Origin of the sequence: Paraburkholderia silvatlantica (genome assembly GCF_003096715.1) — a bacterium.
Lineage (GTDB): Bacteria > Pseudomonadota > Gammaproteobacteria > Burkholderiales > Burkholderiaceae > Paraburkholderia > Paraburkholderia silvatlantica.
This window is the reverse complement of record NZ_QEOL01000001.1, coordinates 168,913-283,083: the sequence shown is the minus strand read 5'-3', so window position 1 is coordinate 283,083 and position 114,171 is coordinate 168,913. Positions and strand designations below refer to the sequence as shown.

Below are 114,171 nucleotides of genomic sequence, written 5' to 3'. Positions count from 1 at the left end.
TCCAGCGCGTAGTGCTTGAGGGTGGCTTCATCCGTCTGCGCCCCGGCTTTCAGCACGACGAACGCCACCGGCTTCGCACCCTTGATCTCGTCGGCCACCGGCACGACACACGCCTGCGCAACATCCGGATGACGTTCGAGCAGGCGCTCGACTTCGCCCGGATAGATGTTCTCGCCGCCACATACAAACATATCGTCGCGGCGGCCGACGAAGGTGTAGAAGCCCTGCGCGTCGCGACGGAAGACGTCGCCGGTGCGGTAGTAGCCGTCTTCCGTGAGAGGCGCACGCACGTCGGGGCGATTGTGATAGCCGGTCAACAGCGCGGGGCTGCGCAACTGCAGTTCGCCCTCTTCTGCCTCCACACCCCTTTCGTCGACGAGACGCAGCTTGACGAGCGGATGCGCGGCGCCGACCGAAAGCGGCGGTGTCGGCAAGCCCTGCGGATGCGGGCCGAAGACGACCGGGCCGCCCTCAGTGGTGCCGTACGCGTTGATGACGCGCGCGTTCGGCAGCAGGGCGTGGATCTGCTCCAGAAGCGTGGCGCTCACGGGCGCCGAACCCATCCGCACGTAGCGCACGGAGGAAAGATCGCTTTGTGCAAGCAGTTCGCGCTGTTGCAGCATCATGGCGATCATCGGTGGTACGGCGGTCAGCCACGTGCACCGCCAGGCGGCCACGGCACGAATATAGTTTGCCGCCTCGAACTGAGGCAGCATTACGATCGTTGCGTGCGCAGCCAACGCAAGGAACGCGAGGGCGAGCGCGTTCATATGGAAGAGCGGCGCGGCGATCAGCATGCGTTCATCGGCGAGCGGCTGCGACAGCAGGCGCGTGTGCACGACCCACAGGTGGCTCTCGTGCGACAGCACGACGCCTTTAGGCCGTCCCGTCGAGCCCGACGTATAGAGCATGAGTGCGGCTTCGCCCGGCAGCGGCTCGACCGGCTCGAAACGCGTCGCGCGTACGTTCGCCACAAAATCCGAAAACGGTGTGACGTGATCTGGCAATTCGCGCGCAGGCAGCTGCGCGCGCGCGTCGAATACGACGCCGGTGAGACCCGTTGGGAGGTCGGCCACGCGTTTCGCGTCGCAGAACACGAAGCGCGCACCGCTGTCCGCTATCACGTCGGCGATGAGCGCGCGAGGGAAGCGGAAGTTCACCGGCACGGCGACGAGACCCGCCCGCATGATGCCCAGCACCGTCGCGACATAATGCGCTGAGTTCGCGGCGAGCACGGCGATGCGCTCGCCCCGTGCGTGGCGCCCGGCGAGCGCCGCCGCCACGCTGCCCGCCAACGCGTCGAGCTCCCCGAAGCGGTAAGGCACCGGCGTCAGCGCTTCGTCGAGTTCGATGAGCGCGAGCGCTTCGGGGTCGGCGCTGCGGCCGATCAGATCGCCGAGGTTTCGCGGCAGGCTCATGGCACGAACTCCAGCAAGGTATCGAAACGAGGCAACGCGACAACGCTACGCGTGGCTTGCACGTCATGCGGCAATTGCGCGTTCGCCGCGTAGGCGCCGATCTCGCGCCACTTTGCAGTTCGAATCGTGACGGCGCCATAGCGCGGCGCGCGCGCCGTTATATGCCCGGCCAGCGCGCCGAAATGCGCGTCAAACTGGGCTCGACTGTGAAAGACGAGGCGAAAGCCCGGCTCCGGCTCGCCGAGACGCGCATAGTCGTCGCGTTCCGCGTCCACGAGGTGCAGCGCCGCGAGCGCATACGCGCCGTTGGCATGACTGCGCCATGCTTCGCGGAACACGAATTCGGGTGTGAGATGCTGGCAGAAGTACACGCGAGCGCCCGGCAGTTGGCCGGGCGCAAGGCGCACGGTCACGAAGCGCGCATCGCCGAGCCCCGCCACCGGCCGCGAGAAGTGCTGCGGCGGCGTCGCGTCGAAACCGGCTGCACGCAGATCGTCGAAGGTGCGCTGCGGATCGTCGCTGCGAAAAACGAGGCCATCCGCGCCAAGCGGGCTTGCGGCGATTTCCGGCCGCGTGGCCGAGCCGTCGGCGGGCAGGCCGATCAGCTCGAGATAGTGCCCTTCGAATACGATCGCGTGATTGATCGAACCGAGCGTGTGGAACCCGCGCGGCGTAAGCGCGAAGCCCAATGCACCGAACAGCGCTTGCGCCGCGTCGGTGTCGTAGCGCGTGTTGATGACGAGGTGATCGAGACTCAGCATCACGGGCGATCCGGCTGCGGCGCGGGTGCGGCTGCGCCGGCGGTGGAATAGGCGCCGCGGCCGCTCGCGACGAGTTTGCCGTCCGCGTCGAATACCTGCGCCTCGGCCGTCGCGATCTGCGCGCCGAAGCGGATCACCTTGCCCTTCACGCGCAGGTCGCCCGGCAGCGTCGCGCGATGGTAATCGACGCGCAGGTCGATTGTCGGCACCCCGCGCCCGGTCTTCGAAACGAGCGCCCAGTCGGCGGCCAGGTCGACCAGCGCGGCCAGAATGCCGCCATGCGTGTAGCGCTTCTCAGGGTTCACGACCCACTCCTCGCGCCACGTCGCAGTGAGTTCGATCTCGCCGTCGGCCACCGCGACGACCTTCAGCCCGAGCCATTCGTGATACGGCCCACGGCGCAGACGCGCCTCCACGTCCTCGGCTGTCGGCAATGCCGTTGGGTTAACTGCCTGATTCATGTGTGTTCTCTCCATGCCCCGATTACGGTGTGACGACGATCTTGCCCAGCACCTCGCGGTCGCGGATCAGGCGCAAGCCCTCCGCCGCCCCTTCGAGGGGCAACACGCGGTCGATGGCGGGCGTGAGCTTGCCGCGCGCGATCTGCGCGAGCAGCGCGCGCAGATTGTCGTCGTAGAAGCTGTTCGAGCCGATCACCTTCAGCTCGAAACTCCAGATGTAGCGCAGATCTTCCTTCGGGTCGTGACCCGCCGTCGCGCCGCATACGAGCACCGTGCCGCCACGCCTGACACACTTGAGCGAAGGCACCCAGGTTTCGCCTCCCGTGAAGTTGACGAGCACGTCCACGCCCCCTTCCTGGCTGCGCCGCTGCGGTTTGCCGTACTGCGCGATCGCCCACTTCGAGAAGTCGGTCGTGCGGTAATTGACGACGTGGTCGGCACCGAGCGCCTTCAGTTGCGCGGCCTTTTCGTCGCTGCCCGCGCAGGCGATCACCTCGGCGCCGAGTTGCTTCGCGAGCAGCAGCGAGGCCGTCCCCACGCCGCCGCTCGCGCCGAGAATCAGCACGCGGTCGCCGGCTTTCACGGTCTGGTGCGTGATGAGCATGCGATGCGCCGTGCCATACGCAACCGGCAGCGCCGAGGCCGCCTCGAAGCTCACCGCATCGGGCAGCGGGATCAATTGCGCGGCCGAGACGGCGCAATATTCCGCCATGCCCCCGTCCAGCATCTCGCCCATCAGCCCCTTCTCGCGGTTGAGCGGGTTCACGAGCACGCGCGCGCCAATTTTCCAGCCTTGCACGCCCTCGCCGATTGCGACGATCTCGCCAGCCATGTCGAGGCCGATCACGACCGGCAGCGGCACCTTGATGCCCGGCATGCCCTTCACCGTGAAGACGTCGTGATAGTTGAACGACGAGGCGCGCACGCGGATCACCACGCCGTCCGCCCCGGCCTGCGGCACGGGCTTATCGCTCACGACCTCGAGCTGGTCGAGGTCGCCGTGCGCGCGCAGCACGAGCGCCTTCATGGTGGAAGGAAGGGAAACTGCCATATCTGGACTCCGAATGAATGCCGACTTGAATAGATTTGGGTTACTGAATGGATCGCGAGGCGGTGTAAGGCGCGGTGTCGAAAAGACCGGCAGGCAACTCACCTTGAATCACGCCGCCGTCGACAAAGATCTTGTGCTCGTGCTGCAAGGTCTCGATGTCGGCCGGCTCGAAGCTCACTCGGTTGATCTCGGACCAGCGCGCCGCGTAGGCATCGGCATCGGCCGCAGGAAGGTTCGCGCTCTTCTGCAGGATCGCCGAAACGTCACTGTGGTGTGCGGCGCCCCATTGCAGCGCGGCGCGCAAGCCGGCGACCAGCTTCGCCGCGTCGGCCGGATGCTGTGCGAGCCAGTCCGCGCGCACCGCGCTCACGCCGATATACGGCACGGCGTCGCTTTTCGTAAGCTTCTTCCACTCGTCGCCGAACGTGCCGAGCTGGCGCACCTTCAGGTCCTTCAACTGCGCCACGGTGATCGTGCGCACCGCCGCCGCATCGACCTGTTTTTGCGCAAGGAACTGGGCGAGGCGCCCCTCGTTGCCCGGCACGATCGAGAAGTCGGTGCTGCGAATGCCGTAGTTGCCTTGCAACACAGCGGTTGCGATCGATGCGACCGAGCTTCCCGGCGGCGACATGCCAACCTTCTTGCCGCGCAGGTCGGCGAACGAACGGATAGGCGAGTCTTCGGGCGCGACGAAAGCGACATCGGCAGGCTGAGTCGCAAGAACGATGCGCAACGGCGCGCCCTGCGAAGCGGAGCTAAACACGGCAGATGCCGGCGCCGCAAACGCGAAGTCGATGGCACCGGCCGCGAGCGCCCGGTTCGGCGCATTGACGTCGGCGAAGCGCACGAACTGCACGTCGAGCCCTCGTTGCTGCAGGAAGGGCTTCGCCTCGAGCACCGCGCCGAAGCCGAGGCTCACGCCGCTCGTCCAGTAGCCGATCCGAACGGTGTCGGCGAGCGCCGCTTGCGCGGCGAACGCGCAAGCGGCTGCGACCAGCGCTGCGGCAGCCGCCCGCTTGATGTGTTTTGTCATTTGCATGGTGCTATTCCCCGTAGTCGGTTAAATTCAGGCCGTGCGCTTCCAGCGAAAGAGGCGGCGTTCGATCGGCTTCAGCACGCCCGCTTCGAGCAGCAGCATCAGCACGACGAGCGTCACGGTCCAGGCGAACACCTGATCCGTTTGCACGAGATCGGCAGCCTGGCGCAGCCTGTAGCCAATGCCGTCCGACGAGCCGATCGTCTCCGCCACGAGCGAGACGCGCCAGCCGAAGCCGAATGCGAGCCTCGCGCCCGCGAAAAAGTGCGGCAGGATGGTCGGCAGGTAGATCTTGCGCATGATCTGCGCGGGCGAAAAACGCAGGCTTCGTGCGAGTTCGACGTGCTGCGCATCGACGGTCAACGCACCCTGCCATACGTTGGTCAGGATCAGCGGCATGGCGGTCATGAAGACAACGAATATCGTCGTCGCGTTCGAAATGCCGAACCAGATGATCGCGAACACGGCCCAGATCGCCGATGAGACCGTGTTCACGATCGCCAGCAACGGCTCGAAAAAGCGCGCCGCGCGCGGGCTTGCGCCAAGAGCCACGCCGAGTGGCGCACCCACCACGGCCGCGAGCGCGAAGCCGGCCAGCACGCGGTAGAGCGTCGCGCCGAGATCGCGGAAGAACGAGGGCGAGTGCAGCAACTTGACAAGCGCCTGCGCGACCCGCTCGGGGCCCGGCATCACGAAGACGGGCATGCGCCGCGCCGCGATCCACCAGACGCCCAGGAGCAGGACCACGAGCACCACGCGCTGCGCGGCGAGCGAAACGAACGAACGGGAAAGCAAAGCAGGCATCGAAGGGCCCTGGCGGCGCACGGTAGTGGATTGCATCAGGCTCATATCAGCAAGCGGAGGCGGCGGATTGCTTCCGAGACATCGGCGTCGGTCGCGCTTCGCGGGCGCGGCAGGTTGACGGGCACGATCTCGCGTACGCGCCCGGGGCGCGGCGCAAGCACGATCACGCGGTCGGCAAGTACGATGGCCTCCTCCACATCGTGCGTGACGAAGAGGATCGTGGTCGGGCGCAACGCGCGCAGCCGCAGCACTTCGGCGTGCATCTGCGCGCGCGTTTGCGGGTCAAGCTTCGAGAACGGCTCGTCCATCAGCAAGATGCGGGGCTCGCTCACAAGGCTGCGCGCCAGCGCCACGCGACTTCGCATGCCGCCCGACAATTGATGCGGGTGGTATTCGGCAAACGCGGCGAGACCCACCATGTCGAGCACGGCCGCCGCGCGCTCGCGCCGCACATGGGCCGCAAGGCGCGGGCGAGCCGATTCGAGCGCGAACTCCGCGTTGGCTCGCACCGTACGCCACGGCAGCAGCCGGTCTTCCTGGAACATGTACGAAAGCGAGTGCCGCCCATTGCCAGGCGCGGCGCACTCGCCGTACAGCCACAGTTCGCCCGAATCGGCACCGGCCAGGCCCGCGACGATGTTGAGCAATGTGCTCTTGCCGCAGCCCGAGGCGCCGAGCAGCGCGACGATTTCGCCCTCTCCGATGTCGAACTGGATATTCTCGAGTACGCTTAGCGATCCGAAATATTTACCGATGCCCCGCACCGAAATGGCCGTTGTTGTCACCTTCTCAACTCCGCAACGGTATACACCGGCAGCGACGCGCCCGAGCTGGACAGGCTCGCGTAGACCTTTTCCATTGTCATGTCGCGAAAAGTTTCGATGTGCCGGCGCGCGATCGTTTCCGCGCGCCGCGCGTCGTTGGTCTCGAAAGCGTCGATCATCGAATTATGGTCGTGACGGATTTCCGGCTTGGTGCCCTGCACGCCGAAGCCAAGCGCGACAAGGCGCGACATCTCGTCCATCAGGTTCGCGAGCGTGTGGTGCAGGCGCACGTTGCCGCTTGCCTGCGCGATCGCGAGATGGAACTCGCGGTTCGCGTCGAGAAAGACGTCGATCTGGTCGGATAGCTCACGCTCGGGGTAAGGCACGCGGCAAGCCGCTTCCAGCTTGCGCAGCAGCACGACGTCGACACGCCCGCACGCAAGGCGCGCCGCGAGCGGCTCCAGTTGCACGCGCAGGGCGAAAACCTCTTCGACGTCGCGCAATGTGATCGGCGCGACGCGATAGCCCTGGCGCGGCATGGCGCGAATGAACCCTTCGTGAACAAGCCGCACGAGTGCAACGCGGCAAGTGCTTTTGCCGATCCCGTAGTGCTCCATCAACTGGCTTTCCGTGAGGGTCGCGCCAGGCATAAAGCGGCAGGACAGCACATCGCGGCGGATTCGCCAGTAGGCGTCCTCGCCGCGTAGCGCCGGCAGGTCGCTCTGTTCCTGCTGGCCGGATGCAATGCCTGTTTCGTTCATCTCGCACTTCGCCTTCGTGAGCTGCTCACAAATCGTTCTTGAGGCTTTCATGCAAGCATCGTAGTCGCGCATTGGCGCCTTGATAACGAATAAAACCGACGAATGATGTGTGCAATCCAGATATCGTGAGCGGCTCAGAGATAAGCATCTGACAATATCTTGGTTGTGCCGACGACGAAACGCATTAAGGTGAGAAACACCATGCCGCGCACGCGCGGCCGGTTGAGCGTATTCCCATTGAGGCATAAGAGACATGTCGATCGACAAGCATGACGACCCCACTGCGAACCGCCCGCGACGGGCACTGATCAAGCTCGCGTCGCTCGCCGCGGCCGGCGCCGCCCAGCGCGGTGTAACGGGCGCCGCAGGCGCGGCCGCGCTGGCGCTGCAAAGCGGCGCCGCGCGCGCACAGGACGCCGGGGTACTGCGCATCGGGTTTCAGAAGTACGGCAACTTCGTCGTGCTCAAGGCGCGCGGCACCCTCGAAAAGCGGCTGGCGCCGCTCGGCTTCCCGGTGCAGTGGCTGGAGTTCCCGGGCGGCCCGCAGCTGCTGGAAGGCCTGGCCGCCGGCGCGGTGGACGTCGGCACGGTAGGGGAAACGCCGCCCATTTTCACACAGGCTGGCGGCGTGGATTTCGTCTATATCGCGAGTGAACCGCCTGCTCCGCAGGGCGAGGCCATTGTCGTGCACCAGGACTCGCCGATCCGTACGGGCGGCGATCTGCGCGGCAAGCGCGTGGCGCTGAACAAGGGCTCGAACGTGCACTATCTGCTCGTCAAGGCGCTCGAGAAGGCCAACCTGAAGTACGAAGATATTCAGCCGATCTATCTCGCGCCCGCCGACGCGCGCGCCGCATTCACGAGCCGCAGCGTCGACGCCTGGGTGATCTGGGACCCGTACCTCGCGGCAATCGAGCGCCAGGCGAACGCGCGCCCGATCGCAAACGGCGAGAATCTCGTGCGCAATACGCAGTACTACATCGCGAGCCGGAGCTTCGCGAATGCGCATGCGCCGATCGTCCACGCGCTGCTCGACGAGATCGGCGCGGTAGACACGTGGGCGCGCGACAATGTGCCCGCCGTGGCCACGCAGCTTGCGCCTCTCGTGGGGCTCGACGCGCCGACGCTCGAAATCGCCCTCAAGCGCGCGGGATATGGCGTGCAGCCCATCGATGCCGCTACGCTCGCCTACCAGCAGCAGATTGCCGACACCTTCTCCGGTCTCAAGCTCATTCCGAAGAAGCTGGTCGTGGCCGACGCGCGCTGGCGCTCCGCCTGAACGCGACTGCACCCCGCCGGCTGAAACCGGAAGCGGGACTCGCGATCAGGCCACCTTTTCGTCCGCCACGCTTGCGGGCGTCGTATGGCGCAATTCGCCTTCGATGTGCTGCGGCTCTTTGAGCAGATTGAAGATGGGGCACACCGCTGCCATACCGGCAGCAGTCGAAGCATCCGTGCGGGATGCGCAATAGCAGCGCAAATGCAAGCGGGGCCTTGCGGCCCCGCTATCCAACGACTCGATGACCCGACGACTACCCCGCTACTGACGTGGCGCCAGATCGCGCACGACGGACACCAGCGTATCGACCTCCGCGCAGGTGTTGTAGAACGCAAGCGAAGGCCGCACCGTCGCCTCGAGGCCGAAGCGCCGCAGGATCGGCTGGGCGCAGTGATGCCCTGCGCGCACGGCAATGCCTTCGCGGCTCAACGCCTGCCCGACCTCCTCGGTCGTATAGCCCTTCAGCACGAACGAGAGCACGCTCGCCTTGTCGCGCGCCGTACCGACGAGACGCACGCCCGGCACCGGCGCGAGCACGCTCGTTGCATACGCAAGCAAATCGTGCTCGTAGCGAGCGATATTCTCGATGCCGATACGGCTTACATAGTCGAGCGCCGCGCCAAGCCCGACGGCATCGGCGATATTGCCGGTACCGGCTTCGAAGCGCGCGGGCGCGCCGTGAAACACGGTTTTTTCGAACGTGACGTCCTGGATCATGTTGCCGCCGCCTTGCCATGGCGGCATGGCTTCGAGCACCTCGCGTTTGCCGTACACGACGCCGATACCGGTCGGCCCGTAGATCTTGTGGCCCGAAAACACGAAGAAGTCGGCGTCGAGCGCCTGCACGTCCACTCGCATGTGCGAGATCGACTGGGCGCCGTCGACGAGCGCTTTCGCGCCCGCGCGATGCGCAAGCTCGACGATCTCCTGCACGGGCACCACCGTGCCGAGCGCGTTCGATACCTGCGTCACCGAAACGATTTTCGTGCGATCGTTGAGCAGCTTGCGATACTCCTCGAGCAGCACCTGGCCCGAGTCGTCGACGGGAATCACGCGCAGCTTCGCACCCTTGAACGCCGCGAGCTGCTGCCAGGGCACGATGTTCGCATGGTGCTCCAGATGCGAGACGACGATCTCATCGCCCTCGCCAATGTTCTGCATGCCCCACGACTTCGCGATCAGGTTGATCGCCTCCGTCGTGCCGCGCACGAACACGATCTCCTCGGGTGCCGCAGCGCCGATGAAGCGCTGCACCGTCTTGCGCGCATGCTCGTAGGCATCGGTCGCGCGCGCGGCCAGTGCATGCGCGGCGCGGTGGATGTTCGAGTTCTCGTGCGCATAAAAGTATGCGAGGCGGTCGATCACGGCCTGCGGCTTGTGCGTCGTGGCGGCATTGTCGAACCAGACCAGCTGCTTGCCATTCACGCGTTCCTGCAGGATCGGAAAGTCACGGCGCACCGCGTTGACGTCGAACGGCGGATGGGCGCTGCGCGCCACGTCGCTCCTGAACGTGACGTTTTCCCGCTCCGCCAGAAAGTAACGGGCGGCGCCGTCGTGCGTGCCGTACTCCGGACGATTGAGCGTAAGCAGCTCGCGCAGCGAGTCGTCGCCTGGCAGTCCGAATGTCTCCGGTGCGGCGAATCCATGTGCAGGCACCACGATCTCCTGCACCTCGCGCTGCCAGCCGTGCCCGGCCGAATCCGCGAAGTAGAACGGCGAGCGCTCGCTGGCCCCGGCTTTCGCCTCGGCGGCAGGTACGGGTCCGGCGGGTTCGGCTGCCGCATGCGCCTGAGGCACGCCAAGCAGCGCGCCCCCCACGCGTGGTTCGAGCGCAGGCGCGATCGATACCGCGTTGTCCGGCAGGCCGTTCGCAGCGGCCGCATGCGGCGCAAGCGCGGGCGTGCGGTTGCCGAGCGCGAGCACATGCGTCGGTGCGGAAGGTGCGAGATTGGCGCCCGGCACCTTGCCTTGCGGCAGTTCCAGGCCCGGCACGCCAGTGCCTGTGCCGCCAGGCCCCGCGAGCGGCGAGCCCGCCGGCGCGGGATTGCCGAGCGAGGCGAGTATCGGCGCCGCTGCCGGCAGCGCGGAAGGCACGCCGCCCACCGCGCCGCTGCCGGCCGCCACGCCCGGCGCCCCCGCACTGCCCGGCAGCGTACTGAAAAACTCGCTGGCGAGCCGCGCGAGCGTCGCCGGGTCCGGCAGTCCGCCCGGCAGCGGAGCCTGCGCGCCCGCTTGCGGCAGCGCCGCCGGATTAACGGTAGGTGTCAGGGTAGTCATGGTACTTGCCGATCTCCACGTCATCGAGGACAGCCAGCGCATCCGGCGAATGGACCGCGAGCGAGCAATACAGCGAGATCAGGTACGACGCGATCGCCTGATTGTTGATCCCCATGAAGCGCACCGAGAGGCCAGGCCCCTGCTCGCCTGCCACGCCGGGTTGATACAGACCCACCACGCCCTGGCGCTTGTCGCCCACGCGCAGCAGCAGGATCTTGGTCTTGCCGTCGGCGACCGGCACCTTGTCGGACGGAATCAGCGGAATGCCGCGCCACGTGAGGAACTGCGAACCAAACAGGCTGACCGTCGGCGGTGGCACGCCGCGGCGCGTGCATTCGCGGCCAAACGCGGCGATCGCCAGCGGATGCGTGAGGAAGAAGGCGGGCTCCTTCCAGACCTTCGTGAGCAGTTCGTCGAGATCGTCGGGCGTGGGCGCGCCGGTAAGCGGAAAGATGCGTTGATCTTCTTCGACATTCGCCAGCAGGCCGTAGTCGGGATTGTTGATGAGCTGGCTTTCCTGCAACTCCTTGATCGTCTCGATCGTGAGTCGCAACTGCTCCTTGATCTGGTCATGCGGACTGCTGTAGAGGTCGGAGATACGCGTGTGCACGTCGAGCACCGTGCTCACCGCATTGAGAAAATACTCGCGCGGCTGCTCCTCGTACGGCACGAACGTCGTGGGCAGCGTGCCTTCGTCTTCGCGGGCAGTGCACGCGGCACGAACTGCTTCGGGATCCTTAACGCGGTTCAGACGATAGATACCCGCTTCGACCGGCACCCATTGCAGCAGGTGCGTGAGCCAGCGCGGCGTGATCGTGGAAAGCTGCGGGACGGTCTTGGTGGCATTCGCCAGTTGCCGCGCGGCGTTATCGCCAAGCGCGGTCTGGCCGCTCAAAGTCGTAGACATGTAAGAGGGCTCCGGTTACTTATAACGAAAACTGCATTGCTTATGAAGACAGCAGATTATGGGAAGCCCTTATGCGCGGTTCAACCGGCTATAGGCGTCAAGGGACAGCATGAAGCGCAGTCGAACAGCGGCAGGCGACGGCCGCGCGATGTCGTCTGACACAGGAAAACGTCTGCAGAATGCGCTTACCGGCTCAGCGTGCCGCCTGGCTGCGCGACGGCATTCGCCATGCCTGCCACCCCGCCAACGAGCAGTTCGCCGATGCTCACACCCAATGCATGCGCCAGCTTTTCCACCGTGACGATCGAAGCGATGGCCGTACCGCGCTCGATTTCGCCGACATAGGTGCGGTTCAATCCGGCATGCTCCGCGAGCCGCTCCTGCGACCACGCGTGCGCCTCGCGCAAACGCCGAACGGTGGCGCCGAAGTCGTGAACGATTGCGCTCATCGCGGTTCGTCCGCTGCAATCGCCAACGACGCGGGAGCGGCCGCAAGCGGCGCGCGCGTTTCGTGGCGCGAGATCGCCTGGGTAACGTGAGCGCCGGGCGGCACGCTCTCGGTCAGCCAGACGTTGCCGCCTATGACCGCGCCGCGCCCGAGCGTGACGCGCCCGAGAATCGTGGCGCCCGCGTAGATCACGACATCGTCTTCGACGATGGGGTGCCGCGCGAGGCCTTTCTCGAGATTGCCGGCCGCGTCGCGTGGAAACCGCTTCGCACCGAGCGTCACCGCCTGATACACGCGCACCCTCTCGCCGATAATCGCGGTTTCTCCGATTACGACGCCCGTACCGTGATCGATGAAGAACGCGCTGCCGATCTGCGCGCCCGGATGGATATCGATGCCCGTGGCGGCGTGTGCCAGCTCCGAGATGATCCGCGCGAGTAGAGGCAACCCGAGTCGATACAACTCGTGCGCAAGCCGGTGATGGGTGATGGCGAGCACGCCGGGGTAGCAAAGCAGCACCTCGTCCACGCTGCCCGCGGCGGGGTCGCCATTGAACGCGGCAAGCACGTCGGTATCGAGCAGTGCCCGGATCGCGGGCAAACGCTGGGCGAATGCGCGCACGGCAGCCAGCGCGCGCGCATCGATCTCGCCGGGATCGGCCTCCGCATGCCGCGCCTTGTAGCGCAGCTCGAGCCGCGCCTGCGCGAACAGTGCGTGCAGCGCGGCGTCGAGTGCGTGGCCAACGTAGAAGTTCTCGCTCTCCTGGCGAAGATCCGGCGGCCCGAGCCGCATGGGGAACAGCACGCCCTTGAGTGTCTCGACGACCTCGGCCAGCGCCTCGCGCGCCGGCAGGTCGCGGCCACCCGGCTCGAGCGCCCGCCGCTGCAGTTCGCGCCATTGTTGTCGCACGCCCTGCAGCGCGTCGACGATTTCAGCGACATGAAATACGGTCACGCCAGTTCTCTCTTCGTTGTTTACATGAACGATCCGGCGAGCGGATGTGCATCAGGGGCTGTTTCCGCCGTTTCAGGCCGCTAGTCCTGCACCCACGGCAGGCCATGGAAGCGCCAGCCGTTACGCAAGCCGCGACGTCCCGCATCGTCCAGTTCGCCTTCAAAGCCTTCTGCCACGTTGAATACATGCACAAAGCCGGCCTTGGCGGCGGCTTCGGCGGCCTGCGCAGAGCGGTTGCCGCTACGGCACAGCAGCAAGACCGCGGCGGCCTTCCCGGTCTTTGCCTCGAGCTCACGCACGAAGCGCGGATTACGCGTCAAGCTCGTCCCGGTCGCCCAGGCCACGTGCAGGGTGTCGGGCACGTGGCCGACGAACTTGCGCTCCTCGCTGGTGCGCACGTCCACGAGCACCGCCTCGCCCGCCTGGTGGAGCGCCCAGGCCTGCTGCGGGGTCACGCTGCCCGCATACGGCAGACCGGCCGCCCGCGCGGCGCCAAGCGCGGCTTCGAGATCCGCGTGCAACGGCTTTTCCTGCAATTCCACTGTCATCAGTGCCTCCGGGTAATGTTGGCGGCACATCGGACCCCTGGGGGGAAGCTGCCGCCTTTAGACATCAGGAATTCACTATGCGGGCAAGGCAGCACACTTCCAACCAATTAAAAATGCTATCCAAATGGGCATACACATCAGATGCAATTTCACCCGTTCAGCAGTCATCGCAGACGGCTGCGGCATCGCGAACGTTCGGCGCGACACCGGTCAGCCGATCAGGGGCAAATCATTGCTCCACTGGAATCCAGGGCGCGGTCGCCGCGTCGCTCGTCCGGAATGCCGGAAACTTCGTCCCCAGTTCGGCGACCGTGCGGATATCGTTCTTCACGAGATCGTCGCGCGTAACGAGCGTGGGCTTCACGACGATCTGATGCGCGAGCGGCTGGCCGGCCACTTCGATTGCCGCGGCGCGCACCGACACCGCGCCCACGACAGCGGGATTCGTCGCGGCCGTGGCCACCCACGCGCTGTTGGGCGCGCGAATCGCCTCGATGTCGGCGGTCGAGATGTCCGCGCTGTAAATCCGCAACTTGTCGCCGAGATTGGCCTCGTTCGCGGCAAGATTGGCGCCGCGCGCGAACTCGTCATAAGGTGCGATCACCACGCGGATATCCGGATGGGCGCGATAGGCGGCCGCCGCCTGATTGGCCACGGACTGCGCAATCGGATTGTCCACGGTGCCCCAGCGCGCTTTCTCCTGAACCGCCGGATGCTCGCGCTTGAAGGATTGCCACACCGCGTCCCGGCGATCGAGCGGCGCGAATCCCGCAACGTAGACGTAGCCGGCGGAAAACGCGTTGCCGTTATCCTTCACGGCCTGCGCAAGCAACAGCGACGCGAGGTCGCGGTCGCTCTGCTCGATCTGCGGGACCTTGGGGTTCGAGAGATTGACGTCGAACGCGATCACCTTGATGCCCTTGTCGAGCGCCTGCTGCACGACGTCGCCCAGCGACTCGGGCAGGCCGTGATTGACGATGATCGCGGACACGCCGAGATTGATGGCTTGCTGGATCTGATCGCGCTGCTGCGCCGCATCCTGGCGTCCTTCAAAGATGCGCAGATCGATGCCGAGCGCCTTCGCCTGCTTCTGCGCACCCGCCTCGTAGGCCTGGAAGAAGTCGCCCTCGGAAATGTAGTTGACCAGCGCGATCTTGACGCCGCCTTTGTCGAACGGCGCCGGAGCCCCTTTGAGCGCCCCGGCGTGCGCGGTCAGCGAGCCGGCGAGACCCGCTGCGCAGAGCGCGAATGCGCCAAGCGTGCGGCGCGCCGATGGCCGGCGTGACACGCCGTTGCGAATGAGCTGGTGAATCGATGTCTTCATGACGCTCCCGTTGTGCTTGGGTTCAATTCCAGGCGTGACGCGCCGGCTTCACACCGTTGAGGTAGTAATTCCCGACGAGGTGATACTTCCAGCGCACCGGGTCATGCAGCGTATGTGTGCGTGCATTGCGCCAGTGGCGGTCGAGATTGTGAACACTGAGCGTTGCCTGGGTGCCGGCCAGCTCGAACAGTTTCTCGCCCGCGAGCAGGGCGATTTCCGTCGTGAGCACTTTCGCCTCTCCCACGGCGACCGAGGCGCGCGCCACGTCCTCCTCCGTCGTCGCGCCCTGTGCCGCGAGTTCGTCGAGCACGCGCGCCGCGCGCTCGAGCAACGCCTCCGCGGCATGCAACTGGATATGCAGATGACCGACCTCGCGGATCGTCAGCGGGTCGTCGCTGGCGCGCTCGACACCGCTGTCGACCCATGGCCGGGTACGCGCGCGCACGAACGCGAGCGTGTCGTCAATCGCCGCGCGGGCAATGCCCGCATCAATCGCCGCCTGGATGATCTGGGAGAGCGGGCCGTTGAGCGTGGGCTGCTCGGAAACCCGATGCGCGGGCAGCACGAGACTGGCCGGCACGCGCACGTTCTCGAGCGTGACGGTGCCGCTCGCCGTAGTGCGCTGGCCGAAACCGGACCAGTCGTCGACCACGCTGAGCCCCTCCGTGCCTCCCGGAATATAGGCGAGCCATCCCCGGCGGTCCTCGTCGAGTCCGAGCACGGGCACGAAATGGGCAAACAGCGCGCCGGTCGAATAGAACTTGGTGCCGTCGATCACGTAGTGATCCCCGTCACGGCGCACGCGTGTTTTCAGGTCGAGCACATGCTTCGTGCCCTTCTCCGAGAAACCGTTGCCGAAACGCTTGCCGGCCAGGACCTGCGCGAACAGGCCGCGCTTTTGCTCCTCGGTGCCCGTTAGCGCGATCACGTCGACGAGACCGAAGTGGTTCTGCGGCAGTTGCCCGAGCGACGGGTCCGCGGCGGCAATGAGCTTGACCACTTCCGTTAGGGTAACGAACGAAACGCCGGCGCCGCCATAGGCCTTCGGCACCGTGATGCCCCACAGGCCCGAGCGCGAAAACCACTCGATCTCTTCATGAGGCAGGCGCCGCTCGCTGTCGCGCAGCGCGGCGCCTTCGGCGAGCCGTGCGGCCAGCTCCTTCGCGACCGCTATCGCTTCACTGTCCGTCGCGATGACATGTGCGGCTTCGGTTACGGGTTCGGCACCCTGTGCCGCGATATCTGCCAGTGTCTCTGCCATGTTGCGCTCCGCTCGATCAGGTTGTATGACTCGCTAACGACAAAATCAAATCCGGCGGCCCAAGGGCGGTGTCAGTCGCGCCCTTGCGTCCTGCGGCCGACGCTGAAAGTGAATGCCAGCGCCACGACCAGCAACGCGCCTTTGATGAAGTCCTGGAGGTAGTAAGGTGCATTGAGCATCGTGAGGCCGTTTAGCAGCACGCCAACGAACACGGCGCCGACGACCGTGCCGGGCACGTTGGGCCGTTTCGCGCCCCACACGGCGTAGCCCACGAGCGCCGCCGCCACCGCGTCGAGCAGCAGCGAATGGCCCGCGCTCACGTCGCCGCGTCCGACACGCGCGGCGATGAGCAGTCCGCCGAGCGCAGCGATCGTCGCCGAAGCGACGTACGCCCCCACGCGGTAACGGGCTGTCGGCGCGCCCGCGAGACGCGCCGCGGTCTCGTTGCCGCCGATGGCATAGATCGCGCGCCCCCACCGCGTCGAGCCCATGACGGCCGAAACGAGCACGGTCAGCACGAGCAGCACGAGCACGGGAACAGGGACGACTTCGAAGAGGCGTGCGCGTCCGAGCGCAAGAAACGCAGCCGCAAACGTGCCGCTTGCTTCGGTGCCGTCCGGCAGGATCGTGCCCGTGGCCAGAGAACGGCCGCCCGTCGGAATCAGTTGGAGGCCGGCGAGCAGGAAAAGCGTGCCGAGCGTGGCAAGCTGGTCGGGCACATGCAGGCGCGTGATGAGCACGCCGTTGAACAGCCCCGCTGCCACGCCAAGCGCGAGACACGCGAGCACGGCCTCCCAGCTGTTGCCGTGCCACACCACGAGCACGTAGCTCGCGGCCATCTGCGCGGAAGCGGCGACGCTCCCCACCGAAAGATCGAAGCCGCCCGCGGCGAGCGTGATCGTCACGCCGATGCCGAGCAATGCAACGATCGAAACGGCCTGCAGGATGCTGAACAGGTTGGCGACGTTCAGAAACGCAGGTTCGCGAACCGTGAAGATCACCACGAGCGCGGCGAGCACGAACAGCAGCCCGGCTCGTTCGAGCGCGACGAAAAGGCGACGGCGATGCCGCGCCGTCGCGTAACGGGCGGGGGAGTCTTCGGAGGCGAGTGTCGGCGTGACGGATCTCATGGTTCAGCAGGCGAGATGGGAGGCTGTGGAGTCTTCGTGCTCGAGCGCGCCGCGATCGAACAGGACGATCCGGTCTGCGACTTCGTGCGCCTCTTCGAGGTCGCTGACGAAAACAAGCGTCGCGCGGCCGGCAGCGCGATGACGCAGGGTGGAAGCGATATCGGCTCTAGCCCCCGCATCGACACCCTGAAACGGCTCGTCCAGCAGGAGCAGCCTCGCGGGCTCGGCGTGCCAGCGCGCGAGCAGGACCTTCTGCTGGTTGCCGCCCGAAAGCCGCGAGACGCGGTCGTCCGGTCCCGAGCAGCGAATGCCGAACGCCTCGATCGCGTTGCGCGCCTCGGCGTGCTCGCGTTCGTGCGGCAAGGCGCCGCCGCGACGCCAGCGCGACAAGAACGGAAAGCTGATGGTGCCGGCGATCGACGCAAAAGCAACCGTGTCGGGAAAGAGCGATGTGCGCCATCGGTCTTCGCCAGCAAGAAATACGCCTGCGCGAATCGCGTCTGCGGGGGTGCGCGGCGCCCAGGGGCGCCCGTAAAGTTCCATCTGGCCCGCTGCCGCTCGCAGCGCGCCGAAAATCACCTGAGCAAACCGGGATTTGCCTGCCCCGACCGGGCCGACAATCGCGACGATCTCGCCCTGCGCCACCTCGAGATCGAACGCATCGCAACCCGGTGCGAGGCGCAGTCCGCGCAGCCGCAGCGCGGGCTGCGTGCCAGCCGGCCTCGTGTGCGGCAAGGCTCGCGCCGCCGGCAGCGGCCGGCCGATCATCGCTTCGAGCGCAGCGTCGAAGTCCACCGGCGCATGCTGCTCGCCGACGATGCGGCCATCCCGAAGGATCGAAACGCGCGAAGCGAGCCTTCGGAGATCGCCGAGCCGGTGCGAGACGAGCAACACGGCGACGCCCTCTGTCCGCAGGCCTTCTACGAGCGCGTAAAGCTGCTCCGCTTCGCTCGAGGAAAGGCTGGCCGTCGGCTCGTCGAGAATCAGCAGGCGCGGGCGCGAAACCAGTGCACGCGCAATCACGACGCGCTGCTGGCCGGCAAGCGGCAGTGAGCCGAGCGGCGCATCGAGATCGGCTTCCAGCGCCACGCGCGCGGCCAGTGCGCGCGCGCGTTCGCGGCGCGCGGCGCGCGGCGTCCACCAGTGCGTGTGGCCGTCGCAGAGCGCATCGAGCAAAAGATTGTCCGTAACCGACAACGAAGGCACCACGGCGTCGGCGATGCCCTGATGGACCGTGGCCACGCCCAGCCGCTTCGCCGCCTGCGGCGAAGCGGGCGCGTAGAGTTGGCCGCCGAGCGCGAGCGTGCCCTCGTCAGGCATGCTCACGCCGCTCAGGATCTTCACGAATGTCGATTTTCCCGCACCGTTCGCGCCCATCAGCGCAACGATCTCTCCCGCGCGGATGGAGAAGTCGAGCCGCGATAGCGCAACGGTTGCGCCAAAGCGCCTGGTGATCGCATGGGCAGTCAGAATCGGAGCGGACATCGCAGCGTAAGCGTTCGTGGTTCGAAAGCGAGAATTGGCAACCATCCTAGCGACGCGCGGCATTCAGCCAAACGAAGCGATGCTCATATTCATGCGCCCGCTATTGATAAGGGAAACTACATAACAGTTCCCTTGCAGCAGTCGCCGAACGCTTCCGCGATGACAGCGCAATCGACGTCATCGCAATGGCCGCCTCGACGCAAATCCGGCAAACCGATATCGATTCGACAATCGGTTATTGGAGCGGTGTCACACGCCTTCCTATACTCGTCCTCTCAGTCCCGCGCCGGCGGGAGCGCATGCAGCCCCACACGGCTACGCGACCCTTGCCTCGCGCAGTGTTGTTATCCTTCATTCGGGAACGAAAGCATGAGTTCATTGCGATCCGACGACACACTATCCACCGGCGCCGACTACGAAGCGCTCGCCGCCCGGTTCCTCCCCGTCTTCGCGGAAATCGCCAGGGACGCCGTCGAGCGCGACCGCGCACGCAGCCTGCCGCATGAAGCGATTGCCCTGCTCAAGAAAGCGGGTTTCGGGGCCGTGCGCGTGCCGGCCCGCTACGGTGGCGCGGGCGCCTCGATCGAACAACTGTTCCGCCTGATCATCGAACTGGCGTCGGCCGATTCGAATCTGCCGCAGGCGCTGCGCGGCCACTTCGCCTTCGTCGAAGACTGGTTGAACGCGCCGGCGGACGAGGACCAGCGGGCATGGTTCGATCGTTTCGTCGGTGGGCAGCTGGTTGGCAATGCGTGGACCGAAGCCGGCGACGTCGCGCTCGGGCAGATCAACACGAAGGTGAGCCGCCGCGATGGCGCTTTCGTGCTGAACGGCGCGAAGTATTACAGCACCGGCAGCCTCTACGCCGACTGGATCGACGTCTTCGCGCAGCGCGAAGACGACGGCAGCGACGTCATCGTCGCGGTGAATGTGCACCAGCCCGGCGTCATTCGCGAAGACGACTGGGACGGCTTCGGCCAGACGACGACAGGCAGCGGCACCACCCTGTTCCGGGACGCCGAGGTGCAGGCGCGCAATGTCGTCGACTTCAGCCGCCGCTTCAAGTATCAGACCGCGTTCTATCAGCTCTTTCACGTCGCCACGCTCGCGGGCATTGCGCAAGCCGCGCAACGCGACGCCGCCGCGCTCGTGCGCAGCCGCAAACGCGTTTACAGCCACGGCAATGCCGGGCTCGCGAGCGACGACGTGCAGATCCAGCAGGTGGTGGGCGAGATCGCGTCGTGGGCCTATGGCGCACGGGCCGTGACGTTGCAGGCCGCGCAGGCGGTGCAGCGCGCGTACGAGGCACACTTTGGCGGCAACGACGAGGCCGAACGCGCAGCCAACGTGGAAGCCGAGATCGCCTCGGCGCAGAGCCAGCTCGTCGCCTCCGAATTCGCGCTGCGCGGCGCGACGCATCTGTTCGACGCGCTCGGCGCCTCGGCCATCCGCGCAGACCACGCACTGGACCGGCACTGGCGCAATGCACGCGCCGTGTCTTCGCACAATCCGCTCGTCTACAAGGCGAAGATCGTGGGCGACTGGATCATCAACGGCACTCAGCCGCCCTTTGTCTGGCACATCGGCAACGGACCGAAACGCGGGAGCCAATGACCATCATGAGCAAGACCATCCGCTTCAACGCCTTTGAAATGAACTGCGTGGGGCATCAGTCGCCGGGCCTCTGGACGCATCCGCGCGACCGCTCCTGGCAATACAAGGACCTCGCCTATTGGACCGATCTCGCGAAGATCCTCGAGCGCGGGGTGTTCGACGCCATCTTCATCGCGGACGTGATCGGCTACTACGACGTCTACAAGGGCAGCAACTATCACGCGCTTCACCAGGCGGCACAGATCCCGGTGAACGATCCCTTGCAGCTCGCCGCGCCCATTGCGATGGTTACGTCGCACCTTGGCATCGGCATCACGGCCTCCACGAGCTTCGAGCACCCGTACACGTTCGCGCGCCGCCTCTCGACCGCCGATCACCACACGCAAGGGCGCCTTGCCTGGAACATCGTGACGTCGTATCTCGAGAGCGGCGCGAAGAACATAGGGCAAGGCGGCCTGCGCGAACACCACGACCGCTATGAAGTCGCGACCGAATACGTCGAAGTGCTCTACAAGCTGTTCGAGGGTAGCTGGGAGGACGGCGCCGTGGTGCGCGACCGCGAAAGGCGCGTGTTCACGCATCCGGAGAAAGTGCACGAGATCGGTCACAAGGGTAAGTACTTCGAAGTGCCAGGCTATCATCTTTGCGAGCCGTCCCCGCAACGCACGCCTGTCTTGTTCCAGGCCGGCGCATCGGGTCCAGGCAAGACATTCGCCGCGCAGCATGCGGAATGTGTGTTCGTCGCCGCGCCCTCCCAGGCCCTGCTGCGCGACTACGTAGCGGATGTGCGCAGGCAGGCGGCGCTTGCCGGACGCGATCCGCACAAGCTGTTGATCTATAACCTCGTCACGCTGATCGTCGGCGAGACCGACGCAAAGGCATTGGCCCGCTTCGAGGAGTACCAGCGCCATGTCTCTTACGACGGCTCGCTCGTGTTCATGTCTGGCTGGACCGGCATCGACTTCGGCCAGTACCTGCCGACCGACACCGTGAAGCGCGTGCAGACGAACGCCATTCACTCCGCGGTCGATCATCTTTCCGGCGGCGACAAGACGTGGACGATCGAGACGCTGGCGGAATGGGGCGGCATCGGCGGGATGGGTCCGGTGTTCGTGGGCTCCGCGGCGACGGTGGCCGACATTCTTCAGGAGTGGGTCGACGCAACGGGCGTAGACGGCTTCAATCTGGCCTACGCGGTCGCGCACGAGACGTTCGAGGACATCGTGAACCTTCTCGTCCCCGAGTTGCAGCGGCGCGGCGTGTATCCACGCGACTATGCGCCCGGCACGCTGCGCGAAAAGCTGTTCGGCGCCGGCGCGCGGTTGCCCGACGAGCATCCCGCGGCACGCTTTCGCGATATCGAGCGCGTGAAGCGCGACCTCGCGGCGCGTGCCGGCGAACCGGCCGCCGTGCAAACGCCGGATGCTGCGGCCGCCGCGTTGCCGCTCGAATAACCATATGACGTTTCATTCTTTTCCAAATACGTGTTTGCCAACTAGCGTGGAATGATCATGAGCGACATCTCCTCTTCTGCTTCGCCACCGGTCGCATGGATCGCCGGGGTGGGTGCGAGCGCGGGCCTCGGTGCGGCGCTCGGGCGCCGGTTCGCGCGCGAAGGTTACACCGTCGTCCTCACCGGGCGCACCGCGCAGCGCGTGGAAGCCGTGGCGGCGGAAATACGCGCACAAGGCGGCCACGCCCATGCCGCTGCCGGCGACGTGACGAGCGAGCAGGATCTTGCGCGTATCGCGCAGCTTCTGAACCACCACGGAACGCTGCGCAGCGCGATTTTCAACGCGGGCAACGCCGTGCGCGCGCCGACGCTCGAACTCGGGATCGAGCAGTTCGAGTCCGCATGGCGCGTCAACGTACTCGGCGGCTTCGTGTTTGCGCGTGCGGCGTTGCCGCTTCTGCTGGCCGCGCCCGACGCGACGACCAACCCCGCAGGTGCCGGCAGCCTCCTCTTCACCGGCGCGACCGCCTCGCTGCGCGGCCGCCCTCCGTTCGCGGCGTTTGCTGCCGCGAAGGCAGGGTTGCGCTCGCTTGCGCAAAGCCTTGCGCGCGAGTTTGGTCCGCGCGGCGTGCATGTGGCGCACGTTGTGATCGACGGCGGCATCGACGGCGAGCGGCTACGCAGCGCCGCGCCGCAACGCGCGCAAAGCGCAGGCGCGGACGGACTGCTGCAACCCGACGCGATCGCCGAGAACTACTGGCAGTTGCACCGCCAGGCCCGCAGTGCCTGGACACAGGAACTGGATCTGCGCCCGTGGCGCGAACCGTTTTGATCAGGAACCCTTATGAGCACCGTGCTTTCGGCATCCCCTTCCACTTCGCAGGCATCTGGCGTCGAAGCAGAACTCAACTATCTCGCGCCGGGCGACGCGCGGCCGGTCAACTACACGTTCGAGCCGCCCGCCGGCACGCCATGGAACTCGGGCACGTCCGACCCGCGCCGCGTGAGGATCCACAACGCACGCCCGCTTGCGGAAGCCGGCGAAATCTCTCTCCACCGGAATGGCTTTCAACTGGTTTCGCACCGCAGCGCCTTGAAAGACTTCAGTGACGACAGCCTGATCCGCCTCGTCTACCGCCCCGAGGCCGAGGCGCTGCTGCGCGACATCACGGGGGCCGAGAAAGTCGTCATCTTCGACCACACGCTGCGTGACAGCGCGAACGGTTCCCGCGCCAACGCGTCCCTTCGCGAGCCCGTGCGGCGCGTACACAACGATCAAACCTTCGTCTCCGGACCGCGCCGCGTGCGCGACCACCTCGATGCCGAAGAAGCCGAGCGCCGACTCCAGCATCGATTTGCCATCGTCAATCTGTGGCGGCCGCTCGGCGTAGTCGAGCAGTTTCCGCTCGCGCTTTGCGATGCACGCTCGATCGCGGCCGACGACCTCGTGCCGACGGACCTCGTCTACCGCGACAAAACCGGCGAGACGTATTCGTTTCTCGCGAATCCACAGCATCGCTGGTACTACTTTCCCCGTCTGCGTCCCGACGAGGTGCTCTTGCTGAAGATCTACGATTCGCTCGAGGACGGCACGGCGCGGCTAACCGCGCACACCGCGTTCGAGGATCCCGACAGTCCTTCGAATGCGGCTGCGCGACGCAGTATCGAACTGCGTGCGCTCCTGTTCTGGGCTCCGGACCACGACACGCGTTGAGGACGCGCACCGCAGCGCCCTCCCCCGCCTCTCAAGCAGCACGCGCGCACTGCACCTTCGATCGTCGGCGCGTGCACCATCCATTCAGTGGCTGCGGCCGGCAGGCCGCGAAGCTGCGCCGCCTTGCCCGTCGCAGCCAACCCCGCGCCGCACAGAACTCGCCCCATCCGCCGCGGCGACACATCCGTCGTGATATTCCGCTACAGCATATGCATAGCGAATGTGTCTGTTTTGCGGCCGCGCGCGCGCCTCGTAGAATCTGTCCGCTCTCCCTCGATGCCAACGCTGCTGAATCTTTAACTATTCCTTTTCGATCATGAAAGCCATCCGCTCCGTTCTCGTTGCCGCGCTCCTGTCGGCCGTTGCAGCCGCACCCGCACTTGCCGCCGATGACCTCTCACAAGTCAAATCGTCCGGGGTGTTTCGTGTCGGCACAGAAGGCACGTACGCACCCTTCACTTACCACGACGAAACAGGCAAGCTGACGGGCTTCGACGTCGACATCGCAACGGCAATCGCACAGCGGCTCGGCGTGAAGCCGCAATTCGTCGAGGGCAAGTGGGACGGCCTGATCGCCGGCCTCGATGTCAATCGCTATGACGCGGTGATCAATGAGGTTTCGATCACTGACGCGCGCAAGGTCAAGTATGATTTTTCGGCGCCGTATATCTCGACGCGTGCCGTGCTGATCGTGCGCTCGGACAATACGGCCATCCATTCCTTCGACGACCTCAAAGGCAAGAAATCGGCCAATACGCTGACCAGCAACTTCGGCAGGCTCGCGGCGTCGCACGGCGCCGAGGTTGTGCCGGTTCAGGGCTTCAACGAATCGATCGATCTGCTGACCTCGGGCCGCGTGGACGCCACCGTGAACGACTCGCTGTCGTTCCTCGACTTCCAGAAGCACAAACCCGACGCCAAACTCAAGATCGCAGCCACGGATACCTCTTCCGCCGACGACCAGTCCGGCGTGCTGATCCGCAAGGGCAACCCCGAACTGCTCGCGGCGATCGACAAGGCGCTCGCGGACATCAAGGCCGACGGCACCTACGCCAAAATTTCCCGGAAGTACTTCGGCAAAGACATTTCGCAATAAGGCGGACTGAACGATGCCTGCATGGCTGCATCTGATGGCGCAATCGTTGTGGCCACTGCTCTACGCGGGACTGGTGTTTACCGTCCCGCTCACGCTGGCTTCCTTTGCAATCGGCATGGTGCTTGCGTTCTGCGCGGCGCTCATACGCCTGTTCGGGCAGCGATGGGCGGTCGCCGCCGTGCGCTTCTATATCTGGCTCTTTCGCGGCTCGCCGCTGCTCGTGCAGCTGTTCGTCATCTTCTACGGATTGCCCAACGTGGGCATCGTGCTCGATCCGTTGACGGCGGCGATCATGGGCTTTTCACTCAACGTCGGCGCCTATAACGCGGAAGTCATTCGCGGCGTGATCGAATCGATTCCGCGCGGGCAGTGGGAAGCGGCCTATTCGATGAACATGACGCGCGCGCAGGCGTTGCGCCGCGCAATTCTGCCGCAGGCGATCCGCGTGGCATTGCCCGCCCTCTCGAACTCGTTCATCTCGCTCGTGAAGGACACCTCCCTCGCGGCGGTGCTGACCGTGCCAGAAATCTTCCAGGCCGCCCAACGCATCGCGGCCGTGACTTACGAACCCCTGATTCTCTATACCGAGGCGGCATTGATCTACCTGGTGTTCAGCTCCGTGCTGTCTCAGGCGCAAGGCCGGCTCGAAGCGCGCTACGGCCGCCACGCCTTGTTTTCGGCGGGGCGCTGATGATCCGTACCGAGCAAATCCACAAGTCGTTCGGCGAGCATCAGGTTCTCGCGGCCATCGACCTGACGCTCAAGTCCGGCAGCGTCACCGCGCTCATCGGACCGTCGGGCAGCGGCAAGAGCACGCTCCTTCGCTGCATCAATTTGCTGGAGGTCCCCGATTCGGGCGCATTGAGCGTGGGCGACGCCCGTCTTGAATTCGGCCCGCGTCGCCGGCTATCTCACGGCGAAATCGCGTCGGTGCGAAGGCATACCGGCATGGTGTTCCAGAACTTCCAGCTATTCCCCCATCTCAGTGTCATCGAGAACGTCATGGAAGGATTGCTAACGGTCCTCAAATGGGAAAAGGAACGCGCACGCGAGCGCGCGGCCACGCTCCTCGCGAAGGTCGGAATCGCGCAGAAGGCCGACGCGTGGCCGTCCACGCTATCGGGCGGGCAGCAGCAGCGCGTGGCCATTGCACGCGCGCTCGCCCCCTCGCCCCAGGTATTGCTCTGCGACGAACCGACCTCGGCGCTCGACCCCGAACTCTCCGCCGAAGTCGTCGAGGTGCTGAGGCAACTCGCGCTGGAGGGCACGACCATGCTGATGGCGACGCATGACCTGCGGCTCGCGGCTTCCGTCGCGCACGACGCTGTTTTCCTCAAGGATGGCGCGATCGTCGAAGCCGGGCCGTCTCGCGAACTCTTCTCGCGACCAAGCGATGCACGCACGGCGCGCTTCGTCTCCACACTCACGCAGGCGCTGCCGGGTTTCTGAGCTTACACGGCGCAGCGGCACTCGTCGGATGCCGTCAGGAATTCGTTTCGCTCGCAGCGCGGTTCGATTCGACGCAAAGCAGATATGGATTGCGCAAATCATTATTTCCCGACGGCACGGATTCGGGATTACGCTGATCCCCGATGTCGTCTGCATGCATTCGCATCGCTTCACCGCTGGCAAATCGGGGCGCAAGTCATGCATCTTATGATAAGGATTGCATATGACCTGATAAGGCCGCCGTGCGTATGCGAACCCTTCTCACTTCAAGCTAAATTCACACTTCGATCCGTACGGAGACCGATTCATGGCCGCAATGCACGGTTCCAGCCGCAACCCAACCACCCCGAACGCGCAACGCCGCAAATGGCTGCGCGCGGCAGGCGCCACGGCGCTCAGCGCCCCAGTGCTCACGCTCGGCCGCAAGGCATGGTCCGCGCCGCCGCTCAAGCCCTTCACCTTCGCGTGGGCGCCCAACGGATTTTGCCTCACGCCCGTCGCCGTCGCGCAGGAGCAGGGCTTCTTCGAAAAGAACGGCCTGAAGGTCGACCTCGTGAGTTATGCGGGATCGAACGACCAGCTTCTGCAAACGCTTTCCGCCGGCAAGGCGGACGCCGCCGTGGGCATGATCCACCGCTGGCTCAAGCCGCTGGAGACAGGCTTCGACGTCAAGATCATCAGCAGCGTGCACGGGGGCTGCGTGCGGCTGATCGGCGCGAGCGCGGCGGGCGTGACCTCGCTCGCCTCGCTCAAGGGCAAGACCGTGGGCGTGAGCGACCTCGCCTCGCCCGGCAAGAACTTCTTCGCGATCCTGCTGCTCAAGCACGGCATCGACCCCGACCGCGACGTGAGCTGGCGCCAGTATCCCGCCGACCTGCTCGACGTCGCCGTGCAAAAGGGCGAGATCCAGGCCATCGCCGACGGCGACCCGAATCTCTATCTGCTGGAGCGGCAACGTCCGGGCGCTTACACGCATCTCGCAAGCAACCTCTCCGACGAGTACGCGCACAAGGTGTGCTGCGTGATCGCCGCGCGCGGGTCGCTCTTGCGCAGCGATCGCGCCACTGCCGCGTCGCTCGCGCGCGCGCTGATTCAAGCCACCGATTTCTCGCGCGAGAACCCGCGCGAAGCTGCGAAGTCGTTCGCGAAGTACACGCCGAAGTTCGCGGAAGACGACCTCGTGAAGCTCTACGCGTCGCTCACCTACGACCATCATCCGACCAACGTCGACCTTCAGCAGGAGATCGCCTATTTCGCCGAAGACTTCAAGCGCGCGGGCGTGCTGAAGCCGACCACCGATCCGCAGCGCTTCGCCGCGGCTGTTTACACCAACGTACTGGGGTAACGCGATGTCCTCGCTCGAACAGACGACGCTGGCCCGTGCCAGCGTCGGCGACACGCTCGAACCCGGCGACGGCGCCGGCCAGCGTTTCGCCAATCTCGATCTGCGCCGCACCCGTACACCGGAACGGACACCCGTGTGGTACACCGGTCTCGCGGTGGCGGCGTCATGGGCCGTGTTCGGCGCTGTCACGCGGCTGTGGCCGAACCATATCACCGGCTTCTCCGATTGGGCGTATACCGCCGAACTCGGCGCGGCCGCCTGGGTCGTCGCGGCATGGATCGCGCTCATCGCCTTGACGCTGCCCGCCATCGAGCGAGCCAGCATCCGGCTGCGGCCCGCGCTGCGCGGCCTGAGAAAGGCCGGGCCGTGGCTCGTCGCCCTGCCCCTCGCCTTCACGCTCTGGGAAATCCTCACGGCGAAAACCGCGGTCCTGCCCACGCCGTTCTTCGCGCCGCCACAGGCGCTCATCGAGGTTTATCACGATGACTGGGCGCGCCTCGCCGATTGCGTGGTCCATTCGCTCGGCCTGCTCGCCGCCGGCTTTCTCTACGGCGGCGTGGTCGGCTTTCTTGTCGGCGTATCGATCGGCTGGTCGCGCGCGGTGGGTTACTGGGTGCATCCCGTCTTGCGCGTACTCGGCCCCGTGCCCGCCACGGCGCTTTTGCCGCTCGCGTTCTACATTTTCCCGTCGAGCCGCTCCGCCGCCATCTTCCTCGTCGCGCTCGCCACCGCGTTTCCCGTTACCGTGCTCACGTGGTCGGGCGTCGCGAGCGTCAACAAAGCGTATTACGACGTGGCGCGCACGCTGGGCGCGAGCCCGCGCTTCCTCGTGCTGCGCGTCGCGATTCCGGCCGCGCTCCCGCAGGTCTTCGTCGGCCTCTTCATGGGATTGAGCGCCTCGTTCACCGTGCTCGTGACGGCCGAGATGATGGGCGTCAAGTCGGGTCTCGGCTGGTACCTCACGTGGGCGCAGGGATGGGCCTCGTACTCGAACATGTACGCCGCGCTGCTCGTGATGGCCATCCTGTTTTCGGGCCTCATCAGCCTGCTCTTCCTCGTACGCGACCGCACGCTCGTGTGGCAAAAAGGAACCGTCAAATGGTAAATGCCGCCGCTGCGCACGCTACGCCCTCGCGCGACCCGCTCACCCGGGGCGCGCGCATCGCAGTCGAACGCGTGAGCCATCAGTTCGATACCCCAAAGGGTCCCCTTCCGGTACTCGACGACGTCACCCTGGCGGTCGACCCGGGCGAATTCGTCGCGCTGCTCGGACCGAGCGGCTGCGGAAAATCCACGCTGCTGCGCCTCGTCGCCGGGCTCGAACCGGCCACGCAAGGCAGCCTCCTGCAGGACGGCGCGCCCATCGAGCGGCCCGATCCTTCGCGTGTCGTGGTGTTCCAGGACCCAACGCTCTATCCGTGGCGGCGCGTGCGCGCGAACGTCGAGCTCGGTCTCGAAGCCCTCGGGGTGCTCAAGCGCGAGCGCAAGCGCGTCGATATCGAGCTCGCGCGCGTGGGCCTCACGGAATTCGCGGACGCGTTTCCGCACCAGCTTTCCGGCGGCATGTCGCAGCGTGTGGCGCTGGCCCGCGCGCTCGTCAACGATCCGCGGCTGCTCGTGCTCGACGAGCCGCTCGGCAAGCTCGACTCGCTTACACGTCTTGCGATGCAAAGCGAGCTCGTGGAGCTCTGGCAGCGCGATCGCTTCTCTGCCCTGCTCGTCACCCATGACGTGGAGGAGGCGATCTTCCTTGCCCAGCGGGTCATCGTATTCAGCCCGAGACCTGCGCGCGTCGCGGCAGAGCTGCGCGTCGACCTGCCCTATCCGCGCCATCGCGGCGACCCGGCCTTTGCCGCGCTACGCCGCGAAGCCTTGCATCACCTCGGCCTCGACGCAAGCTGGTAAGCCATGCGTGACGGTGCACACGGCGCGCGGCGATGACCGTGCTGCTTTCCGGTAACGCCTGGGTCAATCCGTTTCTCGGTGCGTTGGAGTCCGCGCAGATCGCACTCGGCGGCGTGGCGCACGCGCTCGGTGTCACGGGCGAGAGCCACGGCCAGCCCGCCTGGCCGTGGGCGAAGCGGCTCGCTGTCGAGATTCTGCTGATCGATGCAGGCGTCGCGCGCCAGCTTGCACTCGCGCTCGCCGCCACGGGCAGCGCACTGCTGCTCGCGATCACGGGCCTCTTCTGGCGCAGGCTGCGCGTCGTACTGTTCGGCGCAGCCGTGCTCGCGGCCTGGTTCGCCCCGTGGCCCGACAGTTCACTATGGCTCGCCGACGCCGTGCCCACCAGTTTTCAGACCACGCCATTCACGGTGGCGGCGGTCACGCACGGCGCGGCGCTTTATGCACGCAACTGCGCAATCTGCCACGGCGACACGGGCCGCGGCGACGGCCCGCGCGCCGCCTCGCTCGTGCGCTGGCCGCCGACCGTGGTCGGCCCGCTGCTCGGTCACAGGCTGGACGGCGAGATGTTCTGGCGCGTGATGCAGGGCATGCAAGCGCACGACGGCACGCAAACCATGCCCGGCTTCGCCGGGCGCCTCACCGACGCCGACACATGGGCCATTCTCGATTACCTGAAGGTGCTGGCGGCGGGCGGCGGCGTGCAGGACGGCGACGGCTGGCCGGTCCCAGTCGCCCTGCCCGCACTCGACGTGCGTTGCGGCGCCGCGCCTGCCAAACCGCTGGCCGACTGGCGCGCGAATCAGCGCCTTCGCGCCGTGGCCATCGACACAGGCGGGCCGCCGCGCGAAGACCCGCGCTGGCAGACACTGCTGCTTTTCCGCGATGGCGCATTGCCGTCGCCGTCCGATGCGGCGCGTTGGGCGGCCAACGGTGACGCGTCGTGCGTAGCCGTCACGCCCGGCGCGTGGAATGCGTTCGCGGGGATGGCGGGCATCGATGCGCAGCGCTTCGCGGGCTCGCAGCTGATCGCGGATCGTGATGGCTGGCTGCGAGCCGAGGCAAAGCCGGGCGACCCCGCATGGGCCAACGCCACGTTACTGTGCGCGGCGGGCGGCGGCCGTGCCGAGCGCGTGGCGCACACGAGGACCGACCCGCTCACGTCGCTGCTGTTGCGCATCGACGCGGAGCCGGTGCGTTACGTCAAAGGCGGCTACGTGCATTGAGTTGAGCGCACAAACGTCGGTTCGTTTGCGATGGCGTAGCGCTCGCGCGAATGCGCGCGAAGAGTCCACGCCGGTCGCGTGCGCGTTTCATAGCGCCCGGTCGGCGGCGCGCCCATGCAGAGCGAAGTATTGGCCTGACCAGTTCCCGCCACTCAGGCCGCGCGAGCGAGTTTCGCGGACCTGACGCTTTGCGCAATGCTCTGCGCGAGCACGGCAATCGCGGACTCCATCTTGCCGATGGCACGCGAACGCACGATTCGCACGGTGATCTCCGGCTTGAAATCGCTGATCTGTACAACGTCCAGCGAAGCGAAATGCGCGCTCGCCACGACGAGCGGGTACGGCACGAGCCCGAGGCCCACGCCGTCCGCGACAAGCCCCAGCTGCAATTCCGTGCCCAGCGTTTCGAGATTCAGCCTGAGTACATGCCCTTGTGCGGCAAGCGCATGCTGCAGCCCGGCGCGAAAGCCGCAGCCGTCTGGATTGAGCACCCAGCCATGCGACTGGCATTCGGCGAGCGTGTACGCGCGACGCTTGAGCAAGCCCTTTTGTGCGACCACGGCAAGCTTGAGCGAGCCGAGCGACTCGCCGACGAGCGTCTCGGGCAACGTGCGATTCGCGGGCAACAGCACGACGGCCGCATCGAGTTCGCCGTCCTCAACTTTTTGCAGCAGCGGCGCGCCCCATCCCGTGGACACGCGCGAGCGCAACTCCGGATGTGCGTGACGCAGCGACTGCAGCGCGTCGAGCATCGCGATGTCCGCGACCGTTTGCGCCACGCCAAGGCGCAATACGCCCGCGAGAGGCGCCTCTTCGTTCACGAGTTGCCGCAGCACTTCGATTTCGCGCACAATCGCGCGGCACTGGTCGTAGACGGTACGGCCCATCGGCGTCGGGCGCATGGGTTTGGTGTTGCGATCGAGCAGCGCCACGCCCAGTGCTTCCTCGAAATTCTGGATCCGGCGCGTGACCGCCGGCTGCGTCAGTTCGAGTCTTTCGGCTGCCTGGCTCAGCGATTCGCTGCGCACGGCGGCGACAAACGCTTCGATCTCGTCGAGTTTCATGATGGTCCCGCTGTGATGATCGAGTAGCTTAGCGTCTTCGCGGCGATCCGTTCAAGCCGCTTCGTATTTGCCATCTGCATATTTCCATAGAAGAACAATGCGTTTGCGTTATGGGGATGCGCTCCGTATCGTGTCTGCTCGTCATACGCATTATCCGGGAAATATTTCATGCGCCGCGCTTATGTCCGCTATCTCGTCGCTATAGCTGCAATGCTGCCGGTTGCGGCATTTGCCGCCACACTCAAGGTCGGCGACCAGCAACTGCAGACGCGCGGCATTCTCGAAGCGTCGGGTCAGTTGAAGGACGTACCCTACCGGATCGAATGGTTCAATTTCCCCGCCGCGCAGCCGCTTGGCGAGGCGCTCAACGCGGGCGCGATCGACGTAGGCGGCCTTGGCGACGCGCCGCTCATCTTCGCCTACTCGGCCGGCGCGAAGATCCGCGCGGTTTCGGCCACCCGCTCGACGCCCGTCGATCTCGCGATCGTCGTGCCCGCCAATTCGCCGATCCGCAGCGCGGCCGACCTCAAAGGCCGGCGCATCGCCACGACACGCGGGTCGATCGGTCACTATCTCGCTGTCTCCACCCTCGAGCGTGCGAATATCAAGCTCACCGACGTGACCCTGTCGTACATGCAGCCCGTCGACGCACAGGCGGCGTTAGTCTCAGGCGATGTGGACGCATGGGCGACATGGGACCCTTACGTAGCACTGAGCGAAGCGCGTCAGCACGCGCGCAGCATCGCGAACGGCGTGGGCGTGTCCTCCGGCTTGAGCTTCGAGGCCGCCACCGATACGGCGATCCGCGACAAGCACGCCGAACTCGCCGATTTCCTGCGCCGCGTGGCGGCGGGCCAACGCTGGGCCCTCTCGCACCCCGACGAAGTCGCGGCGATCCAGTCGCGCGTGACGGGCCTGCCTGTCGACGTGCTGAAGACGGTCTATCAGCGTGCGCAACTGCATCCTGTGCAGATTGACGACGCCGTGATCGCCGAACAGCAGCGCACCGCCGATCTTTACCTGCGCGCGGACGTGATCAAAACGCGTATCGACGTCGCACCGAGCTTCGACAAGCAGTTCTCGTCGACCGCGCCCTGAACAGGCTCCCATCACCCGCACTTCTCCGTTCACGCAAGCACTTGCGCCGCCTCGCTGAGCGATCTTCAAGGAACCCCGTCATGAGTGTCGAATTCATCGGCTACGTCAGTCATCAGAAGGCCAGTGAAATCCATTTGGCGAAAGGTCCCGCCGTCAATCCGCCATGGATCGCAGCTGTCGCGAAGGAAGACGGTGCGCAGCGCGCCGCAGCAGCATGAAAATGCCAGCGCCCCGCACGGAAGGCTTTTACCACCCGTTGTATCTGTTCAAGACAATGATGGAACCGACATGGCTGACTTAACCACTTCTTCAAACAGCTATGTCCCGTCGTCGCGGGCTGGCTCGCGGCTTTCGACGGACCGCTTTTACTTCTGGCTCTCCTGGGCTGTCCCCGCGCTGATTTTCGTGCTCTGGGAGATCGCGGCGCGCGTGGGATGGCTCACGCCACAAGTGCTGCCGGCGCCGAGCAGCGTCGCGGCGACGGCGTGGAATCTCGCCCGCAACGGCGACCTGTTCGTTCACCTTGGCGTCTCGCTCCTGCGCGCGCTGACCGGCTTTCTGATCGGCAGTGCAATCGGGCTCGTTCTAGGCGTGCTGGTCGGCTTTTCCCGCCTCGCCCAGGCGCTCATCGACCGGTCGATCCAGATGGTGCGCGCGATACCGTTTCTCGCAATGCTGCCGCTCGTGATCGTGTGGTTTGGCGTAGGCGAAGTCGCGAAGATTTTTCTCGTCGCGCTCGCAGTCCTCTTTCCCATCTACATCAACACGATGCTCGGCATTCGCCAGATCGATCCGAAACTGATGGAACTCGCCAGCGTGATCGGGATGAAATGGCCCGCTGTCGTGCGCCGGATCATTCTGCCCGGCGCGATGCCCGCGATCCTCACAGGCGTGCGGTATGCGCTCGCGCACGCGTGGCTCGCGCTCGTCATCGCCGAAACCCTCGCGACGACCAAAGGCATCGGCTTTCTCGCCATGGACGCCCGCGAATTCCTGCAGACCAACGTCATCCTGCTGACCATGATTATTTACGCGATCATCGGCGTCGCCGCCGACGCCCTCGTCCGTTCGCTCGAAGCACGCTTCCTGTCGTGGCATGCGAACTACGCGAAGGGAGAGAAGTCATGAGCGTCACTGCCACGTTGTCCGGTCACGCAAACGCCATTGACGTCATTGAAGGCGCTACCCGCCGCGAAACCGAAACCGCCGCCTCGCCGCTGGCCGTCTCGGTGCGCGGGCTCCAGCGCCGTTATGGCGCGCGTGTCGTGATCGATGCGCTCGACCTCGATATCCGCAAAGGCGAATTCGTCGCACTGCTCGGCGAAAGCGGCTGCGGCAAGACCACGCTGCTGCGCGCGCTCGCGGGTCTCGATACGCCGGATGCCGGGCAGATTCGCGCGCCGGAGCGGCCGTCCGTGGTGTTTCAGGAGCATCGCTTGCTGCCCTGGGCCAACTTGTGGGAGAACGTCGCGCTCGGTCACGAGTCGAGCATCGGTCGCGCCGGTGCGTCGCGCGCGCTGGCCGAAGTCGGCCTGGCGGGCCGCGAGCGCGACTGGCCGCGCAATCTTTCCGGCGGACAGGCGCAGCGCGTGGCACTGGCGCGCGCGCTCGTGCGCGAACCCGCGCTGCTGTTGCTCGACGAGCCGTTCGCTGCGCTCGATGCGCTTACGCGCATCAAAATGCACGGGCTCGTCAAGGAACTGGTCGCACGTCACGCGCCGGGCGTGCTCATCGTGACGCACGACGTCGACGAGGCGCTCGCGCTCGCCGACCGCATTCTCGTCATGCGCGCCGGGCGCATCGCCGCTTCGTTTCATCCCAAAGACCACACACCGCAAGATTTGCGGCTCACGCTGCTCGAGGAACTCGGCGTTCAGTCCCACTGAACCGACTCCTCCACCATACAAAAGGAAGGACCACGAATGAACGATGCTTCACTGACTCGCCGCCAGCTTCTGCGCGCGGCGGGCGGACTGCTGGCCGGCGCCGCCGCCGCGCATCTGCTTCCCGCGCGCGCGGCGCAGCCGGCGAGACTCACGCGCAACACCGACACGGTCCGCATTGGCTGGGGCTACGGCGCCCTGCCCGACATCGCGAGGCAACGCGGCGTGTTCGAGAAATCGCTCGCGGCGAAGAACATCAAGGTCGAATGGGTCGGGCCATTTCCGAACCACGCTCCGTCGATCCAGGCCGTGGTGGGCGGCAGCGCGGATTTCGGCTTCTGGGGATCGACGACACCTGCGCTCGCCGCCATGCTGGCCGGCGCCCCCATCGTCTTCACAGGCTTCGACGTGTACTCGCCGCGTTCGACCGCCATCATCGTGAAGAAGACGAGTGGCATTCAATCCGTGGCCGACCTCGCCGGCCGCAAGGTCGCGGTGAACCGCTCGGGGCTCGGCGAGTTCCTGCTCATCGCGGCGCTGGAAAAACACCGCGTCGACCGCAGCAAGGTCGAGTTCGTCTATCTGAATCCACCCGATGCGGCGCCCGCGTTTGCGCAAGGCAAGGTCGACGCGTGGTCGATGTGGTCGCCCGCTGTAGACATCTCGCGCTATGCGAACGACGCAAAGGACATCTTCAACGAGGGACGCGATCTCGACTTCCTCATCGACTACAGCTCGCTCGTGACGCGCCGCAAGTTCACCGAGGAAAACTCCGAGCTGGTGCGCGCCGTGCTCGATGCTTACTACGTGGAAGGCGCCTGGCAGTCGCAGCACCCGGCCGAGTCGGAAGCGCTCGTGCAAAAGGAAGCGAAATATCCGGATCAGGTGCGCGACTATCTGGCGAGCCTGAAGCGCGTGAACCAGTTCCACGAGCCAGACGATGCAGCTTTCATGGCGCAGTTGCAACGCGCGGCGGACTGGCTCGCGCAACGCAAGATCATCGGCGCACCCATCAAGGTCGCCGACTACAGCGTCAAGGTATGACGCGCCACCCAATTGCACGCCACGCACGCGAAGGCGGCTTGAACCGGAAAGCGTATGTCCGAAACTCACAGCTCATCGCCTGGCGGAATCGCGCTCGTCTCGCCGTTGTCGGCGTCGCTCGGGTTCGCTGATGCCATTAGCGGGATCGCCGCGACCGCGGCGCAGCGCGAGCGCGAGCAGCGCTTGCCGCACGAAGAGATCGCTGCACTGAAGGCACTGGGCTTCGGCGCATTGCGCCTGCCCGCCGATGACGGCGGCCACGGGGTGTCGTTGCGCGAGCTTTTCGCCGTGGCGCGCGACGTCGCCGCGGCCGATTCGAATATCGCCCACGCCTTTCGCAATCACTTCTGGCAAGTGGAGGCGGCCCTCGAACGCCGCGAGCATCCTTTCCATGCGCATGTGCTCGACCTCACGCGCCGGCACAAGACGATCGGCCTGAGCTTCGTCGAAAGCGATGCGAAGGCGGCGGGCGCGCGGCCGAGCGCCGTACTGAGCCGGCTGGAATGGGACGACCGAAGGCAGGTCTATGTCGGGACGGGCGACAAGGTGTACGCGACCGGCAATCTCTACAACGACGCATTCGTCGGACTCGCCGTCGAAAGCCGCGCGAACGGGACCGTGCAATATGTGCTCGAACGAGGCGAAGGCGTCGGCACCGGGGACGACTGGCAGGGTTTCGGCCAGCGCCTGACCGGCTCAGGCACCGCGCGGTTTCGCAACGTCGTGGTGAAGCCCGCGCACGTCTATGCGGCCGATCCGCCGAAAGCGCCCGAAGCCGCGCCGTGGGGCTTCACCTTCCACCAGGTCTACCTCACCAACTGCATTGCCGGCATTGTGCGGCGAGTGGTTCTGGATGCGGTGGAGGTGCTGCGCGCGCGGCGGCGCAACTTCTACCATGGCGAAGCCGCGCAGCCCGCCGACGAACCGGCGCTGCAGGCGTTGCTGGGCCGCATTCGCGCCTACGCCGCGAGCATCGAGGCGAGCGCGGTGCGCGCCGTAGAGGCGCTGCAACGTGCCGCGGAGAGCCGAGGCACGCGCGACGACTACGCGAGCGCCCTCGCCGCGACGCTCGCCGCCTCGGAAGCCAAGGTCGTGATCGACGATCTCGCGCCGCAGGTCGCGAGCTGGCTGATCGATCTGGGCTCGGGCTCGGTGGTGTCGACCGCGGCCGCGCTGGACCGGCACTGGCGCAATATCAAGGTAATCGCCTCGCACAACCCGCGCCTCTACAAGGAGCGTCTGCTCGGTCAGAACCTGCTGACCGGGCAGCTCCCGCCAACGGGGGCGTTCTTCTGATCCGGTCCGCGCGGGCGTTGCTTCATGCCGCCAGTTCGCGGCGCACGCGCGGCACGATCTCCTGGGCAAAACGGCCCATGTCGTGCTCGAAGGGCTGGAACTGCAGCATGAAGAGTTCAACTCCCGCGCGGTGAAATTCGGCGATGCGCCGCGCAACCGTGTCGTAGTCGCCCACGAGTCCCGCTGCCGTACCCCCATTGGAGCCGACGCGCGCCGAGCGTGCAAAGGTCTTGAACATCTCGACGTTCGGATCGATGTTGGCCTTCTGGCGCTCGCGCAGCGGCTTGTCGCGTTCGGCCAGCGCGAACAGATGATCGAGGTGCGCCTCGGCCTGCGCCTGGGTCTCGCGTGCGATCACGAAAGCGGACAGACCGAAGCGCAAGGCATCGTGCCCGTCGGGCCGCGCGCGTGCCGACACATCGGCGATCAGGCCCGATACGTCGTCGAGCGGCTGGCCGTTGATGAACCAGACGTCGCCGTGCGCGGCCACCAGCTCGCGCGCCGGCTCCGACTCGCCGCCCACGTAGACGCGTGGGCGGGCGCGGAACGGATCGGCGGGACGCAGCCGGTAATCGTCGATATGGAAGTGCTCGCCGTGGTGATTCACGCTCTGGCCGCGCAACAGCGCGTCGACAACCGTGATCCACTCGCGGCCGTAGGCGTAGCGATCGTCGTGCTCCGGGAATGCAATGCCCGCGCGCTCCAGTTCCGGCCGGTTCCATGCATTCACGAGGTTGATCGCGAAGCGCCCGCCGCTGATGTGCTCGATCTGCTGCGCCATCTTCGCGAGCACGACCGGGTGGTAGAGAAACGGCTTGATCGCGGCGATGATCTCGATACGGGATGTGAGCGCGGCCAAAGCGGCCGAGGCCGTCCACGCCTCCAGCTGGTCGAGCGCAGGATCGTGCGGATTGACCGTATGCTGAGCGACGAGCACCGAATCGAAGCCGAGACGTTCGGCTTCGAGCACGAGCGCCTTGTTGCGGGCCCACGATGCGTCGTAGGGTTCGGCGGGGTCCTGCAGCGCCGCGCGGCTTCCATGCACGAGCGCCCAGATGCCAAAGCGTGGGAAAGAACGGGACATTGCGTGAAGAGGTAAAAGAGGGGACACCCATGCTAACGCCGCGCGCGCCGCGATGAATCCAATATCTCCTGCTATCGAACCCGCGAAAACGCATAAAGCCTACGCGGCCCCGAACGTGAGTCCACTGTCTCCGCGCGGGCCTCGCAGTACACGCTGTCCGCATGGAACGAGGGCTCGAAATGGGCGGGCACGGAAGAGGCGCGGAAGCTTCGAGCATCGGTCAGTTCCTGTGTCCCGCCAAAGAATGATTGAGACTCTCCTTTTTCGCCGGGAAGCTTCAGTTCATGCGTAGATGGAATGTTTATCAGCATTCGATATTTAAAACGCGCATGGATGAATGCTAGCCTTTTTCAGATCAGCTCACGGTGGGTATGGTCTTCCTTGTATCGCGCCGCCGTGACCGCATCCAACCGAGGAGCCCGCATGAGCATCGAATTCATCGGCATGATCCAGCAACGCAAAGTGTCGGAAACCCATCTCGCCGAAGGCCCGGCCATCGACGTCGATTACGTTCGCGACTTCGCGCAGGCACACGAGCGCGCGGGTTTCGATCGCATTCTCGTTCCGCACAGCTCGGTCAGCCCCGACGCTACGCTCACCATCGGCTATGCGGCGAGCGTGACTTCGCGCGTGCATTTCATGCTGGCGCACCGCCCCGGCTTTATCGCGCCGACGCTCGCCGCGCGCCAGCTCGCAACGCTCGATCACTTCTCCGGGGGCCGGCTCGCCGTGCACTTCATCTCCGGGGGCAGCGACGCCGACCAGCGACGCGACGGCGACTATCTGAGCCACGACGAACGCTACGCGCGCACCGACGAGTATTTGCAGGTCCTCAAGCGCGTCTGGACCGAGGGCAAACCGTTCGACCACGAAGGCCGCTTCTATCGCTTCGAGCAGGCCTGGTCGGAGGTCAAGCCGCGTCAGCAGCCGCATGTGCCGATCTACTTCGGCGGCGCATCGCCAGCGGCACTCGCGGTTGCGGGCAAGCACGCCGACGTCTACGCGCTGTGGGGCGAATCGAAGCAAGGCGTTGCCGACCTGATCGGCCGCGTACGCGCCGAAGCCGCGAAACACGGGCGTAACGTGCGCTTTTCGGTTTCGTTCCGGCCGATCCTCGCCGACACTGAAAAAGCCGCGTGGGAGCGTGCCGAGCACATCCTTGCGCAAACACGCCGCCTGCGCGCCGAACAGGGCCTCGACAAGGGCGGCCCGCTGCAGAGCGAAGGCGCGCGGCGGCTCCTCGCCGCCGCCGGCGAAGGCGACGGCGTGCGCGCCGACGAACGCCTGTGGACCGCCGTCGCGAAGGAGATCGGCGGGCGCTCGAACTCTACGGCACTCGTCGGCACGCCCGCGCAGGTCGCACAGACGCTCGCCGAATATCACGCGCTGGGCGTCACGACGTTCCTGATTCGCGGCTTCGATCCGCTCGAAGACGCCATCGACTATGGCCGCGTGCTGATTCCGGCCACGCGCGAACTGACCTCGCGCGTGCGCGCCGCTGCGTGAGGACTCCCGGGAAACCGATATGACCCATACCGCCATCGCAGACCTCGCCAGCAACGCACCGCGCGCCGACCTGCGGCACGCGCCCGTGCGCAAGTTCTGGTTCGACGACGAAGCGCCCGCGCGCAGCCTCGGCGCAGAGCGCCGCCATCGACAGGAACGGCTCGCCGGCGCGTTCCGCCTCTTCGCGCGCTACGGCTTCGATCAGGGGCTCGCAGGACATATCACCGCGCGCGACCCCGAATGGCCCGATCATTTCTGGGTCAACCCGCTCGGACTGCATTTCGGGCGCATCCGGGTTTCCGACCTGCTGCTCGTGAACCGGCACGGCGAGATCGTCGTGGGCGCCGGCCCCGTGAACCAGGCCGCATTCGCAATTCACGCCGCCATTCACGATGCACGCCCCGATATCGTCGCCGCGGCCCACACGCACTCCCTTTACGGCAAGGCCTGGTCTACGCTCGGCCGCACGCTCGATCCGCTCACGCAAGACGCCTGCGCGTTCTACGAAGACCATGCGCTCTTCGACGATTTTCGCGGCGTGGTGCTCGACACGAGCGAAGGTGCGCGCATTGCCGACGCACTGGGCGAACACAAGGCGGTGATCCTCAAGAACCACGGCATTCTCACTGCGGGGCCGAGCGTCGAAGCGGCGGCATGGTGGTACATCGCGCTGGACAACGCTTGCCACACGCAATTGCTCGCGCAGGCCGCCGGCCAGCCGCAGCCGATTCCGCACGACGTCGCCGTGCTCACGCACACGCAGGTGGGTCGCCCCGGCGGCGCGCGCTACGCATTCGAAAGCCTCTACGCGGGACTCGTCAAACACGAACCGGATCTGCTCGACTGATGGGTATCCACAAGCTTCGCCGCTTCGTCGGCACGATCGCGGAACTGCTCGACCGCTCGCCGCGCGAGCCCAGGCTGATCGAGCACGGGTTGGAAGCGCTGCGCGAACTCGTGCGCGACGACGACTGGCTGCCCGACGCGTATGCCGCGCCCTCACCCGAGCGCTATCAGCAATATCTGCTCCACGCCGATGCGCGCCAGCGCTTTTCCGTGGTCAGCTTCGTTTGGGGCCCGGGCCAGCAAACGCCCATTCACGACCATACCGTCTGGGGTCTGATTGGCGTGCTGCGCGGCGCCGAGTATGCGCAGCCCTACGCGCACGACGCGGCTGGCACGTTGCGCCCGCAGGGTAACGAAGTGCTGCTGGAGCGTGGCGAAGTCGAGGCCGTCTCGCCCACGCTCGGCGACATTCACCGCGTGCGCAACGCATTCGACGACCGCGTTTCGGTCAGCATTCACGTGTACGGCGCGAACATCGGCGCAGTGCGCCGGTTCACCTACCCGCCCAACGCCCCGCCGAAGCCCTTCATCTCCGGTTACTCGAACGATACGCTCCCGAACATCTGGGACCTCACCAGGGAATCCACCGTCTCATGAAATCCATTCCCACGCGCACGTACCAGAATGTGCGCGACGCGCTGCTCGAGCGCCGCGAGATCGCACTGATCGATGTGCGCGAGGAAGACACACATGCGCAAAGCCATCCGCTTTTCGCGGCCAACCTGCCGCTTGCGAAGCTCGAACTCGATGCCTGGACGAAGCTGCCGCGCCGCGGCGTGCCGATCGTGCTGCTCGACGACGGCGAAGGCTACGCGCAGCGCGCGGCCGTCGCGCTCGACGGATTGGGTTACACCGATATCGCCCTGCTTGAAGGCGGTCTCGCAGGCTGGATTCGCGCAGGCGGCGAAGTGTTCCGCGACGTGAACGTGCCCAGCAAGGCGTTTGGCGAGTTCGTCGAATCGGAACGCCACACGCCTTCGCTTTCGGCGCAGGCGGTGGGCGCGCTGCTTGCGAGCGGCGAAGACGTGATCGTGCTCGACGCGCGCCGCTTCGACGAATACCAGACGATGAATATTCCAGGCAGCATCAGCGTGCCAGGCGCAGAACTCGCGCTGCGCGCCCGTGCGCTCGCACCCGACCCGGCCACGCGAGTGATCGTGAACTGCGCGGGGCGCACGCGCAGCATCATCGGTGCACAGTCGCTCGTCAACGCGGGACTGCCGAATCCTGTGGCGGCGCTGCGCAACGGCACGATAGGCTGGACGCTCGCGGGCCAGGAACTGGAGCACGGCAGCGCGCGCCGCTTCGACCTCGAGGCGGGCCGCGACGCCGCCACGCTGGCGACATCGCGCGCGGGCGCCGCCGCGCTTGCGGACCGCGCGGGTGTCGGGCGCACCACGCTAGCCGAGGCCGCTCGCTGGGCAGCCGATGCATCGCGCACCACGTACCGCTTCGATGTGCGCACGCCAGCCGAGTACGAACAGGCGCACGCGCCGGGATTCCAGGGCGCACAAGGCGGCCAGCTTGTACAGGAAACCGAAATGTTCGCGCCGGTTCGCGGTGCGCGCGTGGTGCTGTTCGACGACGATGGCGTGCGCGCCAACATGACGGCGTCGTGGCTCGCGCAGATGAATATCGACGTGTACGTGGTGGATGAAGCGCGCACAGAGGATCTCACCGAGGTCGGGGCGTGGCATGCGCCGAAGCCCGCGGCGCCCGCTGTCGCGTCGATCACGCCCGAGGTGCTCGCGGCGCGTCTTGCCGAGCCGGATCACGGCACCATCGTGCTCGATTTCACGTCGAGCGCCAATCACGTCAAGGCGCACATTCCTGGCGCGTGGTGGGCGTTGCGATCGCATGTTGCTCCCGGCTTCGGCGACCTGCGTGCGGTGCCGGATGCACAGCGCTACGTCGCCGTGTGCATGAGCAATGCGCTCGCCCCGTTCGCCGCATCCGATATCGCCGCGCTGACGGGCAAGCCCGTGGAGGTGCTGGAAGGGGGCACCGCCGCATGGCAGCGCGCGGGGCTGCCGGTGGAGAGCGGCGATGCGCGCCTCGCCTCGCCGCGTATCGACCGTTATCGGCGCCCGTACGAAGGCACCGGCAACGCACGCGAAGCGATGAACGCCTACCTCGAATGGGAGTACGGTCTGGTCGCTCAACTCGGCCGCGACGGCACGCACGGCTTTTTTGTGATCTGAACGACCACGCCGCCAGCCAGTTCGGCTTGCCACGGGCAAAGAACGCCAAAATCTTTGCCAAGGCGTTCAGCGCCTGTTTTCCGGCGACCCTACGATCCGTTTCATGGATCGCGCTCACCACTCCAGCCGATCTTGTGTGCTCCGTTCGCTGCCGCCGGAAGGCGTGGTTGGGGTCGGAATCGCTAGACGGTTAGTCGCATTATTGTCACCCTCCTGCGCTAAGCGCGGTGGGATCTTCCCTGCCGTGGGGCGCAGTAACACGCACTGCGCCTTATGCCTTCGATGGAAGTCGGACCATACGCCCGCCCAAGGCCCCGGAATCGATTGAGGCAGTTCCCCCGCAAGCTCGACTCTGCTTCGGGTCCGGAATTTGCAATGTTTCGTACTCGAGCGATAACGTGCAAAGCCGGGAGTCGTGCGATGAATGAGGAACGGAGAGCGAAGATCGAAGCGGTGGCGGGCAGGTTCATTCAGGAAGTGATGACCACGGGCCTCACATGGGATGAGGCGGTCGCCGTATTTGGCCTTGCCGCGAAGGCCACTGCACAAACCGCGGTACGCCTGGGGGCAGGCACGCCGGCGGATTGCCTTACGGTGGCGCGCATCCGGTTCGAGGACGCCTTCGCGCAGGACGTGCGGGTTGTCGTTACTGAATCCGCCGCGCAGGCGCGCCATGTCGCCCACTCGGACAATCCGCTCCTTGCGACCGCGCACCGCCGCCACACCGCCAAACTTCATTGACCGCCAGCCGGCGTTCCGGTCCCGCTGTATGCCGCCGCTGCTGCGGCAGTGCGTTTCACCGATGCAATGCCCGCGCTGCCTCAGGTCAGGGCTTGGTCTCGGCAAACTGGACGCGCAACTCCCGGATGCGATCGAGATCCTGTGCCACATCGCTATATAGCCGCGCCAACACGGCGCTCACATCCGCGGGCAGATCCCTTTCAAGCGCATTGTGAAACCGCTTCTCCGCGGTATCTTCACCCTTTTCGCAGTCCGCAAGGATGGTGTCGTCGGTGCGGGCGCCAACTGCCGATTTCACATTGAGCCAACCGCGATGCAACGCGCCCGCAACGCTGCCGCCGCTTTCCGGCTTGCCGCCAAGCTTCACCACGAGGTCCTGCAACTCGCGCGCGCCGCGCGAGCAGTGCACGGCACTTTCGAGCAGCGCTTCGTTCACGCTTGCGTGCTGTGCCTCGTCGGCGGCTTTCGTGAATTCGTGCTCGCCGTCCTTTGAAGTTTCGATCAGTTCGTTCAGCATGGCAATGACCGTGGTTGTCATGGGTTTGCTCCCGTCGAATCAACACGTGACATTGCCATGTTTTCGCATACGCCATGCCCGAGCCGGATTATGGGGCACGCGAGCCTCGCGCCAGGGGTGCGAACTCGTCCTTACCGGATCCCGCGCTTGATGAGCGGAATGAGCGAGTCGATCGTCGCGGGTGTCTGCACCCCTGCTCCGGTGTTGATGGTTAGTCCCGCGAAGTGATAGGCCGCCGAGAGCACGCACTGCGTGACGGGCAGAAAGCCCTGCAGATAAAGCTGCTGGTCGAGCGTCGCGGTGATGAATTTGCTTTGCAGTCCGGAAATCGTGGCGGGTGCGAGATCGATGCCGCCCACGATGATTTGCCCCGGCTTCTTGCCTGCCTGCTGGAGCGCCTGCGGAATGAACCCGGTCACGCCGCCGTGCTGGGTGCCAATCGCCTTCAGATCGGGGTGCGCCTGGATAAAGGCGACCAGGATCGGCACGGCGAGCGATGAATCGGAATCCACCTGAGGCGAGATATTGAGCCGGGTCACCTTCACGCCGGCCTTTTCCAGTGTCTCGGCAAGACCACGGTCGGACTGACTGCGCACACTCTCGTTGAAGACACCGTATTCGAGCGCCTCGTCGCCCTTCTTGAGCCCGGCGTTGAGCATGGCCTGAGCGGTGATCTGCCCGCCCACGTAAAGTTCGACGCCGGCGTAGCCGAAGCCCTTCGCGTCGTAGAGCTTCTGGTTGTCGGGTAGCGGCGTATTGCCGACGGTCACGATGATGCCCTGGTCTACCGCCTGCTTGATCAGCGGGGCGAAGGCCGGATCGCCCGGATGGCCCATGATGCCGATACACGTCGGCTTCGCCGCCATCGCCTGGCGAAACTGCGCGAGCATCGTCTCCGGGCTCCATGCCGAGAACTGCTCGATCACCTTGATGCCGAAGGCATGCCCAGCATCCGCAGCCCCGGTCTGACGTGGCAGCGTCGCGCCGTCGCCGGGGTTGCCGCCCATCTGCATATACATTGTCATGCCAGCGCCGAGCTGGCCCGTCGTGGTCGGCTCAGTGGCACCGGCAGTCGGCGCGAGGCCGAACGCAAGCACGCTCGCCCCAAGGAGGAACCCAGTCATGATCTTGTTCATCTCCGCTCCTATCTCCTGATTTAACGGCTTTATCGCCGCCCAAGCCTGAGTCTTTCGCGCAGCGCGCGCAGCCTGGCGGGATTCTCGACCAACAGATGCAGGATCACGGCGACGATGAACACCACCCCTTCGATCGCCTGGACCCAGAAGCCGGCGATACCTGTCGCAACGATTCCCGCCTCCAGCATGCCAATCACGAAGGTGCCGAAGAAAGTCCCCACGATCGTTGCCGTGCCGCCGAAAACCGAGGTTCCGCCGATGAACACGCCGGCCAGCGCCGGCAGCAGGTAGCCTTGCCCCTGGGTCGAGAAGTAGTTCAGATTCTCGAGCGTGAGCAGGACCGTGGCGAAACCGGCCAGCACACCCATCAGCGTGAACAGTTTTACCGTCTCTCGCAGCACGTTGACGCCCACGACCTTCGCCACGTTGCGGTTGTCTCCGATGAACAGCACGTGCTCGCCAAAACGGTGGCGATTGAGGATGAACCACATGAACACGGCGAGCCCGAGCGCCCAGATCGCTTGCATCGGGATCAGACCGAACAGCGTGCCCGCGAATACCGCATAGGCTGAACCGCTGGCGAGTTGCTGCAGCGCATAGGAGAGCCCGCCGGAAAGGATCGAAGCCACACCGGCCCAGAGGAACTGCGTACCGATCGTCACGATGATGGACGGCATGCCGACCACGGCGACCAACACCCCGTTCACCACGCCGACCAGCGCGCCGCCAGCCAACGCTGCAATCATGGCTAGCCAGGCGGATCCGGTGGTGTTCACGCACCAGGCGAACAGAAAACCCGAGAACGCCATCACCGAGGGGAAGGACAGGTCGATCTCCCCGGCCGCAATCACGAGAGTCAGTCCGATCGCCAACACAACCAGCGGCGGTACGGTGGTCAGGAAGGAGAAGTAGATTGGCCAGCCCAAAAAGACGCGCGGTGCGGTTGCCATGAACAGGCCGACCACCAGCGCGAACACGACAAGGCTCGGCAATCCCTCCATGCGGGCAAAACCCGGCAGGCGCCAACCCACCAGGCGTACCGGCCGTTTATCCTTTATCGGATCGCTCACGGCCTTGTCCCCGCAACCGGCGCCGGCCCGTGCCCGCTTTGCTGTAGCGAAATCAGGAACCGCGTGAGGTCCTCGAGGCTCATCTCGCCTGACTTGATATCCGCAACGATGCGGCCGCGATCGAGCACGACCAGCCGATCGGCGAGCTCGTGCACATGAGCGAGGTTGTGTTCGATGTAGATGCAGGCGCGGCCGGACTCCTTAATGGAGCGCACGAAGTCGAGAACCTTGCGCACCTCGCTGATGGCAAGCGCCACCGTGGGTTCATCGAGAATGATCAGATCGCTGTCGAAATGCATCGCCCGTCCGATCGCGATGCCCTGGCGCTCGCCACCGGAAAGTTTCGCAATCAACGAATCCGCATCGATCCCCACGCCGCGAAAACCGAGCTGTTGCTTGAGAATATCGTTGGCTATGCGCCGCTCTTCGGCGACATCGATAAAGCCGAATCGGTTGGTGATCTGGCGGCCGACAAAAAAATTACGCCACAGCGGCTGCTTCTCGCCGAGCGACTTCTCCTGATAGACCGTCTCGAAGCGCAACCGGTGCGCCTCGCGCACGGAAAAGCGGCTCCAGTCGACCTCCTCGTCGCGGATGAACAGCTTGCCCGTGCTCGGCCGCACGACACCGGTCAGCACCTTGATGAGTGTCGATTTACCCGCGCCGTTATCGCCGATCAGGCCGACGATCTCGTTGCGCCCAATGGCGAGGTCGATGCCGGAAAGCGCGCGTATCTTGCCGTAGGACAGACTGATGCCCTGCGCGCGCACGATATGCCGCCAGTCGCTCGCAGCGCGCGCGGCATCGCTCGCCGTCACGCTACGCTCCAGCGCGAATGACCCACAGGGATGTTGTGTACGACGATAGCCATAAACCTTCCCCTTTGCTTATCGATCGCCGCATCAACTTACATTGGAAAGTCTCTGGAATTCAGCAAGATTTACAGTCTAGTTCAAGAATCGCCTGACGAGACCCCTTATTTCCTCGGGAAACCACTAGTCCAGGGTATCTGGCAACGGGATGCAAGGACCCGCGCACGCCCACGATTGATAGCAAACTTCGCGCGCGTTATCTGACGCGGCCGCTCGTGCCGGAGGCGCAAGAGCGCCGTTCGCTAATACGGCATTGTGGTCGACAACGCGCCTGCCTGGCCTCATGCCCCGGCGCGCGGCATCGGCTGAGCCAGCCGCCGCGCGAGATTGGCGCGTGCCGCCGCCTCGCAATGCGAATGAAAGTAATCGGTCAGATAGATGCGCGGCCGCGCGAGCAGGGCTTCCAGAATCCGTCGCTCGTGCATGGCATATGCGTGGTCGTCGAGGTCCGGACGTTCTGCTCTCAGGCGCATGCCGTTGTCCTGAAACTGGCGGCTCGGCGCGCCGAGCGACGCGAGATCGATGTCGCACACGAAGCGCGCATCCAGTTCGTCCGGCGCGCGGGTGTGCCGGGTTGCGAGAATCGCTTCGCAAATGCGCTCGCAAGCAGAGATACGACCGTCTGCGTAGCGCCGCAACCACTGCGCGCTGCGCGCTTCATTGTCCTGAGCGCCGGGAACATAGATCACGTCGTGGCACCACAGCGCAAGCTCCACGAGATCGCCATGTGCAATGGCCTCGCGCGCCCGATCGAAATCGCGCAGGCAGCGGCGCACGTGGCGCAACGTGTGGTAGTGCCGCCCCGGTTCGCCATAGCGCCGCGCGAGATCGGCATAGACGGCCTCGGCGCGCGAGCCCCCGCTGCGCGACCATAACGCGACGAAGCGTCCCTGCGTGCGGTTCACCTCTGCTCCTTTGCGCACCGCGCGATGCTCGGTGAAACGCCTCGCGTATGTCGATGCTCGAACACTCGCCGAGATCCGCGTAGCGCTGCGCATACAACCGCGTCGCGGCGAGGGACCAACATGGGCCCATTATGCGCCGCACACCTCGAGGGAACAGCCCCGATATTCATCTGGCATCACGCTGACAACATCACTGCAAAACGTATACTCCCTGCCAGTATTCGCCTATACTACCCCGCAGTATCCTCAATCGACGCCGTCATGCCTCATTCCCCCGAAGAAAAGAAGCGCGTGCTGACACGCGTGCGTAAGGTTCGCGGCCAGCTGGACGCGCTCGAGCGCGCGCTGGAGGAAGGCGCGGACTGCGCGCCGGTGCTCCAGCAACTGGCGGCGATTCGCGGCGCGATCAACGGCGTGATGGCCGGTGTGCTCGAAAGCCACTTGCGCGAAGAATTCACACACCTTGCGGGATCAGCGGAGTCCCCGGGATCGATCGATGATGTCGTGACCCTCGTTCGAACCTACTTACGCTAGCTCACCGCGGGATTTCCCGCGCTGATTGGCCGACCCTCTTTTTTAAAGGACTACTATGAAATCGCGTGCTGCAGTTGCGTTTGCGCCGGGCAAACCCCTCGAGATCGTCGAGATTGACGTCGAACCGCCCCGCAAGGGCGAGGTACTGGTCAAGATCACGCATACCGGCGTTTGTCATACCGATGCCTTCACGCTCTCCGGCGACGACCCCGAAGGCCTCTTCCCCGTCGTGCTTGGCCACGAGGGCGCCGGGATCGTCGTGGAAGTCGGTGAAGGCGTGACCAGCGTGAAACCCGGCGATCACGTGATCCCGCTCTACACCGCCGAATGCGGCGAGTGCCTGTTCTGCAAGAGCGGCAAGACCAATCTGTGCGTGTCCGTGCGCGCGACCCAGGGCAAGGGCGTGATGCCCGACGGCACGAGCCGCTTCAGCTACAACGGCCAGCCCCTCTATCACTACATGGGCTGCTCCACGTTCAGCGAGTACACCGTGGTGGCCGAAGTTTCGCTCGCCAAAATCAACCCGCAAGCCAATCCCGAGCAGGTGTGCCTGCTGGGCTGCGGCGTGACCACGGGTCTGGGCGCGGTGAAGAACACCGCCAAGGTGCAGGAAGGCGATACCGTCGCCGTGTTCGGCCTGGGCGGCATCGGACTTGCTGTGATCCAGGGCGCGAAGCTCGCCAAGGCCGGCCGCATCATCGCCATCGACACCAATCCGGGCAAGTTCGATCTGGCGCGCGCCTTTGGCGCCACCGACTGCGTGAACCCCAAGGATCACGAAAAGCCCATCCAGCAGGTGATCGTCGACATGACGGGCTGGGGCGTGGATCACAGTTTCGAATGTATCGGCAACGTCAACGTGATGCGCGCGGCGCTCGAATGCGCGCACCGCGGCTGGGGGCAATCGGTCGTCATCGGCGTGGCCGGCGCGGGACAGGAAATCTCCACGCGCCCGTTCCAGCTCGTGACCGGCCGCCGCTGGCTGGGCACGGCGTTCGGCGGCGTGAAGGGCCGCTCGCAATTGCCGGGCATGGTCGAAGACGCGATGGCGGGCAAGATCCAGCTCGCGCCGTTCGTCACCCACACGAAGCCGCTCTCGGGCATCAACGAAGCGTTTGACTTGATGCACGAGGGCAAATCGATCCGGACCGTCGTTCACTACTGACACGCAAAGGAAGCTGCGAGACAAGGGCCTCGAGCCCTACGACTGTCTGAGCCCCGCGCTCATGGATCTTCTCTCCACCCAGGCCGCCAAGGCCAAAGGCACTTACCGGGAGGCCTGAAACGCTTATGGAGCGCATTGAAAGACACGCCAGCCACGGCGGCAGCCAGGAGGTCTGGAAACATGCCTCTTCCACCGTGGGCGGCGACATGAAGTTTGGCGTCTATCTGCCCGAGGCCGCGTTGCGCGGGCAGAAGTGCCCCGTGCTGTACTGGCTTTCGGGTCTGACCTGCACCGAGCAGAATTTCATCACCAAGGCAGGCGTGCAACGCTATGCGGCGCAGCACGGGATCATCGTCGTCGCGCCGGACACCAGTCCGCGTGGCACCGATGTGCCCGATTCGCCCGACTACGATCTCGGCCAGGGCGCGGGCTTCTATGTGAACGCCACGCGGGACCCTTGGGCAGAGCATTTCCGCATGTACGACTACGTGGTCTCCGAATTGCCCGCCGTCGTCGAGGCCGGGTTTGCAGCGAGCGAGGCGCGCTCGATCAGCGGGCATTCGATGGGCGGGCACGGCGCACTGGTCGTTGCGCTGCGCAATCCGGGCCGGTATCGCAGTGTATCCGCGTTCTCTCCGATCGTCGCGCCGAGCCAGGTGCCATGGGGCGAGAAAGCGCTCGCCGCCTACCTCGGCGACGACCGCGAAGCGTGGAAGCAGTATGACGCCGTCGAACTGGTCGGCAACGCGAGCGAACGCTTGCCGCTACTCGTCGAACAAGGCGGCGGCGACGAGTTCCTGCATACGCAGCTACGGCCGGAACTGCTGCAGGCGGCCTGCGAAAAGGCAGGGCAACCGCTGACGCTCAACGTTCGCGAAGGCTACGACCACAGCTATTACTTCATCGCGAGCTTTATCGGCGAGCATATGGCTTTTCACGCCAAAGCGCTGGCTTGAAGCGCGCCTCGCGCCCGTCCGCTTGTTTCTGCGGCCGGGCCGCTTTTCTATCTTCGTTCATATGCGAGGCGCCAGGGGATATTGAGAATTGGCCAGATCCGCTGCCTGCATCACTTCCCGATGATGGCGGCGCTCGCACCACTGCTTGACGGCTCAACCCGTCTCGGCGACGCGGCACGCACTATCAACGTTATTGGCTGGCATCCGCCCAATCAAAGGCTCAGCAGCCCGCGATACAAACTGTAGCCCGCCACGACCGCGGCAACGAGCACGGCCGCGAATACGACTTTCTCGGGATGAGAAAACACGCGCTGCCCAGCCTCGCGCCTCGCCTTGGCGAACAAGACCACACCCGGCGCATAAAGCAGTGACGCAAGCAGAAGGTATTTCACGCCGCCCGCATAAAGCAGCCAGACGGCGTAGAGCACGGACACCGCGGCAATCATCAAATCCCTGCGGCGCTCCTTTTGCGACAGTTCGTAAGTCTCACCGCGAAAGGCAAGCAATAGCGCGTAGGTTGCCGACCAGAAATAAGGCACGAGAATCATCGAGGTGGCGAGATAGATGAGCGAGAGGTACGTGCCTTTCGACACCAGCGTGATGAGCAGAAACATCTGCACCATGCCGTTCGTCAGCCATAACGCGTTGGCCGGCACCTGTCTCGCGTTTTCCTTGCGCAGGAACGCGGGCATCGTGCGGTCGCGCGCGGCCGAGAACAGAATCTCCGCACATAGCATGACCCACGAAAGCAGCGCGCCAGCCAGCGAAATGGCGAGCCCCACGCTCACCAGCACCACGCCCCAATGTCCGATAACGTGTTCGAGCACGCCGGCCATCGAGGGATTCTTCAGCCCGGCGAGTTGGCGCTGCGTCATGATGCCGAGCGACAGCACGTTGACGAGCACCAGAACGAGAAGCACGACGAAAAATCCGATCACCGTAGCCTTGCCGACGCTCTTGCGGTCCGCGGCGCGAGCCGAAAATACAGTCGCCCCTTCTATACCGACGAAGACCCAGACCGTGACGAGCATCATGTTCCGGACCTGATCGTGCACGCCGCCCAGCGCCGGATTCGAGCGCGCCCAGATATCGGCCGAGAAGATGTCCAGCCGAAACGCGAGGAGGCAGATAAGCATGAACAGGACGAGCGGAACGATCTTCGCAATTGTCGTGATCTGATTGATGAAACTCGCTTCTTTTATGCCGCGCAGTACCAGAAAGTGCACGCTCCATAGCAGCGCCGAGGAGCAGGCGAATGCGGGTAACGTATTGCCTTCGCCGAATACGGGGAAAAAATATCCGAGCGTGCTGAATAGCAGCACGTAGTATCCGACGTTGCCAAGCCACGCGCTGATCCAGTAGCCCCAGGCCGAGGCGAAGCCCATGTAATTGCCGAACCCGGCCTTGGCGTAAGCGTAGACGCCGCCATCGAGATTCGGCTTGCGGTTCGCGAGTGTCTGGAATACGAGTGCGAGCGCGAGCATGCCGAAGGCCGTAATAGCCCAGCCAATCAGTACGGCGCCAACACCTGCGGAAGCGGCCATATTCTGCGGCAACGAAAAAATGCCGCCGCCGATCATCGAGCCCACGACGAGGGCAACGAGCGCGCCCAGCCGCAGCCCGTTTGTGTGCCTGCGTTCCCCGGCGGCATCAAACCCGTGGGTAGCGTCGCTCATATGCGCTCCGTCTTCGCAGTGATTGGTCGGGGGCGTCCGGCTCCATTGCGAATCAATGTTGGCAGGTATGCGGGCAAATGCAAGGAAAACCCTGCGCAGCCGGAAACGACAGGAAACATCGGGCAATGCGCCGAGCATCGCTTGCGTTGCGATATGATCGCGTTTTACTGTGCCGGAAATCCCCACATGCAAGTGCTGGTCGACGCTGACGCCTGCCCCGCCGTCATCAAGGACATGTTGTTTCGGGCGGCGCGACGCGCCGAAGTCCAGGTGACGCTGGTGGCAAACCAATATCTGCGCACACCGCCGTCGCCCTTCATCAAGTCGATTCAGGTGCCGTCAGGATTCGACGCGGCTGACGCCCGCATCGTCGAACTGGTCGAGGCGGGCGATCTCGTGATTACCGCCGACATACCGCTTGCCGCTGCGGTGCTCGAAAAGAACGCGCAGGCGCTCGATCCGCGCGGCAACTGGTTCACGCGCGAAAATATTCAGGAACGGCTGACGATGCGCGACGTGATGGATCAACTACGCAATGCAGGCATTGAAACGGGCGGTCCGGCGCCGTTCAGCGCGCGTGACGCCAAGGCGTTTGCCGGCCAGTTCGATCGATTTCTCGCGCGGCATAGTCCGCCGCCGCGCAAGGCTGAGTGATAGCGGAAGACGCAAGACGTTTGGGATCATCGCGTCACGATTGCCGAATTCGCCGGCCTCACCCCTGCTATCGCGTTCGACTTCGAACCGAATCCGCGGCGTGTCGATCTGGTGAGCGCCCCGTTCGACGTGGCGATCGGCATGGAGAAGTCTGAAAGCTCGCAGTTCATTGCGCGTCCGCTGGCGTCGCTCACGCCTTACGTCTATGCGTCGCTGCTTCAATCGTTGAGGTTTTGTTTGCCGAGGCCCGCATCACCTCGGCTATCCTGGCCGACGTCTTCGATCTGGTACACGCGCGTGCGCACAGCGGGAAGCTCGGGCGGTTCCTGCGCGATTCCCCAGGCGCTCAGCAAGCCTTCAAACGATGCACCGGCCGGCGCCGTCCGTGGCTCCGGCAGAGGCACACCGGTCGAGCGGTAGCGAGCGGATCCCCGTGCACTCGGGCCCTTGTTGACGCGTTCGGCGGCGCCGTTGCGCATGGCGTAGCGAACGACATCCGAGGCTTCGCGTGAACTCATCAATCCCGACGCAGTCATTTCGCTGACCGACGCACTTTCGCGTTGCGCCAGCCAGTGCAGCAGCGTGAGCGCGCTAGCGTGAACCTTCATTACCGGCCTCTCCCGTCTTTGTCTCTTCAGTGTCCGCGCGCGGGCGTACGCGGTAACCCCGGAGCGGCCGGCACGCCGCGTGTTTGCATTCATGTTTATCTGCTCATCCGAGGGTATCGGCAGCCGTCAGACGAATCTTTAGCGCAAGCGATGAGTTTATGAAGGCAGCCTCCTTTGCAATAAAAATGAAAGAATCCGGAATTCAATCGAATCTTCCATAGGAAGGTTTGGTCTGTCATCCCACATATTCGCAGCCCAAAGCGCGTCAGAATCGACGCAAACCGCATGGGACAGCGGCCCATGATGCAAAACACATAAACACCCGACTGCCGCCTCGACGCGGCCGCGGCCGCATGCGTGGATCGCCGCCCACCGTCTGGAGCGGGCGCGCTTGCTGTAGCGCACGACCGCCCTGCCGCTCGCGCAGATTGCAGCAGAGTGCGGTTACGCGAACGCGAGCCGCTTCAGCCATCGCTTTGCGACGCGCTCGACGCCGTGCCGAACGTCTATCGTCAAGCATTCCTGACGTAGTCGTATGTCCGCCGGTCCCGCCTTGCGTGGCTCCATGTTTTGACGCGCCACTGGACCTTGTCGCGGCTACCGGGCCTGCCTATCGTGACGTCATGCCCAGGACGTTCACCGCAAAGAGCCCGCCATGTTCCGAACCATCGTCGAACAGACTTCGCGCTTTAGCGCTGTTTTCCCCTTGCCGCGCGCTCTGCGCACAATTTTGCGTGGCGTCGCGATTCTGGTTGCGGCGGCAATGGCGTCAATGCTTGCGCTCACGATCGCTCCACACAGCACCCGCGCCAATCTTGAACTATGCATTGCATGGCAGTCCGAATCACACCTGGATCCCCGAAAGACCGATTCTCGCAGCGCCCCGTCAGCACAGTCTGCCCAGTCTCTGGCGATCGATCGCTGCATCGAATAGCCGCCACGCTCCACCGGCAAAAATCCCACACACCGCCGAGGCTTTGTCACAATGTGCGGTACGCGCCGGCAATGAGGCGCCTTGTCAAAGGAGATCGCGATGGCCGAGCTTGTGACTTGCCTGTGGTTCGATGAAGGTAGAGCACGCGAAGCGGCGGAGTTCTACGCCGCGACGTTTCCGGACAGCCATGTCGGGGCTGGCCATGTTTCCCCGATACCGGGCATCGGCGTGGGGGCGGAACTCGTGGTCGAATTCACGGTGCTCGGCCGGCGCTTCGTGGGCCTGAACGGCGGCTCCGACTTCCAGGCGAACCAGGCCGTGAGCTTCATGGTCGAGACCCATAGCCAGGAAGAGACCGACCGCTACTGGAACGCCATTGTCGGCAACGGCGGCGAGGAGTCGGATTGCGGCTGGTGCAAGGATCGCTGGGGGTTTGCGTGGCAGATCACGCCAAAGCGCCTGCTCGAATGCGTCTTCGGCGCCGATCGCGAAGCCGGCAAGCGCGCGATGGAAGCGATGATGCAGATGCGCAAGATCGACATCGCCGCGATCGAACGCGCCGCTGCCGCAAAGTAAGCGCCACGCGGCCGGACACCGCAGTCAACGCGCAGTCAACGCGCAGTCGACGTATAGCTGGCATGCAGATGACGCCAACATGGCATGCGCGTCATATCGGGCGCATAACGCGCTAACCACGTCGCGAGCAGGGAACGATACCTGCGGGATGCTCTCGTACGCACAAGGGCGGCGCCACGATACGTGAGCCGCCGCCCTGTCATTCATCGAGCGGTCGACGCCGGACAGAGCGGCGCCGCCGCGTTGCTTGTGAGGGCACCATGGAGTCTCGCCAGGGGCGTTCGATCGAAGTCGACTTTTTCCGCGGCGTCGTGCTGATCGTGATCGTGCTCGATCACATTCCAGGCAGCGCCTTGTCGCAGGTGACGTTGCACGCTTACGCGCTATGCGACTCCGCCGAAGTGTTCGTGTTTCTCGGCGGCTACGCGTCGGCCGCGGCCTTTATGGCCGTGCGCGCGCACCGTGGCGTGAGCGCCGCGCAAGGGCGCTTCCTGCGCCGCAGCTGGGAAATCTACCGCGCCTATCTGCTGACCGCCCTGCTCACCTTGCTCTCGGGCGCGATACTCGCGCTCTTGCACGTGAACCCGACTGCCGCCGATCTGAGCGGCTGGGCGTCGTTTGCCACGCATCCGGTGCGCGAAACCTTCCACGTCGTATTGCTCGCGCGCCAGCCGTATCTGTCGAGCGTGCTGCCGATGTATGTCATATTTGCGCTGTGCGTGCCCGCGGCGGTGCCCTTCGCCCGCCGCGCGCCGCTCTCCACGCTGATGTGCAGCCTGCTGCTCTGGGCCTTCGCGCCGCTGCTGGCTGCGCTCATCGGCTCGAGCACGTTCGCGAACTGGCCGTTCAACCCGTTCGCGTGGCAGTTGATGTTCGTATTCGGCATGCTTTGCCGGCTGTATCCGTTTCCGCCCGGATTCAAGACCTCGGAAACCGCGCGCTGGCTGGTACGATTCGCGTTCGCCGCGGTGGCGCTGTTCGCTGCGCTTAAATGGTTCGTCCTGACTCAACCCATGCCTGGGGCAATGAAACAGCATCTGGCCTTCGCGCGCGTCGTCAACTTCATCGGCATTGCCATGGTGGCGGCGTATTTCGTCCATCGCGGAACGATCGCGCGGGTCGCCGCGCGCGTGCCCGCCGTAGTGACCGTGGGCCGCACGGGGCTCGTGTGCTTCGTCGGCGGCACGTTGATCTCGGTGATCGTCGACAGCGCCACGCCACACGCGCTGCATGGTGCGGCGGCATTCGCGGCCGCGCTGGCCGGCGACATCGTCGCGATCGGCGCGACACTCATGCTCGCTCGGGTCTGGCACGGAACGCTCGGGCGCCAGAAGGAAAAGACCCGCGTGAGCGCAAACGGAGCCGGCTGCGGATGATACGACGGGGCAAGCGCACACACGGCTCCCTCAGGGCGATCGCCCTCGCCACGCTCACGCTCATCGCTGGCAGCCCCGCTTTCGCGCAGCACACGCCTTCGCTGCCGCTGCATTGCGTCGACCTTGCCGGCGCGCTGCTGCCGCCCGCGAGCATCGGCCTGCCGACCAACGGTGCACTCGTGCTGAGCGCTGCGATGATCCCTGCAACCGCCACAGGCAATCTCAACGGCGACTTCTGCCGCCTGACCGGCGTGATCCGCGCCCAGAGCGCCGGGACGCCGGACATCCGCTTTGAAGTGAACCTGCCGAGCCGCTGGAACGGCCGTGCGCTGCAATTCGGCGGCGGCGGCTACAGCGGCGTCGTGGTGACAGGAACCGGTCCGATGCCCTTCTCGCCCGACCGCGCGCCGCTCGCGCGCGGCTATGCGACCTTCGGCGACGACTCCGGCCACAACGGCACGTCGTCGGAGGCCAATTTCGGACTGCTAGAAGAAGCCGTAACCAACTTCGGCTATGCGCATCTGAAAAAAGCGCATGACGTTGCGCTCGCACTGATCACGCTCGGCTATGGGCGGCTGCCGGAGCACGTGTATTTCGCGGGCGGCTCGACGGGCGGCCGCGAAGGCTACACCGTAATCCAGCGCTATCCCGACGACTACGACGGCGTGATCGCGAACTCGCCCGCGCTGAACTTCTCGGGCGTGCGCCTGATCGGCGTTGTGACGGGCCAGCACGAATACCGCACGCCGGGCGGCTATCTGTCGCCGCTATTGCTGGAGCACGTGTACGAGCGCGTGTTGCAGGTGTGCGATGCGCTCGACGGCGCGGCGGACGGCCTCATCAGCGACGTCGAATCCTGCCGCGCGAGAGAACCTGAGATCATCGACTCGCTGCGTTGCGCCTCACAGGACCAGCAAGACCAGACGGATCGCCAGCATGCCGCCGACGACTGCCTCACGCCGCCGCAGATCGCGACGCTGGAGAGCCTGCGCGACGGCCTGCGCCTGCCCTACGCGCTCGCCTGGAATGCGGACACCTATCGCGGCTACAACGTCTTCCAGGGCACGCGCTTCACGAGCATGCTGGGCCTCGCGCATTCGCCCCAGCGGCTGACTCAGCCGGGGTTCGTCACCAACGGCTACCTGTACGCCCAGGGCGATGCCTACCTCAAATACTTCATCACGCACGACCCGACTTTCGATTCGACGAACTTCGACGTGATGCATCCCGGCCGTTACCGCGAGCGGCTCTTTACGCTGTCGACGACGATTGGCGCAATGAACCCCGACGTCTCGCACTACATCGCGCGAGGCGGCAAGCTCATCACCTTGCAGGGGCTCGCCGACGAGGTCATCAGCCCGAACCAGACGATTGCGTATTACCAGGGGCTGGTGGGGCGCTACGGCGAAGCGCGCGTGGACAGCTTCATGCGGCTTTACATGGTGCCGGGTTACCAGCACGGCAACGGCGTGTTCATCCCGTCCGTCGACCTGCTCGGCGCGCTCGACGACTGGGTCACGCACGGCAGCGCGCCGGAAACGCTGTTCGTGACCGATATTGCCCAGGCCACGAACGGCCGCACGCGGCCGCTGTGCCGCTACCCGGCGTTTGTGCGCTATCTCGGCAAGGGCAACCTGAATCGCGCGACCAGTTTCACATGCGTGATGCCGCAATGACCCATGCGCGCTACGCGTTGCCCGCCCGGCGAGCGGCGCGCTGAGGCAGCGCCACGATGCAGCCGACGATAAAGACCGCCAGCAGCGCGGATGCGTAAAAACGGCTGAAGTGCAGGCCACCATCGGCGACGGGCTTGTCGAGCAGATCGCCCAGCGTCGCGCCGAGCGGGCGCGTGAGCACGAACGCGAACCAGAAAAGTGCGGTGCGCGATACGCGCGGCCACAACCACAGCAGCGCCACGACAACGAGGCCTGCGCCGAAGATCGCTGCGCCGTATTCGTAGCCCACGCCAAGGCCGCCACGGTCTTCGCCCGCCACCCAGTCGCCCAGCGCGGTGCCGAGCGTTTGCGAAAACAGGATCGTAATCCAGTAAAACCATTCGACGCGCGGCGTCGCGACACTCTCGATCGAAACCGTGCCTTCTACCCGGTACCAGATCGCGAGACTGGCCACGAGCAACAGAAGAATGATCGATACGCCGCCAGGATAGCCTACGCCGAGCGAGCGGTCGAAAAAGTCGGCGAGCGTTGTGCCGAGCGTGGTCGTGGCAACGATCGTCGCCCAATAGAGCCACGGGTAGAAGCGCTGTGCGCGGATCTGCGCCGCCACCAGCACGACGAAGCACGCGAGGAAAATGAGCGAGCCAACCAGATAACCCAGATTCAGTGACATCGTCACCCAGTCACCGCCGGTTTCGCCAAGCGTGGTGCATGCAACCTTGATGATCCAGAAGCCGAACGTCACGGCGGGGACCTTGCTGAGCGCGTCTTCGATGAGACTTCGTGTGGTGGTGGACATGAATACTCCTTGCGCCGCATGAGGGGCGGAACGAAACAGCTTGGGACTATATGCCGCCGTTGCTTAACTAAGCCTTAACAACGGCCGAATACGCGCTAAACGTGCATCGTTGCCTGCGCATAAGCAAACTCTAAGGTTGACTGCGTAGCCTGTGGATACACGTCGTGGTGATCGGACGCCGCGATGTTGAATGAGCGGCTGAAAAACGGGTTTTGCGATTCGCGCACTCTTTTTCAGTAATCCGAAGTAACTTATGTTACATGGAGTCTGTATCATGAAAATTCTACTTGCTACTGCCATGGTCTCGCTCGGCGTCGCATTGTCGCCCGCCGCCTTCGCACAGAACGCCGAATCCCCGGCACAAGCCACGCAGATGCAGCAACCGGCAAGCTCGCAGCACGCCGGCGCTCAACGCGCCGACAACTCCGGCTATGGAATGGAAAGCTCGGGCACCTCGAATGCGTCGGTTGCGCAAACGTCGCGCCACGACGCACTCATGTCACACGAGGGCCGCAACGGCCTGTTCGCGCATCATTGATGTGCGAACAGGTCGAGCCGGCTGGCATGACAATGGCCTAAAGCCCGGCACATGGTGATTTCACCCGCCGCCGCGCCGCTTGTCGCGCGCCAGTTCGGTCGGCGGCATGGCGTCGCTTTCCTGCAGGGGTTCACCGGCAAGCCGGCGCTTGCCGGCCTGATCGCTCGCGATACCCGACGTTTCTCCTTCTGCGTCATATTCGGCGGCAATCTGTTTTTCGGCGCGGCTCCAGTATTCGTCCGCCCGACCTTCCGGCGCGCCGTCGTCTTCCCAGAGTTGATAAGCGCGTCGCCGGACGCGCTCTTCCCGTTGTGCATTCATGGTCGTTCCTCCGATGTGCGCGCGTGAGCAGCGCGGCAACCGCCCGGCCTCGGCTGCGGATGGCGCACTGCCCGTGCAGCGAGCAAACACGGTGCCCGATGCGTTGTCACCGGCGGCGACGGGAGATCACTGCTACCTTCAGCTATCGGAAAGCCGGTGACCGATCTCACGAGCGTTTCATAACATCCACACACCCCGTCACCGCGACAGGCTGAAACCGATGCGCGCCGCCCAGCGGTGCTGGTTGTAGTCGAGAAGATCCTCGCCATAGCCGTTGAAATAGCCGATCCACAAGTAGCCTCCCCAGGCGTTGCCGAACAACTTGGCGAGCGGGTATGTAAATTGCGTGTCGACGCTGCCGTACCACGATTTCGTGCCCTTTCGCAGCGTGGTCGCGAGTTGCCAGCCGTCCGGGCTGCCATATTTGACCAGCAGATCGACATACCCGCGATAGTCGGCGATATTCGAGTTCTCCCCGGCAATGTGCGTGTAGCCATAGATCTTCGGTGCGATGGTCAAGTGGTTCGCGTTGAGATCGCCGAAGTCCCAGATCGGCTTCACGTAGAAGTAGTCCAGGCCGCGCGATTCCGGTCCGTCTTCCCCGTTCGAGTCGTGCTCGTAGCCCGCCTCGATACCCATGCGCGTGAACCATTTCGATCTCCACCCGGTGTCCTCGAGGTAATAGAACAGCGCGGGCATATAGCTCGTATCGCGGAACGGCGCGGAATACTCATTGATGTCCCACAACGAGGTTTGCGTATACGCGAAATAGAGGTTGTCGACGAAACCTCTGGAGCGCGGATCGTCCGGCAACACAAAGCGGAATTTAAAGCTGACCTGGAATTTCGCGAGATCCGAGTCGTTCGAGGCAAAGCCGTCCGCGAAATAATTCGGTTGATAAAACGAAAAGCGGCCCGCGATAGCAGTGGTCAAATCCGGCACGAGCGAATTGGAAGGCTTCACAGTCGAAGGCGGCATTTGTGAGGCGAGCGACTCGTTGCCCGCCATCGGCCCTTCGGCAGAGCCAATAGCCAGTGGAGTGGATGCGGACCCAACGGCCGCCGCGGTTGCTGTGGCTGGCGCGGGCGCATTCGCCGCGGCCTCGCGCGGCTTGCGCGTGAGCAGGACCACAGAAGGCGAAACGTCGACGCCGGGCACGTCCACTCTCACGGCTCCGCGCGCCCACTCGGGCCAGGGCGCGCTATAACTCACCGCCTTCATTTCCCCGGCCGCGAGCCGCACGTGCTCGGGCGCACCGGAATCGCGCGTGAGCAGCACCGTCCTCGGCAACTGCTCGCCGTTGGTGAGCGCAATGCTCAAGGTGCGAGGCACATCGACCGAGGTGCCGGAGGGCGCATCGCCCGTGTAGACGATTGTCACCACGAGCGGCTCGTCGGACCTGGCCTCGCGCGGCGGCCGCATGATCGACACGGCGGCACGACTTGTCGGCATATAGCCTGCGAGCGTGGCCATGGCCAGCGCCAGGCACGCCAGCCTTGCCCATGGCAGCCGGACGCTCTGCTCGGAACGGGAAGCGGATATCCTGCAAGATGCCAGTCGACTCGCCACGTTGCCTCCGTCTATCGCCAGAATGATTCGCCGCACAGCGAATCCAGCCGATGCTGTTCTACGAGTGAAGCGTGGTGCACTCGGGAATCGTGCCCTATTCCCTGTCATTCGCTGTTACATAGAGGATGCCGAAACGGGTTGCCGCCGCTGCTATGATCAAAATGGTTCGTTCGGACTTGCCGGCGAACGCTTTTCGCGAGGGTTGACAATGAAACCTGTCCTGCTTGCACTAGCCCTGCTCGGCGCTTCCACGTGCTGGGCGCAGGCCAGTGCTCCGGCTGCGTCGTCGCATCAGCATCACGTTGAAACCGTCGACGACCGCGTGAAAGAATTGCATGCCGAACTGAAGATTACTCCCGCCGAAGAGGACCAGTGGGCGAAAGTGGCCGACGTCATGCGCAATAACGCCAAAACCGTGGATGATCTGATCCAGCAACGGCACGACAATGCGCAGCAGCAAAGCGCGGTGGAGAACCTTCAATCGTGGAACGGGATTGCCCAGGCGAACGCCGAAGGCAGCAAGGCGATGCTCGACGCCTTCTCGGCGCTATACGCGACCATGCCCGACTCGCAGAAGAAGCTTGCGGACGCCGCTTTCCGGCCCACGGAAGCGCACACGAAATAACCAGCCGCGAGTGCCGGCAACGCGCGCTCGCGACGGAGGATCGGCGATGAAACTCCGTGTGTTGAAGTTTGCATTCCTTTGTATCGCGACGACGCTGTGCGCGATGCAATCCGCACAGGCGCGCGTGAACGTCAATGTCGGCGTGGGCATCGGTATTCCGGGGGCGTTCTACGCGCCGCCGCCGCCCGTATTCTTCATGCATCCCGCCGCGCAGATGTGGCCGCCTCCCGTTGTGTATTCGCGCCACGGCTTTTCTCCGTGGCACCGTCCTCCGCATTTCATGGGTCCGAGACACGTCCGGCATCCCGGCTGGGGACCGCCGCCGCCGCGCTGGCGCTAACGCTAGCGCGCCCCTTGCCCGATTACACGGCAAACAAAAAGCCACGGCTCGCGAAAGCCGTGGCTCACCTCAGTCCTCAGCGGTATCAGGCGCCGAGTGCGGGATCGCTATAGCTCGGGCGGCCCGTCTCGACGTGCCCTGCAATGCGGCGCACGAACGTCGCATCGCTATCGACGGTGATCGTCAGGTCGTACCAGCCGTACGCGTTGCGCAGGTCGAGATAAAGCTGCTCGGTGTCGCCGCCGGGCACGGTGCGCTGGATCTTCGTGCCCGGGTCATATGCGTTGACGATCGTGAACCGGCAACGCGCGCCGCCCTTGTTCTCGAGGCGCAGTTGCAGGTTGCCGTTCGCCACGTCGTAGCCCTCGGCCACTTCGGGGCGCGCCGTTTCATTGCCGCCGAGCCAGCCCAACCCGCCCGACTTGACCTGCGTGCCCGCGAAACGGCGCAGAAAACCGTTCGGCCCATGCACGCTGAAGTCGTACGCGCCGCTGGCGCCAATCGCGAACTTGTCCTGCAGATGCTTGCCGGCTTCGACCGTATAGGTGCGCGGCGCATCGGCGCTGCCCGCCGTGTAGACGAGGAACACGGCACCGGCGCGGCCCGAATTGACGAAGCGCGCGGTGACATCGCCCGCGCTGGCATTGGCGTCGAAGCGTACGAACAGCTCGTACGGGAGCGCGCGCGCGTTGCGCACGCCCGCTTCCTGCTTCGGCACGCTGCCCACGACCGGCGGCACCGGCACGTAGTCGGGGTGACGCAGTTTGTCGGGCGGCGCATAACCCGTCGTGGAGGGCAGCGCGGGGATCGCCGCGTTGGGCGTGGCGAAGTTGAATGCCGACGTGAGGTCGCCACACACGGCGCGGCGCCACGGCGTGATGTTCGGCTCGCGCAGGTCGTGATGCAGACCGAAGCGCTTCTCGATGAAGCGGATCACGGAAGTATGGTCGAACGTTTCCGAGCACACCCAGCCGCCGCGCGACCACGGCGAGACCACGAGCATCGGCACGCGCGGTCCGAGACCATACGGGCCGGCTGCATACTTGCTGCTGCCCGGGAAGATTTCGTTCGTCGTGTCGACGGTCGAGAGGCCGTTCGCGCTCGAAGCCGGCGGGAATGGGGGCGCCAGGTGATCGAAGAAGCCGTCGTTTTCGTCGTAGTTCACGAGCAGGACGGTCTTGCTCCAGAGGTCCGGGTTCGACGTGAGGATCTGCAGCACCTGGTCGACGTACCACGCGCCATAGTTCGCGGGCCAGTTCGGATGCTCCGAGTACGCCTCGGGCGCAACGATCCACGAAACCTGCGGCAGCGCATTGTTCGCCACGTCCTGCTTGAGCACATCGAAATAGCCGCCGCCCGCCAGCACGTTCGTGCCCGTGCGTGCGCGGTCATACAGCGGATTGCCGGGCTGGGCGTTCTGGTATTGATGGAAATACAGCAGCGAGTTGTCGCCGTAGTTGCCGATGTAGGGGTTGTCGCCCGTCCAGCCCCATGAGCCCTTGGCATCGAGGCCTTCGCCGATGTCCTGGTAGATCTTCCACGTGATGCCCGCACTCTGCAGCACTTCGGGATACGTGGACCAGCCGTAGCCGGCTTCCGCGTTGTCGACCACCGGGCCGCCGCCGCTGCCGTCGTTGCCCACCCAGCCCGTCCACATGTAGTAGCGGTTCGGGTCCGTCGAGGTCAGCGTCGAGCAGTGGTACGCGTCGCAGATCGTGAAGGCGTCGGCGAGTTGATAGTGGAACGGGATGTCGTCGCGCGTGAGGTACGCCATCGTCGTCGTGCCCTTGGCCGGCACCCACTGGTCGTAGCGGCCGCCGTTCCACGCAGCGTGCGTGGTGGGCCAGTCGTGCGGCAGATCCTGGAGGAACTGCAGGCCGAGGTTGGCCGCCGTGGGATGGAACGGCAGCACTTCGCCCACACCGGCTGCGAGCGGCTGGTTCCATACGGGTTTGCCGTTGGGCAGCGTGATCGCGCGGGTGTCGCCGAAGCCGCGCACGCCGCGCAGCGTGCCAAAGTAGTGGTCGAAGGAGCGGTTCTCCTGCATGAGGATCACGATGTGCTCGACATCGCGGATGCTCCCGGTGCGATTGTTCGCCGGAATCGCGAGCGCGTTGCGGATGCCCTGCGGCAGCATCGTCAGGGCGGTGGCCGAACCGGCGCTCATCGCGGCGGTGCGGAGAAAGTCACGGCGGCTTCTCGATGTCATCTTGTGGTTTCCATCTTCAGGTTGAGAAAGGCACGCACGGCATGCCGCCTCGACGGGCGGCAGGCGGCAAGGCCGCGCGGCCGGGTACGTCAATCGGCGGTGTGGATAACGGGTGTGACAAGCGGTTCGATTTGCGCGGCTTGTGTGTCTTGCGCGGTCCCGCCGGCGGGTAACTTCGCCGGCGACCGTACGGCGTTCGCGGGCAAGGCTACGCCGGCGTTTGCCATGCTGTTCGCACTATCTGGGAGATTCGATGCGCCCGCATCCGACGCCAGCGTGAATGCGTTGGCGAGCGGCGGGCTCGATGGATTGCTGCCTGGCCGCGTTTGCGCGAGTTCGCGTGCGGCGTTCGTGGTGAGCGCGGCGCGCGCGTCGCTATCGCGTGCGCTGCATGCGCCAAAGGCACACAGCGCGGCAGCGCATGCAAGCAGCATGGCAGGCGCACGCATCGTCGCGAATGCAGCGGGCAGGCTCAACCGTTTGCGCGACGCGCCCGCCAAAAGCAGGCGCGCCGGCGCGGATTCGACCGTCATCGAAGTCTCCGTCCAGATAGAGGCACAACAACGGCTCGAGGAGCGGCCCGAGCGGGGCCTCGCGCGCAACGCGTGCAACAGCGCAGACAGCGGCGAGGCAACGCCGAAGCATAGCGATGCCGCTTTTAAATTTTGTGACGGTGCGTGGGGCCGCTCGAATGGCGGCGCAGGCGGATCAATCCGGCACGTTGCGGATCTGCAGTTCCGCGTATCCGGTCGAGGAATCGAGCTCTCGCGAGAAACGATGGCTGGGCAGCAGTATGAGCAGCAGTTCCGCCGTGGTGCGCACTATGCAGCCGCGCGCGACGTGACCGCCCAGCACGCGGCCCTGCGCGTCGGACACCGACATGTGCAGGTGGGCGCCATCGGGCGACACCGAGCCCGCGAGCGTGAGGATTTCGAGGTCGCCGCGCAATCCGGTCGGCGTTTCGGCGCCGGCGAATCGCAACTGCGCGACGCTCAGGCTGCCGATGCCCTGGACGACGAACGCCGCATGCGAGGCTTGCTGGCCGAGCAAGCTTTCGACGGCAACGCGCAGATCGTCGCCGGGAGACAGCCGTACGGGATGGATTTGCATGCTGGGCTCGGTGTCGTCGTATGCGGGACAGGTTAGGCCGGGACGAAGCATGAGGCAAGCCGCGCCATGGGCAACGGCCCGCTCGAAGCGGGCCGCCCTTGCATGCGCGCCTTCACGCGCCGGTCACGGATGCGCGTAGATCGAACCGAAGCCGGGAATGTCGTGCGGAGCCGAAGCCGTCGCCGCGCCCGCTGCCGATGAACCATTCGCCATGCCGCCGAACGCCGAAGCCGCCGCGCCGTTCTGCGCACTCACCTTCGCTTCGGCGGCCTCGATGTGCTGCGGATTACACAAGGATACAAAAAACCCTCGCTATTCCTGCGTTTCGCCAGGCGACACCCCGTTCGGGCGCAGGCGCAAGACTTCCGTCACCCAAACCGCACGCAATACACCGGCGGCAAATGCGCCGAAACGAGCCGCCAGTTCTCGCCGCCGTCGTCCGAGGTCCAGAGCGAGCCCGTGGTCGACCCCATCGCCAGACGCGTACCGGAGTCGTCGACATCGAGCCCGTGCCGGTACACGAGGTCGTACGCGGGCGCCGCCGGCAAGCCGTTCGAAAAGCGCTCGAACGTGCGCCCGCCGTCGCGCGTGCGCGTCACGACGAACCGGCCATCCACGGGAACGCGGTACTGGTCCTTTTGGGCCGGCACGAACCACGCGGTGTCCGGCTCGCGCGGATGTACTGCGACCGCGAAACCGAAGCTCGACGGCTGCGCTTCGATGCGCCGCCAGTGCGCCGCGCCATCGGTCGAACGGAAGATTGCGCAGTGATGCTGGGTCCACAGCACATCCGGATTCGCCGCGCATTGCACCACGCGGTGCGGATCCTGCACGTTCGGTTCGCCGCGCCGCTCGGGCGGCATATAGTCGGCTTCCATGCCCTCGGCCGTGAGGCGCCAGCTCGCGCCGCCGTCGCGCGTCTGCCAGACGCCGCCGCACGACACGCCCACCGTCACGTGCTGGCTGTCGCGCGGATCGACCATCACCGAGTGAATGCCCGGCGCGTCGTAGCCGCCGCCCGCCCATTCGCGCCGCTCCGGGCGGTCCCACAGCGCCCGGTTGAGTTCCCAGCTGTCGCCGCCGTCGGCGGAGCGGAACAGGCCGCCCGGTATCGTGCCCGCCCACAGCACGCCGGGCTCGTCCGCGCCGCCGGGTTCTAGCGACCAGATCTGCTGGAGCGACCACGGCGCGGGCAAGCGGCCCAATGCGTCCGGTTCGCCGGACTGACTGTCCTCGGCCGGCTGTGGCGGATAAACGGGCGCGGCGCATTCCTCCCAGTCCGCCATGCCCGCACGCCGGCGATGCAACTTCACGCCGAAGTGGCCCAGGTTGAGCGCGGCATAGAGCGAGCCGTCGCGCGCGTCGGGCATCACCATGCTCACCGGCTCGCCGACGAACTCAGGTTCGCCGATTGTCCAGCCACCCGCTCCATCGGCTTGCAGAACGAACAGCCCCTTGCGGGTTGCGACCAGCAGTCGATCGCTCATCTCGCTTGCCCTCCTGTCGACCCAGAGTCCGCGCTCCGGTCCCATGCAACGTTGTGGTTCATCCGCCGGACAGCGCCTGCACGACGTACACCCGGCTCTGCTCGCCGAGCGGATCGCTCAAATGCTCCCGGTCGCGCAAACGAACGCCGTCCACGAACACCGCCAGATGCTTACGCAATGCGCCCTGATCGTCGAGGATATAGCCGCGCAAACGAGGCTGTTCGGCAAACACGGCATCGAACGCTTCGCGAAGCGTGCGCGCGTCGATCTCGCGCTCGGGCGTCGCGACGTGCCGCTGAATCGAAGCTGCGAAGAAGAGGTGCGCCATGGCGGTCCGGCGAAGCGGAAGTGGCCGCGTCCGCCGGTTCTGTAGTTTAGGCCATCTGCGAGGGGCTTCGAGACGCTTCGAGACGCTTCGAGACGATAAGGGAGCCCGGATGCCAGGCTGTCCTGCGATGCGGCGCAGCAAGCGCGGCGAGATCCGCTCTACCCCGCCGCAAGCAACGCCAGCCGTTACGGCGCGCTGCCTTCGGGCCCGGACTTGCCGCGCAGGCACGGTGCCGGCAAACGCATGCGGTACAGGGAAATGGCCTGGATCGTGAGCACGCAGAGAATCGCTGTGCCGTAGGCCGCCAGCAGGTTCCAGTGCGTGAGCGTGAGGCTCAGCACGAAGAAGAACGACGCGAAACCGAGCAGTCCTGTGGTCATGCCGCGCATCAGTTGCTGGGCAGCTTCATGACCGATCAGGCGGTGCGCGAACACCGCGAGGATGATCGCCATGAACGGGAACGACGCGAGCACGCCGCTCGCCTCGGGTCCGACGTAAGGCGCGATCAGTGTGACGCTTACGACGAGGCCGGCAATGAGCGTCATGCGCGACGGCAAATCCCACCAGGGCGGCGTGAGCCGCGCCGTTCTTGCCGGCTTGTTGGGAATCAGGTTGAGCGCCAGGGCGATGGCCAGAATCGCGAAGAGATAAAGACCGTTGGCAGGCAGCGCGCTCCATTGCAGCACGAGGGCCACGAGGGCAAACGTCGCGCCTGCGGCCGCCAGCGCCGCCTTCCACCCGCGCGCCGCGAGCCTGCAATAGACGACGCAAAACGCCGCCTGCGCAGCCGTCGCGACGAGCGATCCCGCAGTCGCCTGCGCGGCGAACGCCGGTCCGTGCTCCAGCGCGAGAAAAACCGAGACCGGCCCCGATGTGAGCGGCAGCCCCACGAGCAACCCGCCGACCGCTTCGCCCCAACGGCGAGCAGCAAGACTGGCGGCCATCAACAGCAGCGGCGTAACGACGAGCTTGAAAAGCAGAAGATCCATGATGAGCGACGCAATGCGGAGAATGCCAACCTTCAGGAATGCGCCGCGGGCGTAGGACTGGTTACGTTACGTCCTGCGGCTTCATGCCCATATTGAAGCCCGTCAACGTGGCTGACAAACCATTTGTGGTCATATAATGCGTGAGCAAAACTCACACGTCACACACGCACCCGGCTCCATGTTCGACCGCCTTCCCCCGCTGCAAACCCTGCGCGCCTTCGAAGCCACCGGGCGGCTTCTCAGCATGACGCTGGCGGCACAGGAGCTGCACGTCACGCACGGCGCCGTGAGCCGGCACATCAAGACGCTCGAAAGCCATCTGGGCGTGGCGCTGTTCCAGCGCCTCACGCGGCGCATCGTCCTGACCGAAGCGGGCGCCGAATTCCTGCTGGCCGTGAACCGCGCGCTCGCTGAACTGAGCAAGGAGTCCGAGCGCCTGCGCACGCACGACAGCGTCTCGCGCCTGAAGATCAACGCGAGCGTGTCCTTCGCGAACCGCTGGCTCGCGCCGCGCCTGCACCGCCTCAAGGCCCGCCATCCGGAACTCGACGTCCACCTCGACGTGACCGACAAATACGTCGATCTCAACGACTCGGATGTGGATGTGGCGATTCGCTACGGCAGCGGACGCTATCCGCGCGTGCTGGCCGAGCGCATTCTCGACGAGACCGTGACGCCAGTCTGCAGTGCCGACTATCGGGCGAAGATGGGCGGCATGGCATCGGTCGAGAGCCTCGCGCGCTGCACCCTGCTGCACGAGGGCGGCATGCTCGCGAACTGGGAGCAATGGCTCGCGCTGGCGGGACTAAGCGGCGTGCGCAGCGATCGCGGCACGGCCTACAGCCATGGCAGCCTCGCGATCGAGGCGGCGATCCGCGGCGAAGGCGTCGCGTTGGGGCGCAGCGTGATCGTGGCGGACGACATCGCGGCCGGCCGGCTCGTCGCGCCGTTCCCGCAGTTGCGTCTCGAGTCCGAGCGCGGCCATGATCTCGTCTACCGCATTGGCAGCCGCGAGGACCCCAAGGTGCGCGCCGTGCGTGACTGGCTCGGCGATGAAATCCGGCTCTTTCTCGCCGAGTCCGGTTGAGCGCGAATCAGGTTTCAGGCGGGCACAGCGGCCGGCAGACATGGCGCCACGGCGCGGCGAATGCACTCCACCGCGAAATCGACGTCTTCCGTCTTCGTGAAACGCCCGAGGCTCAGGCGCACCGTGCGGTTTGCCGCCTCCTCGCCAACCCCGATGGCCGTGAGGACGTGCGAGGGTATGCCCGCCGCCGAGTTGCAGGCAGACGTCGACGAAATCGCGAGGTCGCCGGTCAGCAGGAACGGGAAGAAGCCCGGCAGATCGATCGTGAGGCTCAGCGTATGGGGAATGCGCCTCGCGCGCGCGGCGTTGAGCGTGACGCCCGGCAACGCAAGCACCTCGGCCAGCAGGCGCTCGGCGAGGCGTGCAATACGCTCGCTGTCCGCTTGCAGCGCCTCGCGCGCAATCACGCACGCGACGCCCATGCCGACGATCTGATGCGTGGCCAGCGTGCCCGAGCGCAGGCCGCGCTCGTGACCGCCGCCGTGCATTTGCGGCGCGATGCGCTCGAACGCCTCGCGGCTCACATAGATCGCGCCGATGCCCTTCGGCCCGTACACCTTGTGCGCCGACATCGAGAGCAGGTCGATGCCCATTGCCTTCACGTCGATGGGCGTCTTGCCGAGCGCCTGCGCCGCATCGACGTGCAGCAGCGCGCCGGCGGCCTGCACCACGCGCGCAATCGCCGCGACGTCCGTGAGCGTGCCCAGTTCGTTGTTGACCAGCATGAGCGAGACGAGACCGGTGTCGGGCGTGAGCGCGGCGGCCACGGCCTCTGCCGTGATTTCGCCGTGCGCGTCCGGTGCGAGCCGCGTGACGGTCATGCCGCGCGCTTCGAGGCTCGTCATCGTGTCGAGAATCGCCTTGTGCTCGAGCTGGCTCGTGACGAGATGGCGCTTTTGCATCGCGCGGTCCGCGTAGCCCTTGAGCGCAAGATTGTTCGACTCGGTCGCGCCGGAAGTCCAGACGATCTCCCCGGCATCGGCGCCGATGAGCGCCGCCACGTCCTTGCGCGCCTGTTCGACGAGCCGCCGCGCCCGCTGGCCCGCGCCATGCGAACTGGAGGCGGGGTTGCCGAAATCGCCTTCCATGCCCAGACAGCCGAACATCGCCTCGATCACCCGCGGGTCCGCAGGAGTAGTCGCGGCATAGTCAAAGTAACGCCAATCGCCCTTCTCGCTCATCTTCGTTTCTCGCACAACGGAATGGCGAAAATGCTACGCGTCGGGCGCTAAAAAGTGGTTCCAAAATCAGGCGGATTCTCCAAAGGCCGGAGTATTCATTTCTCCTCGACCGGCGTATCGCGAAATGAAATTCTCGACATACCCGGCGCCTTCGGCACACAGTGCCGACTCACCCTTCGGGCATGGCGATGTCCGCACGAATCAGTTCGTCCGCGAGCATGAGTGCCTCCTGCCTTGCCAGCGGTCCCGTTGCGCACGGCCCCGGGCGCGGACAGCCGTCGAACGGATAGATGAGCCGCCCGTCGGTCTTGCGGCGAATCCGCAGCAATCCGTAGTAGCGGCCCGCGCCGTCGATCTGCTCGCCGCAGAAGACGTCGTAATCTGCCGCGCTGGTCGGGCGGCGCACGGCCTCTTTCGGCCTTTTCTCTGGCATGTCGGCACTCCGGGGCTATCCAGGGCGAGATATGCGGATGCCCAGCAAGCGTCGCGCCTGAGAGGGGCGTCGCACGGAATTCGGCGATAACGGGCACAATACGTGCCTGCGCCGCGCCGGACGCTGTGTTCGTGATTCGAACATGCCTTCCCAAAAGGGAGCCCGACCGGGAGCCCGACCGCCCCCGCGCCGCCGCACCGGAATCCCCCTTTTCACGCTGTCATGACCCACGATCTGCCCGAACGTCCAGCCACCGCCGCGCGCCCGGCGAACTCGCCGCGTTTCCTGCTGTTCCTGATCTGCCTGTTCGCCTCCGCCGGACAGCTCGCCATCGATATCTACGTGCCCGCGCTGCCGGCCATGGCGCGCTACTTCGCGACTTCGCCGCAGGCGATCCAGTCGAGCGTGTCCGGTTATTTGGCCGCCTACGCGCTCGGCCAACTCGTCTTCGGGCCGATTTCCGACGCCCTCGGGCGCAAGCGCGTGCTGGCCTTCGGCCTCGTGGTGTACACGATCGGCTGCCTGCTTTCGCTGGCCGCGCCGAACCTGGAAACCTTCGTGCTGGCGCGCTGCCTGCAGGGCTTCGGCATCGCCGCGACCAATCTGCTCGCAAAAGCCATCATCACCGACTCGTTCGTGGGCACCGCGCTCATGCACGCGTTCACCTACATGTCGATTACGTGGGGGCTCGCGCCGATCATCGCGCCGGTGATCGGCGCGCATCTGCAGGAGCTGTTCGGCTGGAAGGCCTGCCTCGTGTTCCTGCTCGTCTATTCGCTCGCGATGTGGGCGCTGCTGTGGCGCTTTCGCGAGACCTTGCGGCAACCAGTGCGTCTGGAACCGCGCACGCTCATCGCGAACGCGGGCAAGGTGCTCGCGAGCCCCGTGTTCCAGAGCTGCTTCCTCGCCCAGGGCCTGTGCTACAGCATCCTGCTCGTCTTCAACGTCGTCGGGCCGTTCATGGTGCAGAACACGCTGCACAGGCCGCCCACCTTTTTCGGCTATCTCGCGCTCGGCATCGGCCTGATGTATTTCCTGGGCGGCCTCTCGAACCGGCTCCACGGCCCGCGCCTGCCCACTCCGGAGCAGCGTCTGCGCGTGGGGGCGCGCGTGATGGCGGCCGCGGCAATCGCCATGCTCGTGCTCGCGCTCACGGTGGGCCTGCGCGTGTGGACGCTTGCCGTTCCCGTACTCGTGATGGGTCTCTCCGCGGGTGCGATGTATCCCACGCTGATGGCCAAGGGCAATTCGCTGTTCCCGCACATTGCCGGTTTGACGAGCGCGATCCTCGGCTGTGCGCTGCTGCTCGTTTCCTCGGCGATGATGGGGCTGGCCGGTTTCGTCTCCGTGCACGTGCTCACGCCGCTCGCGGTGTTCTTCGTGCTGCTCGCGCTCACCGTCGTCGTGATGGTGACGAAGCTGCTGCGCCACCTCGCGCAGAGCGACGCAGCCGCCGCCGCGCTCGCGCAGCGCAGCGGCGAGGCGGCCTGAGCCGCGACCGGTCAGGCCATTACCGGATCGCGCGCGCCACGTCCTGCAACTGCGTGAAGGCACGGTAACGCGCTTCGTGCAGCGCGGCGATCTCGCCCGTGGCCGGTGCGTAGACCTTGCTGATCTGCGACATCGCTGCCATCGCCTCGCGCGCGTTGCCGTATAACCCGCCAGCCACGGCGCCCAGCATGGCCGCACCCAGCAGGACGGGCTCTTCGGCGCGAGTGGCCAGCACGGGCTTGCCCGTTGCGTCCGCAAGCAACTGGCGCACGAGGTCGAGCCTGCCCGCACCGCCGCTGATCACGACCTGCTCGATCGGCGCGCCCGCCTGGGCCTGCACCTCGATGATCTGCCGCAGTCCATAGCCGATGCTGCCGATGCCCGCGACATAGAGCGCGACGAGGCTCTCCATGTCCGACTCCATGCCGAGTCCCGCGATGACGGCCCGCGCATGCGGATCGGCGAACGGCGCGCGGTTGCCGAGGAATTCCGGCACGACGTGCAGGCCTGCATCGTGCGCGAGGCGCACCGCGCCCGACCCGCCCTGCGCAGCCTGGGCCGCCAGCCCGGCGAGCAGCGTCGGCAGCGACTCGCCTTCGCTCGCCGCGCGGCTCGCGGCTTGCGCTGCGAGCGGATGCATCGTGAGCAGCCGCTCGATCGCCGCGCCCGCCACCGACTGCCCGCCTTCGTTGAGCCACGCCCCGGGCACCATCGCCGCGTAGTACGGTCCCCACACGCCGGGCACGAACACGGGGTCGCGCGTGGTCGTCATCGTGCAGGACGAGGTGCCGAACACATACGCGAGGCACGCCTCGGGCTGCCCTTGCGCGCCGACCGTGCCGATGCCGCCCGCGTGCGCATCGATCACGCCCGCCGCGACGGCGGTGCCCGCGCGCAGGCCGAGCTGCGCGGCGGCCTCCGGCGTGAGCCCGTTGCCAAGCGGCGTGCCCGGCTCGACGATCGTCTGACCGATGCGCGCGAAACCTTCGTCGGCCAGCACGCCAAGACCCACGGTGCGGAAGTAGCTCTCGTCCCAGCGCTGCTCGTGCGCGAGATAGGTCCACTTACAGGTCACCGTGCAGGTGGAACGCGCAAGATCGCCCGTGGCGCGCCACGTGAGGAAGTCGGTCAGGTCGAAGAACTGCCAGGCCGCGGCGAACACCCTGGGCCGGTTTTCCAGCAGCCACAGCAGCTTGGGCGTTTCCATCTCGGGAGAAATCTTGCCGCCCACGAAGCGCAGCACGTCGTGGCCCGTGGCGTTGATGCGCCCGGCCTGCTCCACGGCGCGATGGTCCATCCACACGATGATGTCGCGTTCGACCGCTTCGGACGGGCCAACGGGCAACGGCGCGCCGCCCTCGCCGAGCACGACGAGCGAACAGGTGGCGTCGAAGCCGATGCCGGCGATGTCCTCCGGCGAGATCGCAGCCTGCGCGAGCGCCTCCTTCACGGCGTGGCACACGGCGTTCCATATCTGCGTGCTCGATTGCTCGACAATCGCGCCGCTCTCGTGAAACACGGTGATATCGTGTTTCGCCGACGCCACCATGCGTCCGGCGGAATCGAAAATGCCGGCGCGGGCGCTGCCCGTGCCCACATCGACGCCGACGGTATGGCGTGCGCCGCCGGCCTGGTCATTTGAGGTCATGGCTCGTTGACAGTAGATTTACAGATCGACACTGTTCGGCAGGATCACGAGGTCGCGAATGGTGACATTGCGCGGCCGCGTGAGCATGAATACCACGGCATCGGCCACCTCCTTCGGCTGCATGAGACTGCCCTGGGCCAGCGCCTCGTCCATTTTCGCCTTGGGCCAATCGTCGAGCAAGGCCGTGACCACGGGGCCCGGCAGCACCGCGCCCACGCGCACGCCGTGCTTCGCGACCTGGCGGCGCACAGTATGCACAAACGCCTGCACCGCGAACTTCGAGGCTGTGTAGACGGGCTCCCACACCACCGGCACGACGCCCGCCACGGAACTCGTGAACACGATGTCGCCCGCCTTCTGCGCGATCATGTGAGGCAGCACCGCATGCACCGAGCGAAACGCGGCGTTGATGTTCAGGTTCAGCATGCGGTCCCACTCGTCGGGATTGCCGTTCGCCACTTCGCCGCCGATATACGCGCCCGCGTTGGCGTGGAAGATGTCGAGCCCGCCGGCGAGATCGAGAATCCTGGGCAGCATGGCCGCATGGTCCGCGGGGTTGAGCAGGTCCATGGCGAGCGGCAGCGCATCGGGGCCCAGTTCCGCGCAACATTTCGCGAGCCGGTCCTCGGCGCGGTCGATCAGCACGACTTTCGCGCCTTCGTCCACGAACGCGCGCGCGCACGCGAGGCCGATGCCGGACGCCGCGCCCGTAATGGCGGCGACCTTTCCCTTGATCGATTCAGACATGGGTGACTTTCTCCTTGAATCAGGTTCGAACGCCTCAGGCGCGGCCATGCGAAACGCGCGACTGGCGGGCGAGCGAATCGACGATCACCGCAATGGCCAGCACGGCGCCGGTAATCATGAAGCGCAGCGACGACGACAGGTTCAGCAGCGTCAGACCGCTCGCAATCGACTGGATCACGATAATGCCGAGCACCGCCGACCACGCGCTGCCGCGCCCGCCGAACAGGCTCGTGCCGCCGATCACGGCTGCCGCGATGGCGTTGAGGTTGACGTCGCCGGTGCCGGCCTGCTGGCTCGCCGAAGCGAGGCGCGCCGCGGTCAACACGCCGCCGATCGCGGCCAGGCTCGCGCACAGCACAAAGGCACTCGTATAGATCGCGCCGACCTTGATGCCCGCGCGCCGCGCGGCTTCGTGATTGCCGCCCACGGCGTGCATCGAACGGCCCCAGCGCGTGCGCGTGAGCGCGTACTGCATGACGACCGCGAGACCCAGAAAGAGGCCGAACATCAGCGGCACGCCACGCCCGCGGTTGAGATAGGCCACGACGATTTCGAGGAACACCGTGAGCGCCGCCGCGCGCCCGAGCAGGCCGGCAACCGAAGGCGCGGAAAGCCTGGCCGCATGGCGGCGCGCGCGGGTGCGCATGCCGAGCAGCAGAAGCACGATACCGGGCAGCAGCGCAATCACGTGCGAGACGACCGGCGGAATCACCATCAGCTGTCCGAAATTCACCATCGCCGAGCCGTACGGCAAATTGATCGAACCCGTCGAGCCGAGCACGTAGAGCTGCATGCCGAGGATGGCGAGCAGGCCCGCGAGCGTCGAGACGAAACTCGGCATACCTATCCAGTTGAGCAGCAGCGCGTACAGTGCGCCGATCACTGCGCCCACCGCAATGGCGGCGGCGACGGCGAGCAGCACGGGCCAGCCGTCGTTGACCCATAACGTGCCGACGAGCGCCGAAGCGAAGCCGCTCATCGAGCCCACCGAGAGATCGATCTGCCCGAGCAGCAGCACGCAGACAATGCCAAGCGAAATGACGCCGACCGTCGAGCAGTCGAACAGCATGTTCACGAGGTTGTCTGCGGAAAGAAACACGGGGTTCAGGCTCGTGAACACCGTCCAGATGATCACGAGCCCCGCGATGACCGGGAGCGAACCCAGGTCGCCCGAGCGGACGCGGTCGACGAACGCCGAAACGCTCTCGCCGACTCCGCTCGCATGCTTCACGCGCACGTCGCTGCGGTCGAGCAGCGGCTTCGCATCGGGATTTGAGCCGGGCTTCGAATCCGGCTTCGAATCCGGCTTTGAATCGGGCTTTGAATCGGGCTTTGAAGCGTCCGGGGTTTCATGCTGCGGAGCGCCATGGATAGTCTTGCTCATGATCGTTCCTTTCATTGGACGTCCTGTTGCGCCTGGCGGCGGCCCGCGCGGCGCGACACCGCGTTTTCCGTCGCCCCGGTGATCGCCGCCACGAGTTCGGCGTTGGAGGAATCGGGATAGAAAATCCCGTTGTTGCGGCCGAGGCGCAGCACGACGATGCGGTCGGCCACGGCGCGCACGTCTTCCATGTTGTGGCTGATCATGATGACGGCGTGCCCGCGGTCGCGCACGCGCTCGATCAGGTTCAGCACCTCGGCGGTCTGGGCCACGCCGAGCGCGGCGGTCGGTTCGTCGAGCATGATGAGCTTCGGGTCGAGCAGCAGGGAGCGCGCGATCGCCACGGTCTGGCGCTGGCCGCCCGAGAGCGAGGCGACCACGTCGCGCACGCTGGGAATACGCGCGGAAAGCTCGTTGAGGAGCGTCCAGGCCTTCACTTCCATCGTGACCTCGTCGAGCCGGTACGGGCTCAACTCGCGGCCGAGGAAAATGTTCGCCACGACGTCGAGGTTCTCGCACAGCGCGAGGTCCTGGAACACCGTCGCTATCCCCAGGTCGAGCGCCGTGCCCGGATCGGAAAGGTTCACCGGCTGGCCGCGGAACATGATCGTTCCGGCGCTCGGCTGATGCACGCCCGCAAGAATCTTCACGAGCGTCGATTTGCCCGCGCCGTTGTCGCCGACGAGGGCGACTACCTCGCCCGCATGCACGTCGAGCTCGATATCCGTGAGAGCCGAAACCGCACCGAAGTGCTTCGAGATGCCGCGCAGGCTCAGCACCCGCTCGCCGCTCGCGCCGCGTGTCGTGGCGCGGTTCGTAGATTCGTCAGTCATGAAATGGGTACCTCTTCGTTGCTCTCGGGGCCCGGCGCGCGCCGGGCCCGGCCATGCGCATCAGCCGCCGATGCCGAGCTTCTTGCAGCCCTCGGCGTAACGCCCCGTGCACAGGTCCGTTGCTTTCGCGAAGCCCTTGTCCACCACCTCGGCCTTGATGTTCTTCTGCGTGATGACGGCCGGCTTGAAGAGTTGCGTGGGCGTCTTGAAGAGCGTCGTCTCGCCCTTCACGGGCTTGCCGTCGAGAAAGCCCACGGCCACCTTCGCCGCCGCGCCCGCCACGATCTCGCTGGGCTTGAGGATCGTGTTGTACTGGTCGCCCGCGATGATCAGTTGCAGGCCCGCGGTGGTCGCGTCGTTACCCGTGACCGGCGGAACCGGATTGACGCCCGCCGCCTTGAAGGCCGCGACCGTGCCGCCTGCCGTGCCGTCGTTGGCGGCCACCACGCCCACGATCTGCGGCCCGAAGCGGGTGATCTGCCCGCTCACCCATTGTTGCGCCTTGGGCGGCGCCCACTCAGGCGTGTCGTACTCGGAGAGCGTCTTGTAGCCGCTGCCCTGCAGCCCTTCGTGAATGCCCTTCTTGATGAGCCCCGCGGCGGCGTCAGTCGGCGAGCCGTTCACTTCGAGCACGCCACCCTTGCTCCCGGCAACGCCCGACTCCTTCAGGTGCTGCACGAGCGACTGGGCAATGGACTTGCCGATTTCCTCGTTGTCGAACGACACGTAGTAATCGGCAGGCGTCGACGGCACGGGCCGGTCATACGCAATGACCTTGATCCCCTGGCTTTGCGCCATATGCACGAGCGAAGCGGCGGCCGTGGAATCCACCGGATCGAGCACGATCACCTTCGCGCCCTGGGCGATCACCGAATTGAACTGTTGCTGCTGCTGCGAGGCATCGGCATTCGCATTCTGGTAAAGCACCTTGCAATCGGGGCAGAGCTTGCCCATTTCGGCCTTGAAACCGGGGAAATCGTGCTGCTCGTAGCGCGTGGAGGCCTGGTCGGGCATCAGGAACGCGACCGTGCCACTCGGCGCGGCGTAAGCCGGCGTGATGCCCGCGAGGGCGAGACCGAGTGCGGCGGCGCCGATCAGTTGGGTGTGAAGTCGGGTCATTGGGTGTCTCCGTTTTTTGGTTGAATGCCTGCCGGGGTTGCCGGTGCTGTCGTGCTGCCTTGTGAACGCGTAAGTTCGTCCTGCGCAATACCCGAAATGCGCACTGCGTTTGAGTTTGAATGTCTCTTGCTGGGCGGTCCGCTAGCCGATCGCAGGCGCGCCGTACACGGCTTCGCTCTTGCTGGCCGCGCTCGCGGCATTCAGGCGCTGATACGATCGCCAGCGCGACGGCGACATTTCCTTGATCAACAGGAACTGGCGGTTGAAATTCGAGAGGTTGTTGAAGCCCACCTGATAACAGATGTTCGTGATGTTCAGTTCGCCCGACATCAGCAGCTGGCACGCCAGATTGATGCGCAACTGATTCACGTAGCGCACGAACGACACGCCCGTATGGCGGCGGAAATAGCGCGAGAATGCGCTGACGCTCTGCCCGGCCAGTTCGGCCAGCTCCGTTTCGCGCAGCTCCTGCGAAAGATTCTTGCCGATGAAGGCGAGCACGTGATTGATGCGCGTACCGGCATAGCGGGCCGGGTCGGCGCGATACGCCTCGCTTGCGAGCGCCGCGGGCTCCCCGCTTTGCACGAGCAGGTCGAGCAAATCGATGAAGAGCGTGACACGCCGCATGCCTTGTGCGCCCAGCATCTCGCGCAGGATCGGCTCGGCGGCCGCGCCCGTTTCCGGCGTGAACAGCAGCCCCCAGCACGAGGCGTCGAGCAGCGCCTGAACGCGCCTGAATTCGGGAAACGCATTGATCGCGCGGGCGATGAAATCCGCATCGAACTGGAGGACGAGACACCGTTCGTCCACCGGCTCGTCGTGCGGCACGCTGCTTACCCAGTTGTGCGGCAGGTTCGGGCCGATCATCACGAGATTGCCGGGCGCGAAGCTGCCGATGAAATCGCCCACGAAATACTTGCCCGTGGTCGCGGTGATGAGATGGATCTCGTACTCGGGATGGAAGTGCCAGCGCACCGTCCGATAGGGGTAGCCGTGCGACCAGACCTTGAACGACTCGTCGCGCGGCACGGCGACCAGTTCGAGGTCAGGCTGGGAATGTGTGGCGCAAGGCGCGCTCGTGTGCGCCGCGGCTGCCCCAAAGGTTTGCATCTCGACTCCTCCTGCACGGGTTTCTTCTTGTTTTGCGACGGCTGCTCGCGCATACGCTGGACCTGGCCTCAGACCGCGCGCCGCCATGACCGGAAAATTACCCGCCGCGGCGCGCATCCACCACTGAAAATCAGACCGCAGACTGATACTTTCTTGCATTCGGGTTAGTCCTGGGCCGATTCCCATGCCATGGAAGTCAACTTTTGTGCATGGCAACAGCCCTGGCGGGCGAACCCCGAAACGGGTCAACCACCCCAGGAACGGCAAATGTTGCTGCCAATCGCTCGCGTGCAAATCCGGAAAGCGGTCAAAAATCGCCACCGCACCCGTGCGACGGGTGCTCGTGCGGGTACTCGTGATGCGCAGGCAGGGAAAGTCCCGATGCGAAATCGTCCTATGACATCGGAAACGGAAATTGACGGGACTAACTTGATCGCTCAAGCGCGCCATTCGGGCCGCGGTTCCTGACAAGAGGACGTCTTATGCGATTCGCCGAAACTTGGCATTCCCCCACGCCGGGCCGGTCCCTATGGGACGACACGTCAACTCCCGACCACGACCAGCACGCCGCCCCCGCCGGTAGCGCGCACACGCTGCCACGCCGCGCCATTACCGCCGCTGCGCTCGGCAATGCAACCGAGTGGTTCGACTATGGCATCTACGCCTACGGGCTCGCCTATATCTCCGCGGCACTGTTTCCGGGCAGCACGGCAAGCGCCACGCTGTTCGCGCTCGGCACCTTTGCGATTTCATTTCTGATTCGCCCGCTCGGCGGCCTGTTCTGGGGGCCGCTCGGTGACCGCTTCGGGCGCAAGAAAGTGCTCGCGCTGACCGTGCTGCTGATGTCGGGCGCCACGCTGCTCGTGGGCCTTCTGCCGACCTATGCGAAAGCAGGCTGGATCGCCCCCGCCGCGCTCATCGTATTGCGCATGATCCAGGGCTTCTCCACCGGCGGCGAATATGGCGGCGCGGCCACCTTCATGGCCGAATACGCGCCCGACGCGCGGCGCGGCTTCTGCGGGAGTTTCCTCGAGTTCGCCACGCTGGCCGGCTTTTCGCTGGGCGCATTGCTGATGCTCGCGGCGTCGCTTGCGCTCGGCAACGATGCGATGCATGCGTGGGGCTGGCGTCTGCCGTTCCTCGTCGCGGCACCGCTGGGCTTGATCGGTTTCTATCTGCGTTCGCGCATCGAAGACACGCCCGTGTTCCGCGAGATGGAAGAGAAGTTCGAACAACAGGAGCGGGAGCGCCCGGCCATTTCGCTGCGCACGCTGCTGCGCGAGCATCGCGTGCCGCTCGTGCTGCTGGGCGGGCTCGTGGTCGCGCTCAATGTCGTGAACTACGTGCTGCTCGCGTACATGCCCACGTACATGCACAAGGAACTGGGCGTGAGCGAGAACATGTCGCTGCTCATTCCGCTCATCGGCATGCTCACGATGATGGCCTTGCTGCCGTTCGCGGGCCGGCTCTCGGATCATGTGGGCCGCAAGACGCTCTGGTGGTTCTCGCTCGTCGGGCTGTTCGTTGCCGCCGTGCCGATGTTCCTGCTGATGCGCCACGGCGTGGGCGGCGCGCTGATCGGCTTCGCCGTGCTCGGGCTGCTCTATGCGCCGCAGCTCGCGACCATCTCGGCGATGTTCCCCGCCATGTTCCCGACGCACGTGCGTTATGCGGGGATGGCGATTGCCTACAACGTCTCGACCTCGCTGTTCGGCGGCACCGCGCCGATCGTGAGCGACTGGCTCGTGGACAAGACCGGCAGCCCGCTCGTTCCGGCCTACTACATGATGGCCGCGTGCGCGGTGGGCGCCATCGCACTGTTCTTCGTGATCGAGACGAAGGGATGCTCGTTGCGCGGGCAACAGGTGCCTGGCAAGGCGCAGCAGTAACGGCATGGCGGGCCGCTCGCGCCCGTCATGCGCCGCCTGAAATGCCCGACCGCGTGCCGGGCATTTTGCTTTGCAGCGGTTAGGGCCCGTTATGAATGTGAACAGGCCCTAACGTTTGAAAATGACCTCGGTCGTCGCGGGATCGATTGGCGAGGACGAATGCTGGTGGAAAATCTTCCAGCCCTCGCCCGTTTGCCTGAGCGTCGCGGTCATGCGATTGTCCATCGAGCGCAATGCGTCGCCGTCCGCCGCCACCGCTTTGTAGGTCACGAAGGCATGGACCACGGCGAGGTCCCCGGAGACAGCGGTCTGCGCCTCGCTGAAGTCCACGATCACGCGGTCGGTGCCCAGCGAACCGAACCAGCCCTCCACCATGTTCCGCCATGACGCGATCCCCTCGTACGTCCAGGCGCCCCACATGTCGAAGGCCAGGATGTCCGGGTCGTACAGCGCGACGAACGCATCGACGTCTTTGGCCAATACCGCGGCTTTGTATTGGTGCAGCACCTGCAGGATCGGATCGGCAGCTTTGTCCACTGTGTTGTCTCCTGAACCCGGTTGCGTGGCGAAGGAACGGCTGCTTATTAAAGCAACGCCGCCCGGCCTCTGTCCAGTGAATTCGCCGCCCAGCGTTCGAGGTGCACGAAGCGTTAGCGGGCGGTCCTGCGAAACGAATCATGGCTCGCGGCGGATTCCCTGTGTGCGGCAGCCTTGCTCTGCGGACGCAGCAGCAAATAAAAGGCGGCGCCATGCGTAATCGCCAGCAGCGGCACGACGATCACGGGAATCACGTACGTTGCGCCCAGTTCTCCCACATGCACAGAAACGCCGGCCTGGATGGCGTGGTAGTAGGCGAGAGCCAGATCCACTGTGCCTACGAGATTGAACGCCACGACGAAAAACCAGAAGACTGGACGCTTTCTCGCCGCGAGTAGCGCCAGCATGGCCAGCGCACCCGTTGCGAGGTCCCCATAGGCCGTGGGCACGGCGAAACTCGCGGGCAGGTCCGGACTCACGACGCCCGACAGCATGAAGACCAGCCCGAAGAAGCGGAAGCTGTGCAGCGTGGCGATCGCGCGCTGTGCGTCGAATGCGTCCATCGACTTGAGTCGGGGCCAGATGTACACGGTAAAACAAAGGAGCCACGCGACATACCCGAGCGCGAGATGCAAGCGAAAGATCGATTCCGGTGACATGTTGCCTCCTGTCAGGTGCTTTGCAATGTGCGGATGAAATGAAGAGCGATCATGCGGCGCGACGCCGGAACAGTTGCCGCAGCGAAAGCGCATGCAACAGGATCGAGCTGGGCACGACGAACGCGGGCGTCAATACATACGGCCAGGTACCCGCGTTGAGGCTCGGCCTATCCGGCGCAATCAGCTGGAACCGGCCGGGCGCCGTGAGCCTCCCCAAGGTCACGGCCACGGCGAAATCGGCGAGTCCGAAAATGTTCCAGACATCGGCTGGCACGTTAGGTGTACCATCGATTCCCGCGAGCGACTATTCATCACAATGTTGATGCGTCATGAAGCAGAACTTCACAGTCAGGCAAGGTGCGCTCGATGGCGTGGAGGCGTTCCTGTGCGTAGCCAGGCACCGCAGCTTTCGCAAGGCGGCAGCGGACCTCGGGGTGACGCCTTCGGCTATCAGCCAGGCGGTGCGTGTGCTCGAAGAGCGCATCGGCGCGGCGCTTTTCGTGCGCACCACGCGTAGCGTCGGCCTGACCGAAGCCGGCGACCGGTTTCTTTCGCGCGCCAAGCCCGCCTTCGAGGAACTGGTCGCCGCCAGCGAAGCCGCGCGCGATCTCGGCCAGCGCCCTACGGGTCTGTTGCGGCTCTCCGTGCCGCGCGCGGTCGTCCCGCTTCTGCTCGAGCCGCTGCTCGCTTCGTTCTGCCAGGCTTATCCCGAAGTAGAGGTGGAAATCGCCGTGAGCAAGGAAGTGGTCGATCTCGCGGCGGAAGGCTTCGATGCCGGCATCCGGCTCGGTCATCTCGTCGCCGCCGACATGGTGGCGGTGCCGCTGACACCGCCGTTTCGTCTCGTTGTCGTCGGTAATCCTGCCTATTTTTCCGGCAACAAACGGCCCCGCCACACCGGCGATCTGCGCCAGCACGCATGCCTGCGCTGGCGGCGTTCCAGCGGCGCACTGGCCTCCTGGTCATTCGACGACCATGGGCACGCCGTGGAGATCGTCGTCTCCGGGCCGCTGATCGCGAGCGACTTCCCGACCATGATGGGCGCGGCGCTCGAAGGCATCGGCCTCGCGCAGCTCCCCGAGCCGATGGTTTCCGACGCGGTGCAAGCGGGCAAACTCGTGCGCGTGCTCGACGCCTACGCGCCGATGCTGCCCGGCGTGTTTCTCTGCTACCCGAGCCGCCGGCAGATCATGCCCAAGCTGCGCGCATTCATCGACCATGTGAAGAGCCGCAAGGCGGGTGCGGCTCCAACCAGGGGCCGTTGAACCCACCCGCGGCGCTTCGACGTCAAGCGATGCGCTCCCACGCGCCCGATCGGGCCGAACGGAACACGGCATCGATCACGCGCATGTTTGCGCAGGCGTCTTCCAGCGCAATCGCCTGGGGCGCGCCGTTCAAAATCGCCTCGGCGAATACCGCCGCTGCCACGCCGTATTGATCGCATACCGGCAGTTCCAGCCAGCGATCCGCTTCTCCCTGCCTGCTCAATAAAAGCCGCGTAGGCCGGTCATTGGGCGCGTTGAATGGAATCTCGACCTCGACTCGCCCGGTCGTGCCGTGAAACTGCATGCGCTGGTAAGGATGGGTCTGAGTGGAGTAAAAGAAGCTCGCTTGCACGCCGTCGAAGTCCATCAGCACGGAGCCAAGGCGGTCCACGGCGAACGACGGGTCGCGCTCCATCAGCGCGACCACGCGCTTCGGCTCACGCCCGAGAATGAGGCGCGACGTCGTGATGGGATAACAGCCGATATCCAGCAAGCCGCCTCCGCCCATTTCGCCATGGTTGCGAATGTCCTGCGCATTGGTGTTGTAGTAAGTGAAGCCGCCGGTCACCGCCCGCAATTCGCCAATCGCGCCTTCTTCGATCAACGCCCGCACCTTTAGCCACTGTGGATGCGTGCGCACCATGAAAGCTTCCTGGATATACCGCCCGCTCTTGTCGCGCGCCGCGATCAATCGTTGCGCCTGTTGCGCGTCGAGCCCGATCGGCTTCTCGCATAGCACATGCTTGCCCGCCTCGACGGCCTTGATCGTCCACTCCACATGAAGGTGATTGGGCAACGGAATATAAACCGCATCGATTTCCGGGTCTGCCAGCAGCGCCTCGTAACTGTCGTACGCGTGCGCGAGACCATATTTCGCCGCGGCAGCCTGGGCCTTTTCTGCTGAACGCGAAGCAATCGCTTTTACGCGGCACTTCGGTGCATGGCGCATGGGCACGACGACCTTGTCGTTGATCTTCGATGTACCCAGGATGCCCCAGACGATTTCATCCTTTGGCATGACGTTCCCTCTGGATTCGATTATGTGTTGCCCGGAATGGGCTGAATGGAACTCACTATTAACGAGCTGAAAAACGAGCGCTGCAAAGCGGACTGCAAACACTCGAATGGAGGAGTTTACACCCGCGAAAACCCTCGCCTCGCACGTCGCGAACGTGTCTTGCAACAACTGATAACAACTGACGGCGAGATGAAAGCAGGGCGTCACGAGAGATTCGCCTTCCTGCCCCACATTGCTCGGGCTGTGCGCAAGTCCCTCGCAGTTCCCCCCAATGCAATACAAAAACGAGGTGAATGATGGAGAATACGACCCGGTGGTCGCGGTTAGGCGCAGTCGTTGGCGCGAGTGCCATGGCACTTGCGGGTGTGCACTCGACGGCTTATGCAGGCGACATGAAGGATGTAAAGCATGTCCTGCTCATCAGTTTCGACGGTCTGCATGAACAGGACGTGGCCCGCTGCATCGGCAGCAATGCCTGCCCCAATCTCGCGCTGCTCGCGAAGTCTGGCGTGACCTACACGAACGCCCACACGCCGCATCTGTCCGACTCGTTCCCTGGCCTCACGGCGCTGGTGACGGGCGGCTCGCCGAAGAGCGCGGGCCTTTTCTATGACGTGTCATATGACCGTACGCTCTACGCACCGCTCGATTCTCACTGCAAGGGCCCGCAAGGCTGGAACGTCGTGTTCGACGAGACGACCGGCATCGATGGAGAGAACGGCGGTGCGCTGGTCCACCTCGACGGCGGCGGCGCGTTCAATCCGCAGGCCATTCCCTATGCGAAGGTCAATGGCGTTTGCACGCCCGTGTACCCGCATAATTACATCAAGACGAACACCGTCTTCGAAGTGATCAAGCAGAACATCCACGGCGCGCGCACCGCGTGGGCGGACAAACATGCGTGGGGCTATGACTGGGTGAACGGGCCTTCGGGCAAGGGCGTGGACGATCTGGCGCGCACCGAGATCAATTCGATCGACCCCAGGACGGGCACGAATTATCTGGATACCTACACGCACACCGAAGTCTTCGACGACATCCACGTGCAGGCGCTGATCAACGAAATCGATGGCCTCGATTCGACGGGCAAGACGAGCGCGCCGGTGCCCACGATGTTCGGCACGAACTTCCAGACGCTTAGCGTCGCGCAGAAGTCGCCGGTGGCGAAACAAGGCGGATATCTCGACGCCGACTTCACGCCGGGCCCGCAGGTCGCCGCCGCCATCACCTACCTGGACAACTCGCTTGGCCGCGTCGTGCAGGAACTGAAGCAGCGCAATCTCTACTCGTCGACGCTCATCATCGTGACGGCCAAGCACGGCCAGTCGCCGACCGATCACTCGAAGCTGGTGAAGAACGGCGACACGCTCACGAAGCTGCTCGAGGCCAACAACTATCTGGACCCGAACGGCAACTTCGGCCAGAACAACACGAAGACGGGCAACCTGAACGACGGTTCGGGCCTCTCGGGCACGGGCATGGTGCAGACCGACGACGTGGGTCTGATCTGGCTGCGCGACCAGAGCCAGAAGGACGCCGTGGTCAAGACGCTGCAGGCGAACCTGAGCTGTAATGCGCCGGGCATCTGCGCAGACGGCCCGCAGGCGTACATCCTCACCGGCGACCGCCTCGCGGACTGGTTCGGCAATCCGTCGAACGGCCGCACGCCGGACATCGTCGTCCAGCCGAACCCGGGCGTAATCTATACGTCGAGCACGGCGAAGGATGAGGAGCACGGCGGCAACGCGCCCGACGACAGCCATCTGGGTCTCGTCGTGTCGTTCCCCGGCATTCGCCACGCCGGCCGCAGCGACGACCACTACGTCTTCACGACCCAGGTCGCACCGACGATCCTGAGCGCGCTCGACGTGGATCCGCATCTGCTGCATGCAGTCCAGCTCGAAGGCACGCATCGCCTGCCTGGGCTGGGTCTCGACGAGAAGTAAAAAGAGGCTGGCTGCGGCAGTCATCGGAGGTTCGATGGCTGCTGCGCCAGCGGCCCGCTCAAACCGTCTGCAGCCCTTCGATATCGCAGATGCGAATCAGCTTGCCTTGGGCGTCGATCAGGCCGCGCTTCTGGAAGCGCGACAAGATCCGGCTCACCGTTTCGAGCGTGATGCCCAGGTAGCTGCCCATGTCCTCGCGCGACATGCGCAGACGGAATTCCGCCTGCGAATAACCGCGCTGCCAGTTGCGCGACGACACGTCGAGCAGGAAGGCCGCCACGCGTTCTTCGGCGGTGAGCGAGCCCAGCACCATCATCTGCGAGGCTTCCTGGTTGAACTGGTCGCCCATGAGCCGATGCAGCCGGTCCTGCATCGTGCCGCTTTCGCGGCACAAGGTCTTGAGCGCGGCGTAGGGAAGCGTGCAGATCGAACTGTCTTCGAGCGCAACGGCGCTGAACGCGTGCACGTCGGTGGCGATGCCGTCGAGCCCCAGCGCGTCGCCCGCGAGACGCAGCCCGGTGATCTGCTCGCGGCCGTCGCGGTTGACGATCAGCGTCTTGAGCGAGCCGGAGCGTACCGCGTACAGGCTGTCGAAGCGGTCGCCCGAGCGGTAGAGCGCCTCGCCGCGGCGCACCTTGCGCGCCGCGCAGATCAGCGCCTCGAGCTTCGGCAGTTCTTCGGTTGGCAGCCCTTGCGGCATGCAAAGATGGCGCATGGCGCACCCCGAGCAGCGTGCGCTGGGCTGCGCTGCGGTGAGAGGAGCACGGCTGCTTTGGCGCACGACGATAGCCGATCCTGCGACGGGTGAGAGCATCGAACGACTCCTTCTTTACCATTTTTTAAGATCTCGACGCATTGTCACACCATGCGCGTGCGTCAATGTGGTGGCAAAATGCCGCGCACCAGAACCACGCACCTTTGAGCCTTGTCAGGCAACGGTTTCACGGCCTGTTGCGCAAACGCAAGCGACCGAAAAGCAACACCTTTGCAAGCCCTGCGGGAACAAAACGGGAACAAAAGAGCCGCCGTACTGGCGTACGGCGGCTCGTGGCATCGAACCGTCAATGGTTGAGGCACGCTTCGCCGCTCATCCCGCCACCAGAGTGCGCTCGGCCACCTCGTCCACGGCCTGCTTGACGATGCCGACGATTTCGTCGGCCTCTGCGCGCGTCATGACGAGTGGCGGGGCAAAGCCCAGGATGTCGCCATGAGGCATGGCGCGCGCGATCACGCCGCGCTGCAGCGCCGCCGCCGAAACCTTCGGCCCGATCTTCAGCGCCGGGTCGAACGGCTTGCGCGCTTCCTTGTCGGCCATGAACTCCAGCGCCGCCAGCATGCCCACGCTGCGCACCTCGCCCACGAGCGGATGCGCGCCGAACGCCTCGCGCAGCTTCGCGCCGAAGTACGAGCCGACCTGAGCGGCGTTCTCCACGAGCTTGTCGCGCTCGAGGATCGCCAGATTGGCGAGCGCCGCGGCGGCACATACCGGGTGCCCCGAATAGGTCCAGCCGTGCCCCATCGGCCCGTGTTCCTGCGAGCCGCGCGCAATCACGTCCCAGACCTTCTCGCCCACGATCACGCCGGAAAGCGGCGCATACGCGCTCGTGAGGCCCTTCGCGACGGTGATGAGATCCGGTTCGATACCGAAGTGCTGCGCGCCCATCTTCGAGCCCAGACGCCCGAAGCCGCACACCACCTCGTCGGAGATCAGCAGGATGTCGTGCTTGCGCAGCACCGCCTGGATGGCCGGCCAGTAGCCTTTGGGCGGCTCGATGATGCCGCCGGTGCCCATCACCGGCTCGGCGATGAACGCGGCGACCGTGTCCGCGCCTTCGCGCGCGATCAGCTTTTCGAGTTCTTCCACGCAGTACGCGACGAACTGTGCCTCGTTCATGCCCGCGGGCGCCTTGCGATACCAGTGCGGGCAGACCGTATGCTTCACGCGCTCGATCGGCAGATCGAAATGCTGATGGAAGCTCGGCAGGCCGGTGAGGCTGCCCGTGACGATACCCGAGCCGTGATAGCCGCGATCGCGCGAGATGATCTTCTTCTTGTTCGGACGGCCCAGCACGTTGTTGTAGTACCAGACGATCTTGACCTGCGTTTCGTTCGCATCCGAACCGGACATGCCGTAATACACCTTCTTCATGCCGGCCGGCGCCCAGTCGATGATCCTCGACGACAGCCCGATGATCGCATCCGACGAGTGTCCGACGTAGGTGTGATAGTAGGCGAGCTGCTTTGCCTGCTCGTACATGGCGTCGGCGACTTCGGTGCGGCCATAACCGATGTTCACGCAGTAAAGGCCCGCGAACGCGTCGATATACTGCTTGCCCTGATGGTCCTCGATGCGGATGCCCTTGCCGCCGCGCACGATCTTGCCCGGCAGCGCGCCGCTCTCGTGGTCGTAGGCGTGCGTGGACGGGTGCATGAAGTGCGCGCGGTCCTGCTCGAAAAGTGCGTCGATGCGTTGAGTCATGTTGTCCTCCTCCTGATTCCGGTTCAGGCCATGGCCGCGAGCGGCAGGCCGAGATTGCCAAGACAAAAATATTTGGTTTCCACGAAGGGCTCGAAACCCTCCGCGCCGCCTTCGCGGCCAAGGCCCGAGGCCTTCATGCCGCCGAATGGAATGGGCGCGCCCGTGAACTTCACGCCGTTCACCGAGACCATCGCGAAGTCGAGCCGCCGCACCAACCGGAAGATCGTATCCATGCGTGTCGCGCACACGTAGGCCGCGAGGCCATACTCCGTGTCGTTCGCCTTTGCGATCGCTTCGTCGAGCGTGTCGAACGCGCAGACTGCCGAAATGGGCGCGAAGTTTTCCTCGTCGTACACGCGCATGCCGGGCGCGGCATCGGCGATCACGGTGGGCTCGTAGTACCAGCCGCCCAACGCATGCGGCTGGCCGCCCGCGACGATGCGCGCGCCCTTTTCGCGTGCATCGGCCACGCGCGCCGCCGTGCTGTCGAACGCGGCCTGGTGCATGAGCGGGCCCACGTCCACGTCTTTCTCGAACGCCGGTCCGGTCTTGAGCGCGCGCACCGCCGCCGCATAACGCTCCACGAAAGCTTCGTAAAGCGGCCGCGCCACGAACATGCGGTTCGCCGCGCAGCAGTCCTGGCCCGAGGTCTGGAACTTCGCGCCCACCGCAATCTTCACGGACTGGTCGAGATCGGCGTCTTCCGTGACAATGAACGGCGCATTGCCGCCCAGTTCCAGCGCCACCTTCTTGATCCCCGCATGCGCCGCCGCCTGCGTGACGAGCGAGCCCACCCGCGTCGACCCCGTGAAACTCACGGCACGCACACGCGTGTCGCTCACCAGCGTTTGCATCGCCATGTGCGGCTCGCCGAGCACCACGTTGTAGACGCCCGCCGGAAAGCCCGCCTCCTCCGCGAGCTGCGCCAGGGCGAGCGCCGAATACGGCGTTTCGTGAGCGGGCTTCACGACGACCGTACAGCCGGCTGCGAGCGCAGCGGCGGCCTTGCGCGTGATCATCGCCACCGGAAAATTCCAGGGCGTGATGAGCGCCGCGACGCCCACCGGTTCCATCACCGTGGCCAGATGCGCGCCGTCGATGTGCGTGGGGATCGTACGGCCTGCCAGGCGTTTCGCCTCGTGCGCATACCATTCGACGAAGCTCGCCGCATAGCGGATTTCGCCGCGCGATTCGGCGAGCGGCTTGCCCTGCTCCAGCGAGAGCAGCGCCGCCAGATCCTCCTGATGGCGCACGATCCGTTCGTGCCAGCGCATGAGCGTCGCGCTGCGCTCTGCCTGCGAAACCCAGCGCCACGATTCGAAAGCGCGCTGTGCGGCGTCGACTGCACCGGTGATCTGCGCCCGTACGAGCATGGGCACGTGGCCGATCACCGACTGGTCCGCCGGGTTCTGCACGGCTACGGTGGCCGCGCTGTCGCTATGCACCCAGCGGCCGTCCACGTAGCACAGCGATTTGAACAGAATGGGGTGTCCTGGCAGCATCTCGTCTACTCCTTGTCAGACCTGTCGATATGCCATCCATTCTGACGCGAGCGGCATCGCGAATTTTTTTGTTTTCAGTGCCGTACACTTGCGCTTTTTTTGGAACCGCCGCGCGCGAGCGCGAAAAATTCACGCGTTTTCGAGGGCCCACGCAGGCGCGTGGTTGGGCGTGCACTTCACCACCTTCGTCACGATGTAGGTGAAGTAGCGCTCGATGCCGAGATCCTCCATCAGCAGCGCGTCGATAAAGCGCTGGTAGTGGTCGATGTCGCGCGCCATCACGTGCAGCACGTAGTCGACCCCGCCGCCCGTGGCATAGCACTGCATGACTTCATCGGCTGCGCTCACGCGCTCTTCGAAGCGCCGCATGTCGGGCGCCGTATGGCGCGATAGCGTCACCTCCACGACGATGCGGCTGCCACGCATCGCGCCCACCCAGTCCACCTCGGCGTGATAGCCGCGTATCACGCCGCTTTCCTCGAGCTTGCGCACGCGCTCCCAGGCCGGCGAAATGGAAAGACTGACCTCTTCGGCCAGCTTCGATTTCGTGATGCGGCCGTCGCGCTCGAGGATGCGCAGGATGGCCAGATCGTAACGGTCGAGCTTGATCACGGCGCGTTCATGCCACCACGGGCAGGTTGCGTTCGACGACGTCGGCAACCACGGCCACGGTATCGCCCGCCTGCACGAGCCCCGGGAAATGGCGCGCTGCGAGCAGCCCCCCGCGTCGCGCGCGATATTCCACGGCGCGCGCGCCGGTGCGGTCGATGTCGTGCACGCGCGCGAGCACTTCGCCCGCCTCGACGGTATCGCCCAGATCGCGGCACATCTCCAGCATGCCGCGATGCTCGCTCGTGGTGTAGCAAGTGCCGTCGGGCATGTCCAGCAAGGTGGTCGTGCGCGGGCCGCCGCTGCGCTCGCCGGCCTTGCGCTCGATGACGCCTGCGTGCGCAAGAAAACCGCGCACGCCGCGATCCGCAATCGCCACGCTCCGCGCGGTGGACGTGCCGCCGCCGCCCAGTTCGGTCGAAACGAACACCTTGCCCGCTTCCTCCACGGCGCTGTCGAACAGCCCCACGCTATCGAGTTCCAGCATGCGCATGGAGTACGGCGCGCCGAACGCACGCATCGCACGCTCGCAACGCGCCTGCTGATCGCCGTCGGGCAGCACATGAATCGCCGCGAACGGCACGAAGTCGAGCGTGCGCCCGCCCGCGTGAATGTCGAGCACGTAATCCGCGCGCGCGAGCAACTCGCGTTGAAAGTAGTCGGCAATCTTTTCGGTCACGCTGCCGTCGGGACGCCCCGGAAAGCTGCGGTTCAGATTGCCCGCGTCGACCGGCGAGGTGCGCGTGCCCGCACGAAACGCGGGATAGTTCATGTACGGCACGATGATCACGCGGCCGTTCACGTCCGCGGCCTGCAACGACCCCGCCAGTTTGGCGAGCGCGATCGGCCCTTCGTATTCGTCGCCGTGATTGCCGCCCGTGAGCAGCACGGTCGGCCCCTCGCCGTGCCTGACCACGGTAAGCGGAATCATGATCGCGCCCCACGCGGAATCGTCGCGCGAATAAGGCAGCCTCAGGAAACCGTGTTGCACGCCACTGGCGTCGTAATCGACGGTCGGCGTAATCGGTGACGCACGCATCGGCGCTACTCCTTCACGAACAGTTTGCGCGGCGTGGTGCAGAACGTTTCGACGCCGGTTTCGGTAATCAGGATGCTTTCAGTGATTTCGAGGCCCCAGTCGTCGAGCCACAGGCCCGGCATGAAGTGAAACGTCATGCCGGGTTCGAGGACGGTGCGGTCCCCGGGGCGCAGGCTCATGGTGCGCTCGCCCCAGTCGGGCGGAAAGCTCGCGCCGATGGGGTAGCCGCAGCGGCTGTTCTTTTCGATGCCCGATTTGCGCAGCACCGCAAAGAACGCATTGGCGATGTCCTCGCACACGTTGCCGGGCTTCGCGGCGGCGAGACCCACCTCGATGCCTTCCACCACGGCTTTCTCCGCCTCGAGAAAGTGCTTGGGCGGCTTGCCGAGATAGACCGTGCGCGACTGCGGGCAGTGATAGCGGTGGTAGCAGCCCGCGATCTCGAAGAAGGTGCCCGCGTTCGCCGTGAATGCCGAGTCGTCCCATGTGAGGTGCGGGGCAGCGGCGTCGGCGCCGGTGGGCAACAGCGGCACGATGGCGGGATAGTCGCCGCCGTGGCCGTCCACGCCCGTGATGCCCGCTTCATAGATCTGCGCAACGAGGTCGCACTTCCTCATGCCCGGCTCGACCACGTCGAGAATGCGCGCGTGCATCTTCTCGACGATGCGCGCCGCGACACGCATGTACTCGATCTCGCGCGGCGACTTCACCGCGCGTTGCCAGTTCACGAGCGCGGTGGCGTCCACCCAGCGCGCCGCGGGCAAATGGCGCTGGAGCGACGCGTAGGCCGCCGCACTGAAATAGTAGTTGTCCATCTCCACGCCGATGCGCAGCGTGTCCCAGCCGCGCGCGGCGATGACTTCCGTGCCCAGATAGTCCATGGGGTGGCGCACAGGCGACTGAACGTAATGATCAGGATAACCGATGATGTTTCCGTGGGACATGAACGCCGTGCGCTTTGCGCCGTTCGCGTCCTGGCCGCGACCGAACCAGACGGGTTCGCCGTCCATGGTCAGCAGCACGCATTGGTGGACATAGAACGACCAGCCGTCGTAGCCCGTCAGCCAGTTCATGTTGGTCGGGTCCGTGACGATCAGCAGATCGATGCCTTCGTCCTGCATTGCGCGGCGCGTCTTCGCGATGCGCGCGTCGTATTCGCTGCGTGCAAAAACGAGGCGCGGCGCCACCTCACTCCTTTCAGTTGCTGCGGACATCTTTCCCTCTCAGGGCATGACTGCGTTGTGAAACACCGCGCCCGCGCCGGCCGCGCGGGCGCGCTGCAAGGCGAGAACGGCAATGGCGGTGTCCTGCGCCCCGGTGCCGGTGAGGTCGCAGATCGTGATGTCATTGGCTTGCACGCGGCCCTCGCAGCGGCCCGCGATCACTTCGCCCAACTCCGCGAAGCCGCGATCGGGCGCGACCTTGTGCGCTTCGATCGCGTGCCTGAGTTCGCCGAGCACGCGCGTTTGCTGCAAGCGGTCGCAGACATAGCGCGCCGATTCGAACACCGAGGGCGCGAGCTCGTTCTTGTACTCGGCATCGGAGCCCATGGCCGTGAGGTGCAAACCGGCGTGCAGGTCTGCCGCGTGAACGAGCGGGGTGCGGCTGGGCGTGGTCGTCACGGCCACGTCGGCGTGTGCGAGCGCGTCGTGGACCGATGCGGCAACGCGCGCACGCACGCCGTGGCGGCGTTCGGCATCGGCGGCGAACACAGAAGCCCGCGCCGCGTCGCGTGCCCAAACGCTCACGCTCTCGATCTTGCGCACCAGCATCAGCGCATCGAGTTGCAGGCGCGCCTGCTCGCCCGCGCCGATGATCGCCGCATGGCGCGCGTCGGGACTCGCGAGCCAGCGAGCGGCCACCGCGCCCGCCGCGGCGGTGCGCACGGCCGTCAGATAGCCGTTGTCGAGCAACACAGCTTCGGTAAGGCCTGTGCGCGCAGACAGCACCAGCATCAGTCCGTTCAGGCTCGGCAGGCCGAGCGAGGGATTATCGAAAAAGCCGGGGCTGATCTTGATGGCGAACTGCTCGAAGCGCGGCAGATACGCCGTCTTCACATCGACCTCGCCATGCCGCTCGGGCAGCGCGAGGTTGAGAACGGGCGGCATGACGACGGCTTCGGTTGCAAGCGCAACGAATGCGGATTCGACCTGATCGACGGCCGCGAGATCGAGCGGGACGAGTTCGCGCAGTTGGTCTGCGCCTAGCAACGTAACCGGTGGCGATCCAGGTGACAACTCGGAATGCATTTTCAACCCTCCGTCACGAGACGGTGGTGCACCGTCATGTCGATATTCGCACCGCTCACGACGATCACGATCGGGCCTTTGCGGCGCTCGATTTTCCCGTCGAGCAACGCCGCCATGCCCACCGCGCCCGCGCCTTCCACCACGAGACGCTCTTCGCGATACGCATGGGCCACGCCGCGCGCGATCGAGGGCTCGCCGAGCAAAATGATTTCGTCGGCGAGCGCCCGGGTCAACGCAAATGTGTGGCGATTGTCGAGGCCAATGCCGCCGCCGAGCGAGTCGGCCAATGTTTTGCTTTCCTCAACGTCGACGGGATGACCCGCCGCGAGGCTCGCGTGCATGGCCGCGCCGCGCGCCATCGAAACGCCGATGGCGCGCACGTCCGGCCGGATCTGCTTCGCCGCGAACGCCGCGCCGCTGAAGAGTCCGCCGCCCGAGAGCGGCACCACGAGGGTCGCGGTATCGGGCAACGCTTCGAGAATTTCGAGGCCGATGGTGGCCTGTCCGGCGATCACGCGCAGGTCGTCGAAAGGCGGCACGAACGCATAGCCCTCCTCGCGCATGAGACGCTGCGCTTCGATCTGCGCCTCGTCCTGGCTCTTACCCGCAATCACTACGCGCGCGCCGAGCGCGGCCACGGCATCGACCTTGTTTTGCGGCACGAGCGAAGACATGCACACGGCCGACTCCATGCCGAGCGCATGGGCCGCATATGCGAGCGCACGGCCATGATTGCCGGTCGATGCGGTGACGACGCGCTTCACGCCCGATTCAGCGAGATGCGCCACCGCATTGGTCGCGCCGCGCAGCTTGAAGCTGCCCGTAGGTTGCACGGTTTCGAGCTTGAAATGGACGGGCGCGCCCACGCACGCAGACAACGTGGCAGACGCCACGAGCGGGGTGAGCGCGACGCGGCCCGCGAGGCGCTGGCGCGCGCGGTAAACATCGGCAAGCGAAAGTGACGAAAGCGAAAGCGACGACATGAAATGCACGTTCCTTCCCGTGAAGCTGTGCAATCCAGTCTAATGAGCCAAAACGGTCTTTCTAATGTCCTGGTACAATCCGCGCGCCTTGAGATGGGAGCGCGCGAAAAAAGCCTAATTGAAATCGTGCACGTGCGGATACTGCTCGAATACGCCCGCCATGGTCTGCAGCGCGTTGCGGCACGCGGCGTCCGGCGCTTCCGCGCCAAGGCTGATGCGCACCGCATTGGGACGCTGGGTGCCGCCCACGAGAAATGGGTCCGGCGACGTCACGGCAATCTGGCGATTGCGCAACTCGCGCACGAGGCGGTCCGCCTGCCAGTAGTCGGGCACGCGCAGCCAGGCGGAAAGCGCGTTGGGATGCGCGCCGAGCACATAGTCACCCAAGGCCGCGCGCACCATCGCCTGGCGCGCCGCGAGCCGCTCGCGCTGCAGTTCCACGAGGCGGCGCGCGGTGCCATCCATGACCCAGCGCGTGGCGATCTCTGCAATCGGTGAAGTCGCCATCCAGCTGCTCACGCGCAGCACGCTTTCCACGCGCAGCGCAAGGCGGCGCGGCATGGCGAGATAGCCCGTGCGCAGGCCCGTGAGCACCGATTTCGTCATGCTCGTGCAATAGAACGCCAGCTCGGGAATCAGGCTCGCGATGGGCGTGTTGGCCTTCGCAGGCAGTGCGCCATAGACATCGTCCTCGATCACGTACACGCCATAGCGCTCGGCAATGCGCGCAATCGCGCGGCGCCGTGAATCGGGCAAGACGAACATGGTGGGATTGTTGAAGGTCGGCGTGCACACGAGCGCGCTCACGCGCTCGCTGTCACACATCTCCTCGAAATGCTCGGGACGTATGCCGTATTCGTCGATTTCGAGCCCCTTGAGCGTGAAGCCGAGCACGTTTGCCGAGCCGATCACGCCGTGGTCCGTGAGGCTTTCGCAGAGCACCGTGTCGCCGGGGCCGACGGTGGAGGCCAGCGCGAGGAAAATGCCGTGCGCCGCGCCATTGGTGATGAGGAGCGATTCGGGTTTCACCGGCATGTTGAGCGAAGCGAGCCATGCCGCGCCCGCCTGGCGATGATGCTCGAAGCCCGCGATGGGGCGAAACGAACGAATCCACGGCTGATCGTCCAGCGTGGCGAGTGTGGCGCACACGTCACGCCACGCGGCATCGTGCTGCGGCGTGTGGACGATGCGCGCAATGGAAAAGTCGACGATCTCGCGCTCGGCCGTGTCGAGAATATAGTTCGACATCGACTCGGTCACGCGCGCGGCGACAAAGCTGCCGCGCCCCACCTCGCAGCGGATCAGGCCCTGCCTTTCGAGTTCCTTGTAGGCATTGGTGACCGTCTGCACGCTCACGCCCAGTTCCGCGGCCACCTCGCGCTGCGGCGCGAGGCGCACGCCGGAAACGAGTGCGCCGCGCTCGATGTCCTGGGCAATCGCCTTGACCAGCCGTTTGTATTTGGACTCCGCGCCGTGCGCGGCCCCGACCGCGTCACGCCATTCGCCTGAAATCGTCGCCCACGCCATCTCGATCCGCTCCTCGGTAAGCGTTCATGGTCGCTCATAAACGGGGCGGAAAATTATTGTCTCAGGACAATTGCGGGCTAAAAAAGGACAATCAGGTCCGGAAATTCGACGCCGCCTGCGAAAGCCGGCGCACCCGCCCCGCTAACGACGCCTTGCGCGCCGTCTTGAGGGAGAACGGCTTCTTGCGCGGCGTGATGTGAAGCCTTGTTGCCTTGCAGACTTCGTCAATCTGACGATACGCTTTCACTTCACGCCGAGTTGTTTCCGCATGGCAGCCGTAATCCGTTGGCGCGCTTTTTCGTAGTCGCGCCACGGATCGGCGCGTAGCGCTTCGAGCCGCTCGCGCACGTTCGCGACGTTCCACTGGTCGCCGCTGGTGAGCGCAGGCAGTTCGTCCCAGTCCACAGGCACCGAAACGCCGAGACCGGGCCGCGCCCGCGGCGCATAAGCCGCGGCAGTGCTGGCGCCCCGAGTGTTGCGCAGATAGTCGACGAAAATGCGGCCTTTGCGGTTTTGCGCGCCCATCTTCGCGCTGAAGCGATCGGGCAGCGTCGCCGCCAAATGGCCTGCCACCGCGCGCGCGAAATCCTTCACGTCCTCCCAGCCGGCATGGCGCGTAAGCGGCACCACAAGGTGGAGGCCCCGTCCGCCGCTCGTCTTGCACCATGCCCGCAGGCCCAGCGCGTCGAGCAGTTCGCGCGTGAGCTGCGCGGCTTCGAGCATGCGCTCCCATGCGAGTGAGGGATCGGGGTCCAGGTCGAAGACGATGCGGTCGGGCTTTTCGATGCTCGCCGCGAGCGCATTCCAGGTGTGCAGTTCTATCGTGTCCATCTGCGTCGCGCCGACCAGCGCCTCGGTGGAATCGAGCGTGAGCAGCGGCGCATGGCCCGGATCGAGGCCGGCGTGCTGCGTGGCATGGGGAATCTGCAACGCGTTGGCGTGTTTCTGGAAGAAGAGCTCGCCGCCCACGCCCTTGGGCGCGCGCGCAAGCGCTACGGGCCGCCCCTGCACGTGCGGCAGCAGCCATGCAGCCATCGCTTCGAAGTACTCAACGAGATCGATCTTGCGCAGTCCGCTTTGCGCGTCGATCACGCGCCCGGGATGCGTGATGCGCACGCCGGCAACTTCGGCTTCGTCGTGCGCGGCACGGCGCGTGCGGCTCGCAGTCTTCGGCGTGTTAGTCGAGGCCTGCTTTGCGAGCTTCTTTTCGCGATGGTTCGCACCCGGCTGCACGGGCGGCGTCTGCGCTTCGCGCACGATATCCTTTGCGGGCTTGTCCGCGCGCAGTCCGACGAACGATGCCTGGCGCACCACGTCCGCGCTCGTCCATGTCTTGAATCGCACCTCCGCCACCAGTTCGGGCCGCACCCAGTGCACGCCCGCGCGACGCTCTGCCGCCGGCACCGCAGCGAACGGCGACGTCCTGCGCTCGCGCGCACGCAGTTCGCCCGCAATCGCTTCGAGCCGCGCCGCGTCGAAACCCGTTCCCACCTTGCCGGCATATTGCAGCGCGCCATCGCCGCCATACACGCCGATCAGCAGCGCGCCGAACCCCTCGCGGCGGCCCTTCGGTTCCGTATAGCCGCCGATTACGAATTCCTGGCGCCGTGAGCAGCGCAGCTTGAGCCACGCGGCGCTGCGCGTGGACGTGTAAGGGCTGTCGCGCCGCTTGGCGACGAGCCCTTCGAGATTCGCCTCGCAGGCGGCTTCGAGCATGGCCTGCGGTTCGCCTTCGAAGGCCTCCGAAAAGCGCAGCGCGTCGTGAGGCGCCTGGGCGAGCAGCGCCGAGAGCTTGTCGCGCCGCGCCTCGAGCGCCACACCGCGCAAGTCCGCGCCGTCGAGCCAGGGCAGGTCGAAGAGCCAGAACGTGATGTCGTCTGCGCGGCCCGCATCGAACGCGTTCTGCAGCGCCTGGAAGTTGGGCACGCCCGCCGCGTCGAGCACCACGGCCTCGCCGTCCAGCCACGCCGATTCGACCTTCAGCGCGCGCAGCGCTTCCACCTGGCGCGGGAACTTCGCGGTCCAGTCGCGACCGGTGCGCGTGATGATGCGCACATCGCCCTTGCCGCGCGCGTGCCGGTCGATGCGCGCCAGCACGCGATAGCCGTCGAATTTCAATTCGTAGAGCCAGGTGTCGCCATCAGGTGGAGCATCGGCGGGTGTCGCGAGTTCAGGGGCAAGCGTCTCCGGTAGCGGCGCGGGCACCGCGCCTTCCCGTGCGGCCGCTGCCCCCTGCTTCGCAGCCCCGTTGCCCGCCCGGGCGCGCCTTTTCGATACTCTCGGCGCTTTCGACGCGGCAGGTTCGTCCTCGACGACGTGAAATTCGCCTTCGGGCACGGCCTCGTCGTCGCGCTGCTTGATGAGCAGCCAGCGCTCCTGCTTGCCGTCGTGCATGGGGCTGCGCACGAGCGCCCAGCCGCCGTGCAGCCGCTCGCCTTCCAGCGTGAATTTGAGCTTGCCTTGCGCATACCCTTCGCGCGCGCCGCGCAAGCCGCCCTCTGGACGCCACACGCCGTGGTCCCAGATCGCCACCGTGCCTGCGCCATAGCTGCCTTCGGGAATGCGCCCTTCGAACGAGCCATATTCGAGTGGATGATCCTCCACATGCACGGCGAGCCGCTTCACCGCCGGGTCGAGGCTCGGGCCCTTGGGAATGGCCCACGACTTGAGCGTGCCGTCCAGTTCGAGGCGAAAGTCATAGTGCAGCCGCCGCGCGTCGTGACGCTGGATCACGAACGATCCTTCACCCTCTCGTGGTTTCGTGCTGCGTCGCGCCATGCGACCGCGCGGCTCCGGTGTTTCATCGAAGCGGCGCTTCTGTTCGTAGGTTTCGAGCTTGTGCTTCATCGTTCGCCCCTTGTTACGCTCTCTGAGCCGCGGTTGCGCTCCGCGGTTACGCTTGTCACGCCGCGCGCCGTCAGCGCTTCGGCGCCGGTCTCGCGGCCGGCGCACTCGCGCAGCGCTCGCCAAGACTGCGTTTGAGCAGTTCGGAAAGATCGACAATATCCGCGCCGCTCGGGCGCAGGCGCCTCGACGAGCGTGAGTTCGTGCGCCTCGCCTCCCGTCGTGCGGCATTCGAGCAAACGCAGTGCCCGCCGCGCTTCGCAGCCCGCTCGAGCGTACGCAGACTTCAAAGGGGCGCAACAGAGAGCACCGGCACCTCGCGGGTTTCCTCTACGGGAATACGCGATGCTGGCTCATAAACACTAACGGGCGCAGCCGGCGTTTGCACCTTGCACCAAAGTTGCGAATGCAGGCGCGGCGGACGGCTCAAGCGGAGGCGACATGCAAGACAACGGCGCACCTGCGCTCACGGTCGAGGAAACGCTGATCACCGAAGCTCTGGTGAGCCGCCCGAACCGACTGCCCGATTACCAGGGCGAGAGCCGTGCGCTTGCTGCACTCACGCAGGAAATGGCAAGCAATCCCTCAGGTGTACTGCCTATGCTTGCGCGGCTCGCCCTCGCGCTTTGCCGCGCCGAGTCGGCCGGCGTGAGCGTGCCCGAGCGCGACGGCCCCACGACCCGGTTCCGCTGGGGCGCGGTGGCCGGCGAACTGGCCGGCGACGTGGACCGCACGCTTGCCGCCGACGACTGCCCCAGCGGCGTGATCGAGGGGCGCAATACCATGCTTCTGTTCGACCGCCCGGCACGCTGCTTTGCTTCGTACCGTGCGATCGATCCGCCGATCCGCGAAGCGTTGCACGTGCCCTGGCGCGTCAACGGCACGGTGGTCGGCACGGTCTGGGCCGTGACGCATGGCGAGGAAGGACATTTCGACGCCGAGGACGCGCGCCTGCTGCAAGACCTGGCCTCCTGCGCGAGCGCCGCACACCAGTTGACGAGCGCGCTGGGCGACGCCCAGGACGCGGGCCGCAATCTTGCGCAGCAGGTGGCCGAACGCACGCGCACGCTGCAGAACATCAACACGAAGCTGCACGACGAAGCGCAGCAGCGCAAGCAGGTCGAAGACGCGCTGCGCGAGAGCGAGGCGCGCCTGCAGGCCGCCATCTCCATCGAAACCGTGGGCGTGCTGTTCTTCGACCTCGACGGCACCATGGCCGACGCCAACGGCGCATTCGAGCAGATGAGCGGCTACAGCCGCGAAGATTTACGCGCCGCGGCACACTGGGACCGGCTCGTGCCGCTCGAATTTCTCGGCGTCACGACGCGCGCGGTCACGGACCTCGCCACTGCCGGACGCACGCAGCCCTACGAGCGGCAGTTGATCCGCAAGGACGGCACGCGCTGGTGGGGCCTTTTCGCGCCCACGCGGATTTCGGGCACGGGCATGACCTCGAAGTGCGTCGAATTCGCGCTGGACATTACGGAACGCAAGCGCGTGGAAACCGAATGCATGGAAAGCGAGGAACGTTTTCGCGCGTTGGTCGAAGGCTTTGCGCAGGCCGTTTGGGAAACCGATGCCCAAGGTCAGGCCGAGTCGGTCTCGCCGGGCTGGTCGGAGCATACCGGCCAGCCCGGCGAAGAATGGCTCGGCGAGGGCTGGGCAAACGCGGTTCATCCCGACGACCGCGCCAGCGCGCTGCGCCAATGGAAAGACGCGATCGCGGCGCACCGTGTGGTGAACGCGGAATTCCGCCTGCGCGTCGCCACGGGCGGCTGGCGCTGGACCAACGTGCGTGCCGCGCCGATCTGGAATCCGGACGGCACGGTGCGCAAGTGGGTGGGGATGAATATCGACGTGGACGACCGCCGCAGTGCCCAGGAAGCGCTGCGCGAGAGCGAGGCGCGCTTTCGCGCGCTAGCCGAAGCGTCGCCCGCGCTGATCTGGCAAATCGATACGCAGGGCAACACGGTCTATCTGAACCAGCGTTATCTCACGGCGATCGGCCTCACGCCCGGACAACTGCTCGAAACCGGCTGGCACACCATCGTGCATCCGCGCGATCTGCCCGGCTTTCTTTCGCGCGTACAGACCGCGCAGCACGACCATTGCGCGTTCCAGAGCCGGCTGCGCGTGAAAGTCAGGGACGCTGGCTGGCACTGGTTTGAAACCTGCTGTGCGCCGTGGTTTTCCGCGGGCGGAGCGTTTCGCGGCCACGTGTGCGTGTCGATCGACGTGACCGAAGCCGTGAACGCCGAAGACGCGCTCAAGGAAGCCGACCGGCGCAAGGACGAATTCCTCGCCACGCTCGCGCACGAGCTGCGCAATCCGCTCGCACCCATTGCCAATGCGCTGCACCTGATCCGGCACAGCGCGTTTCCTGCGGACTGCGCGCCGATACTCGACATGCTCGATCGCCAGGTGCATCACATGGTGCGGCTGATCGACGACCTGATGGAAGTGTCGCGCATCACGCGCGGCAAGATCGGCCTCGTGAAGGCGCCCGTGGCGCTCGCGGAAATCATCGGCAATGCCGTGGAAACGAGCCGTCCCGCGATCGATCAGGCGCATCATGAACTGAGCGTCACACTGCCCGACACGCCGCTCGTGCTCGACGCCGACCGCGTGCGGCTCACGCAGGTCTTCGCGAACATGCTCAACAACGCGGCGCGCTACACCGACACGGGCGGCCGGATCCGTCTCGACGCCACGCGCGAAGGCGAATGGGTCGTCGTCGCGCTGAGCGATACGGGCATCGGCATGTCGGCCGCGCAGATCGATCAGGTATTCGAAATGTTCACCCAGGTCGGCCGCCCCGCCGAACGCAGCCAGGGCGGCCTTGGCATTGGCCTCACCATGGTGCGCCATCTCGTGCGCATGCATGGCGGCACGGTCGAGGCGGCGAGCGCCGGGCCCGACAAAGGCAGCACCTTCACGGTGCGCCTGCCGCTCTCGCAGCAGACGCCCGCCGATGCGCGCGAGACCCCGGCGAGCGTGGCGCGCCCCGCGAAGCCGCTCGCGGGCAAGCGCATTCTCGTGGTCGACGACAACCGCGACGCCGCCGATTCGCTCGCCATGGTGCTCTCGGGCGAAGGCGCGCTAGTGCGCGTGGTCTACGACGGCGCCGCCGCGCTCGGCGCGCTGGCGCAGTCGGTGCCGCACGCGGTCGTGCTCGACATCGGCATGCCCGGCATGGACGGCTACGAAATCGCGCGGCAGATTCGTCAAAGCCCGCGCTACGCCGGCCTGCAGATCATCGCGCTGACGGGTTGGGGCCAGCACGCCGACCGGCTGCGCTCGCGCATGAGCGGCATCGACTCGCATCTCACGAAGCCGGTCGACTTCCACACGCTGTTCGAGCTGCTGGTCGCGCGCTGAAAGGCCCCGCGCGCCCTTCACACGCCATTGCCCCCGCGCGTCTTGAGGCTCTTCCACTGCCCCTGCTGCACCTCGAAGAGCGTATAAGGCGGCTTGATGAGGTCGCCGTACGGATCGAACGCGATATTGCCCGTCACGCCCACCACCGTCACCTTCGGGAAGCTCGCGACGATCTTCGCGCGGTCGAGCGAATCGGCGTCGCGAATCGCCTTGATCATGGCGAGCGCGGCGTCATAGGCGAACGGCGCATACAGTTCGATATCCTGATTGAAGCGCGCTTTGTAGCGCTTCGCGAACGCCTGCGCGGAAGGCAGCTTGTCGAGCGCCGGTCCCGGTTCGAGGTCCTGCGTGCCCTCGCCCGCCGGGCCCGCGATCTGCAGGAAGGCATTGCTCTTCAATGCGCCCGCGCCGAAGAGGCGCGCCGGCATGCCGAGCGTGCGCATCTGCTTGGCGAGCATCGCGCCCGGCTCGTCGAGGCCGCCAAAGAAAATCACGTCGACGTTCTTTTGCTTGAGCGACGTGAGAATGGCGCGAAAATCCACGGCCTTGTCGTTGGTGAACTCGCGGTCGACGATATTGCCGTTGGCCTCCTTCGCGCCTTTCTCGAACGCGTCGGCAAGCCCCTGGCCGAAGGCGGTACGGTCGTCGATGATGCCGATGCGCTTCGCCTTCAACTACTCCACCGCGAACTTGCCGGCGATCACGCCGCCTATGCCGTCGTTGCCCATGGTGCGAAACACGTTCGCATAGCCCTGCTGGGTCAGCGCCGGGTTGGTGGAGCCGGGCGTGATCATCGCGACGTTCGCGTTGTGATAAACCGTCGAGGCGGGAATGCTGCAGCCCGAGTTATAGTGGCCGACCACGCCGACCACGCCGACCACGCCGTCGTCCACGAGCTTTTGCGCCACCTGCACGGCCACGTGCGGATCGGCCTGGTCGTCCTGCACGTCCAGCACGTACAGTACGCGCACGACAACCCCACGAAACCCGCGCCGATGACGGCCACTTGCGCCATGACTTCATCCAGTTGGTTGCAGGCTCACGGAAGTCCTGCACGTGAGTCCTCTTGCGTGTGAGCAGGTAAGCCGCCGACACCACCGCCAGGCTCGCGAGGCTTGCCATGGGCTGGCCCGAGAGCGCGCGATCGAAGCCCATCGCGCAGAGCACACCGGCGATCGCCGCCACCTTGATCGACGCGAACCAGTACTCGAATTCTCCATACGATTTCGCCGAGAGCAGGTTCACGGCCGTCATGAGCGACCGGAGCACCAGCCCGATCATCCAGGCGGGTGCGGGAATCCAGCGCTGCAGAACCTGTAATACAGTGCGTGTTGCGCCGAACTGCTAGCCGATATTACTTGCATGAAAGCTAACGATTACCAGACAAAATCGAATCCCGATATCCGGACAAAAGGTCGTCAAGCCACGTATCTGGAGGTCTCCCGCAATCTCGAGGAACAGGTGCGCAGCGGCGGCGCGCAGCATGGCCTCTATGCGGTCCTGAGCAGCCTGATGGGCCACGAAGGCGTGATCCTTTCCGACAAGCTGACCTACTACGGCCTCAAGGCGCTCGCGCCCGTGTTCCAGTTCGAACTGGTCGGGATCCCGAGCGACGCCGAAGGCCTGCTCCCCGACCAGCTCGAAGACGCGTGCCGCCGCATGCCGGTGAAGGCGATCTTCACCGTGCCGAACCTGCAGAACCCCAGCGTGGTCACGATGAGCCTCGAGCGGCGCCTCGCGCTCGTGGAGATCGCGCGGCGGCATCACATCGCCATCATCGAGGACGACGTGTACGGGCCGTTGCTGCGCAAGCGCCTGCCGACCATCGCGAGCCTGTGCCCCGAGCTGACCTTCCACGTGGCCTCCACCTCGAAGGTCCTCGCGCGCACGCTGCAAGACCGGCCGCGCGCCCTCTTTGGCACGATCTAGACCGCGCCCGGATTTTCCCTGATTAATGGGTTAGCGTCGATGAGCTTTCCTCCGATGGAAGTCCATCGAGGATCCGCGCGACCATCCGCCATTTCTTCCGCAGCGGATGATATTCCACAGCCGAATCGGTCATAACATCCGCGATGTTAGGCAACGACATTACACACCTTCCGCTGGCTGGTGGACTTTGCATCCATCTGCGTGGCATACGCACACATTCGGCTGGCAGGAAGCAAATCAGGTACTAGAATGCATTGGTGCGGGCGATGCAAAGGCGGTCTGCCCGGCAGGAACGTTCGACAGTTTGATGTTTCGAGTTCGTCATTGGAGGCATGCTCATGACGTGCCTGAACGAAAAGATTGTCGGTGCAGCCTTTTTTATGCTGAGCGGTTATGCATTCGCTCAGAGCACCGGCTTGAACGCTTCCGAGACCATGACGGTCGCCAATATTCCGTCCATCCCGATGGAAGTCGTGCCAGCGCTGCCGCCGGAACCCCAGGCGTACCTTCACCGGTACGAAATGGCATATCAGGCGAATCAGCCAAAGCCGTTTTACGCGCAAGTCGAAGGCTTTTATAGCGCGCCGGTAGCACAGGACAAATACCATTACGACTTCGTGAAATCCGTGCCCGGGAGCCGTTACGGTACGCAGCAGGCTGCACAGCCCACTACCGGTTATCTGCAGATGGGCCCTTCCACAGCGCCGCAAATTTCGCTTCTCACTGTCCCGGACAGCACGCTGAACATCGGCGCACAGCCTCAGCGCAGACTCTCGCTGACCGTCGACGAGTGGGTGTTTTCGGCCACCGCGCGCGTCGCCATTCTTCATTCGCACAGCACAGGCGCAACGGTTACGGTTCGGCGTGGTTTCTAAATGCGTGTGCGGTTTAATTCGTGCTAGCGCACGGGCGTTGACACCGCATATCGCACGAGGCTCGCGTCGCGCTGCATTTCGGCAATACTCGCAGCCGAGCCCGGTCGCCGGTAGAAATAGCCTTGCGCATAGCGTATGCCCAATCGCTGCAACATCTCGTGTTGCGCTTCGGTCTCGACGCCTTCCGCGATGATCTCCATGCCGAAGTGACACGCCAGCGCAACGATTCCCTTGACGAGCTGATCGCCGCGCCGCTCGAGCTGCCGCACGAACTGCCCGTCGATCTTCACGTAGTCGAACGGAAAACGCCCGAGCGTGTCGAGGTTGCTGTGATGCGTGCCGAAGTCGTCGATGGCGAATTTCACGCCGCGCGCCTTCAGCGTCTCGAACACTGCCTCGGTGCGGGCGATCTGTTCGAGCAGGAAACGCTCGGTCACTTCGAGAATGAGAATCACGTTTGGCGGCAGGCTGTCGACTACGCCGAGCACGTCCGCCACGAAGTCCTTGCGCTCGAAGTCCAGCGGCGCCACGTTGACGGCGAGATGAAACGGACGCACGCTCGTCGCGCGCACCATCTCCGTGGTTGCGCGCTCGAGCACGAAGCGCGTGACCGGCCCGAGCAGGCGGCTGCCCTCCACGTCGCCCATGAACACGGTGGGACTCACCGCGCCGAATTTCGGATGGGTCCAGCGAATGAGCGCCTCCGCGCCGCTCACGCGGCCCGTCGACAACTCGACCACTGGCTGGTACACCACATGAAACTGTCCATGCCGCAGGCCGCGGCGCACCGCCGAGAGCAGCAGCCGGCGCGGAGCGAACGCGATGAGCCACGCCGCGCCGATCAGCAAGTCGACGAGCAGTGCCGCCGCGCCAAAGCGCAAGCCGTATTTCCAGCGAGCATCGTGATACGCGCTGGCTGCAAACGCCACGTCAACGGCGAAGCCCCAGTGCGAAGACATGGCGCGCGCGCCCGCATGGCGTGCGGGGTCGCCGGCGGCGAGCAACGCGCCACGGTCGTCAATGGCCGCCGCGCCCGGCACGGAAAGCGTGACGCGGCCCGCGCCGTAGCGTATGCCGTGCGCAAGCGCATCGGTCAGATAGGCCGACTCGATCACGTAAAGCAGACCGACATGCTGGCCAGTGGGAACATAAAGCGGCATGACCGGGACGTGCGCCTGCCAGGGCGAGCCGCCGATCAGCGTAATCGCGGTGCTTGCGGGCACCGGCGCGAAGAACGGCGCGAGCGCCAGATCATACGGACCGAGCGCGGACGAACAGTAGAGCCGCCCGTTCGCCACGAGATTGATGCCGCGCACGTAGCGGACATGGGTTCTCAATTCGGCGAGCTGCCGCGCGACGCGCTCGCAGGGTTGCCCCGGGAGCGCCGCGAAGGCGCCGCTTTGCGCGGTGAGCACGCTATCGAGAATATGCTCGATCGCGGACACCATGTCCTGCGCGATCAGCCCCTCGCGCCTGCGAATCGACTTGTCGCCTTCCCTCACGCCGGCGGCCACCGCCAGCAACAGCAAACTTGCGGCGCATACGAGCGCGACGATGGCGGTGAGCGCGGGCGTGAGACCCGAAAAACGGGATTTGCGAACCGGAGACCACGGAGCTGGTTTTGTCATAGGCACACCTGCGCATGGATGGCGCGCCCCGTTCCCGACATGACCCGGACATAGGTTCCCTGCACGTCACCCGCTTTTGTATGAACAGATGATACGTTACGCCAACCGTTTCCTCACATGCTGATTTTTCTGTTTTCACGCAGGCCGGCATTTCAGGAACGGCGCATGCTACAAGCCATCGCGTGCCGAACCCCGCCTTGCCCGATGAATCCTCCAGACACGACCGAGACGACCGACAAGCCTCCCATCGTCGAAACCACGCTGCCCGCGCGCCTCGATCGCTTGCCGTGGGGCCGCTTTCATGTGCTCATCGTCGTGGCGCTGGGCGTCACGTGGCTGCTCGACGGTCTGGAAGTCACGCTGGCCGGCGCGGTAGCAAGTGCGCTAAAAACGAGCCCTGTGCTGCATCTGGACAACGCGCAGGTGGGGCTCGCCGGCAGTGCGTATATCGCGGGCGCGGTGTGCGGCGCGCTCGGCTTCGGCTGGCTCACGGACCGGCTGGGCCGCCGCAAGCTCTTCTTCATCACGCTCGCCGTGTATCTGCTGGCCACCGCCGCGACGGCGTTCTCATGGAGCTTCGCGAGCTTCGTGGCGTTTCGCGCGATCACGGGCGCGGGCATCGGCGGCGAGTACGCGGCCATCAATTCGACAATCCAGGAGTTCACGCCCGCACGCGTGCGCGGCTGGACCGACCTCAGCATCAACGGCACGTTCTGGGTAGGCGCGGCCATGGGCGCGGCTGGCTCGGTCGTGCTGCTCGACCCGCACCTGCTGCCCGCGGACTGGGGCTGGCGCGCGTGCTTTTTCATCGGCGCGGTGCTCGCGCTCATCATCTTGCCCATGCGCCGCTGGATTCCCGAAAGCCCGCGGTGGCTGCTCACGCACGGCGAGCACGACGAGGCGAAGCGCATCGTGGCGGGCATCGAAACGCGCTTTCGCGACGCGGGCCATACGCTGGAAGACCCGCCTGACGACCCGCTGCGTCTGCATGCGCGCAGCCACACCCCGCTGCGCGCGGTGTTTCACGCCATATTCGTGCGGCACCGCCGGCGTGCGCTGGTGGGGCTTTCTCTCATGACGGCGCAGGCTTTCTTCTACAACGCCATTTTCTTTACCTACGCACTGGTGCTCACGGAGTTCTATCACGTGCCGGGCGGCGACGTGGGCCTCTATCTGCTGCCGTTCGCGCTCGGCAATTTTCTTGGACCGATCCTGCTGGGGCGGCTGTTCGATGTGATCGGCCGGCGCACGATGATCGCCGCGACTTATGCGCTCTCAGGTGTGCTGCTCACGGCGAGCGGTTGGCTGTTCGAGCAAGGCATGCTCACTGCGGCGATGCAAACCGGCGCGTGGATGGTGATTTTCTTTTTCGCCTCGGCTGCGGCGAGTTCCGCGTATTTGACAGTGAGTGAATCGTTCCCGCTGGAGATTCGGGCGCTGGCCATCGCCGTGTTCTATTCGTTCGGCACCGCGTTGGGTGGGATTATCGGTCCGGCTTTCTTTGGACGGCTGATCGATACGCATCAGCGCAGCGAGGTGTTTACGGGGTATGTGGTGGGATCGGCGCTCATGATCGCCGCGGCGATCGTGGCTGCGATCTGGGGAGTGGACGCGGAGCGCAAATCGTTGGAGCATGTGGCTGCGCCGCTTTCGGCTGTGGGGAAGGAGTAAGGGGATCAACCGGCGCCCGTTTCGCGCGAGGCCAAACCCGATCGGCTAAGATACGGCTCCACAACGCCAATTATCGAACCAACGGAGTGTTTTCAGTGATTCAGGCAATTCAACCGGGCACCGTCTTCAAGGACAATCTGGCACTGCTGCCGGGCATCGACGGCATCGAGCGCATCGATCTCGTGGACGCTCAGGGCAACATGGCCGCGCGCATCGAAAACAAGCCCGGCAAGCAGGGCTCGCTCGCGGTCTACCACTATCTGCGCGAAGCCTTTGGCACGCTCGACGCCAACGCCGCCGAGCACGGCCTCGCCGTGTTCGCCGAGCACACCGCCGACGCGCGCAGTCGTCCGGGCGCGCACCCGAACGTCGATCGTCTGCTCGAAATCGCATCGGGCGGCGCTACGCTGCGCATCGACGTGATCGCCGCAGCCTGAACGTCGTTGCACGTGCAGCCATATGGCAGACCTGCGGGGGAACTGCGAACCCGCTGCTTCTACTTCGTCTGCCGCCGGTTCAGGTCACTGCGCGTGACTTGAGTCCCGCCAGCACCTCATCGGTATGCTCGCCCACCTTCGCGAGCGGCTGACGCACGCCGGGACGGCGGCCGCCCATCATGAGCGGCAGCAGCACGACTTCGGTCGTGCCGCCGTCGTCGGTCTGCATCGGCACGAGTCCGCCGCTCGCCTTGAGGTGCGGATCGTCGAGCAACTGGTCGGGGCGCACGATCGGCGCGTACGGAATGCCGGCCGCTTCGAGGCGCGGCATGAGTTCGGCCACCTGCTGCGTGGCGAGCACAGCGCCGAGGCGTTCGAGCAGTTCAGGCCGCACGGCCACGCGCAGCGCGTTGTTCGCGAACTGCGGCTCGTCGGCGAGCTGCGGGCAGCCGATCACGTCGCACAGCGTCACGAACTGCTTGTCGCTCACCGCGCCGATGAAAAGCTGTTCGCCCCCGGCAAGCATGAACACGTCGTACACGCTCCAGGCCGACACGCGCGAAGGCATGGGCGGCGGCGCTTCGTGCGTCATGGCGTATTGCTGCATGTGTTGCGCGCTGAGGAACACGCAGTTCTCGAACAACGCGCTCTGCACCTCCTGGCCGTGCCCGGTCGCGTCGCGCTCGCGCAGCGCGGCCAGCACGCCGATCGCGCCGAACATGCCGCCCATGATGTCGTTCACCGACGTCCCCGCGCGCAGCGGCCGCCCTGCGGGCCCGGTCATGTACGAGAGGCCGCCCATCATCTGCACGACTTCGTCGAGCGCGAGCCGCTTTTCATAGGGGCCCGGCAAAAAGCCCTTGTGCGAGACGTAAATGAGGCGCGGATAGCGCTGCGAGAGCGTGGCGTAATCGAGCCCAAGCTTTTCCATGAGACCAGGCCGAAAGTTTTCGAGCATCACGTCGCACTGGCCGATCAGCTCGACGGCCGCCGTGTGCCCCGCTTCGGTGTTGATGTCGAGCACCACGCTTTTCTTGTTGCGGTTGAACGAGCGGAAAAAGCCAATGCCGAGGCCCGGGAGGTTGCGCGTCTTGTCGCCGCCGGGCGGTTCGATCTTGATGACTTCGGCGCCGAGGTCCGCGAGGATCATCCCGCAGGTGGGGCCCATGACCATGTGCGTGAATTCGACGACGCGCACGCCTTCGAGCGGCAACCGGTTTTGCACATTCATAAGGATCTCGAACTAGTCAGGCACGATGCGCGATTGCGCCGAAGGTCTTCGTCAGTCCGGCTTCACGTATCACGCAGCGCTGCGGTAAGGGGGGCACGAGGGTGTCTCCGCTTTTGTCTCCCGCGATCTGCTCATTTTAAGCATTCTGCAAAATACATAAAGCGGTATTTCGGAAGCTGCCAGATTCCGATCTGGAAACACAGAAAACGCGGCAAGGAGACACCGCGCACGACATCGGCCTCAAGACCCTGCGCATCCTAGACTTGCACGCCATCCCCTCACCGACACATGGGCTCGACGGCGTTTCATCGTCTGCTTTCGTGCGTTCGACACGCTGCAGCCCGCGGCGCAGCGCATGGTCGAACATCTCGTGGAGCGCGCGGCGCAGAAGAAGCGCGGTGTGACAAGCCGCGCTTGATCGCGCGCCTCAAACCGCCGCTTTTTTCGCACGTTTGCGCGCGGGCTCGCGATCGCCCGGTTTCATCTGCGCAATCAAGCCGTCGTGGTGCTCGCGCAGCACCTCGACGAATTCGGCCACGAGACGCTCGCGCGGCCGGTTCGGCGGAAACAGCAAGTACGTGGGGAACATTACCGCCGGCGAAAACGGCCGGATCGCAATGTCCGGCCCCGCGAAATCGCGCGCGACGATGGGATGCGCGAGCGTCACGCCCATGCCGCAGCGGACCATCTCGCAGCAGATTGCCGTGTACTGCGCCTCGATGGCGAGCACGCGCTCCACGCCCGCACGCTGGAACACTTCGTCCATTTGCGTGCGCGTGCCGTCGCCATGGCACAGCGAGATGAACGATTCCCCCTCCAGATCGGCAGGCCGGATCATGGCCTTTTTCGCGAGCGGGTGCGAGGCCGGCATCACGCAGACGGCCGCAACCTTCGAAAGCAGTTCGACCTCGCAGTTCGACGCTTCGCTGATGTACACCGCCACGCCCAGATCGCAGAACTGCGAACCGGTCCAGTGATTCACCGTGCCCGATGTATTCACGTGCAGCGAGACCGTCACGCCTGGAAAGAGGCGGCGGAACTTGTCGATGGCATGCGGCACGAGCGTGAGCCCCGCGGAAGGCATGGCGGCAATGCGCAGCCGCCCGCTGCCGAGATTGCGGATTTGCGCGGCAGCGTTGCTGAGTCCTTGCAGACCCACGTACGCGCGCTCGACCTCGCGAAAAAACGCATTGCCCTCGCTCGTGGGAATGAGGCGGATGCCCACGCGCTGAAACAGCGTGAGCCCGGTCTCGCGCTCCAGTTGCCCGATCAGCCGGCTCACGTTGGGCTGGGAGGTGTAGAGCGCCTTCGCCGCGGCCGTCATCGAACCGGACACCATTACCGCGCGAAACGCCTCGACGTGCTTCAGATTCAAGGTGATCTCCTGGGCTTAACCCTGATTCCAGCCTGATCCTTACGCCAGGGCCTAACCCTGGTCCATATCTTCCCCGTATAGGTTGGCATTTTATTCGTATTGGACGATATGAACAGTCCGGCACAGACTGCGATGCATCGGCGCACTGTCCGGTTCGCCGCTCCCCACAATCGAATGGAGATCGTCGTCATGAAAGCCGCGATGCGCCGTCGTCCAACCTTCTCCCCCAAAACCGCATTCGTCGCACTCGCCGTCGCCGGCACGCTCGCCGCGGCCTCGCTCGCCCAGGCCGAAACCACGCTGTACGTCGCCAATGTCGGTGGCTCCAACGAACAGCTCTATCGCCAGAAGATCATCCCGGCATTCGAAAAGGCGCATGATGTCAAGATCGTCTACGTGGCGGGCAATTCGAGCGACACGCTCGCCAAGCTCCAGGCACAAAAGGGCCACGAGCAGATCAATGTCGCCGTGATGGACGACGGTCCGATGTATCAGGCGATGCAGCTCGGCCTGTGCGGCAAGCTCGACGACGCTCCGGTCATGAAGGACCTCTATCCGCTCGCGCACATCGGCCCGACCGCCGTGGGCGTGGGCATGGTCGCGACCGGCATCGGCTATAACGAACAGGCGTTCAAAAAGCTCGGCCTGCCCGCGCCAGATTCGTGGAAGTCGCTCGAAGACGCGCGCGTGAAGGGCAAGCTCGGCGTGCCTCCCATCACCAACACCTACGGCCTGCATACGCTCGTGATGCTCGCGCGCCTGAACGGCGGCGGCGAGAAGGACATCGACCCAGGCTTCAAGGCCATGACGAAGCAGGTCGCGCCCAACGTGCTTTCGTGGGCGCCCACGCCCGGCGAAATGGACGGTCTCATGCAATCCGGCGACGTGATCATCGCGCCTTACGGCAGCGGCCGCGCGGTGGCGCTGCAAAACACCGGCTTCCCGCTCAAGTTCATCTACCCGAAGGAAGGCGGCGTGGCACTGCAGGTGGCCGCGTGCTCCGTCGCGCAGAACGCGCAGCCCCAGCTTTCGCAGCAGTTCATCCAGTACCTGTTGAGCCCCGAAGTGCAGGCCCAGCAGGCGGCGGACATCGGCCTGGGTCCCGTCAACAAGACCGTCAGGCTCACGCCGGAAGTGGCCGCGCGCGTGCCTTACGGTCCCGACCAGATCGCGAAGCTCACGGCGATGGACTGGAGCACCATCAACGAGCATCGCACCGAGTGGACCGAGCGCTGGAACCGTTCGGTCGAGCGCTGATGTCAGCGCGCCTTGCCCCGCACCCAACGCACAGCGAGGACCGACGCTCATGAGCTTCCTCACCCTGCAAGGCATCTCGAAGCGCTACGGCGACTTCACGGCGATCGAGCAGCTCGACCTCACGGTTGCGCGCGGCGAATTCCTTTCGCTGCTCGGTCCTTCGGGCTGCGGCAAGACGACCACACTGCAGATGATCGCGGGCTTCGTCACGCCGACCACGGGCCGCATCACGCTCGATGGCCGCGACATCACCCACGAGCGGCCCGAGAAACGCGGCATCGGCGTGGTGTTTCAAAGCTATGCGCTCTTTCCGCACATGACCGTGGCCGGCAACGTGGGCTTCGGTCTGGAGATGCAGAAGATGAAGCGCGCGCAACGCGCCGAGCGCGTTGGGGAGGCGCTGGAACTCGTGCGTTTGCGCGGGCTCGACGCACGCTACCCGAAGGAGCTTTCGGGCGGCCAGCGACAGCGCGTGGCGATCGCCCGCGCGCTGGCCATGCAGCCGGAACTCCTGCTGCTCGACGAGCCGATGTCCAATCTCGACGCCAAGCTGCGCGAAGAGATGCATATCGAACTGCGCGCCATCCAGAAGCGCCTCGGCATCACGACC

At 65.3% G+C, this 114,171-nt stretch carries 105 protein-coding genes and 6 pseudogenes (2 of these 111 cut by a window edge); 48 read left to right on the top strand and 63 right to left on the bottom strand.

Features of this window, described 5'->3' with window-relative positions:
- The 8 genes from C7411_RS01330 to C7411_RS01295 form a co-directional block, all read right to left on the bottom strand.
- A protein-coding gene (locus C7411_RS01330) for a class I adenylate-forming enzyme family protein (protein ID WP_110382770.1) crosses the window boundary here: on the bottom strand, positions 1–1,418 show its 5' portion. 148 nt of this gene lie to the left of the window's left edge; the window shows 1,418 of its 1,566 coding nt (coding positions 1–1,418); it begins with the start codon at positions 1,416–1,418; its stop codon lies off the left edge, out of view.
- Entirely contained in the window at positions 1,415–2,179 is a 765-nt protein-coding gene (locus C7411_RS01325; protein ID WP_110382769.1) for a VOC family protein, read from the bottom strand. Before C7411_RS01325 ends, C7411_RS01330 begins: the two co-directional genes overlap by 4 nt.
- Complete coding sequence (locus C7411_RS01320) at positions 2,179–2,640, bottom strand: PaaI family thioesterase (protein ID WP_110382768.1); 462 nt, start codon at positions 2,638–2,640, stop codon at positions 2,179–2,181. The genes C7411_RS01325 and C7411_RS01320 overlap by 1 nt, the downstream gene beginning before the upstream one ends.
- Before the next feature lie 22 nt (positions 2,641–2,662).
- Positions 2,663–3,667, bottom strand: coding sequence for an SDR family NAD(P)-dependent oxidoreductase (locus C7411_RS01315; RefSeq protein WP_181431300.1), 1,005 nt, complete (start codon positions 3,665–3,667; stop codon positions 2,663–2,665).
- Between the two features lie 64 nt (positions 3,668–3,731).
- Complete coding sequence (locus tag C7411_RS01310) at positions 3,732–4,730, bottom strand: ABC transporter substrate-binding protein (RefSeq protein ID WP_243412999.1); 999 nt, start codon at positions 4,728–4,730, stop codon at positions 3,732–3,734.
- Positions 4,731–4,757: 27 nt separating this feature from the next.
- Positions 4,758–5,567, bottom strand: coding sequence for an ABC transporter permease (locus tag C7411_RS01305; protein WP_110382951.1), 810 nt, complete (start codon positions 5,565–5,567; stop codon positions 4,758–4,760).
- Positions 5,568–5,572: 5 nt separating this feature from the next.
- Positions 5,573–6,316 carry an ABC transporter ATP-binding protein gene (locus C7411_RS01300; protein ID WP_110382765.1) on the bottom strand — a complete coding sequence of 248 codons (744 nt, stop codon included), beginning with the start codon at positions 6,314–6,316 and terminating at the stop codon, positions 5,573–5,575.
- Positions 6,313–7,056 (bottom strand): GntR family transcriptional regulator, encoded by a 744-nt coding sequence (locus C7411_RS01295; RefSeq protein ID WP_110382950.1) that lies wholly within the window; start codon positions 7,054–7,056, stop codon positions 6,313–6,315. Before C7411_RS01295 ends, C7411_RS01300 begins: the two co-directional genes overlap by 4 nt.
- A gap of 253 nt (positions 7,057–7,309) precedes the next feature.
- Between C7411_RS01295 and C7411_RS01290 the strand changes: the two genes are divergently transcribed.
- Positions 7,310–8,335 carry a sulfonate ABC transporter substrate-binding protein gene (locus C7411_RS01290; protein WP_110382764.1) on the top strand — a complete coding sequence of 342 codons (1,026 nt, stop codon included), beginning with the start codon at positions 7,310–7,312 and terminating at the stop codon, positions 8,333–8,335.
- 261 nt (positions 8,336–8,596) lie between these two features.
- Here the strand turns inward: C7411_RS01290 and C7411_RS01285 are convergent, their stop codons facing one another.
- The 9 genes from C7411_RS01285 to C7411_RS01245 all read right to left on the bottom strand — a co-directional run bounded on the left by C7411_RS01285 (position 8,597) and on the right by C7411_RS01245 (position 18,669).
- On the bottom strand, positions 8,597–10,612 hold the full coding sequence (locus C7411_RS01285; protein ID WP_110382763.1) for a family 2A encapsulin nanocompartment cargo protein cysteine desulfurase: 2,016 nt from the start codon (positions 10,610–10,612) through the stop codon (positions 8,597–8,599).
- Positions 10,587–11,519 (bottom strand): family 2A encapsulin nanocompartment shell protein, encoded by a 933-nt coding sequence (locus C7411_RS01280; RefSeq protein ID WP_110382762.1) that lies wholly within the window; start codon positions 11,517–11,519, stop codon positions 10,587–10,589. The genes C7411_RS01285 and C7411_RS01280 overlap by 26 nt, the downstream gene beginning before the upstream one ends.
- Before the next feature lie 185 nt (positions 11,520–11,704).
- Complete coding sequence (locus tag C7411_RS01275) at positions 11,705–11,968, bottom strand: helix-turn-helix domain-containing protein (RefSeq protein WP_110382761.1); 264 nt, start codon at positions 11,966–11,968, stop codon at positions 11,705–11,707.
- Complete coding sequence (gene epsC, locus C7411_RS01270) at positions 11,965–12,921, bottom strand: serine O-acetyltransferase EpsC (protein ID WP_110382760.1); 957 nt, start codon at positions 12,919–12,921, stop codon at positions 11,965–11,967. The genes C7411_RS01275 and epsC overlap by 4 nt, the downstream gene beginning before the upstream one ends.
- An 80-nt stretch (positions 12,922–13,001) precedes the next feature.
- Entirely contained in the window at positions 13,002–13,469 is a 468-nt protein-coding gene (locus C7411_RS01265; RefSeq protein WP_110382759.1) for a rhodanese-like domain-containing protein, read from the bottom strand.
- Positions 13,470–13,698: 229 nt separating this feature from the next.
- Positions 13,699–14,793: a substrate-binding domain-containing protein gene (locus tag C7411_RS01260; protein ID WP_110382758.1), complete on the bottom strand. Its 1,095-nt coding sequence runs from the start codon at positions 14,791–14,793 to the stop codon at positions 13,699–13,701.
- Between the two features lie 22 nt (positions 14,794–14,815).
- Complete coding sequence (locus C7411_RS01255; protein ID WP_110382757.1) at positions 14,816–16,054, bottom strand: SfnB family sulfur acquisition oxidoreductase; 1,239 nt, start codon at positions 16,052–16,054, stop codon at positions 14,816–14,818.
- A 71-nt stretch (positions 16,055–16,125) separates the two neighbouring features.
- Positions 16,126–17,184, bottom strand: a complete 1,059-nt coding sequence (locus C7411_RS01250; protein WP_110382756.1) for an ABC transporter permease — start codon at positions 17,182–17,184, stop codon at positions 16,126–16,128.
- A 3-nt stretch (positions 17,185–17,187) separates the two neighbouring features.
- Positions 17,188–18,669 carry a sugar ABC transporter ATP-binding protein gene (locus C7411_RS01245; protein WP_110382755.1) on the bottom strand — a complete coding sequence of 494 codons (1,482 nt, stop codon included), beginning with the start codon at positions 18,667–18,669 and terminating at the stop codon, positions 17,188–17,190.
- A gap of 369 nt (positions 18,670–19,038) precedes the next feature.
- On the opposite strand from C7411_RS01245, the gene C7411_RS01240 reads away from it, so the two are divergent.
- The 11 genes from C7411_RS01240 (at position 19,039) to C7411_RS01190 (ending at position 30,471) form a co-directional block, all read left to right on the top strand.
- Entirely contained in the window at positions 19,039–20,283 is a 1,245-nt protein-coding gene (locus C7411_RS01240; RefSeq protein ID WP_110382754.1) for an acyl-CoA dehydrogenase family protein, read from the top strand.
- Positions 20,284–20,288: 5 nt separating this feature from the next.
- On the top strand, positions 20,289–21,737 hold the full coding sequence (locus tag C7411_RS01235) for an LLM class flavin-dependent oxidoreductase (RefSeq protein WP_110382949.1): 1,449 nt from the start codon (positions 20,289–20,291) through the stop codon (positions 21,735–21,737).
- A gap of 57 nt (positions 21,738–21,794) precedes the next feature.
- On the top strand, positions 21,795–22,568 hold the full coding sequence (locus tag C7411_RS01230) for an SDR family NAD(P)-dependent oxidoreductase (protein ID WP_110382753.1): 774 nt from the start codon (positions 21,795–21,797) through the stop codon (positions 22,566–22,568).
- Between the two features lie 12 nt (positions 22,569–22,580).
- Positions 22,581–23,450: a CmcJ/NvfI family oxidoreductase gene (locus tag C7411_RS01225; RefSeq protein WP_110382752.1), complete on the top strand. Its 870-nt coding sequence runs from the start codon at positions 22,581–22,583 to the stop codon at positions 23,448–23,450.
- A 316-nt stretch (positions 23,451–23,766) separates the two neighbouring features.
- A complete protein-coding gene (locus C7411_RS01220) occupies positions 23,767–24,546 on the top strand; it encodes an amino acid ABC transporter substrate-binding protein (protein WP_110382751.1) in 780 nt (259 codons plus the stop codon).
- Between the two features lie 13 nt (positions 24,547–24,559).
- Positions 24,560–25,237 carry an amino acid ABC transporter permease gene (locus C7411_RS01215; RefSeq protein WP_110382750.1) on the top strand — a complete coding sequence of 226 codons (678 nt, stop codon included), beginning with the start codon at positions 24,560–24,562 and terminating at the stop codon, positions 25,235–25,237.
- The gene (locus C7411_RS01210) at positions 25,237–25,995 is read left to right on the top strand and encodes an amino acid ABC transporter ATP-binding protein (protein WP_110382749.1); all 759 of its coding nucleotides are present in this window, start codon (positions 25,237–25,239) and stop codon (positions 25,993–25,995) included. Before C7411_RS01215 ends, C7411_RS01210 begins: the two co-directional genes overlap by 1 nt.
- Positions 25,996–26,311: 316 nt before the next feature.
- A complete protein-coding gene (locus C7411_RS01205) occupies positions 26,312–27,340 on the top strand; it encodes an ABC transporter substrate-binding protein (protein ID WP_110382948.1) in 1,029 nt (342 codons plus the stop codon).
- Positions 27,341–27,344: 4 nt separating this feature from the next.
- Entirely contained in the window at positions 27,345–28,445 is a 1,101-nt protein-coding gene (locus C7411_RS01200) for an ABC transporter permease (RefSeq protein ID WP_110382748.1), read from the top strand.
- Positions 28,439–29,245, top strand: a complete 807-nt coding sequence (locus tag C7411_RS01195) for an ABC transporter ATP-binding protein (RefSeq protein WP_110382747.1) — start codon at positions 28,439–28,441, stop codon at positions 29,243–29,245. The genes C7411_RS01200 and C7411_RS01195 overlap by 7 nt, the downstream gene beginning before the upstream one ends.
- Before the next feature lie 32 nt (positions 29,246–29,277).
- A complete protein-coding gene (locus C7411_RS01190; protein ID WP_110382746.1) occupies positions 29,278–30,471 on the top strand; it encodes a c-type cytochrome in 1,194 nt (397 codons plus the stop codon).
- A 152-nt stretch (positions 30,472–30,623) separates the two neighbouring features.
- Here the strand turns inward: C7411_RS01190 and C7411_RS01185 are convergent, their stop codons facing one another.
- Entirely contained in the window at positions 30,624–31,535 is a 912-nt protein-coding gene (locus C7411_RS01185) for a LysR family transcriptional regulator (protein WP_110382745.1), read from the bottom strand.
- Between the two features lie 168 nt (positions 31,536–31,703).
- On the opposite strand from C7411_RS01185, the gene C7411_RS01180 reads away from it, so the two are divergent.
- From C7411_RS01180 to C7411_RS01160, 6 genes are all read left to right on the top strand, one after another.
- Entirely contained in the window at positions 31,704–32,633 is a 930-nt protein-coding gene (locus tag C7411_RS01180) for an ABC transporter substrate-binding protein (RefSeq protein ID WP_110382744.1), read from the top strand.
- Positions 32,634–32,713: 80 nt separating this feature from the next.
- A complete protein-coding gene (locus C7411_RS37265; protein WP_165822717.1) occupies positions 32,714–32,851 on the top strand; it encodes a hypothetical protein in 138 nt (45 codons plus the stop codon).
- A 70-nt stretch (positions 32,852–32,921) separates the two neighbouring features.
- On the top strand, positions 32,922–33,761 hold the full coding sequence (locus tag C7411_RS01175; protein WP_110382743.1) for an ABC transporter permease subunit: 840 nt from the start codon (positions 32,922–32,924) through the stop codon (positions 33,759–33,761).
- Positions 33,758–34,519 (top strand): ABC transporter ATP-binding protein, encoded by a 762-nt coding sequence (locus C7411_RS01170; protein WP_110382742.1) that lies wholly within the window; start codon positions 33,758–33,760, stop codon positions 34,517–34,519. Before C7411_RS01175 ends, C7411_RS01170 begins: the two co-directional genes overlap by 4 nt.
- Before the next feature lie 36 nt (positions 34,520–34,555).
- On the top strand, positions 34,556–35,560 hold the full coding sequence (locus C7411_RS01165) for an NrtA/SsuA/CpmA family ABC transporter substrate-binding protein (protein WP_110382741.1): 1,005 nt from the start codon (positions 34,556–34,558) through the stop codon (positions 35,558–35,560).
- Between the two features lie 54 nt (positions 35,561–35,614).
- On the top strand, positions 35,615–36,856 hold the full coding sequence (locus C7411_RS01160; protein ID WP_110382740.1) for an acyl-CoA dehydrogenase family protein: 1,242 nt from the start codon (positions 35,615–35,617) through the stop codon (positions 36,854–36,856).
- A 22-nt stretch (positions 36,857–36,878) separates the two neighbouring features.
- Here the strand turns inward: C7411_RS01160 and C7411_RS01155 are convergent, their stop codons facing one another.
- A complete protein-coding gene (locus tag C7411_RS01155) occupies positions 36,879–37,940 on the bottom strand; it encodes an LLM class flavin-dependent oxidoreductase (RefSeq protein WP_110382739.1) in 1,062 nt (353 codons plus the stop codon).
- A gap of 423 nt (positions 37,941–38,363) precedes the next feature.
- Between C7411_RS01155 and C7411_RS01150 the strand changes: the two genes are divergently transcribed.
- The 5 genes from C7411_RS01150 to C7411_RS01130 all read left to right on the top strand — a co-directional run bounded on the left by C7411_RS01150 (position 38,364) and on the right by C7411_RS01130 (position 43,234).
- Positions 38,364–39,446 (top strand): LLM class flavin-dependent oxidoreductase, encoded by a 1,083-nt coding sequence (locus tag C7411_RS01150; RefSeq protein WP_110382738.1) that lies wholly within the window; start codon positions 38,364–38,366, stop codon positions 39,444–39,446.
- 19 nt (positions 39,447–39,465) lie between these two features.
- Entirely contained in the window at positions 39,466–40,293 is an 828-nt protein-coding gene (locus C7411_RS01145; protein WP_110382737.1) for a class II aldolase/adducin family protein, read from the top strand.
- Complete coding sequence (locus C7411_RS01140) at positions 40,293–40,889, top strand: cysteine dioxygenase family protein (protein ID WP_110382736.1); 597 nt, start codon at positions 40,293–40,295, stop codon at positions 40,887–40,889. The genes C7411_RS01145 and C7411_RS01140 overlap by 1 nt, the downstream gene beginning before the upstream one ends.
- Positions 40,886–42,493, top strand: coding sequence for a rhodanese-related sulfurtransferase (locus C7411_RS01135; RefSeq protein ID WP_110382735.1), 1,608 nt, complete (start codon positions 40,886–40,888; stop codon positions 42,491–42,493). Before C7411_RS01140 ends, C7411_RS01135 begins: the two co-directional genes overlap by 4 nt.
- 420 nt (positions 42,494–42,913) lie before the next feature.
- Positions 42,914–43,234, top strand: a complete 321-nt coding sequence (locus C7411_RS01130; protein ID WP_110382734.1) for a hypothetical protein — start codon at positions 42,914–42,916, stop codon at positions 43,232–43,234.
- An 85-nt stretch (positions 43,235–43,319) separates the two neighbouring features.
- On the opposite strand, the gene C7411_RS01125 is transcribed toward C7411_RS01130, so the two are convergent.
- The 5 genes from C7411_RS01125 to C7411_RS01105 form a co-directional block, all read right to left on the bottom strand.
- Entirely contained in the window at positions 43,320–43,772 is a 453-nt protein-coding gene (locus C7411_RS01125; protein WP_110382733.1) for a ferritin-like domain-containing protein, read from the bottom strand.
- 110 nt (positions 43,773–43,882) lie between these two features.
- Positions 43,883–44,887: a substrate-binding domain-containing protein gene (locus C7411_RS01120; protein ID WP_110382732.1), complete on the bottom strand. Its 1,005-nt coding sequence runs from the start codon at positions 44,885–44,887 to the stop codon at positions 43,883–43,885.
- Positions 44,888–44,916: 29 nt separating this feature from the next.
- Positions 44,917–45,957, bottom strand: a complete 1,041-nt coding sequence (locus C7411_RS01115; RefSeq protein ID WP_243412998.1) for an ABC transporter permease — start codon at positions 45,955–45,957, stop codon at positions 44,917–44,919.
- On the bottom strand, positions 45,954–46,727 hold the full coding sequence (locus C7411_RS01110) for an ATP-binding cassette domain-containing protein (protein WP_243412997.1): 774 nt from the start codon (positions 46,725–46,727) through the stop codon (positions 45,954–45,956). The genes C7411_RS01115 and C7411_RS01110 overlap by 4 nt, the downstream gene beginning before the upstream one ends.
- Before the next feature lie 383 nt (positions 46,728–47,110).
- Entirely contained in the window at positions 47,111–47,734 is a 624-nt protein-coding gene (locus C7411_RS01105) for an HD domain-containing protein (protein WP_110382729.1), read from the bottom strand.
- 261 nt (positions 47,735–47,995) lie between these two features.
- Here C7411_RS01105 and frmR point away from each other — a divergent pair, with 261 nt between their 5' ends.
- From frmR to fghA, 3 genes are all read left to right on the top strand, one after another.
- Complete coding sequence (gene frmR, locus C7411_RS01100) at positions 47,996–48,268, top strand: formaldehyde-responsive transcriptional repressor FrmR (RefSeq protein WP_028203886.1); 273 nt, start codon at positions 47,996–47,998, stop codon at positions 48,266–48,268.
- Positions 48,269–48,323: 55 nt separating this feature from the next.
- On the top strand, positions 48,324–49,433 hold the full coding sequence (locus C7411_RS01095; protein ID WP_110382728.1) for an S-(hydroxymethyl)glutathione dehydrogenase/class III alcohol dehydrogenase: 1,110 nt from the start codon (positions 48,324–48,326) through the stop codon (positions 49,431–49,433).
- A gap of 125 nt (positions 49,434–49,558) precedes the next feature.
- The gene (gene fghA / locus C7411_RS01085; RefSeq protein ID WP_110382727.1) at positions 49,559–50,389 is read left to right on the top strand and encodes an S-formylglutathione hydrolase; all 831 of its coding nucleotides are present in this window, start codon (positions 49,559–49,561) and stop codon (positions 50,387–50,389) included.
- 212 nt (positions 50,390–50,601) lie between these two features.
- Here the strand turns inward: fghA and arcD are convergent, their stop codons facing one another.
- The gene (gene arcD / locus C7411_RS01080) at positions 50,602–52,065 is read right to left on the bottom strand and encodes an arginine-ornithine antiporter (RefSeq protein WP_110382726.1); all 1,464 of its coding nucleotides are present in this window, start codon (positions 52,063–52,065) and stop codon (positions 50,602–50,604) included.
- A gap of 186 nt (positions 52,066–52,251) precedes the next feature.
- On the opposite strand from arcD, the gene C7411_RS01075 reads away from it, so the two are divergent.
- Positions 52,252–52,719 (top strand): YaiI/YqxD family protein, encoded by a 468-nt coding sequence (locus C7411_RS01075; RefSeq protein ID WP_110382725.1) that lies wholly within the window; start codon positions 52,252–52,254, stop codon positions 52,717–52,719.
- 39 nt (positions 52,720–52,758) lie between these two features.
- Positions 52,759–52,932, top strand: a pseudogene (locus tag C7411_RS37960) (LysR family transcriptional regulator); the annotation flags it as partial.
- Between the two features lie 5 nt (positions 52,933–52,937).
- Here C7411_RS37960 and C7411_RS36870 read toward each other — a convergent pair.
- Positions 52,938–53,420 (bottom strand): hypothetical protein, encoded by a 483-nt coding sequence (locus C7411_RS36870; RefSeq protein WP_133253602.1) that lies wholly within the window; start codon positions 53,418–53,420, stop codon positions 52,938–52,940.
- A gap of 256 nt (positions 53,421–53,676) precedes the next feature.
- Between C7411_RS36870 and C7411_RS37955 the strand changes: the two are divergent.
- From C7411_RS37955 to C7411_RS01050, 5 genes and pseudogenes are all read left to right on the top strand, one after another.
- Positions 53,677–53,858, top strand: a pseudogene (locus tag C7411_RS37955) (helix-turn-helix domain-containing protein); the annotation flags it as partial.
- Positions 53,859–53,982: 124 nt separating this feature from the next.
- Positions 53,983–54,261 (top strand): hypothetical protein, encoded by a 279-nt coding sequence (locus C7411_RS36865; RefSeq protein ID WP_133253601.1) that lies wholly within the window; start codon positions 53,983–53,985, stop codon positions 54,259–54,261.
- Between the two features lie 99 nt (positions 54,262–54,360).
- Positions 54,361–54,837 (top strand): VOC family protein, encoded by a 477-nt coding sequence (locus tag C7411_RS01060; RefSeq protein ID WP_110382724.1) that lies wholly within the window; start codon positions 54,361–54,363, stop codon positions 54,835–54,837.
- Between the two features lie 260 nt (positions 54,838–55,097).
- Positions 55,098–56,213 carry an OpgC domain-containing protein gene (locus C7411_RS01055; RefSeq protein WP_110382723.1) on the top strand — a complete coding sequence of 372 codons (1,116 nt, stop codon included), beginning with the start codon at positions 55,098–55,100 and terminating at the stop codon, positions 56,211–56,213.
- Positions 56,210–57,889, top strand: a complete 1,680-nt coding sequence (locus C7411_RS01050) for a tannase/feruloyl esterase family alpha/beta hydrolase (RefSeq protein ID WP_110382722.1) — start codon at positions 56,210–56,212, stop codon at positions 57,887–57,889. Before C7411_RS01055 ends, C7411_RS01050 begins: the two co-directional genes overlap by 4 nt.
- Before the next feature lie 10 nt (positions 57,890–57,899).
- Here C7411_RS01050 and C7411_RS01045 read toward each other — a convergent pair whose 3' ends face one another.
- Positions 57,900–58,688, bottom strand: coding sequence for a COG4705 family protein (locus tag C7411_RS01045; protein ID WP_110382721.1), 789 nt, complete (start codon positions 58,686–58,688; stop codon positions 57,900–57,902).
- 274 nt (positions 58,689–58,962) lie between these two features.
- Between C7411_RS01045 and C7411_RS01040 the strand changes: the two genes are divergently transcribed.
- Positions 58,963–59,226, top strand: coding sequence for a hypothetical protein (locus C7411_RS01040; RefSeq protein ID WP_133253600.1), 264 nt, complete (start codon positions 58,963–58,965; stop codon positions 59,224–59,226).
- A gap of 60 nt (positions 59,227–59,286) precedes the next feature.
- Here the strand turns inward: C7411_RS01040 and C7411_RS01035 are convergent, their stop codons facing one another.
- Complete coding sequence (locus C7411_RS01035) at positions 59,287–59,547, bottom strand: DUF2934 domain-containing protein (RefSeq protein ID WP_110382719.1); 261 nt, start codon at positions 59,545–59,547, stop codon at positions 59,287–59,289.
- A gap of 198 nt (positions 59,548–59,745) precedes the next feature.
- A complete protein-coding gene (locus C7411_RS01030) occupies positions 59,746–61,020 on the bottom strand; it encodes a phospholipase A (RefSeq protein WP_243412996.1) in 1,275 nt (424 codons plus the stop codon).
- On the opposite strand from C7411_RS01030, the gene C7411_RS37950 reads away from it, so the two are divergent.
- Positions 61,019–61,741 (top strand): Spy/CpxP family protein refolding chaperone, encoded by a 723-nt coding sequence (locus tag C7411_RS37950; protein WP_110382717.1) that lies wholly within the window; start codon positions 61,019–61,021, stop codon positions 61,739–61,741. The two genes, C7411_RS01030 and C7411_RS37950, sit on opposite strands and share 2 nt — an antisense overlap.
- Positions 61,742–61,787: 46 nt before the next feature.
- Positions 61,788–62,081 carry a hypothetical protein gene (locus C7411_RS01020; protein WP_110382716.1) on the top strand — a complete coding sequence of 98 codons (294 nt, stop codon included), beginning with the start codon at positions 61,788–61,790 and terminating at the stop codon, positions 62,079–62,081.
- Positions 62,082–62,166: 85 nt separating this feature from the next.
- On the opposite strand, the gene C7411_RS01015 is transcribed toward C7411_RS01020, so the two are convergent.
- From C7411_RS01015 to C7411_RS00990, 7 genes are all read right to left on the bottom strand, one after another.
- A complete protein-coding gene (locus C7411_RS01015) occupies positions 62,167–64,290 on the bottom strand; it encodes a phosphocholine-specific phospholipase C (protein ID WP_110382715.1) in 2,124 nt (707 codons plus the stop codon).
- An 89-nt stretch (positions 64,291–64,379) separates the two neighbouring features.
- Positions 64,380–64,823: a hypothetical protein gene (locus C7411_RS01010; protein WP_110382714.1), complete on the bottom strand. Its 444-nt coding sequence runs from the start codon at positions 64,821–64,823 to the stop codon at positions 64,380–64,382.
- A 175-nt stretch (positions 64,824–64,998) separates the two neighbouring features.
- Positions 64,999–65,400 (bottom strand): PPC domain-containing DNA-binding protein, encoded by a 402-nt coding sequence (locus C7411_RS01005; RefSeq protein WP_110382713.1) that lies wholly within the window; start codon positions 65,398–65,400, stop codon positions 64,999–65,001.
- A gap of 123 nt (positions 65,401–65,523) precedes the next feature.
- The gene (locus C7411_RS37255; protein WP_165822716.1) at positions 65,524–65,694 is read right to left on the bottom strand and encodes a hypothetical protein; all 171 of its coding nucleotides are present in this window, start codon (positions 65,692–65,694) and stop codon (positions 65,524–65,526) included.
- A gap of 74 nt (positions 65,695–65,768) precedes the next feature.
- Positions 65,769–66,887 (bottom strand): WD40/YVTN/BNR-like repeat-containing protein, encoded by a 1,119-nt coding sequence (locus tag C7411_RS01000; protein ID WP_110382712.1) that lies wholly within the window; start codon positions 66,885–66,887, stop codon positions 65,769–65,771.
- Between the two features lie 58 nt (positions 66,888–66,945).
- Entirely contained in the window at positions 66,946–67,215 is a 270-nt protein-coding gene (locus C7411_RS00995) for a MoaD/ThiS family protein (RefSeq protein WP_110382711.1), read from the bottom strand.
- Between the two features lie 185 nt (positions 67,216–67,400).
- Positions 67,401–68,204 carry a hypothetical protein gene (locus tag C7411_RS00990; RefSeq protein WP_110382710.1) on the bottom strand — a complete coding sequence of 268 codons (804 nt, stop codon included), beginning with the start codon at positions 68,202–68,204 and terminating at the stop codon, positions 67,401–67,403.
- A gap of 178 nt (positions 68,205–68,382) precedes the next feature.
- Here C7411_RS00990 and gcvA point away from each other — a divergent pair, with 178 nt between their 5' ends.
- Positions 68,383–69,291, top strand: coding sequence for a transcriptional regulator GcvA (gene gcvA, locus C7411_RS00985; protein ID WP_110382709.1), 909 nt, complete (start codon positions 68,383–68,385; stop codon positions 69,289–69,291).
- A 26-nt stretch (positions 69,292–69,317) separates the two neighbouring features.
- Here the strand turns inward: gcvA and C7411_RS00980 are convergent.
- Positions 69,318–70,472, bottom strand: a pseudogene (locus C7411_RS00980) (cysteine desulfurase family protein); the annotation flags it as partial.
- A 169-nt stretch (positions 70,473–70,641) separates the two neighbouring features.
- The gene (locus C7411_RS00975; RefSeq protein WP_110382707.1) at positions 70,642–70,905 is read right to left on the bottom strand and encodes a DUF6723 family protein; all 264 of its coding nucleotides are present in this window, start codon (positions 70,903–70,905) and stop codon (positions 70,642–70,644) included.
- A gap of 222 nt (positions 70,906–71,127) precedes the next feature.
- On the opposite strand from C7411_RS00975, the gene C7411_RS00970 reads away from it, so the two are divergent.
- The gene (locus tag C7411_RS00970; RefSeq protein WP_110382706.1) at positions 71,128–72,396 is read left to right on the top strand and encodes a multidrug effflux MFS transporter; all 1,269 of its coding nucleotides are present in this window, start codon (positions 71,128–71,130) and stop codon (positions 72,394–72,396) included.
- A 19-nt stretch (positions 72,397–72,415) separates the two neighbouring features.
- On the opposite strand, the gene C7411_RS00965 is transcribed toward C7411_RS00970, so the two are convergent.
- From C7411_RS00965 to C7411_RS00940, 6 genes are all read right to left on the bottom strand, one after another.
- A complete protein-coding gene (locus tag C7411_RS00965; RefSeq protein WP_110382705.1) occupies positions 72,416–74,044 on the bottom strand; it encodes an FGGY-family carbohydrate kinase in 1,629 nt (542 codons plus the stop codon).
- 18 nt (positions 74,045–74,062) lie between these two features.
- On the bottom strand, positions 74,063–74,791 hold the full coding sequence (locus C7411_RS00960; protein WP_110382704.1) for an SDR family oxidoreductase: 729 nt from the start codon (positions 74,789–74,791) through the stop codon (positions 74,063–74,065).
- A gap of 34 nt (positions 74,792–74,825) precedes the next feature.
- A complete protein-coding gene (locus tag C7411_RS00955) occupies positions 74,826–76,175 on the bottom strand; it encodes a sugar ABC transporter permease (protein WP_110382703.1) in 1,350 nt (449 codons plus the stop codon).
- An 11-nt stretch (positions 76,176–76,186) separates the two neighbouring features.
- Entirely contained in the window at positions 76,187–77,005 is an 819-nt protein-coding gene (locus C7411_RS00950) for an ATP-binding cassette domain-containing protein (protein ID WP_110382702.1), read from the bottom strand.
- A 60-nt stretch (positions 77,006–77,065) separates the two neighbouring features.
- Entirely contained in the window at positions 77,066–78,124 is a 1,059-nt protein-coding gene (locus C7411_RS00945; protein WP_110382701.1) for an ABC transporter substrate-binding protein, read from the bottom strand.
- Positions 78,125–78,265: 141 nt separating this feature from the next.
- Positions 78,266–79,234: an AraC family transcriptional regulator gene (locus C7411_RS00940; RefSeq protein ID WP_110382700.1), complete on the bottom strand. Its 969-nt coding sequence runs from the start codon at positions 79,232–79,234 to the stop codon at positions 78,266–78,268.
- Between the two features lie 482 nt (positions 79,235–79,716).
- Between C7411_RS00940 and C7411_RS00935 the strand changes: the two genes are divergently transcribed.
- Positions 79,717–81,123: an MFS transporter gene (locus tag C7411_RS00935; protein WP_110382699.1), complete on the top strand. Its 1,407-nt coding sequence runs from the start codon at positions 79,717–79,719 to the stop codon at positions 81,121–81,123.
- A 108-nt stretch (positions 81,124–81,231) separates the two neighbouring features.
- Here C7411_RS00935 and C7411_RS00930 read toward each other — a convergent pair whose 3' ends face one another.
- The 3 genes from C7411_RS00930 to C7411_RS00920 all read right to left on the bottom strand — a co-directional run bounded on the left by C7411_RS00930 (position 81,232) and on the right by C7411_RS00920 (position 82,593).
- Complete coding sequence (locus tag C7411_RS00930; RefSeq protein WP_110382698.1) at positions 81,232–81,660, bottom strand: YybH family protein; 429 nt, start codon at positions 81,658–81,660, stop codon at positions 81,232–81,234.
- 113 nt (positions 81,661–81,773) lie between these two features.
- Positions 81,774–82,319 carry a hypothetical protein gene (locus C7411_RS00925; protein WP_110382697.1) on the bottom strand — a complete coding sequence of 182 codons (546 nt, stop codon included), beginning with the start codon at positions 82,317–82,319 and terminating at the stop codon, positions 81,774–81,776.
- Between the two features lie 49 nt (positions 82,320–82,368).
- Positions 82,369–82,593 carry a hypothetical protein gene (locus C7411_RS00920; RefSeq protein ID WP_243412995.1) on the bottom strand — a complete coding sequence of 75 codons (225 nt, stop codon included), beginning with the start codon at positions 82,591–82,593 and terminating at the stop codon, positions 82,369–82,371.
- Positions 82,594–82,648: 55 nt separating this feature from the next.
- Here C7411_RS00920 and C7411_RS00915 point away from each other — a divergent pair, with 55 nt between their 5' ends.
- On the top strand, positions 82,649–83,584 hold the full coding sequence (locus tag C7411_RS00915) for a LysR family transcriptional regulator (protein ID WP_110382696.1): 936 nt from the start codon (positions 82,649–82,651) through the stop codon (positions 83,582–83,584).
- A gap of 22 nt (positions 83,585–83,606) precedes the next feature.
- Here C7411_RS00915 and C7411_RS00910 read toward each other — a convergent pair whose 3' ends face one another.
- Positions 83,607–84,602 (bottom strand): Gfo/Idh/MocA family protein, encoded by a 996-nt coding sequence (locus C7411_RS00910; protein ID WP_110382695.1) that lies wholly within the window; start codon positions 84,600–84,602, stop codon positions 83,607–83,609.
- A 296-nt stretch (positions 84,603–84,898) separates the two neighbouring features.
- Here C7411_RS00910 and C7411_RS00905 point away from each other — a divergent pair, with 296 nt between their 5' ends.
- A complete protein-coding gene (locus tag C7411_RS00905) occupies positions 84,899–86,548 on the top strand; it encodes an alkaline phosphatase family protein (protein WP_110382694.1) in 1,650 nt (549 codons plus the stop codon).
- Between the two features lie 58 nt (positions 86,549–86,606).
- Here the strand turns inward: C7411_RS00905 and C7411_RS00900 are convergent, their stop codons facing one another.
- From C7411_RS00900 to ligD, 10 genes are all read right to left on the bottom strand, one after another.
- Complete coding sequence (locus tag C7411_RS00900) at positions 86,607–87,362, bottom strand: helix-turn-helix domain-containing protein (protein WP_110382693.1); 756 nt, start codon at positions 87,360–87,362, stop codon at positions 86,607–86,609.
- A gap of 273 nt (positions 87,363–87,635) precedes the next feature.
- The gene (locus tag C7411_RS00895; RefSeq protein ID WP_110382692.1) at positions 87,636–89,027 is read right to left on the bottom strand and encodes an aspartate aminotransferase family protein; all 1,392 of its coding nucleotides are present in this window, start codon (positions 89,025–89,027) and stop codon (positions 87,636–87,638) included.
- Between the two features lie 23 nt (positions 89,028–89,050).
- Positions 89,051–90,529 (bottom strand): NAD-dependent succinate-semialdehyde dehydrogenase, encoded by a 1,479-nt coding sequence (locus tag C7411_RS00890; protein ID WP_110382691.1) that lies wholly within the window; start codon positions 90,527–90,529, stop codon positions 89,051–89,053.
- A gap of 129 nt (positions 90,530–90,658) precedes the next feature.
- Positions 90,659–91,141, bottom strand: coding sequence for an Lrp/AsnC family transcriptional regulator (locus C7411_RS00885; RefSeq protein WP_110382690.1), 483 nt, complete (start codon positions 91,139–91,141; stop codon positions 90,659–90,661).
- Positions 91,142–91,148: 7 nt separating this feature from the next.
- Positions 91,149–92,177, bottom strand: coding sequence for a N(2)-acetyl-L-2,4-diaminobutanoate deacetylase DoeB (gene doeB, locus C7411_RS00880; protein ID WP_110382689.1), 1,029 nt, complete (start codon positions 92,175–92,177; stop codon positions 91,149–91,151).
- A gap of 5 nt (positions 92,178–92,182) precedes the next feature.
- The gene (doeA, locus tag C7411_RS00875; RefSeq protein WP_110382688.1) at positions 92,183–93,391 is read right to left on the bottom strand and encodes an ectoine hydrolase DoeA; all 1,209 of its coding nucleotides are present in this window, start codon (positions 93,389–93,391) and stop codon (positions 92,183–92,185) included.
- Positions 93,392–93,400: 9 nt separating this feature from the next.
- Positions 93,401–94,426 (bottom strand): cyclodeaminase, encoded by a 1,026-nt coding sequence (locus C7411_RS00870; protein WP_110382687.1) that lies wholly within the window; start codon positions 94,424–94,426, stop codon positions 93,401–93,403.
- Positions 94,427–94,428: 2 nt separating this feature from the next.
- On the bottom strand, positions 94,429–95,409 hold the full coding sequence (gene eutB / locus C7411_RS00865) for a hydroxyectoine utilization dehydratase EutB (protein WP_110382686.1): 981 nt from the start codon (positions 95,407–95,409) through the stop codon (positions 94,429–94,431).
- A 114-nt stretch (positions 95,410–95,523) separates the two neighbouring features.
- A complete protein-coding gene (ehuR, locus tag C7411_RS00860) occupies positions 95,524–96,936 on the bottom strand; it encodes a MocR-like ectoine utilization transcription factor EhuR (protein WP_181431294.1) in 1,413 nt (470 codons plus the stop codon).
- A gap of 243 nt (positions 96,937–97,179) precedes the next feature.
- Positions 97,180–99,783, bottom strand: a complete 2,604-nt coding sequence (gene ligD / locus C7411_RS00855) for a DNA ligase D (protein ID WP_110382685.1) — start codon at positions 99,781–99,783, stop codon at positions 97,180–97,182.
- 438 nt (positions 99,784–100,221) lie between these two features.
- Between ligD and C7411_RS00850 the strand changes: the two genes are divergently transcribed.
- A complete protein-coding gene (locus C7411_RS00850) occupies positions 100,222–103,158 on the top strand; it encodes a PAS domain-containing hybrid sensor histidine kinase/response regulator (protein WP_110382684.1) in 2,937 nt (978 codons plus the stop codon).
- Positions 103,159–103,175: 17 nt separating this feature from the next.
- On the opposite strand, the pseudogene C7411_RS00845 reads toward C7411_RS00850, so the two are convergent.
- Positions 103,176–104,123: pseudogene (locus tag C7411_RS00845) on the bottom strand (branched-chain amino acid ABC transporter substrate-binding protein); the annotation flags it as partial.
- Between the two features lie 184 nt (positions 104,124–104,307).
- Positions 104,308–104,472: pseudogene (locus C7411_RS00840) on the bottom strand (GABA permease); the annotation flags it as partial.
- A gap of 147 nt (positions 104,473–104,619) precedes the next feature.
- Between C7411_RS00840 and C7411_RS00835 the strand changes: the two are divergent.
- Together C7411_RS00835 and C7411_RS00830 are read left to right on the top strand one after the other, a co-directional pair.
- Positions 104,620–105,054: pseudogene (locus C7411_RS00835) on the top strand (aminotransferase class I/II-fold pyridoxal phosphate-dependent enzyme); the annotation flags it as partial.
- 371 nt (positions 105,055–105,425) lie between these two features.
- Complete coding sequence (locus tag C7411_RS00830; RefSeq protein ID WP_110382946.1) at positions 105,426–105,962, top strand: hypothetical protein; 537 nt, start codon at positions 105,426–105,428, stop codon at positions 105,960–105,962.
- A gap of 23 nt (positions 105,963–105,985) precedes the next feature.
- Here the strand turns inward: C7411_RS00830 and C7411_RS00825 are convergent, their stop codons facing one another.
- Complete coding sequence (locus tag C7411_RS00825) at positions 105,986–107,590, bottom strand: EAL domain-containing protein (protein WP_110382683.1); 1,605 nt, start codon at positions 107,588–107,590, stop codon at positions 105,986–105,988.
- Between the two features lie 204 nt (positions 107,591–107,794).
- Between C7411_RS00825 and C7411_RS00820 the strand changes: the two genes are divergently transcribed.
- Both C7411_RS00820 and C7411_RS00815 read left to right on the top strand, forming a co-directional pair.
- Positions 107,795–109,261 carry an MFS transporter gene (locus C7411_RS00820; protein WP_110382682.1) on the top strand — a complete coding sequence of 489 codons (1,467 nt, stop codon included), beginning with the start codon at positions 107,795–107,797 and terminating at the stop codon, positions 109,259–109,261.
- 98 nt (positions 109,262–109,359) lie between these two features.
- Complete coding sequence (locus C7411_RS00815; protein WP_165822727.1) at positions 109,360–109,698, top strand: DUF2322 family protein; 339 nt, start codon at positions 109,360–109,362, stop codon at positions 109,696–109,698.
- 79 nt (positions 109,699–109,777) lie between these two features.
- On the opposite strand, the gene C7411_RS00810 is transcribed toward C7411_RS00815, so the two are convergent.
- Together C7411_RS00810 and C7411_RS00805 are read right to left on the bottom strand one after the other, a co-directional pair.
- On the bottom strand, positions 109,778–110,929 hold the full coding sequence (locus C7411_RS00810; RefSeq protein ID WP_110382681.1) for a CaiB/BaiF CoA transferase family protein: 1,152 nt from the start codon (positions 110,927–110,929) through the stop codon (positions 109,778–109,780).
- A 427-nt stretch (positions 110,930–111,356) separates the two neighbouring features.
- Complete coding sequence (locus tag C7411_RS00805; RefSeq protein WP_110382680.1) at positions 111,357–112,304, bottom strand: LysR substrate-binding domain-containing protein; 948 nt, start codon at positions 112,302–112,304, stop codon at positions 111,357–111,359.
- Between the two features lie 189 nt (positions 112,305–112,493).
- On the opposite strand from C7411_RS00805, the gene C7411_RS00800 reads away from it, so the two are divergent.
- Positions 112,494–113,561 (top strand): ABC transporter substrate-binding protein, encoded by a 1,068-nt coding sequence (locus C7411_RS00800; RefSeq protein WP_110382679.1) that lies wholly within the window; start codon positions 112,494–112,496, stop codon positions 113,559–113,561.
- Positions 113,562–113,610: 49 nt separating this feature from the next.
- Positions 113,611–114,171, top strand: the 5' portion of a protein-coding gene (locus C7411_RS00795; protein ID WP_110382678.1) for an ABC transporter ATP-binding protein. It continues 510 nt past the right edge of the window; the window shows 561 of its 1,071 coding nt (coding positions 1–561); the start codon lies at positions 113,611–113,613; its stop codon lies beyond the right edge, outside the window.

Coding starts and splice junctions, on each gene's coding strand:
- C7411_RS01325 (WP_110382769.1), bottom strand. CDS start 2,179: ATGCTGAGTCTCGATCACCTCGTCATCAACACGCGCTACGACACCGAC.
- C7411_RS01320 (WP_110382768.1), bottom strand. CDS start 2,640: ATGAATCAGGCAGTTAACCCAACGGCATTGCCGACAGCCGAGGACGTG.
- C7411_RS01315 (WP_181431300.1), bottom strand. CDS start 3,667: ATGAAGGCGCTCGTGCTGCGCGCGCACGGCGACCTCGACCAGCTCGAG.
- C7411_RS01310 (WP_243412999.1), bottom strand. CDS start 4,730: ATGCAAATGACAAAACACATCAAGCGGGCGGCTGCCGCAGCGCTGGTC.
- C7411_RS01305 (WP_110382951.1), bottom strand. CDS start 5,567: ATGCAATCCACTACCGTGCGCCGCCAGGGCCCTTCGATGCCTGCTTTG.
- C7411_RS01295 (WP_110382950.1), bottom strand. CDS start 7,056: ATGAACGAAACAGGCATTGCATCCGGCCAGCAGGAACAGAGCGACCTG.
- C7411_RS01290 (WP_110382764.1), top strand. CDS start 7,310: ATGTCGATCGACAAGCATGACGACCCCACTGCGAACCGCCCGCGACGG.
- C7411_RS01285 (WP_110382763.1), bottom strand. CDS start 10,612: ATGACTACCCTGACACCTACCGTTAATCCGGCGGCGCTGCCGCAAGCG.
- C7411_RS01280 (WP_110382762.1), bottom strand. CDS start 11,519: ATGTCTACGACTTTGAGCGGCCAGACCGCGCTTGGCGATAACGCCGCG.
- C7411_RS01275 (WP_110382761.1), bottom strand. CDS start 11,968: ATGAGCGCAATCGTTCACGACTTCGGCGCCACCGTTCGGCGTTTGCGC.
- C7411_RS01265 (WP_110382759.1), bottom strand. CDS start 13,469: ATGACAGTGGAATTGCAGGAAAAGCCGTTGCACGCGGATCTCGAAGCC.
- C7411_RS01260 (WP_110382758.1), bottom strand. CDS start 14,793: ATGAAGACATCGATTCACCAGCTCATTCGCAACGGCGTGTCACGCCGG.
- C7411_RS01255 (WP_110382757.1), bottom strand. CDS start 16,054: ATGGCAGAGACACTGGCAGATATCGCGGCACAGGGTGCCGAACCCGTA.
- C7411_RS01250 (WP_110382756.1), bottom strand. CDS start 17,184: ATGAGATCCGTCACGCCGACACTCGCCTCCGAAGACTCCCCCGCCCGT.
- C7411_RS01245 (WP_110382755.1), bottom strand. CDS start 18,669: ATGTCCGCTCCGATTCTGACTGCCCATGCGATCACCAGGCGCTTTGGC.
- C7411_RS01240 (WP_110382754.1), top strand. CDS start 19,039: ATGAGTTCATTGCGATCCGACGACACACTATCCACCGGCGCCGACTAC.
- C7411_RS01235 (WP_110382949.1), top strand. CDS start 20,289: ATGAGCAAGACCATCCGCTTCAACGCCTTTGAAATGAACTGCGTGGGG.
- C7411_RS01230 (WP_110382753.1), top strand. CDS start 21,795: ATGAGCGACATCTCCTCTTCTGCTTCGCCACCGGTCGCATGGATCGCC.
- C7411_RS01225 (WP_110382752.1), top strand. CDS start 22,581: ATGAGCACCGTGCTTTCGGCATCCCCTTCCACTTCGCAGGCATCTGGC.
- C7411_RS01220 (WP_110382751.1), top strand. CDS start 23,767: ATGAAAGCCATCCGCTCCGTTCTCGTTGCCGCGCTCCTGTCGGCCGTT.
- C7411_RS01215 (WP_110382750.1), top strand. CDS start 24,560: ATGCCTGCATGGCTGCATCTGATGGCGCAATCGTTGTGGCCACTGCTC.
- C7411_RS01210 (WP_110382749.1), top strand. CDS start 25,237: ATGATCCGTACCGAGCAAATCCACAAGTCGTTCGGCGAGCATCAGGTT.
- C7411_RS01205 (WP_110382948.1), top strand. CDS start 26,312: ATGCACGGTTCCAGCCGCAACCCAACCACCCCGAACGCGCAACGCCGC.
- C7411_RS01200 (WP_110382748.1), top strand. CDS start 27,345: ATGTCCTCGCTCGAACAGACGACGCTGGCCCGTGCCAGCGTCGGCGAC.
- C7411_RS01195 (WP_110382747.1), top strand. CDS start 28,439: ATGGTAAATGCCGCCGCTGCGCACGCTACGCCCTCGCGCGACCCGCTC.
- C7411_RS01190 (WP_110382746.1), top strand. CDS start 29,278: ATGACCGTGCTGCTTTCCGGTAACGCCTGGGTCAATCCGTTTCTCGGT.
- C7411_RS01185 (WP_110382745.1), bottom strand. CDS start 31,535: ATGAAACTCGACGAGATCGAAGCGTTTGTCGCCGCCGTGCGCAGCGAA.
- C7411_RS01180 (WP_110382744.1), top strand. CDS start 31,704: ATGCGCCGCGCTTATGTCCGCTATCTCGTCGCTATAGCTGCAATGCTG.
- C7411_RS37265 (WP_165822717.1), top strand. CDS start 32,714: ATGAGTGTCGAATTCATCGGCTACGTCAGTCATCAGAAGGCCAGTGAA.
- C7411_RS01175 (WP_110382743.1), top strand. CDS start 32,922: ATGGCTGACTTAACCACTTCTTCAAACAGCTATGTCCCGTCGTCGCGG.
- C7411_RS01170 (WP_110382742.1), top strand. CDS start 33,758: ATGAGCGTCACTGCCACGTTGTCCGGTCACGCAAACGCCATTGACGTC.
- C7411_RS01165 (WP_110382741.1), top strand. CDS start 34,556: ATGAACGATGCTTCACTGACTCGCCGCCAGCTTCTGCGCGCGGCGGGC.
- C7411_RS01160 (WP_110382740.1), top strand. CDS start 35,615: ATGTCCGAAACTCACAGCTCATCGCCTGGCGGAATCGCGCTCGTCTCG.
- C7411_RS01155 (WP_110382739.1), bottom strand. CDS start 37,940: ATGTCCCGTTCTTTCCCACGCTTTGGCATCTGGGCGCTCGTGCATGGA.
- C7411_RS01150 (WP_110382738.1), top strand. CDS start 38,364: ATGAGCATCGAATTCATCGGCATGATCCAGCAACGCAAAGTGTCGGAA.
- C7411_RS01145 (WP_110382737.1), top strand. CDS start 39,466: ATGACCCATACCGCCATCGCAGACCTCGCCAGCAACGCACCGCGCGCC.
- C7411_RS01140 (WP_110382736.1), top strand. CDS start 40,293: ATGGGTATCCACAAGCTTCGCCGCTTCGTCGGCACGATCGCGGAACTG.
- C7411_RS01135 (WP_110382735.1), top strand. CDS start 40,886: ATGAAATCCATTCCCACGCGCACGTACCAGAATGTGCGCGACGCGCTG.
- C7411_RS01130 (WP_110382734.1), top strand. CDS start 42,914: ATGAATGAGGAACGGAGAGCGAAGATCGAAGCGGTGGCGGGCAGGTTC.
- C7411_RS01125 (WP_110382733.1), bottom strand. CDS start 43,772: ATGACAACCACGGTCATTGCCATGCTGAACGAACTGATCGAAACTTCA.
- C7411_RS01120 (WP_110382732.1), bottom strand. CDS start 44,887: ATGAACAAGATCATGACTGGGTTCCTCCTTGGGGCGAGCGTGCTTGCG.
- frmR (WP_028203886.1), top strand. CDS start 47,996: ATGCCTCATTCCCCCGAAGAAAAGAAGCGCGTGCTGACACGCGTGCGT.
- C7411_RS01095 (WP_110382728.1), top strand. CDS start 48,324: ATGAAATCGCGTGCTGCAGTTGCGTTTGCGCCGGGCAAACCCCTCGAG.
- fghA (WP_110382727.1), top strand. CDS start 49,559: ATGGAGCGCATTGAAAGACACGCCAGCCACGGCGGCAGCCAGGAGGTC.
- arcD (WP_110382726.1), bottom strand. CDS start 52,065: ATGAGCGACGCTACCCACGGGTTTGATGCCGCCGGGGAACGCAGGCAC.
- C7411_RS01075 (WP_110382725.1), top strand. CDS start 52,252: ATGCAAGTGCTGGTCGACGCTGACGCCTGCCCCGCCGTCATCAAGGAC.
- C7411_RS36870 (WP_133253602.1), bottom strand. CDS start 53,420: ATGAATGCAAACACGCGGCGTGCCGGCCGCTCCGGGGTTACCGCGTAC.
- C7411_RS36865 (WP_133253601.1), top strand. CDS start 53,983: ATGTTCCGAACCATCGTCGAACAGACTTCGCGCTTTAGCGCTGTTTTC.
- C7411_RS01060 (WP_110382724.1), top strand. CDS start 54,361: ATGGCCGAGCTTGTGACTTGCCTGTGGTTCGATGAAGGTAGAGCACGC.
- C7411_RS01055 (WP_110382723.1), top strand. CDS start 55,098: ATGGAGTCTCGCCAGGGGCGTTCGATCGAAGTCGACTTTTTCCGCGGC.
- C7411_RS01050 (WP_110382722.1), top strand. CDS start 56,210: ATGATACGACGGGGCAAGCGCACACACGGCTCCCTCAGGGCGATCGCC.
- C7411_RS01045 (WP_110382721.1), bottom strand. CDS start 58,688: ATGTCCACCACCACACGAAGTCTCATCGAAGACGCGCTCAGCAAGGTC.
- C7411_RS01040 (WP_133253600.1), top strand. CDS start 58,963: ATGAAAATTCTACTTGCTACTGCCATGGTCTCGCTCGGCGTCGCATTG.
- C7411_RS01035 (WP_110382719.1), bottom strand. CDS start 59,547: ATGAATGCACAACGGGAAGAGCGCGTCCGGCGACGCGCTTATCAACTC.
- C7411_RS37950 (WP_110382717.1), top strand. CDS start 61,019: ATGGCCAGCGCCAGGCACGCCAGCCTTGCCCATGGCAGCCGGACGCTC.
- C7411_RS01030 (WP_243412996.1), bottom strand. CDS start 61,020: ATGGCCACGCTCGCAGGCTATATGCCGACAAGTCGTGCCGCCGTGTCG.
- C7411_RS01020 (WP_110382716.1), top strand. CDS start 61,788: ATGAAACTCCGTGTGTTGAAGTTTGCATTCCTTTGTATCGCGACGACG.
- C7411_RS01015 (WP_110382715.1), bottom strand. CDS start 64,290: ATGACATCGAGAAGCCGCCGTGACTTTCTCCGCACCGCCGCGATGAGC.
- C7411_RS01010 (WP_110382714.1), bottom strand. CDS start 64,823: ATGACGGTCGAATCCGCGCCGGCGCGCCTGCTTTTGGCGGGCGCGTCG.
- C7411_RS01005 (WP_110382713.1), bottom strand. CDS start 65,400: ATGCAAATCCATCCCGTACGGCTGTCTCCCGGCGACGATCTGCGCGTT.
- C7411_RS01000 (WP_110382712.1), bottom strand. CDS start 66,887: ATGAGCGATCGACTGCTGGTCGCAACCCGCAAGGGGCTGTTCGTTCTG.
- C7411_RS00995 (WP_110382711.1), bottom strand. CDS start 67,215: ATGGCGCACCTCTTCTTCGCAGCTTCGATTCAGCGGCACGTCGCGACG.
- C7411_RS00990 (WP_110382710.1), bottom strand. CDS start 68,204: ATGGATCTTCTGCTTTTCAAGCTCGTCGTTACGCCGCTGCTGTTGATG.
- gcvA (WP_110382709.1), top strand. CDS start 68,383: ATGTTCGACCGCCTTCCCCCGCTGCAAACCCTGCGCGCCTTCGAAGCC.
- C7411_RS00975 (WP_110382707.1), bottom strand. CDS start 70,905: ATGCCAGAGAAAAGGCCGAAAGAGGCCGTGCGCCGCCCGACCAGCGCG.
- C7411_RS00970 (WP_110382706.1), top strand. CDS start 71,128: ATGACCCACGATCTGCCCGAACGTCCAGCCACCGCCGCGCGCCCGGCG.
- C7411_RS00965 (WP_110382705.1), bottom strand. CDS start 74,044: ATGACCTCAAATGACCAGGCCGGCGGCGCACGCCATACCGTCGGCGTC.
- C7411_RS00960 (WP_110382704.1), bottom strand. CDS start 74,791: ATGTCTGAATCGATCAAGGGAAAGGTCGCCGCCATTACGGGCGCGGCG.
- C7411_RS00955 (WP_110382703.1), bottom strand. CDS start 76,175: ATGAGCAAGACTATCCATGGCGCTCCGCAGCATGAAACCCCGGACGCT.
- C7411_RS00950 (WP_110382702.1), bottom strand. CDS start 77,005: ATGACTGACGAATCTACGAACCGCGCCACGACACGCGGCGCGAGCGGC.
- C7411_RS00945 (WP_110382701.1), bottom strand. CDS start 78,124: ATGACCCGACTTCACACCCAACTGATCGGCGCCGCCGCACTCGGTCTC.
- C7411_RS00940 (WP_110382700.1), bottom strand. CDS start 79,234: ATGCAAACCTTTGGGGCAGCCGCGGCGCACACGAGCGCGCCTTGCGCC.
- C7411_RS00935 (WP_110382699.1), top strand. CDS start 79,717: ATGCGATTCGCCGAAACTTGGCATTCCCCCACGCCGGGCCGGTCCCTA.
- C7411_RS00925 (WP_110382697.1), bottom strand. CDS start 82,319: ATGTCACCGGAATCGATCTTTCGCTTGCATCTCGCGCTCGGGTATGTC.
- C7411_RS00915 (WP_110382696.1), top strand. CDS start 82,649: ATGAAGCAGAACTTCACAGTCAGGCAAGGTGCGCTCGATGGCGTGGAG.
- C7411_RS00910 (WP_110382695.1), bottom strand. CDS start 84,602: ATGCCAAAGGATGAAATCGTCTGGGGCATCCTGGGTACATCGAAGATC.
- C7411_RS00905 (WP_110382694.1), top strand. CDS start 84,899: ATGGAGAATACGACCCGGTGGTCGCGGTTAGGCGCAGTCGTTGGCGCG.
- C7411_RS00900 (WP_110382693.1), bottom strand. CDS start 87,362: ATGCTCTCACCCGTCGCAGGATCGGCTATCGTCGTGCGCCAAAGCAGC.
- C7411_RS00895 (WP_110382692.1), bottom strand. CDS start 89,027: ATGACTCAACGCATCGACGCACTTTTCGAGCAGGACCGCGCGCACTTC.
- C7411_RS00890 (WP_110382691.1), bottom strand. CDS start 90,529: ATGCTGCCAGGACACCCCATTCTGTTCAAATCGCTGTGCTACGTGGAC.
- doeB (WP_110382689.1), bottom strand. CDS start 92,177: ATGCGTGCGTCACCGATTACGCCGACCGTCGATTACGACGCCAGTGGC.
- doeA (WP_110382688.1), bottom strand. CDS start 93,391: ATGTCCGCAGCAACTGAAAGGAGTGAGGTGGCGCCGCGCCTCGTTTTT.
- C7411_RS00870 (WP_110382687.1), bottom strand. CDS start 94,426: ATGCATTCCGAGTTGTCACCTGGATCGCCACCGGTTACGTTGCTAGGC.
- eutB (WP_110382686.1), bottom strand. CDS start 95,409: ATGTCGTCGCTTTCGCTTTCGTCACTTTCGCTTGCCGATGTTTACCGC.
- ehuR (WP_181431294.1), bottom strand. CDS start 96,936: ATGGCGTGGGCGACGATTTCAGGCGAATGGCGTGACGCGGTCGGGGCC.
- ligD (WP_110382685.1), bottom strand. CDS start 99,783: ATGAAGCACAAGCTCGAAACCTACGAACAGAAGCGCCGCTTCGATGAA.
- C7411_RS00850 (WP_110382684.1), top strand. CDS start 100,222: ATGCAAGACAACGGCGCACCTGCGCTCACGGTCGAGGAAACGCTGATC.
- C7411_RS00830 (WP_110382946.1), top strand. CDS start 105,426: ATGACGTGCCTGAACGAAAAGATTGTCGGTGCAGCCTTTTTTATGCTG.
- C7411_RS00825 (WP_110382683.1), bottom strand. CDS start 107,590: ATGACAAAACCAGCTCCGTGGTCTCCGGTTCGCAAATCCCGTTTTTCG.
- C7411_RS00820 (WP_110382682.1), top strand. CDS start 107,795: ATGAATCCTCCAGACACGACCGAGACGACCGACAAGCCTCCCATCGTC.
- C7411_RS00810 (WP_110382681.1), bottom strand. CDS start 110,929: ATGAATGTGCAAAACCGGTTGCCGCTCGAAGGCGTGCGCGTCGTCGAA.
- C7411_RS00800 (WP_110382679.1), top strand. CDS start 112,494: ATGAAAGCCGCGATGCGCCGTCGTCCAACCTTCTCCCCCAAAACCGCA.